This window comes from Streptomyces sp. NPDC001070 (assembly GCF_053598835.1).
In genome coordinates, this window is record NZ_JBSFLB010000016.1 from 1 (window position 1) to 110,821 (window position 110,821).

109 protein-coding genes, 1 rRNA gene and 2 pseudogenes (1 of these 112 cut by a window edge) are annotated in these 110,821 nt (G+C 72.5%); 77 read left to right on the forward strand and 35 right to left on the reverse strand.

Translation table 11 applies throughout. From position 1 onward, the window contains the following. The 4 genes from rrf to ACWDAS_RS20280 form a co-directional block, all read left to right on the forward strand. Window positions 1-92 (forward strand): 5S ribosomal RNA (gene rrf, locus ACWDAS_RS20265); the annotation flags it as partial. A 265-nt stretch (window positions 93-357) separates the two neighbouring features. Next, entirely contained in the window at window positions 358-1,005 is a 648-nt protein-coding gene (locus ACWDAS_RS20270) for an HAD family hydrolase (RefSeq protein ID WP_450392594.1), read from the forward strand. 43 nt (window positions 1,006-1,048) lie between these two features. Then, window positions 1,049-2,281, forward strand: a complete 1,233-nt coding sequence (locus tag ACWDAS_RS20275) for an MFS transporter (protein WP_450392596.1) — start codon at window positions 1,049-1,051, stop codon at window positions 2,279-2,281. Continuing rightward, window positions 2,232-3,407: an acetoin utilization protein AcuC gene (locus tag ACWDAS_RS20280; RefSeq protein WP_450392599.1), complete on the forward strand. Its 1,176-nt coding sequence runs from the start codon at window positions 2,232-2,234 to the stop codon at window positions 3,405-3,407. Before ACWDAS_RS20275 ends, ACWDAS_RS20280 begins: the two co-directional genes overlap by 50 nt. A 247-nt stretch (window positions 3,408-3,654) precedes the next feature. On the opposite strand, the gene ACWDAS_RS20285 is transcribed toward ACWDAS_RS20280, so the two are convergent. Further along, window positions 3,655-5,208 (reverse strand): GMC family oxidoreductase, encoded by a 1,554-nt coding sequence (locus tag ACWDAS_RS20285; RefSeq protein WP_450392602.1) that lies wholly within the window; start codon window positions 5,206-5,208, stop codon window positions 3,655-3,657. A 145-nt stretch (window positions 5,209-5,353) separates the two neighbouring features. On the opposite strand from ACWDAS_RS20285, the gene ACWDAS_RS20290 reads away from it, so the two are divergent. The 5 genes from ACWDAS_RS20290 (at window position 5,354) to ACWDAS_RS20310 (ending at window position 9,187) form a co-directional block, all read left to right on the forward strand. After that, window positions 5,354-6,169, forward strand: coding sequence for a phosphatase (locus ACWDAS_RS20290; RefSeq protein WP_450392604.1), 816 nt, complete (start codon window positions 5,354-5,356; stop codon window positions 6,167-6,169). Window positions 6,170-6,297: 128 nt separating this feature from the next. After that, complete coding sequence (locus ACWDAS_RS20295; RefSeq protein WP_018558718.1) at window positions 6,298-6,510, forward strand: helix-turn-helix domain-containing protein; 213 nt, start codon at window positions 6,298-6,300, stop codon at window positions 6,508-6,510. A gap of 107 nt (window positions 6,511-6,617) precedes the next feature. Continuing rightward, on the forward strand, window positions 6,618-6,716 hold the full coding sequence (locus ACWDAS_RS20300) for a 30S ribosomal protein bS22 (RefSeq protein ID WP_003948845.1): 99 nt from the start codon (window positions 6,618-6,620) through the stop codon (window positions 6,714-6,716). 238 nt (window positions 6,717-6,954) lie between these two features. Continuing rightward, window positions 6,955-7,998 carry an NAD-dependent epimerase/dehydratase family protein gene (locus tag ACWDAS_RS20305; protein WP_450392607.1) on the forward strand — a complete coding sequence of 348 codons (1,044 nt, stop codon included), beginning with the start codon at window positions 6,955-6,957 and terminating at the stop codon, window positions 7,996-7,998. 34 nt (window positions 7,999-8,032) lie between these two features. After that, complete coding sequence (locus tag ACWDAS_RS20310; RefSeq protein WP_450392610.1) at window positions 8,033-9,187, forward strand: lysophospholipid acyltransferase family protein; 1,155 nt, start codon at window positions 8,033-8,035, stop codon at window positions 9,185-9,187. A 108-nt stretch (window positions 9,188-9,295) separates the two neighbouring features. Here ACWDAS_RS20310 and ACWDAS_RS20315 read toward each other — a convergent pair whose 3' ends face one another. The 3 genes from ACWDAS_RS20315 to ACWDAS_RS20325 all read right to left on the reverse strand — a co-directional run bounded on the left by ACWDAS_RS20315 (window position 9,296) and on the right by ACWDAS_RS20325 (window position 12,728). Beyond that, a complete protein-coding gene (locus ACWDAS_RS20315; RefSeq protein ID WP_450392613.1) occupies window positions 9,296-10,489 on the reverse strand; it encodes a DUF5667 domain-containing protein in 1,194 nt (397 codons plus the stop codon). Between the two features lie 216 nt (window positions 10,490-10,705). Beyond that, complete coding sequence (locus ACWDAS_RS20320; protein WP_450392616.1) at window positions 10,706-11,500, reverse strand: ECF subfamily RNA polymerase sigma factor, BldN family; 795 nt, start codon at window positions 11,498-11,500, stop codon at window positions 10,706-10,708. A 307-nt stretch (window positions 11,501-11,807) separates the two neighbouring features. Next, window positions 11,808-12,728: an HAD family hydrolase gene (locus tag ACWDAS_RS20325; protein WP_450392619.1), complete on the reverse strand. Its 921-nt coding sequence runs from the start codon at window positions 12,726-12,728 to the stop codon at window positions 11,808-11,810. Window positions 12,729-12,837: 109 nt separating this feature from the next. On the opposite strand from ACWDAS_RS20325, the gene ACWDAS_RS20330 reads away from it, so the two are divergent. From ACWDAS_RS20330 to ACWDAS_RS20365, 8 genes are all read left to right on the forward strand, one after another. After that, window positions 12,838-13,134, forward strand: coding sequence for a glutaredoxin family protein (locus ACWDAS_RS20330; RefSeq protein ID WP_450392622.1), 297 nt, complete (start codon window positions 12,838-12,840; stop codon window positions 13,132-13,134). 93 nt (window positions 13,135-13,227) lie between these two features. Beyond that, window positions 13,228-13,950, forward strand: coding sequence for a 3'-5' exonuclease (locus tag ACWDAS_RS20335; protein ID WP_450392624.1), 723 nt, complete (start codon window positions 13,228-13,230; stop codon window positions 13,948-13,950). Window positions 13,951-14,081: 131 nt separating this feature from the next. Beyond that, window positions 14,082-14,852, forward strand: coding sequence for a redox-sensing transcriptional repressor Rex (locus ACWDAS_RS20340; RefSeq protein WP_450392627.1), 771 nt, complete (start codon window positions 14,082-14,084; stop codon window positions 14,850-14,852). Next, window positions 14,849-16,273 carry a glutamyl-tRNA reductase gene (locus ACWDAS_RS20345; RefSeq protein WP_450392630.1) on the forward strand — a complete coding sequence of 475 codons (1,425 nt, stop codon included), beginning with the start codon at window positions 14,849-14,851 and terminating at the stop codon, window positions 16,271-16,273. Before ACWDAS_RS20340 ends, ACWDAS_RS20345 begins: the two co-directional genes overlap by 4 nt. Beyond that, the gene (hemC, locus tag ACWDAS_RS20350; RefSeq protein WP_450392633.1) at window positions 16,270-17,238 is read left to right on the forward strand and encodes a hydroxymethylbilane synthase; all 969 of its coding nucleotides are present in this window, start codon (window positions 16,270-16,272) and stop codon (window positions 17,236-17,238) included. Before ACWDAS_RS20345 ends, hemC begins: the two co-directional genes overlap by 4 nt. Further along, window positions 17,235-18,947, forward strand: coding sequence for a uroporphyrinogen-III synthase (locus ACWDAS_RS20355; protein ID WP_450392636.1), 1,713 nt, complete (start codon window positions 17,235-17,237; stop codon window positions 18,945-18,947). The genes hemC and ACWDAS_RS20355 overlap by 4 nt, the downstream gene beginning before the upstream one ends. Before the next feature lie 153 nt (window positions 18,948-19,100). Further along, window positions 19,101-20,096 carry a porphobilinogen synthase gene (gene hemB, locus ACWDAS_RS20360; protein WP_450393018.1) on the forward strand — a complete coding sequence of 332 codons (996 nt, stop codon included), beginning with the start codon at window positions 19,101-19,103 and terminating at the stop codon, window positions 20,094-20,096. Between the two features lie 509 nt (window positions 20,097-20,605). Further along, entirely contained in the window at window positions 20,606-20,992 is a 387-nt protein-coding gene (locus ACWDAS_RS20365) for a hypothetical protein (RefSeq protein ID WP_450393050.1), read from the forward strand. Window positions 20,993-21,080: 88 nt separating this feature from the next. On the opposite strand, the pseudogene ACWDAS_RS20370 reads toward ACWDAS_RS20365, so the two are convergent. Both ACWDAS_RS20370 and argS read right to left on the reverse strand, forming a co-directional pair. Further along, window positions 21,081-21,878 (reverse strand): annotated as a pseudogene (locus ACWDAS_RS20370) (DUF4253 domain-containing protein); the annotation flags it as partial. A gap of 92 nt (window positions 21,879-21,970) precedes the next feature. Beyond that, window positions 21,971-23,716, reverse strand: a complete 1,746-nt coding sequence (gene argS, locus ACWDAS_RS20375; RefSeq protein ID WP_450392639.1) for an arginine--tRNA ligase — start codon at window positions 23,714-23,716, stop codon at window positions 21,971-21,973. Between the two features lie 128 nt (window positions 23,717-23,844). Here argS and lysS point away from each other — a divergent pair, with 128 nt between their 5' ends. Together lysS and ACWDAS_RS20385 are read left to right on the forward strand one after the other, a co-directional pair. After that, window positions 23,845-25,515 carry a lysine--tRNA ligase gene (gene lysS / locus ACWDAS_RS20380; RefSeq protein ID WP_450392641.1) on the forward strand — a complete coding sequence of 557 codons (1,671 nt, stop codon included), beginning with the start codon at window positions 23,845-23,847 and terminating at the stop codon, window positions 25,513-25,515. Between the two features lie 341 nt (window positions 25,516-25,856). Further along, entirely contained in the window at window positions 25,857-28,460 is a 2,604-nt protein-coding gene (locus ACWDAS_RS20385; RefSeq protein WP_450392644.1) for an MXAN_6230/SCO0854 family RING domain-containing protein, read from the forward strand. A 6-nt stretch (window positions 28,461-28,466) separates the two neighbouring features. On the opposite strand, the gene ACWDAS_RS20390 is transcribed toward ACWDAS_RS20385, so the two are convergent. The 3 genes from ACWDAS_RS20390 to ACWDAS_RS20400 all read right to left on the reverse strand — a co-directional run bounded on the left by ACWDAS_RS20390 (window position 28,467) and on the right by ACWDAS_RS20400 (window position 31,410). Then, a complete protein-coding gene (locus ACWDAS_RS20390) occupies window positions 28,467-29,714 on the reverse strand; it encodes a DUF2637 domain-containing protein (protein WP_450393019.1) in 1,248 nt (415 codons plus the stop codon). Window positions 29,715-29,833: 119 nt separating this feature from the next. Further along, entirely contained in the window at window positions 29,834-30,538 is a 705-nt protein-coding gene (locus tag ACWDAS_RS20395; protein ID WP_450392645.1) for a DUF3558 domain-containing protein, read from the reverse strand. Between the two features lie 65 nt (window positions 30,539-30,603). Further along, a complete protein-coding gene (locus tag ACWDAS_RS20400; protein WP_450392648.1) occupies window positions 30,604-31,410 on the reverse strand; it encodes a hypothetical protein in 807 nt (268 codons plus the stop codon). Window positions 31,411-31,624: 214 nt separating this feature from the next. Here ACWDAS_RS20400 and ACWDAS_RS20405 point away from each other — a divergent pair, with 214 nt between their 5' ends. Then, the gene (locus tag ACWDAS_RS20405) at window positions 31,625-32,818 is read left to right on the forward strand and encodes an RtcB family protein (protein WP_450392650.1); all 1,194 of its coding nucleotides are present in this window, start codon (window positions 31,625-31,627) and stop codon (window positions 32,816-32,818) included. A gap of 59 nt (window positions 32,819-32,877) precedes the next feature. Here the strand turns inward: ACWDAS_RS20405 and ACWDAS_RS20410 are convergent, their stop codons facing one another. Together ACWDAS_RS20410 and ACWDAS_RS20415 are read right to left on the reverse strand one after the other, a co-directional pair. Further along, complete coding sequence (locus ACWDAS_RS20410; protein WP_450392652.1) at window positions 32,878-33,633, reverse strand: SDR family NAD(P)-dependent oxidoreductase; 756 nt, start codon at window positions 33,631-33,633, stop codon at window positions 32,878-32,880. Window positions 33,634-33,876: 243 nt separating this feature from the next. Continuing rightward, a pseudogene (locus ACWDAS_RS20415) lies at window positions 33,877-33,930 on the reverse strand (hypothetical protein); the annotation flags it as partial. A gap of 22 nt (window positions 33,931-33,952) precedes the next feature. Here ACWDAS_RS20415 and ACWDAS_RS20420 point away from each other — a divergent pair. Together ACWDAS_RS20420 and ACWDAS_RS20425 are read left to right on the forward strand one after the other, a co-directional pair. Continuing rightward, the gene (locus ACWDAS_RS20420; protein WP_450392654.1) at window positions 33,953-34,501 is read left to right on the forward strand and encodes a TetR/AcrR family transcriptional regulator; all 549 of its coding nucleotides are present in this window, start codon (window positions 33,953-33,955) and stop codon (window positions 34,499-34,501) included. Window positions 34,502-34,568: 67 nt separating this feature from the next. After that, window positions 34,569-35,045: a hypothetical protein gene (locus ACWDAS_RS20425; RefSeq protein WP_450392657.1), complete on the forward strand. Its 477-nt coding sequence runs from the start codon at window positions 34,569-34,571 to the stop codon at window positions 35,043-35,045. Window positions 35,046-35,120: 75 nt separating this feature from the next. On the opposite strand, the gene ACWDAS_RS20430 is transcribed toward ACWDAS_RS20425, so the two are convergent. Continuing rightward, window positions 35,121-35,843, reverse strand: a complete 723-nt coding sequence (locus tag ACWDAS_RS20430; RefSeq protein WP_450392659.1) for a hypothetical protein — start codon at window positions 35,841-35,843, stop codon at window positions 35,121-35,123. A 232-nt stretch (window positions 35,844-36,075) separates the two neighbouring features. Between ACWDAS_RS20430 and ACWDAS_RS20435 the strand changes: the two genes are divergently transcribed. After that, window positions 36,076-36,381 (forward strand): hypothetical protein, encoded by a 306-nt coding sequence (locus tag ACWDAS_RS20435; RefSeq protein ID WP_450392662.1) that lies wholly within the window; start codon window positions 36,076-36,078, stop codon window positions 36,379-36,381. Between the two features lie 302 nt (window positions 36,382-36,683). Here the strand turns inward: ACWDAS_RS20435 and ACWDAS_RS20440 are convergent, their stop codons facing one another. Further along, the gene (locus ACWDAS_RS20440) at window positions 36,684-38,027 is read right to left on the reverse strand and encodes an FAD-binding oxidoreductase (protein ID WP_450392665.1); all 1,344 of its coding nucleotides are present in this window, start codon (window positions 38,025-38,027) and stop codon (window positions 36,684-36,686) included. An 83-nt stretch (window positions 38,028-38,110) separates the two neighbouring features. Between ACWDAS_RS20440 and ACWDAS_RS20445 the strand changes: the two genes are divergently transcribed. Continuing rightward, a complete protein-coding gene (locus tag ACWDAS_RS20445) occupies window positions 38,111-39,082 on the forward strand; it encodes a helix-turn-helix transcriptional regulator (protein ID WP_450393022.1) in 972 nt (323 codons plus the stop codon). Window positions 39,083-39,116: 34 nt separating this feature from the next. On the opposite strand, the gene ACWDAS_RS20450 is transcribed toward ACWDAS_RS20445, so the two are convergent. Further along, complete coding sequence (locus tag ACWDAS_RS20450) at window positions 39,117-39,614, reverse strand: hypothetical protein (protein WP_450392668.1); 498 nt, start codon at window positions 39,612-39,614, stop codon at window positions 39,117-39,119. Window positions 39,615-39,730: 116 nt separating this feature from the next. Here ACWDAS_RS20450 and ACWDAS_RS20455 point away from each other — a divergent pair, with 116 nt between their 5' ends. Beyond that, on the forward strand, window positions 39,731-40,462 hold the full coding sequence (locus ACWDAS_RS20455) for a DUF429 domain-containing protein (RefSeq protein WP_450392669.1): 732 nt from the start codon (window positions 39,731-39,733) through the stop codon (window positions 40,460-40,462). A 149-nt stretch (window positions 40,463-40,611) separates the two neighbouring features. Here ACWDAS_RS20455 and ACWDAS_RS20460 read toward each other — a convergent pair whose 3' ends face one another. Both ACWDAS_RS20460 and ACWDAS_RS20465 read right to left on the reverse strand, forming a co-directional pair. Continuing rightward, window positions 40,612-41,040: an ATP-binding protein gene (locus ACWDAS_RS20460; RefSeq protein WP_450392671.1), complete on the reverse strand. Its 429-nt coding sequence runs from the start codon at window positions 41,038-41,040 to the stop codon at window positions 40,612-40,614. After that, a complete protein-coding gene (locus ACWDAS_RS20465) occupies window positions 41,040-41,942 on the reverse strand; it encodes an MEDS domain-containing protein (protein ID WP_450392673.1) in 903 nt (300 codons plus the stop codon). Before ACWDAS_RS20465 ends, ACWDAS_RS20460 begins: the two co-directional genes overlap by 1 nt. 1,159 nt (window positions 41,943-43,101) lie before the next feature. Here ACWDAS_RS20465 and ACWDAS_RS20470 point away from each other — a divergent pair. Genes ACWDAS_RS20470 through ACWDAS_RS20480 form a run of 3 tightly spaced genes read left to right on the forward strand, consistent with a single transcriptional unit; the run spans window position 43,102 to window position 48,658 of the window. Continuing rightward, the gene (locus ACWDAS_RS20470) at window positions 43,102-47,016 is read left to right on the forward strand and encodes a Pls/PosA family non-ribosomal peptide synthetase (RefSeq protein WP_450392676.1); all 3,915 of its coding nucleotides are present in this window, start codon (window positions 43,102-43,104) and stop codon (window positions 47,014-47,016) included. Beyond that, window positions 47,013-48,377, forward strand: a complete 1,365-nt coding sequence (locus ACWDAS_RS20475; RefSeq protein WP_450392678.1) for a M1 family metallopeptidase — start codon at window positions 47,013-47,015, stop codon at window positions 48,375-48,377. The genes ACWDAS_RS20470 and ACWDAS_RS20475 overlap by 4 nt, the downstream gene beginning before the upstream one ends. Further along, on the forward strand, window positions 48,374-48,658 hold the full coding sequence (locus ACWDAS_RS20480) for a glutaredoxin domain-containing protein (protein WP_450392681.1): 285 nt from the start codon (window positions 48,374-48,376) through the stop codon (window positions 48,656-48,658). Before ACWDAS_RS20475 ends, ACWDAS_RS20480 begins: the two co-directional genes overlap by 4 nt. On the opposite strand, the gene ACWDAS_RS20485 is transcribed toward ACWDAS_RS20480, so the two are convergent. The 3 genes from ACWDAS_RS20485 to ACWDAS_RS20495 form a co-directional block, all read right to left on the reverse strand. Next, complete coding sequence (locus ACWDAS_RS20485) at window positions 48,637-49,065, reverse strand: protein-tyrosine phosphatase family protein (protein ID WP_450393025.1); 429 nt, start codon at window positions 49,063-49,065, stop codon at window positions 48,637-48,639. The genes ACWDAS_RS20480 and ACWDAS_RS20485 overlap by 22 nt on opposite strands. A gap of 7 nt (window positions 49,066-49,072) precedes the next feature. Continuing rightward, window positions 49,073-49,816, reverse strand: a complete 744-nt coding sequence (locus ACWDAS_RS20490) for a hypothetical protein (protein ID WP_450392683.1) — start codon at window positions 49,814-49,816, stop codon at window positions 49,073-49,075. 87 nt (window positions 49,817-49,903) lie between these two features. Further along, window positions 49,904-50,131 (reverse strand): hypothetical protein, encoded by a 228-nt coding sequence (locus tag ACWDAS_RS20495; RefSeq protein ID WP_450392685.1) that lies wholly within the window; start codon window positions 50,129-50,131, stop codon window positions 49,904-49,906. Between the two features lie 49 nt (window positions 50,132-50,180). On the opposite strand from ACWDAS_RS20495, the gene ACWDAS_RS20500 reads away from it, so the two are divergent. Together ACWDAS_RS20500 and ACWDAS_RS20505 are read left to right on the forward strand one after the other, a co-directional pair. Beyond that, window positions 50,181-50,978: a bacterial transcriptional activator domain-containing protein gene (locus tag ACWDAS_RS20500; protein WP_450392688.1), complete on the forward strand. Its 798-nt coding sequence runs from the start codon at window positions 50,181-50,183 to the stop codon at window positions 50,976-50,978. Between the two features lie 604 nt (window positions 50,979-51,582). Further along, entirely contained in the window at window positions 51,583-51,867 is a 285-nt protein-coding gene (locus tag ACWDAS_RS20505) for a hypothetical protein (protein WP_450392691.1), read from the forward strand. A 42-nt stretch (window positions 51,868-51,909) separates the two neighbouring features. On the opposite strand, the gene ACWDAS_RS20510 is transcribed toward ACWDAS_RS20505, so the two are convergent. Continuing rightward, complete coding sequence (locus ACWDAS_RS20510; protein ID WP_450392694.1) at window positions 51,910-52,491, reverse strand: hypothetical protein; 582 nt, start codon at window positions 52,489-52,491, stop codon at window positions 51,910-51,912. Window positions 52,492-52,597: 106 nt separating this feature from the next. Between ACWDAS_RS20510 and hemL the strand changes: the two genes are divergently transcribed. From hemL to ccsB, 8 genes are all read left to right on the forward strand, one after another. Then, on the forward strand, window positions 52,598-53,911 hold the full coding sequence (hemL, locus tag ACWDAS_RS20515) for a glutamate-1-semialdehyde 2,1-aminomutase (RefSeq protein WP_450392697.1): 1,314 nt from the start codon (window positions 52,598-52,600) through the stop codon (window positions 53,909-53,911). Beyond that, window positions 53,908-54,582 (forward strand): histidine phosphatase family protein, encoded by a 675-nt coding sequence (locus ACWDAS_RS20520; RefSeq protein WP_450392699.1) that lies wholly within the window; start codon window positions 53,908-53,910, stop codon window positions 54,580-54,582. The genes hemL and ACWDAS_RS20520 overlap by 4 nt, the downstream gene beginning before the upstream one ends. 191 nt (window positions 54,583-54,773) lie before the next feature. Next, window positions 54,774-56,201 (forward strand): hypothetical protein, encoded by a 1,428-nt coding sequence (locus ACWDAS_RS20525; protein WP_450392701.1) that lies wholly within the window; start codon window positions 54,774-54,776, stop codon window positions 56,199-56,201. Window positions 56,202-56,244: 43 nt separating this feature from the next. Beyond that, window positions 56,245-56,817 carry a type 1 glutamine amidotransferase domain-containing protein gene (locus tag ACWDAS_RS20530; RefSeq protein WP_450392703.1) on the forward strand — a complete coding sequence of 191 codons (573 nt, stop codon included), beginning with the start codon at window positions 56,245-56,247 and terminating at the stop codon, window positions 56,815-56,817. A gap of 87 nt (window positions 56,818-56,904) precedes the next feature. Then, window positions 56,905-57,522: a TlpA family protein disulfide reductase gene (locus tag ACWDAS_RS20535; protein WP_450392706.1), complete on the forward strand. Its 618-nt coding sequence runs from the start codon at window positions 56,905-56,907 to the stop codon at window positions 57,520-57,522. Window position 57,523: 1 nt separating this feature from the next. Then, a complete protein-coding gene (locus ACWDAS_RS20540) occupies window positions 57,524-58,288 on the forward strand; it encodes a cytochrome c biogenesis CcdA family protein (RefSeq protein WP_450392709.1) in 765 nt (254 codons plus the stop codon). Between the two features lie 3 nt (window positions 58,289-58,291). Continuing rightward, on the forward strand, window positions 58,292-60,064 hold the full coding sequence (gene resB, locus ACWDAS_RS20545) for a cytochrome c biogenesis protein ResB (RefSeq protein WP_450392712.1): 1,773 nt from the start codon (window positions 58,292-58,294) through the stop codon (window positions 60,062-60,064). Further along, window positions 60,061-61,146 (forward strand): c-type cytochrome biogenesis protein CcsB, encoded by a 1,086-nt coding sequence (gene ccsB, locus ACWDAS_RS20550; protein ID WP_450392715.1) that lies wholly within the window; start codon window positions 60,061-60,063, stop codon window positions 61,144-61,146. Before resB ends, ccsB begins: the two co-directional genes overlap by 4 nt. 26 nt (window positions 61,147-61,172) lie before the next feature. Here ccsB and ACWDAS_RS20555 read toward each other — a convergent pair whose 3' ends face one another. From ACWDAS_RS20555 to ACWDAS_RS20565, 3 genes are read right to left on the reverse strand one after another with little or no spacing between them, the layout of a single operon-like run. Next, complete coding sequence (locus tag ACWDAS_RS20555) at window positions 61,173-62,123, reverse strand: isopenicillin N synthase family dioxygenase (protein ID WP_450392717.1); 951 nt, start codon at window positions 62,121-62,123, stop codon at window positions 61,173-61,175. After that, entirely contained in the window at window positions 62,120-62,566 is a 447-nt protein-coding gene (locus ACWDAS_RS20560; RefSeq protein WP_450392720.1) for a nucleoside deaminase, read from the reverse strand. The genes ACWDAS_RS20555 and ACWDAS_RS20560 overlap by 4 nt, the downstream gene beginning before the upstream one ends. Before the next feature lie 21 nt (window positions 62,567-62,587). Further along, a complete protein-coding gene (locus tag ACWDAS_RS20565) occupies window positions 62,588-62,998 on the reverse strand; it encodes a PLD nuclease N-terminal domain-containing protein (RefSeq protein WP_450392722.1) in 411 nt (136 codons plus the stop codon). A gap of 87 nt (window positions 62,999-63,085) precedes the next feature. Here ACWDAS_RS20565 and ACWDAS_RS20570 point away from each other — a divergent pair, with 87 nt between their 5' ends. Continuing rightward, on the forward strand, window positions 63,086-64,537 hold the full coding sequence (locus tag ACWDAS_RS20570) for a menaquinone biosynthesis decarboxylase (RefSeq protein WP_450392725.1): 1,452 nt from the start codon (window positions 63,086-63,088) through the stop codon (window positions 64,535-64,537). Beyond that, window positions 64,534-65,457, forward strand: a complete 924-nt coding sequence (gene mqnP, locus ACWDAS_RS20575; RefSeq protein WP_450392728.1) for a menaquinone biosynthesis prenyltransferase MqnP — start codon at window positions 64,534-64,536, stop codon at window positions 65,455-65,457. The genes ACWDAS_RS20570 and mqnP overlap by 4 nt, the downstream gene beginning before the upstream one ends. A gap of 21 nt (window positions 65,458-65,478) precedes the next feature. On the opposite strand, the gene ACWDAS_RS20580 is transcribed toward mqnP, so the two are convergent. Beyond that, entirely contained in the window at window positions 65,479-66,210 is a 732-nt protein-coding gene (locus tag ACWDAS_RS20580) for a DUF4870 domain-containing protein (RefSeq protein WP_450392730.1), read from the reverse strand. Window positions 66,211-66,253: 43 nt separating this feature from the next. After that, on the reverse strand, window positions 66,254-66,898 hold the full coding sequence (locus ACWDAS_RS20585; RefSeq protein ID WP_450392733.1) for a rhomboid family intramembrane serine protease: 645 nt from the start codon (window positions 66,896-66,898) through the stop codon (window positions 66,254-66,256). Between the two features lie 175 nt (window positions 66,899-67,073). Between ACWDAS_RS20585 and ACWDAS_RS20590 the strand changes: the two genes are divergently transcribed. The 3 genes from ACWDAS_RS20590 to mqnE all read left to right on the forward strand — a co-directional run bounded on the left by ACWDAS_RS20590 (window position 67,074) and on the right by mqnE (window position 69,517). After that, a complete protein-coding gene (locus ACWDAS_RS20590; protein ID WP_450392736.1) occupies window positions 67,074-67,769 on the forward strand; it encodes a UbiX family flavin prenyltransferase in 696 nt (231 codons plus the stop codon). An 81-nt stretch (window positions 67,770-67,850) separates the two neighbouring features. Continuing rightward, window positions 67,851-68,306 carry an Lrp/AsnC family transcriptional regulator gene (locus ACWDAS_RS20595; protein WP_450392739.1) on the forward strand — a complete coding sequence of 152 codons (456 nt, stop codon included), beginning with the start codon at window positions 67,851-67,853 and terminating at the stop codon, window positions 68,304-68,306. Between the two features lie 47 nt (window positions 68,307-68,353). Continuing rightward, a complete protein-coding gene (gene mqnE / locus ACWDAS_RS20600) occupies window positions 68,354-69,517 on the forward strand; it encodes an aminofutalosine synthase MqnE (protein ID WP_450392742.1) in 1,164 nt (387 codons plus the stop codon). A gap of 57 nt (window positions 69,518-69,574) precedes the next feature. Here the strand turns inward: mqnE and ACWDAS_RS20605 are convergent, their stop codons facing one another. Beyond that, window positions 69,575-69,991, reverse strand: a complete 417-nt coding sequence (locus ACWDAS_RS20605) for a hypothetical protein (protein ID WP_450392745.1) — start codon at window positions 69,989-69,991, stop codon at window positions 69,575-69,577. Window positions 69,992-70,335: 344 nt separating this feature from the next. Between ACWDAS_RS20605 and ACWDAS_RS20610 the strand changes: the two genes are divergently transcribed. From ACWDAS_RS20610 to ACWDAS_RS20620, 3 genes are all read left to right on the forward strand, one after another. Beyond that, entirely contained in the window at window positions 70,336-70,854 is a 519-nt protein-coding gene (locus ACWDAS_RS20610) for an N-acetyltransferase family protein (protein ID WP_450392748.1), read from the forward strand. A gap of 108 nt (window positions 70,855-70,962) precedes the next feature. Then, window positions 70,963-71,259, forward strand: coding sequence for a DUF4229 domain-containing protein (locus ACWDAS_RS20615; RefSeq protein WP_450393028.1), 297 nt, complete (start codon window positions 70,963-70,965; stop codon window positions 71,257-71,259). 71 nt (window positions 71,260-71,330) lie between these two features. After that, window positions 71,331-71,909: a TetR/AcrR family transcriptional regulator gene (locus ACWDAS_RS20620; RefSeq protein WP_450393030.1), complete on the forward strand. Its 579-nt coding sequence runs from the start codon at window positions 71,331-71,333 to the stop codon at window positions 71,907-71,909. Window positions 71,910-72,104: 195 nt separating this feature from the next. Here the strand turns inward: ACWDAS_RS20620 and ACWDAS_RS20625 are convergent, their stop codons facing one another. Together ACWDAS_RS20625 and ACWDAS_RS20630 are read right to left on the reverse strand one after the other, a co-directional pair. Further along, window positions 72,105-72,938, reverse strand: a complete 834-nt coding sequence (locus tag ACWDAS_RS20625) for a MaoC family dehydratase (protein WP_450392751.1) — start codon at window positions 72,936-72,938, stop codon at window positions 72,105-72,107. A gap of 74 nt (window positions 72,939-73,012) precedes the next feature. Beyond that, window positions 73,013-73,438, reverse strand: coding sequence for a hypothetical protein (locus tag ACWDAS_RS20630; RefSeq protein ID WP_450392753.1), 426 nt, complete (start codon window positions 73,436-73,438; stop codon window positions 73,013-73,015). A gap of 79 nt (window positions 73,439-73,517) precedes the next feature. On the opposite strand from ACWDAS_RS20630, the gene ACWDAS_RS20635 reads away from it, so the two are divergent. After that, the gene (locus tag ACWDAS_RS20635; protein WP_450393053.1) at window positions 73,518-73,721 is read left to right on the forward strand and encodes a hypothetical protein; all 204 of its coding nucleotides are present in this window, start codon (window positions 73,518-73,520) and stop codon (window positions 73,719-73,721) included. Window positions 73,722-73,804: 83 nt separating this feature from the next. Beyond that, complete coding sequence (locus tag ACWDAS_RS20640; protein ID WP_450392755.1) at window positions 73,805-75,730, forward strand: AMP-dependent synthetase/ligase; 1,926 nt, start codon at window positions 73,805-73,807, stop codon at window positions 75,728-75,730. An 87-nt stretch (window positions 75,731-75,817) separates the two neighbouring features. On the opposite strand, the gene ACWDAS_RS20645 is transcribed toward ACWDAS_RS20640, so the two are convergent. Further along, on the reverse strand, window positions 75,818-76,021 hold the full coding sequence (locus tag ACWDAS_RS20645; protein ID WP_354796699.1) for a cold-shock protein: 204 nt from the start codon (window positions 76,019-76,021) through the stop codon (window positions 75,818-75,820). Between the two features lie 307 nt (window positions 76,022-76,328). Between ACWDAS_RS20645 and ACWDAS_RS20650 the strand changes: the two genes are divergently transcribed. The 9 genes from ACWDAS_RS20650 to ACWDAS_RS20690 all read left to right on the forward strand — a co-directional run bounded on the left by ACWDAS_RS20650 (window position 76,329) and on the right by ACWDAS_RS20690 (window position 84,818). After that, window positions 76,329-77,201, forward strand: a complete 873-nt coding sequence (locus ACWDAS_RS20650) for a menaquinone biosynthetic enzyme MqnA/MqnD family protein (protein ID WP_450392757.1) — start codon at window positions 76,329-76,331, stop codon at window positions 77,199-77,201. A gap of 213 nt (window positions 77,202-77,414) precedes the next feature. Next, entirely contained in the window at window positions 77,415-79,070 is a 1,656-nt protein-coding gene (locus ACWDAS_RS20655) for a protein kinase domain-containing protein (RefSeq protein ID WP_450392759.1), read from the forward strand. Between the two features lie 53 nt (window positions 79,071-79,123). Further along, window positions 79,124-80,323 carry a cyclic dehypoxanthinyl futalosine synthase gene (gene mqnC, locus ACWDAS_RS20660; protein WP_450392762.1) on the forward strand — a complete coding sequence of 400 codons (1,200 nt, stop codon included), beginning with the start codon at window positions 79,124-79,126 and terminating at the stop codon, window positions 80,321-80,323. 22 nt (window positions 80,324-80,345) lie between these two features. Next, window positions 80,346-80,750 (forward strand): imidazolonepropionase-like domain-containing protein, encoded by a 405-nt coding sequence (locus ACWDAS_RS20665; RefSeq protein ID WP_450392765.1) that lies wholly within the window; start codon window positions 80,346-80,348, stop codon window positions 80,748-80,750. Window positions 80,751-80,868: 118 nt separating this feature from the next. Continuing rightward, window positions 80,869-81,558, forward strand: coding sequence for a demethylmenaquinone methyltransferase (locus ACWDAS_RS20670; protein ID WP_450392768.1), 690 nt, complete (start codon window positions 80,869-80,871; stop codon window positions 81,556-81,558). Window positions 81,559-81,789: 231 nt separating this feature from the next. Next, complete coding sequence (locus tag ACWDAS_RS20675) at window positions 81,790-83,166, forward strand: geranylgeranyl reductase family protein (RefSeq protein WP_450393033.1); 1,377 nt, start codon at window positions 81,790-81,792, stop codon at window positions 83,164-83,166. A gap of 118 nt (window positions 83,167-83,284) precedes the next feature. Continuing rightward, entirely contained in the window at window positions 83,285-83,749 is a 465-nt protein-coding gene (locus tag ACWDAS_RS20680) for a helix-turn-helix domain-containing protein (protein ID WP_450392770.1), read from the forward strand. Next, entirely contained in the window at window positions 83,742-84,101 is a 360-nt protein-coding gene (locus tag ACWDAS_RS20685; protein WP_450392773.1) for a DUF4180 domain-containing protein, read from the forward strand. The genes ACWDAS_RS20680 and ACWDAS_RS20685 overlap by 8 nt, the downstream gene beginning before the upstream one ends. Before the next feature lie 300 nt (window positions 84,102-84,401). After that, window positions 84,402-84,818 carry a hypothetical protein gene (locus ACWDAS_RS20690; RefSeq protein ID WP_450392775.1) on the forward strand — a complete coding sequence of 139 codons (417 nt, stop codon included), beginning with the start codon at window positions 84,402-84,404 and terminating at the stop codon, window positions 84,816-84,818. Window positions 84,819-85,169: 351 nt separating this feature from the next. Here the strand turns inward: ACWDAS_RS20690 and ACWDAS_RS20695 are convergent, their stop codons facing one another. Further along, window positions 85,170-85,949 carry a C40 family peptidase gene (locus ACWDAS_RS20695; protein WP_450392777.1) on the reverse strand — a complete coding sequence of 260 codons (780 nt, stop codon included), beginning with the start codon at window positions 85,947-85,949 and terminating at the stop codon, window positions 85,170-85,172. Between the two features lie 555 nt (window positions 85,950-86,504). Here ACWDAS_RS20695 and ACWDAS_RS20700 point away from each other — a divergent pair. From ACWDAS_RS20700 to nuoN, 14 genes are read left to right on the forward strand one after another with little or no spacing between them, the layout of a single operon-like run. After that, complete coding sequence (locus ACWDAS_RS20700; RefSeq protein WP_450392779.1) at window positions 86,505-86,864, forward strand: NADH-quinone oxidoreductase subunit A; 360 nt, start codon at window positions 86,505-86,507, stop codon at window positions 86,862-86,864. Between the two features lie 15 nt (window positions 86,865-86,879). Continuing rightward, a complete protein-coding gene (locus ACWDAS_RS20705) occupies window positions 86,880-87,434 on the forward strand; it encodes a NuoB/complex I 20 kDa subunit family protein (protein ID WP_018558792.1) in 555 nt (184 codons plus the stop codon). Then, window positions 87,431-88,168, forward strand: coding sequence for an NADH-quinone oxidoreductase subunit C (locus ACWDAS_RS20710; RefSeq protein WP_450392782.1), 738 nt, complete (start codon window positions 87,431-87,433; stop codon window positions 88,166-88,168). Before ACWDAS_RS20705 ends, ACWDAS_RS20710 begins: the two co-directional genes overlap by 4 nt. Then, window positions 88,165-89,517 carry an NADH-quinone oxidoreductase subunit D gene (locus tag ACWDAS_RS20715; protein WP_450392785.1) on the forward strand — a complete coding sequence of 451 codons (1,353 nt, stop codon included), beginning with the start codon at window positions 88,165-88,167 and terminating at the stop codon, window positions 89,515-89,517. The genes ACWDAS_RS20710 and ACWDAS_RS20715 overlap by 4 nt, the downstream gene beginning before the upstream one ends. Before the next feature lie 26 nt (window positions 89,518-89,543). Next, a complete protein-coding gene (gene nuoE, locus ACWDAS_RS20720) occupies window positions 89,544-90,371 on the forward strand; it encodes an NADH-quinone oxidoreductase subunit NuoE (protein ID WP_450393035.1) in 828 nt (275 codons plus the stop codon). Window positions 90,372-90,373: 2 nt separating this feature from the next. Next, window positions 90,374-91,705, forward strand: a complete 1,332-nt coding sequence (gene nuoF / locus ACWDAS_RS20725; protein ID WP_450393038.1) for an NADH-quinone oxidoreductase subunit NuoF — start codon at window positions 90,374-90,376, stop codon at window positions 91,703-91,705. Then, a complete protein-coding gene (locus ACWDAS_RS20730; protein ID WP_450392788.1) occupies window positions 91,702-94,194 on the forward strand; it encodes an NADH-quinone oxidoreductase subunit G in 2,493 nt (830 codons plus the stop codon). The genes nuoF and ACWDAS_RS20730 overlap by 4 nt, the downstream gene beginning before the upstream one ends. Before the next feature lie 11 nt (window positions 94,195-94,205). Further along, window positions 94,206-95,528: an NADH-quinone oxidoreductase subunit NuoH gene (gene nuoH / locus ACWDAS_RS20735; protein ID WP_450393040.1), complete on the forward strand. Its 1,323-nt coding sequence runs from the start codon at window positions 94,206-94,208 to the stop codon at window positions 95,526-95,528. Further along, on the forward strand, window positions 95,521-96,195 hold the full coding sequence (nuoI, locus tag ACWDAS_RS20740) for an NADH-quinone oxidoreductase subunit NuoI (RefSeq protein ID WP_450392791.1): 675 nt from the start codon (window positions 95,521-95,523) through the stop codon (window positions 96,193-96,195). The genes nuoH and nuoI overlap by 8 nt, the downstream gene beginning before the upstream one ends. Continuing rightward, entirely contained in the window at window positions 96,192-96,998 is an 807-nt protein-coding gene (locus ACWDAS_RS20745; protein ID WP_450392794.1) for an NADH-quinone oxidoreductase subunit J, read from the forward strand. The genes nuoI and ACWDAS_RS20745 overlap by 4 nt, the downstream gene beginning before the upstream one ends. Next, window positions 96,995-97,294 carry an NADH-quinone oxidoreductase subunit NuoK gene (gene nuoK, locus ACWDAS_RS20750; protein ID WP_450392797.1) on the forward strand — a complete coding sequence of 100 codons (300 nt, stop codon included), beginning with the start codon at window positions 96,995-96,997 and terminating at the stop codon, window positions 97,292-97,294. Before ACWDAS_RS20745 ends, nuoK begins: the two co-directional genes overlap by 4 nt. 12 nt (window positions 97,295-97,306) lie before the next feature. After that, the gene (gene nuoL, locus ACWDAS_RS20755; RefSeq protein WP_450392800.1) at window positions 97,307-99,205 is read left to right on the forward strand and encodes an NADH-quinone oxidoreductase subunit L; all 1,899 of its coding nucleotides are present in this window, start codon (window positions 97,307-97,309) and stop codon (window positions 99,203-99,205) included. Next, the gene (locus ACWDAS_RS20760) at window positions 99,205-100,800 is read left to right on the forward strand and encodes an NADH-quinone oxidoreductase subunit M (RefSeq protein ID WP_450392803.1); all 1,596 of its coding nucleotides are present in this window, start codon (window positions 99,205-99,207) and stop codon (window positions 100,798-100,800) included. The genes nuoL and ACWDAS_RS20760 overlap by 1 nt, the downstream gene beginning before the upstream one ends. Next, on the forward strand, window positions 100,797-102,449 hold the full coding sequence (nuoN, locus tag ACWDAS_RS20765) for an NADH-quinone oxidoreductase subunit NuoN (RefSeq protein WP_450392805.1): 1,653 nt from the start codon (window positions 100,797-100,799) through the stop codon (window positions 102,447-102,449). Before ACWDAS_RS20760 ends, nuoN begins: the two co-directional genes overlap by 4 nt. 99 nt (window positions 102,450-102,548) lie before the next feature. Here nuoN and ACWDAS_RS20770 read toward each other — a convergent pair whose 3' ends face one another. Then, complete coding sequence (locus ACWDAS_RS20770) at window positions 102,549-103,139, reverse strand: helix-turn-helix domain-containing protein (protein ID WP_450392808.1); 591 nt, start codon at window positions 103,137-103,139, stop codon at window positions 102,549-102,551. A 169-nt stretch (window positions 103,140-103,308) separates the two neighbouring features. Between ACWDAS_RS20770 and ACWDAS_RS20775 the strand changes: the two genes are divergently transcribed. Next, the gene (locus ACWDAS_RS20775; RefSeq protein WP_450392811.1) at window positions 103,309-103,566 is read left to right on the forward strand and encodes a hypothetical protein; all 258 of its coding nucleotides are present in this window, start codon (window positions 103,309-103,311) and stop codon (window positions 103,564-103,566) included. 228 nt (window positions 103,567-103,794) lie between these two features. Here ACWDAS_RS20775 and ACWDAS_RS20780 read toward each other — a convergent pair whose 3' ends face one another. Beyond that, window positions 103,795-103,965, reverse strand: a complete 171-nt coding sequence (locus ACWDAS_RS20780; protein WP_450392814.1) for a hypothetical protein — start codon at window positions 103,963-103,965, stop codon at window positions 103,795-103,797. 514 nt (window positions 103,966-104,479) lie between these two features. Between ACWDAS_RS20780 and ACWDAS_RS20785 the strand changes: the two genes are divergently transcribed. The 4 genes from ACWDAS_RS20785 (at window position 104,480) to ACWDAS_RS20800 (ending at window position 108,831) form a co-directional block, all read left to right on the forward strand. Then, complete coding sequence (locus tag ACWDAS_RS20785) at window positions 104,480-105,472, forward strand: polyprenyl synthetase family protein (protein WP_450393043.1); 993 nt, start codon at window positions 104,480-104,482, stop codon at window positions 105,470-105,472. A 252-nt stretch (window positions 105,473-105,724) separates the two neighbouring features. Then, complete coding sequence (locus ACWDAS_RS20790; RefSeq protein WP_450392816.1) at window positions 105,725-106,981, forward strand: LolA family protein; 1,257 nt, start codon at window positions 105,725-105,727, stop codon at window positions 106,979-106,981. Between the two features lie 28 nt (window positions 106,982-107,009). After that, entirely contained in the window at window positions 107,010-107,975 is a 966-nt protein-coding gene (locus ACWDAS_RS20795) for an ABC transporter ATP-binding protein (RefSeq protein WP_450392819.1), read from the forward strand. Beyond that, a complete protein-coding gene (locus ACWDAS_RS20800; protein WP_450392822.1) occupies window positions 107,962-108,831 on the forward strand; it encodes an ABC transporter permease in 870 nt (289 codons plus the stop codon). The genes ACWDAS_RS20795 and ACWDAS_RS20800 overlap by 14 nt, the downstream gene beginning before the upstream one ends. Before the next feature lie 25 nt (window positions 108,832-108,856). Here the strand turns inward: ACWDAS_RS20800 and ACWDAS_RS20805 are convergent, their stop codons facing one another. Both ACWDAS_RS20805 and ACWDAS_RS20810 read right to left on the reverse strand, forming a co-directional pair. Then, complete coding sequence (locus ACWDAS_RS20805; RefSeq protein ID WP_450392824.1) at window positions 108,857-109,438, reverse strand: flavodoxin family protein; 582 nt, start codon at window positions 109,436-109,438, stop codon at window positions 108,857-108,859. Window positions 109,439-109,558: 120 nt separating this feature from the next. Continuing rightward, window positions 109,559-110,008, reverse strand: a complete 450-nt coding sequence (locus ACWDAS_RS20810) for a VOC family protein (RefSeq protein WP_450392827.1) — start codon at window positions 110,006-110,008, stop codon at window positions 109,559-109,561. 65 nt (window positions 110,009-110,073) lie between these two features. Between ACWDAS_RS20810 and ACWDAS_RS20815 the strand changes: the two genes are divergently transcribed. Then, a complete protein-coding gene (locus ACWDAS_RS20815; RefSeq protein WP_450392830.1) occupies window positions 110,074-110,736 on the forward strand; it encodes a CGNR zinc finger domain-containing protein in 663 nt (220 codons plus the stop codon). Window positions 110,737-110,757: 21 nt separating this feature from the next. Here ACWDAS_RS20815 and rarD read toward each other — a convergent pair whose 3' ends face one another. Then, window positions 110,758-110,821: the final stretch of an EamA family transporter RarD gene (rarD, locus tag ACWDAS_RS20820; RefSeq protein ID WP_450392833.1), read on the reverse strand. The gene runs 881 nt beyond the window's last position; only the last 64 of its 945 coding nucleotides appear in the window; the start codon falls outside the window, past its right edge — the gene reads right to left on this strand; it ends in the stop codon at window positions 110,758-110,760.

Below are 110,821 nucleotides of genomic sequence, written 5' to 3' on the forward strand. Positions count from 1 at the left end.
CGCCCGGTTACATTTCGAACCCGGAAGCTAAGCCTTTCAGCGCCGATGGTACTGCAGGGGGGACCCTGTGGGAGAGTAGGACGCCGCCGAACAATTATTAGCCTCAATCCCCGAGTCTCGACTCGGGGATTGAGGCTTTTTCGCGTTCACGTGACGGTGACTGCCCCGGGGCACCGGCCCAGTTGACGGGGTGTCGGTAGCCGGAGCCCTCGTACGTGTCGCCGTCGTGGGCCCAACCGCCGACGCGGGCACGGCCGTTCACGGAGATGGCGCCGGCGGGTGCGGCGGGGTGCGGCGGTGGCGGACGGGCGGATTCAGCCGGGACCGGCGGATCGGGCGCCCGACTACAGTGGGGCGGTGCGCTACGACCTGGTCATCTTCGACAACGACGGCGTGCTCGTGGACAGCGAGCCGATCGCCAATCGCATCCTGGCGGGACTGCTGACGGAGCTGGGACACCCCACCACGTACGAGGAGTCGATCCGCGACTACATGGGCTCGGCGATGCACCGCGTCCACGATCTGGTGGCGGAGCGCACGGGGCGGCGGCTGCCGGAGGACTTCGACGCCACGTACTACGCGCGGGTCTTCGACGGCTTCCGGCGCGAGCTGGAGCCGGTGCCGGGTGTGACGACGGTGCTGGAGAAGCTGGCGGCGGACGGCGTTCCGTACTGCGTGGCTTCCTCGGGCAGCCATGAGCGGATCCGGGTGGCGCTGCGCAAGACGGGTCTGTACGGGCACTTCGGCGAGGAGCGGATCTTCAGCGCTCAGGACGTGGGGCGCGGCAAGCCGGCGCCCGACCTGTTCCTGCACGCGGCGCGCACCTTGGGTGTGGCGCCGGAGCGGTGCGCCGTGGTGGAGGACAGTCCGCTCGGGGTGCGGGCCGCGGTGGCGGCGGGGATGGACGCGTACGGCTTCACGGCGATGACGCCGGCGGAGAAGCTGGCGGGCGCGCGGGAGCTGTTCGCGGAGATGGCGGAGCTGCCCGGAAAACTCTTCGTGTGATCGATCTACCCGTCCGTAGCCTTCGGCCCTACGCTGCTCGCTCATGGAGGGGATCGACGGCGGATTGCGTCATGGACGGGCCTCGCTGGCCGTCAGTTTCTTCGCGCAGGGTGCTGCCTTCGCGCTGCTGGTGACCCGGATTCCGGCCCTGCAGGATCGGTACGGCATCAGTGACGCGCTGCTGCCCGTGTTCCTGGCGGCGGTACCCGTCCTGGCGGGTGCCGGCAGCGTCGCCACCGAGTACCTGGTGAAACGGGTGCGCCCGAGCGTGGTGCTGCGCTGGGTGCAGCCAGTGGTGTGCCTGGCGCTGCTGGGGGCCGGCGCCGGGGACGCGCTGTGGCAGCTGGCGGCGGCGCTGGCCGTGTTCGGGATATGCGTCGGTGCCCTGGACGCGTCGATGAACATGCTCGGCGTGAGCCTGCAGCGTGCGTACGGGCGCAGCATCATGCTGGGCTTCCACGCCGCGTACAGCCTCGGCGGGATCCTGGGGGCGTCGCTGGCGTGGACGGGGGCGCACTGGCATCTGTCGCTGGCGGTGCTGTACGGGCCGGTGGTGGCGGTGCTGATCCCGCTGACGCTGGGGGGCAGCCGCTGGTACGTGGACCAGAAGGGGGACGCCCAGGGCGGGCGGGACGCCCGGGACTCCCCGGCCGCGGCCCCCGTGGCGATGCGGCTGCTGCTGCCGCTCTGCCTGGTGATGTCGTTCGCTTACATCGGCGACTCGACGGTCTCCAACTGGAGCGCGAAGTACCTGCAGGACGTGCTCGGCAGTTCCGAGCAGCTGGCGACCGTTCCGTACAACGTGTACATGGTCACCACCCTCCTGGGCCGTTCGGTCGGCGACCTGGGCGTGCGGCGCTTCGGGGCGGCGCCGGTGGTGCGGGCCGGCGCGCTGGTGGCGGCGGCGGGCTTCGCGGTGGTCGCGGTCGCGCCGGGCGCGTGGGTGGGGATGGCGGGCTTCACGCTGCTGGGCCTGGGGCTGTGCGTGATCGTGCCGCAGACCTTCGCGGCGGCCGGGCGGCTCTTCCCCGGCTCGTCGGACACGGCGATCGCGCGGCTCAACATCTTCAACTACGTGGGTTTCCTGGTCGGCTCCCCGCTGGTGGGCGCGCTCGGCGACGCCTGGAGCTACCGGGGGGCGATGCTGGTGCCGATGCTGCTGGTGTCGGCGACGCTGCTGTACGCCCGCTCGTTCGGGGCGGAGCCCGCCCGATACGGTGTCGACCATGAGCGGCCGCGCACAGCTGATGTGGGACGAGCAGGTAACGGGCTATGACTTCGGCCCCGGGCACCCGATGGACCCGGTGCGGCTCGCACTGACCATGGGGCTGGTCCGGGCCTTCGGGCTGGACCGTGCGGTGAAGGTCGCCGCCGCACCCGCGGCCGGCGACTCGACGTTGCGGCTGGTGCACGACGCGGAGTACGTGGCGGCGGTGCGGCGCGCCTCGGCCGATCCCAAGGGCATGACGGAGTTGGCGTACGGCCTCGGTACGGAGGACACCCCGGCCTTCCAGGGCATGCACGAGGTCTCCGCGCTGATCGCCGGCCAGTCGGTCGGCGCGGCCGAGGCGGTGTGGCGCGGCGAGGTGACGCACGCGGTGAACTTCGCGGGCGGGCTGCACCACGCGATGCCCGGCATGGCTTCGGGCTTCTGCGTCTACAACGACGCCGCGCTGGCCGTGGCCCGGCTGCTGGAGCTGGGCGCGGAGCGGGTGGCGTACGTGGACGTGGACGTGCACCACGGGGACGGCGTCCAGGCGGCCTTCTGGGACGACCCGCGGGTGCTGACGATCTCGCTGCACGAGCATCCCCGCACCCTCTTCCCGCAGACCGGCTGGCCGGAGGAGACCGGGGGGCCGGCCGCGGAGGGCGGCGCGGTGAACCTGGCGCTGCCCGCGGGCACCGGGGACGAGGGCTGGCTGCGGGCCTTCGACGCGGTGGTGCCGGAGCTGATCGCGGCCTTCCGGCCGCAGGTGCTGGTGACGCAGCACGGCGCGGACACGCACTTCGAGGATCCGCTGGCGCACCTCGCGGTGAGCGTGGACGCGCAGCGGGCGGTGGCGGAGGCGCTGCACGGCCTGGCCCACGAGCACACCGAGGGCCGCTGGCTGGCCCTGGGCGGGGGCGGCTACGCGGTGGTGGACGTCGTGCCGCGGACCTGGACGCACCTGGTGGCGATCGCGGCGGGACAGCCCGTGCGGCCCGAGGCGGAGACGCCCGACGAGTGGCGGGCGGAGGTGTACCGCCGGACGCGGCAGATGGGGCCGCTGCGCATGACGGACGGGCGGGACGCGGCGTTCACCGGGTTCCACGACGCGGGGTACGACCCGGCGGACCGGCTGGACCAGGCGATCCTGGCGACGCGCCGGGCGGTGTTCCCGCTGCACGGTCTGCTGCCCTAGGGCCCGTCGTGACATTGGCTCCCCCGGCTTCGCCGGGAGGTGGCACCACCGCCCGAAGGGCGGGCCTCGCGCGCCCCGCGACTCCGCCGGCTCCGCTCGGAGTCCGCAGGTGCGGTGCATCGCAAGGCGGAGAGTCGTCCTTGCCGTGGGCTGCTCGGACGATTCGGCAACGCAGCGTGGGGGTTCCCCGGCCGAAGGCTGGGGGAGGGAATGTGACGGCAGGCTCGGGGCACGGCGCCGCGGCAGGTCACGCGCCGGCGCGCAGGAGCTCCGCCGCCCGTTCGGCGACGGCGTAGACCGTGGCGTTGGTGTTGGCCGAGACCAGGCTCGGCATGACCGAGGCGTCGGCGACACGGAGGCCGTCCACGCCGCGCACCCGCAGGGCGGGGTCGACGACGGCGTGCGCGTCGGTGCCGATTCGGCAGGTTCCGGCGTAGTGGCTGTAGGAGCGCAGGTTGCGGCAGAGGTAGGCACGAAGGGCCGTTTCGCCGTCGACGTCCGGGCCGGGCAGGAACTCCTCGGCGCGCCAGTGCGCGAGCGCGGGGGCGGCGGCGATCTCCCGCGCCGCGCGCAGTCCCCGCACCATGGCGTCGAGGTCGCGGATGTCGGCGTAGTAGCGGGGGTCGATGAGCGGGGGTGCGCCGGGGGCGGTGCCGGAGAGGCGGACGGTTCCGTGGCTCCAGGGCGCCATGAGGGCGACCGTGATCGTCCAGCCCTCACCGGTCGCGGGCCCCGGCAGGCTCTCCTCGCGCACCGGGACGTCGACGAACTGCAACTGCACGTCGGGGCCCGCCGCGTCGGGGTGGGTGCGGATCAGCCCCTGGACCTCGCCGTGGTTGTTGGTGCCGGGCGGGACGGGACGGGCGGCGCGGTGGACGACGCCGGAGATCACGTGGTCCAGCAGATGGGAGCCGACCCCGGGCAGGTGCACGGCGGTGGGGATGTCCCAGCGGCGCAGGTGGTTGCGGGGGCCGATGCCGGAGAGCATCAGCAACTGCGGGGTGCCGACCGCTCCGGCGGCCAGGACGACCTGCCCCGACGGGGAGCGGCGCGCGGTGCGCACCTCGCCGTCCACGCCGTACTCCACGCCCGTGCAGCGGTCGCCGTCCAGGAGGACCCGGTGTGCGAGCGCGCCGGTCACGACGTGGAGGCCGGGCCGGTGCAGTGACGGGCGCAGGTAGGCCGTGGCGGCGTCCTGCCGGACGCCGTCGGCGATGCTGAGGTCGCCCCAGCCGAACCCCTCCTCCAGGCCGCCGGCGAGGTCGTGTGCCTCGCGGTGCCCGGTCTCGACCGCGGCGCGCAGGAAGTCCCGGGCGACCGGGTGGCGGTCGACGGCGGGGCCTACCCGCAGCGGGCCGTCCATGCCGCGCAGTGCCGGGTCGCGGTCCGCGACGCCGGTGAGGTTCTCGCTGCGCCGGAAGCAGGGGAGGAGGTCCTCCCAGCCCCAGCCTTCGGCGCCGGCGGCGGTCCAGGCGTCGTAGCCGGAGCGGTGGCCGCGCAGGAAGTTCATCGCGTTGATCGCCGAGCTGCCGCCCAGGCCACGGCCGCGGGGCCACGGCACGGCGAGGCCGGTCTCGGTCTGCGGCACGGTGCGGTCCGCCCAGTCCAGGCAGGTGCCGAGCAGGCCTGGCCAGGCCGGGGGGAGGGCCACGGCCGGCGGGCGGTCGGCTCCACCCGCCTCCAGGAGCAGTACGCGGGCCGCCTCGTCCTGGGAGAGGCGGGCGGCGAGCACACATCCCGCGGATCCGGCTCCGACGACGATGTAGTCGAACCGGCTCTCGTCCGGGAAGGTGTCGGCCACGGGGAACCACCCATCGCTTTCACGCGGTACATCCGCATTGTACGTAGGCGGCCGCGGGGTGCTGCCGAACCGAACGGCCGCCCCCGGGAGTGACGTTCGCGCCGTTTCGGCACGTGAGGGGGGTGTCAGGGGACACGATCGGCGGGTGCTGAGTGTTGCCGCGCTGCGCGCGCATCTGGTGGGGGCGGGGATCGCGGGGGTCGTGGCGACACCGCGGGAGAAGAGTCTGCGCAGTTATCGGCTGTTCGTGGCGGGCGATCCGCGGCAGACGCTGGGGCTGGAGCCGGTGCGGCCCTGGACGCAGTCCGGTCTCTTGCGGTTGATGGCTGATCGATGTGGGGTTTCGCCTGACCCGGGGCACATCTCCGGGCAGGATGTGATCGACCCGGACCGCACCCTCGCGGGACTCGAGGCCTTCGCCGTCCGGCTGGGCCAGGCCGCGCAGCACAGGGAGCCCGTGCTCATCGGTACTGGTCACCCGCATCGCCTGCTCGGCTTCTACGCCGGATTGGCGGCCGCCCTGTCGGCGGCGGGATGTCCCGTCCTCACCCCATCGCATGGCCGATGTATCGACATGACGACGCAATTCGGCCTACGCACGCACAACCTCTGGTACGTAGGGGGCGTCGCGACGGTCCGGGATGCGCCGGGTGAGGGCGCCCGTGGTGCGCCGGCGGTACACACGCACTCCCCGCTCCCGGTTCGGGCCGCCCTGGCCGGTGCGGCAGGACGCGGGGGACTGCTGCCGAGCCTCGTGGTGGGAGACCACGGCTGGGTCTGCGGAGCAGGTCAGCTGGGCATCGAGGCCATCGGGCTGGCGGATTCGGACGACCCCGCGGTTTTCGTGGCCGAGGCGGAGGGCAGGGTCTCGGTCGTGGTTCCGCTTGATGACGCTGTGCGGTCCGATTACTACCGACCGCTTACGCGCTATGTACTCAATCGAGCGTGTCTGTCACAGTAGTCAACCGATCGCTACTCCTCTTCCCCACTTGCATCACCCGCACCTAATCTGGGGAGGAGCGCACGTGCGAGAGGGAGTCACCGGAGGGGAAGCCGGTGCCCGTCATGTGCGGAAGGTTCAGGTGTGTCATGGCTTCAAGCGAGAGGCCTCTCAACGAGGTCGTGTTCCTGACCGTGGCAGAGGTCGCCGCGGTGATGCGAGTGTCCAAGATGACCGTGTACCGGCTGGTGCACAGCGGTCATCTGCCGGCGATCCGGGTGGGGAGGTCCTTCCGGGTGCCGGAGCAGGCCGTCCATGACTATCTTCGTGAGTCCTACGTGGGGGTGGGAGAAACTGCCTGACGACTGCCTCGGTTTATGCTCGGCGCTTCCGGGCGGGTAGGCTTGGCCGACGTAGGTCGTGTGGGCTCGGACGCCCCGCACCGAGTGAAAACGAAGCGAGGGTAGTCGTGGGCTCTGTCATCAAGAAGCGGCGCAAGCGTATGGCCAAGAAGAAGCACCGCAAGCTGCTGAAGCGGACGCGTGTGCAGCGTCGCAACAAGAAGTAAGCGAGCTACGCGTCGCACTTTCGCTGCCCTCCCGCCCCCACGGATCCGTGGGGGCGGGAGGGCAGCGGCGTTCCCGGGACGGGGTAGGCGCGGAAGGCGGCGCCCCGGGTGGCCCGGTTGGCCCACGGAGTGACCGGCGAGTGGGCCGCCTTGACGATGCTCGTACGTTCGAGCGTCATCACGGCGCAACATCGAACCGATACGGTGCGTACATGCGGTGCGAGGGAAGGCGCTGATCTTGGGCAAAGTGGTGCTCGTGACGGGAGTCGCCCGCCAGCTCGGCGGCCGGCTGGTGCGGCGTGTGATGCGCGACCCCGATGTCGACCGGGTGATCGGAGTCGACGCCATGGCGCCCGGGCACCACCTGGGCGGGGCGGAGTTCGTCCGTGCCGACATCAGGCACCCGATGATCGCGAAGGTGCTCGCGGAGCACTCGGTGGACACCGTCGTCCACATGGACGTCAGCGGCACGCTGCCGGGCCGCAGCAGCCGGACGGCGGTCAAGGAGACCAATGTCATCGGCACGATGCAGCTGCTCGGTGCCTGCCAGAAGGCTCCGACGGTGCGCCGTCTGGTGGTGAAGTCCACGACCAGCGTGTACGGCTCCGCGCCCCGCGATCCTGCGGTCTTCACCGAGTCCATGCCGCCCAAGTCGCTGCCCAGCGGGGGCTTCGCCAAGGACGCGGTCGAAGTCGAGGGATACGTACGCGGCTTCGCACGCCGTCGCCCGGACGTTGCCGTATCGGTTCTGCGGTTCGCCAACATCCTGGGCCCGCGGGCCGACACCCCGCTGGCGGAGTACTTCGCGCTGCCGGTGCTGCCGACCGTGCTGGGCTACGACCCCCGGCTGCAGTTCGTCCACGAGGACGACGTCATCGACGTCCTGATGCTGGCCCTGCGGGACGAGCGCAACGGAACGATCAACAGCGGCACGTTCAACATCGCCGGTGACGGGGTACTCCTGCTGTCGCAGAGCGCGCGACGGCTCGGGAAGCCCACGGTGCCGGTGCTGTTGCCCGCCGTCACCTGGGTGGGGCAGATGCTGCGCACCGCCGGCGTCACCGACTTCTCGCGCGAGCAGATCCGGCTGCTCACCCATGGCAGGGTGGTGGACACCACGCAGATGCGCGAGACTCTCGGCTTCACCCCGAAGTACACCACTGCCGAGACCTTCAGCGACTTCGCCCGCAGTCGCGGCCCCGGTCTGCTTCCGCCCGAAAGGCTCGCCACCGCCGTCGACCGGCTCGCCGCGCTGGTCCCCGCGGGCAGCCCCGAGAACTGAGCTCGTGAGCACTCCTGCGAGGAGGAATCGCACCATGGCGGACGCCAAGGTCATCCCGTTCGACGAGGACACGCGGACGCGGAGGGGGGCACCGCGGTCGCGCGGTCGGGCCGCGGCCCGCAAGCCGGGCGGCGACACCGGGAACGCCGTGGCCGCGCTGCCCGTGGAGGAGCGGACCGTACGCGCCGCGGAGGAGGCGGTCGGCGCCGAGGACGTCGTGACGGCGTCTGCGGGCACCGAGGACGACCGTGGTGCCGGTGGGACGCCCGAGGGCACCACGGCGCGGGCGGGCATCCCGGGCGGCCCGCTGGTCGCCGCCCTCGGCTCCGCCGCCGACCGGCTGCTGGGCGGCCCGTGGGAGCGCCGGGTGGCGCACGGGCTGGCGTTCCTGCGCCGCCGGGTCACCGGCGACTACGAGGTCGACGACTTCGGCTACGACGAGGAGCTCACCGACCAGGTGCTCATGTCGCTGCTGCGGCCGCTGTACGAGTCGTACTTCCGGGTCGAGGTGAAGGGCATCGAGAACATCCCGGCCGAGGGCGGCGCCCTGGTGGTGGCCAACCACTCCGGGACGCTGCCGATGGACGGGCTGATGATGCAGGTCGCCGTCCACGACCACCACCCGGCGGGGCGGCATCTGCGGTTGCTGGCCGCGGACCTGGTGTTCGTGCTGCCGCTCGTCAACGAGCTGGCAAGGAAGGCCGGGCACACCCTGGCCTGCGCGGAGGACGCCCAGTTGCTGCTCGAACGCGGCGAGGTCGTCGGTGTGATGCCCGAGGGCTTCAAGGGGCTCGGGAAGCCCTTCTCCGAGCGGTACAAGCTGCAGCGCTTCGGGCGGGGCGGTTTCGTCGCGACCGCGCTCAAGACCGGGGTGCCGATCGTCCCGTGCTCCATCGTGGGCGCGGAGGAGATCTATCCGATGATCGGCAACGCGAAGACGGTGGCACGGCTGCTGGGCTTCCCGTACTTCCCGATGACCCCGACCTTCCCGTGGCTGGGGCCGCTGGGGATGGTGCCGCTGCCGACGAAGTGGACGATCCAGTTCGGCGAGCCGATCCCGACGGACGGTTACGCGCCGGAGGCGGCGGAGGACCCGATGCTGGTCTTCAACCTGACCGACCAGGTGCGCGAGACCATCCAGCACACCCTCTACAAGCTGCTGGTGCAGCGCCGCTCGGTCTTCTTCTGAGCCGGCCCGGCCCGACCGACCGGGCGACCGGGTCGGTCGGGTCGTCCGAGCAGAGCACGGCCGTGGGCCGGGGCATGGCGCCCCGGCCCACGGCCGTGCTGTCCGCGCTCAGTTGTGGCTGTCGTCCTCGGCGTTGAGCCCGAGGCCGGGGAGCAGCCCTGGCAGCAGCGGCGGGAGCGTGACGGACGGCTGGGTGCCGTCGGTACCGCCGGAGGTACTGCCCGTCGGCGAGGGGTCGAGCAGATCGCCTGTGCCGCCGATGAGGCCGTTCTCGGAACCGCGGGACGCCGACGGGCTGGCATTGTCGCCGCCGCGCTCGTCGGCCGAGCCGCTCGCGGAGCCGCTGATCGAGGGCGAGGGCCCCCGGGTGCCGCTCGCGGAGCGGTCGCCGCTGCCGGTCCTGCCCCGTCCGTCGCCGTGGCCGGAGCCGGTGGAGGGCGGCAGCAGCTTCTGCAGCGGGGCCACTTCGTCCTCTATGGCGTCGAAGACGGAGGTGACCTTGTTGCCGACGTCGTTGAGCCGGGAGGGCAGCCGGCCGCGCAGCTCCGTCCAGCCCTTGCGGTGGCTGCTGGAGAACGCGGAGAGCGTCTCGATCGGCTGCAGCGATCCGTCCCTGCGGTACGCGGCGGCGAGCAGCCGGTGGCCCTCCGAGGCCTCCTGCTGCATGCCCGACAGGGCCTTGCGGATCTCGCCTACGGACTCGTCGTCGAGCTCGCCGCCCCGGCCGCGCTCCATGAGGCGACGGGCCTCCTGGAGCCGGGTGGAGGCGAGGTCGAGGTAGACCTTGCCTCGGTCGGCGTCGTCGTCGGCGAGGTTGAGACGCATGTCCTCCATGCCCCGTTTGAGGCCGTAGAGGGTGTCGCCGGGCAGTGCGTTCGTGCTCGCGGCGGCGACCCCGCCGAGGGCACCGGCCGCCACGCCCACGGAGAGGCCGCCGGCGGCGAGCCTGCGCGACCACGCGGAGCGTGGCCTGAGTTTGCCGAGACCGCGGCCGCCGGCGCGGTGTGCGCCCCGGCCGCCGTCACGCTGTCCGGGAACCGTCAGGGTGCCGTCGGCGAGGGCGGCCTCCATGGCGGCGATCAACTGGGCACGCTGGACCGTCTTGGTCTCCGGATCCAGCGTCGGCCGCGGCACGTCCTGCAGGGCGTCGGCCAGGACCAGGAGCCTTCCCTGGTCCGGATCCGCATGCCGGTCCGCGGCGTGGGCGCCGTGCTGCACGCCGGCGCCCGTCTGGGGGCCTTCGCCCTCGAGGGCGTCGGCGAAGGCGTTAGCCCGCCGGTGCGCCGTTGGATTCGCGATCACGGGCGGCACCTCCTCTCGTCATCCACCTCGACTCCCCGTAGTGCCTTCAAGGTTGTGCACCTTGAGCCTTTCCACCCGATCGAGTGATCGGAAGCGGGCAGGGCACGGCATTGGGGGGTCCGCATGTGATGCAACGAGTGCCGCCCGACTTGGGTTACGCGGTCATGATGATCGGACCGTGGAGGCAGTCGCAAGATGAAGATCCATCCATCGCGCTCATCGCGCGTCGTCGGGAAGCAGCCGGGCGAGGGTCCGTACGGCCCGGTACTGCAGGGTCTTGATCGCGCCTTCGTTCTTTCCCATGATGCGGGCCGTCTCCGCCACCGAGAGCCCCTGCAGGAAGCGCAGGGTCACGCACTCCTGCTGCTGGGGGTTGAGCTTGCGGACGGCCTTGAGCAGTGACTCGTTGGACAGCGCCTCCAGGACGCAGTCCTCCGGGCTCGGCTCGACCTCGTTGGCGTCGAGCATCTCCCCGGTGGTCACCTCCAGCCGGAAGCGGCTGGACTTGAAGTGGTCGGCCACCAGGTTGCGCGCGATGGTGACCAGCCAGGCGCCGAAGTCGCGGCCCTGCCAGGTGAAGGTGCCGATGCGGCGCAGGGCGCGCAGAAAGGTCTCACTGGTGAGGTCCTCGGCGGTCGCCTTGCCCCCGACCCGGTAGTAGATGTAGCGGTAGACCGTGTCGGAGTAGTGGTCGTAGAGGCGCCCGAAGGCCTCGGTCTCGCCGGCCTGGGCGCGTTCGACCAGGTCCATCATGCGCCCGCTGTCGCTGTCGGCCGCGGGGCGGCGCGCGGCGGCGCCCGTGGGCCGGTCGGCCTGCGAGGTGCTGCGGGTCCGTCTGCTGACCGTGGCCCGGCCGTCGGCCAGCGCGTAGGCGCGGCCGGCGGGCGCTGCCGCTGTGGCGAGTGCGTGGACGGGCACGGCGTACGCGGGGACGACGCGCAGCAGGTGCTCAGCCACCAGTGCGCGCAGCGTAGCCAGGCCAGAGGCGTCAACCCCGGTGTGTGGGTACACGGGACTCCCAGAGGCAGAACTTCCATCACGTGCAGTACGGAACCGTTCACCCGTCGTAGGGACGTGTGGGTACCGGCTTGCGTCTGAGGAGAATAACGCTTCGTACAGGCGACGCTACACCGAGTTGCTGAAATCGTCGGTTCCGCCCACTCTCTGGCGGAATGATGATCGAGCAATTATCGAACATCGAAACGGTGTTGACCACATTGCGTCGTGAAATGCTCGCGTGGAGAGCGTGTTGTGGCTGTGTGGCTCACTGTGAACTGACGGGGCGCCAGAGGGGGACCCGGGCGTGTCGCCCGTGCCCCTAGCGACGGCGGCGTTGCAGGGCCATCGCGGCGGCCGCGCCGCCCGCCACGGCGCCCACGCCGGCGGCCGCCGGGATGCCGATCTTCGCCGCCTTGCGGCCCGTACGGTAATCGCGCAGCCGCCAGCCCTTTTCGCGCGCGTGTTTGCGCAGACGGCTATCAGGATTGATCGCATATGGATGTCCGACGAGCGACAGCATCGGGATGTCGTTCGACGAATCGCTGTACGCGGCGCAGCGAGAGAGTTCGAGTCCCTCGGCCGCGGCGAGCGCCTTGACGGCCTCGGCCTTGGACGGGCCGTGCAGCGGCTCGCCCACCAGCCGGCCGGTGTAGACGCCGTCGAGGTGCTCGGCGACGGTGCCGAGGGCGCCGGTGAGGCCGAGCCTGCGGGCGATGATCGTGGCGGTCTCGACCGGCGCGGCGGTCACCAGCCAGACCCGCTGCCCGGCGTCCAGGTGGGCCTGGGCGAGCGCGCGGGTGCCGGGCCAGATCTTGTCCGCCATGTACTCGTCGTAGATCTCCTCGCCGATCGACATGAGCTCCTCGACGCGGTGCCCCTTGATGATCGTGAGCGCGCTCTCCCGCACTTCCTGCATGTGCTCGGGGTCCTCGGACCCGGCGATCCGGAAGTACGCCTGCTGCCACGCGAAGCGCGCGAGGTCGCGGCTCTGGAAGAACTTCCGCTTGTACAGGCCGCGTCCGAAGTGGAAGATCGCGGCACCCTGCATCACGGTGTTGTCCAGGTCGAAGAAGGCGGCCGCGCGCGGATCGCCGACCACCGGGAACTCGGGGGCGCCCGCCCCGTCGTCCGTCTTCTCCGCGGGTGCCGCGAGCGCGGCCTCCGCCGCGGCCTCGCCGGCCAGCACGCTGCGCGCAGTGGCGGAGCGCTTACGGGGGGTGAGCCATCGCAGAGCGGCCATGGGGCGAGCATAGCCAGTCCGTTGGGCACTTCCGGTGCTCCGATGGAGCAGGTGAATGAACTCCTCGCGACGAGGGTGTTACTGCGCGCCAGGAGTTGACGGAGGCAGAATGGCCGGCATGAGCCCCCTGTTCGGACGCGATGCCCGTAATGCCCCGAAAAATCCAGCCGATCGGACGGTCACGCTGATCGCCAAGCCCGGCTGTCACCTGTGCGACGACGCACGGACCGTGATCCGCAAGGTCGTCGGAGAGCTCGGCGCGCGGTTCGAGGAGATGGACATCACTCGGGACGAGGAGCTGCACCGCATGTACTGGGAGCAGATTCCGGTCGTCCTCATCGACGGGGAACAGCACACCTTCTGGCGTGTCGACGAGGGCCGGCTGCGCCGCGGTCTGGGCGCCTGAGACCGCTGGTGCGACAGGTGGGCGATTTGCGCGTGTTCCTCTGGACGCGGGTGCTCGTTTACCATCAAGGCGTTTTGTGTGCAGCGGGGGTGCGTGAGTAAGGACGGTGACTGCGTGCTCCCGGGCAGGCTTCTGGCGCGCGGCGGCTACGCCGTGGTCGACGTGGAGGCCACCGGTTCCAGTTCGCGGCGCCACCGGGTGGTCGAGCTGGCCGTGGTGCTGCTCGACGGCGACTTCGAGCCGGAGGGCGAGTTCTCCACCCTCGTCGACCCCGAGGGGCCGGTCGGTCCCACCCACATCCACGGCATCGAGTCCCGCCATGTGGAGGCGGCCGGCGCGCCGCTGTTCGGGCAGATCGCCCCGAGGCTGCTGGGGCTGCTGCGCGGCCGGGTGCTGGTGGGGCACAACGTCGGCTGCGACCGCGCGTTCCTGGCCGCCGAGTACGGCCGGCTCGGGGTGGCGTTCCCCGCCGTGCCCGAGCTGTGCACGATGCGGATGGCCGCGCTGCGCGAGCCCGCACCGGGCGGGCTGAGCCTGCTGGCGTGCGCCGAGGCGGCCGGGCTGGCCGGCTGGACCGCGCACACGGCGCTGGGGGACGCGCGCACGACGGCCCGGCTGTTCGCCTCGTACGTCCAGGACCACCCGCACGGCCCCGCGCAGGCCGAGCGGGCGCTGGCACGTGCGGAGGGCGTCGAATGGCCGCACCTGGCGGGAGCGGACGCCCTGTGGGTGGGGCGGCGGGGCGCCGACCGCGCGCCCGCGCGGAACGTTCCGTCGCAGCAGATGGTTTCTTATGTCCCCAATGGGGGTGCGTGATGCCGGTCACTTCCCCGGGGCAAATCGGACACCATCTTTGTGCACGCGTTCACAAAGACATAGCCTGGCGTGCACGGGGCGGTCCCAATGACGGGTGCCGCCCGCAGCCCAGCTCTACCCGCAGGAGCATCGTGGCAACTGGCCGAACTCACCGACCGGCGACCCGCAGCCGAGGGATTCCCGAGGCCACCGTCGCCAGGCTCCCGCTGTACCTGCGGGCCCTGACCGCGCTCTCCGAGCGCTCGGTGCCCACGGTGTCGTCGGAGGAACTCGCGGCGGCCGCCGGAGTGAACTCCGCCAAGCTCCGCAAGGACTTCTCCTACCTCGGCTCGTACGGGACCCGCGGTGTCGGCTACGACGTCGAGTACCTCGTGTACCAGATCTCCCGTGAGCTGGGCCTCACGCAGGACTGGCCGGTCGTGATCGTCGGAATGGGAAACCTCGGCGCCGCGCTCGCCAACTACGGCGGCTTCGCCTCCCGCGGTTTCCGCATCGCCGCGCTCATCGACGCGGACGCACAGCTCACCGGCCGGCCCATCGCCGGCCTGCCCGTGCGGCACGCGGACGAGCTGGAGGACATCGTCCAGGACAACCACGTGTCGATCGGTGTGATCACCACGCCGGCCGGGGCCGCCCAGGAGGTCTGCGACCGCCTGGTGGGCGCCGGGGTCACCTCGATCCTCAACTTCGCCCCGACCGTGCTGACCGTCCCCGACGGGGTCGACGTCCGCAAGGTCGACCTCTCCATCGAGCTGCAGATCCTCGCCTTCCACGAGCAGCGGAAGGCCGGCGAGGAGCTGGAGGGCAGCCTCGCGGCGCCCCCGGTGGCGGCCAAGGCGGTCCGCGACGGCGGCCGTCGTCCCGGACCTGACGGGGACGTCCCCGCCGTGATGCCGGCATGAGCCTTCTCGTCGTCGGGCTGAGCCACCGCACCGCCCCCGTCAGCGTCCTGGAGCGGGCGACGCTGGGCGAGGACACCAAGAGCAAGCTGCTGCTGGACGTACTGGCCGCCGAGCCCGCCAGCGAGGCCGCGGTGCTGTCCACCTGCAACCGCATCGAGCTGTACGCGGACGTCGACAAGTTCCACGCCGGGGTCGCGGAGCTGTCCACCCTGCTCGCCCAGCACAGCGGTGTCGGCCTCGACGAGCTGACCCCGCACCTGTACGTGCACTACGAGGACCGGGCCGTCCACCACCTGTTCTCGGTCGCCTGCGGCCTGGACTCCATGGTCGTCGGCGAGGGCCAGATCCTCGGCCAGCTCAAGGACACCCTGGGCCTCGGCCAGGAGCTGCACACCGCGGGCCGCTCCCTGAACGACCTGTTCCAGCAGGCCCTGCGGGTCGGCAAGCGCGCCCACTCCGAGACCGGGATCGACCGGGCCGGGCAGTCGCTGGTCACCTTCGGCCTGGAGCAGATGGCGCAGGCCGTCGGCGGTGCCCCCTTCGAGGAGTGGGGCAAGGGCAAGCGCGCCCTGGTCGTCGGCGCCGGCTCGATGAGCTCGCTCGCCGCGACCACCCTCGCCCGCGCGGGGGCCGGCGAGATCGTGGTCGTCAACCGGACGTACGAGCGCGCCCAGCGCCTCGCCGAGAGCGTCGGCGGCCGCGCCGCGTCCATGGACGACCTGGCGGGCGAGCTGGCCTACGCCGACATCGTCGTCTCCTGCACCGGGGCGACCGGACTGGTGCTCGGCGCCGACACCGTCGCCCGTGCCACGCTCTCCCGGGCCCTGCGCTCCGACGGCGAGCCCGTCGCGCCCATCGGGATGCTCGACCTGGCCCTGCCGCGCGACATCGACCCGCTGGTGCACTCGCTGGACGGCGCCCACGTCACCGACCTGGAGACCATCGCCGCGGCCGCCGCCGACGCCCCGATGGCCGCCGACGTCGACGAGGTGCGAAAGATCGTTTCCGCTGAGGTGGCCGCCTTCGGCGCCGCCCAGCGCGCCGCGCACATCACGCCGACCGTCGTCGCCCTGCGCGCCATGGCCGCCGATGTCGTCGCCTCCGAGCTGACCCGCCTCGACGGGCGCCTCCCCGACCTGGACGAACGGCAGCGCGCGGAGGTCACCCAGACCGTGCGCCGCGTCGTCGACAAGCTCCTGCACGCGCCTACTGTGCGGGTCAAGCAGCTCGCGGGCGAGCCCGGCGGCGCCGGGTACGCTGACGCGCTGCGCGAACTGTTCGACCTGGACCCCCAGGCGGTCGCCGCGGTCAGCAGGGCCGACTCACCGGGCACGCCGGTGATCCCCCCCGCTGCCACGGCCGCCTCGCCGGCTGCGTCGGCTGCTTCAGCAACGAGTGACTCGAATCGAGGGCGGGCATGACGAGCCCAACCGCACTGAAACTGGGAACCCGGCGCAGCGCGCTGGCGATGGCCCAGTCCGGCATGGTCGCCGACCAGGTCCGCCGGCTCACCGGCCGCGACGTGGAGCTGGTGGAGATCACGACCTACGGCGACGTCTCGCGCGAGCACCTGGCGCAGATCGGCGGCACCGGCGTCTTCGTCTCCGCGCTGCGCGACGCGCTGCTCGGGGGCGAGATCGACTTCGCCGTCCACTCCCTCAAGGACCTGCCGACCGCAGACCCCGAGGGCCTGACCCTCGCCGCGATCCCGCTCCGCGAGGACCCGCGCGACGTGCTGATCGCGCGCGACGGCCTCACCTTCGAGCAGCTGGCCGCCTCCCCGCGGGGCGCCCGCGTCGGCACCGGCTCGCCGCGCCGCATGGCGCAGCTCAACGCCTGGGCCCGCTCGATGGGGGTGCGGATCGAGACCGTGCCGATCCGTGGCAATGTCGACACGCGCATCGGATATGTTGCCTCAGGCGACCTCGACGCCGTCGTCCTCGCCGCCGCCGGACTCAGCCGGCTGGGCCGCCTCGCGGAGGCCACCGAGCTGATCTCCTCCGACGTCGTGCTGCCCGCTCCCGGACAGGGGGCGCTGGCCGTCGAGTGCTCTGCGGACAACGCAGGGCTCGCCTCCGTGCTCGCCGAGCTCGACGACCCGTTCACCCGGGCCGCCGTGACCGCCGAGCGCGCACTGCTCGCCGCCCTGGAGGCCGGCTGCTCCGCGCCCGTGGGCGCGCTGGCCGACCCCGTCGCGGACGGGCACATCACCGAGCTGCGCCTGCGCGGTGTCGTCGGGACCACCGACGGCTCCACGCTGGTGCAGATGTCCATCACCGGTCCGACCCCCGCATCCCGGGACGAAGCCGTGGCCCTCGGCCGCGAACTCGCCGACGAGATGCTCGCCAAGGGCGCGGCCGGTCTTATGGGGGAGCGCGCACTTTGAGCCCCACCGCCGCCGCAGCGACCAACACCACCGCAGCCGACACCGGCGCCGGGCCGGCGGGCCCGGCCGGACGGCCCGGAACCGCGGGCGACGCCGGCACCGCCGGTACACCGCGTTCCGTCCTCGGGCACGTCACCTTCCTCGGTGCCGGGCCCGGTGATCCCGGGCTGCTGACCCTGCGCGCCGTCGAGGCGCTCGCCCACGCCGATGTCCTGGTCGGCGACCAGCACGTGCTGGACGTCGTACGAACGCACGCCCGGCCGGGCGTGGACACGGCGCAGCCGGGCGGAGCCGACGAGGAGTTGAGTCCTTCGGCCGCCGCGGCAAAGCTTTTCACGGCCTCCGCGCGCACCGGCAAGCGGGTCGTCCGTGCGATCGCCGGCGACCCCGGACTGGACCCCGCGGCCGCCGCCGAGATGCTCGCCTGCGCACAGGCCGGCATCCCCTTCGAGGTCGTGCCGGGCGTCGCCGCGGCCGTGGGCGTGCCCGCGTACGCCGGCGTGCCGCTCAGCGGCGACGTGCGGTTCGTGGACGCCCCGACCGCGTCCGGGCGCTGCTGGAGCGAGGCGGGCGCGAGCGACGCGACCCTCGTCGTCTCCACCACCCTTCAGACCGTCGCCGCGAACGCGGCGGAGCTGGTCTCCGCCGGCCGCAAGCCCGACACGCCGCTGACCGTCACGGTCGCCGGCACGACGACCCGGCAGCGCACGTGGACCGCCACGCTGTCGACGATCGCGGCCGAGCTGAAGGCGACCAAGGCGCTGCCCACCCCGGAGGGCCCGATCGCGGCGATAGCCGTGGTCGGCGAGCCGACCACGCAGCGCGAACTGCTCTCCTGGTTCGAGACCAAGCCGCTGTTCGGCTGGAAGGTGCTCGTCCCGCGCACCAAGGAGCAGGCCGCGTCCCTCTCCGACCAGTTGCGGTCCTACGGTGCCGTGCCGTACGAGGTGCCCACGATCGCGGTGGAACCGCCGCGCACCCCGCAGCAGATGGAGCGCGCGGTGAAGGGCCTCGTCACCGGCCGGTACGAGTGGATCGCCTTCACCTCGGTGAACGCGGTCAAGGCCGTCCGCGAGAAGTTCGAGGAGTACGGGCTCGACGCGCGTGCCTTCGCCGGGATAAAGGTCGCGGCGGTGGGCGAGCAGACGGCCCGGGCGCTGGTGGAGTTCGGCGTGAAGCCGGACCTCGTGCCGAGCGGCGAGCAGTCGGCCGCGGGCCTGCTGGAGGACTGGCCGCCGTACGACCCCGTCTTCGACCCGATCGACCGGGTCTTCCTGCCGCGGGCCGACATCGCCACGGAGACGCTGGTGGCGGGACTCGTGGAGCTCGGCTGGGAGGTCGACGACGTGACCGCCTACCGGACCGTGCGGGCGTCGCCGCCGCCGGCGGAGACGCGGGAGGCGATCAAGGGCGGCGGGTTCGACGCGGTGCTGTTCACGTCGAGCAGCACGGTGCGGAACCTGGTCGGCATCGCCGGGAAGCCGCACAACGTCACCGTGATCGCCTGCATCGGGCCGGCGACCGCCAAGACGGCGGAGGAGCACGGACTGCGGGTGGACGTCATGGCGCCGGAGCCGTCCGTGCACGCGCTGGCGCAGGCGCTGGCGGACTTCGGTGTCCGGCGGCGTGAGGCGGCGATCGCGGCGGGCGACCCCGTGACGCGGCCCAGCGAGCGCCGCCCCGGCTCGCGGCGCCGGGCCCGGGTCTGACGGGACCTGCTGCCGATCGTCGCGCCCCCGGCCCCTGATGGGGTCGGGGGCGCGTCGTTGTACGGGCCGACATCCGGTCGGCATGTGCACGGTCCGGGCGGGCGTACCGTGGACGCGGAAGCGCGCGGCGACGGAGAGAGGTGCGGCACGGTGGTGGGCGGAAGCGGATACGGTCAGTTCCCCGGTACGAGGCCGCGCCGGCTGCGTACGACGCCCGCGATGCGCCGGCTCGTCGCGGAGACGCGGCTGCACCCCGCCGAGCTGATTCTCCCGGTCTTCGTGCGCGAGGGCATCGACGAGCCCGTGCCGATCTCCTCCATGCCCGGCGTCGTCCAGCACACCCGTGACACCCTCCGCAAGGCCGCCGTCGAGGCGGCCGCGGCGGGCGTGGGCGGGATCATGCTCTTCGGCGTGCCGCTGGACGAGAAGAAGGACGCCGTGGGGACGCCCGGCACGGACCCCGACGGGATCCTGCAGGTGGCGATCCGCGACGTCGTCAGCGAGGTCGGCGACGCCCTGGTGGTCATGTCCGACCTGTGCCTGGACGAGCACACCGACCACGGCCACTGCGGCGTGCTGGACGCCGAGGGCCGGGTGGACAACGACGCGACGCTGGAGCGGTACGCCGAGATGGCCCGTGTCCAGGCCGAGGCCGGCGTCCACGTGGTGGGCCCGAGCGGCATGATGGACGGCCAGGTCGGGGTGATCCGGGGTGCGTTGGACGCCGCCGGGCACCAGGACGTGTCCGTGCTGGCCTACACGGCGAAGTACGCCTCGGCGTTCTACGGGCCGTTCCGTGAGGCGGTGGGGTCGTCGCTGAAGGGCGACCGCAAGACGTACCAGCAGGACCCGGCCAATCTTCGGGAGTCGATGCGCGAGCTGGCGCTGGACATCGCCGAGGGCGCCGACATGGTGATGGTGAAGCCCGCGCTGCCGTACCTGGACGTGGTGACGAAGGTCGCCGAGTCGGTGGACGTGCCGGTGGCGGCGTACCAGATCAGCGGTGAGTACGCGATGGTCGAGGCGGCCGTCGAGCGCGGCTGGATCGACCGGGACCGGGCGATCATGGAGACCCTGACCTCGATCCGGCGTGCGGGTGCGCAGCTGATCCTGACGTACTGGGCCACGGAGGTCGCGCGCGGCCTCTGACGGTGCCGTCCGCGACGAACGGGCGCGCGGGGCACGCGAGTACGTTCAACGCCGCCGCCGTCGGCGGGAGGGCCGGGACGCCCCGCCTGATCCGGTGCCGGACCCCGCCGCGGGGTTCCCGCCCGTATGCCGCGGACCACGGGGAGCGGTCCGGTCACCCCCGCGGATCGACGGGATGACGGTTCGGCAGGTGAGGCGACGGCCGGTGGCCGCCGGCGGGACGAGATCGGCGGCAGAGGAGTGATCATGCGCCCCGGGCCTGCAGCCGGGGCGGTGAGCTGCCGAAGGACAGGGGGCGGGTGATCTTCCCGCCCGTACGCCCGCCTGCCTTCAGATGATCGCGCGCGAGACGCCGATACGGAGTCCCCGGTTCCGGGCTTTCCGGCATTTCATTACATCAAGTGTCTTTGGTGGCGATCCGGACTTAACGGCTGATGTCGGTGGGAAATCATCAGCAAGTCCACAGCAGGCGGAGGCACAAGGGCCTCCGCCGTGAAAGGAGAACCGCGATGCGGATTCCCCGATTCGCCGCCGCGCTGGGTGTCGCGGCCGCCGTCCTGCTGGGCGGCGCCGGTGCGGCCAGCGCCGCAGCGCCGCCACCGGCGGCGACGTCGCACGCCAACCAGGCGACGAACGACCGAGGCGGCGAATTCCGGTATGGCGGTGACCGTGACCGGGGCGACGAGTTCCGGTATGGCGGTGACCGTGACCGGGACGACGAGTTCCGGTATGGCGGTGACCGTGACCGGGGCGACGAGTTCCGCCGTGACCACGGTCGCGACGGCCGCTGGTACCACCGGCACGGCCGCCACCACCACCGCTGGTACCACCGCCACCACCGTCACCACTGGGGTCACGGCCACCACCGCTGGGACGAGCGGCACTACCGCCGCTGAGCTTCCCTGACCGGGCCGTCTCGGGGGTGTCCTTCCACCGCGGGGAAGGACACCCGCACCTGCGGGCCGGGGCCTGGTCCCACCAGAAGGACCAGCAGGCCGTGTCCATCGGGGACTTGGCGTAGTCGCGGAGCGAGCCGCAGCCCTGGGTGATGTTGTCCGGGCAGAACGCGAGATGCTCGGCCGCCACGGCCTCGGCCTCCTCGGGGGTGGCCGGGGGTGCGGCCACGGACAGGACGAGCATGTCGAAAGTGAGGGCCACGACCCGGACGCCGAAGCGGTCCTCCCAGGAGCGCAGGACGGCGCAGAGCCGGGCCACGTCGTTCTCGTGGTTGAGGGGCCCCGTCCAGCCCATGGCCGCGGGGACGTCGGCGCTGCGCCGGGCGGGAACGAGGGCTGCTCGGGGGGCCTTGAGCCATCCCGCCCCGACGACGGACGCGGCGACCTCGGCCGCCCTGGCGTCCGGGTCGGCCTCGAACTCCCGCGCGGGCGCGAGGCCGGGCCACGTCCTGCCGAAGGGGGCGACCAGGTCCGCGTCGTCCTCGTCGAAGTCCTCCCCGTCCGCGAAGCCCCAGGAATCGGCGAGGACCTCGTCGGCGTCGTGGTCGCCGGGGTAGGTCGTCGTCGCGGGGCTCAGCTCCCGGGTGGCGGGCATCGCGGGATCCATGGCGAGCAGCACCGGGTGCAGTCCCGCCGTCATCCGCGCCGGGAGGAGTCGCTCCCACGCGTCGGGCGCGGCGGGTCCGTCCGCGTGCCAGACCAGCGGTTCGGGCCAGGGGCCGTCGTCCGTCCCGTCCACGAGAGTGCCGGGCGGCAGGTCGAGGCCCAGGGACCGGCCCGTCGGGTCCTGGGCCGGCTTCGGGAGTTGGTGGGGGATCATCGCCATGGCCGTGAATCCAGGGGCGGCCACCGACAACGGCGGCCCCTGCGGGAGTGTTGACTCCCGCAGGGGCCGCCGTCGTGCGGACGCGGTGCCTCTCAGAGGCGCTCGGGGGTCCGGATGCCGAGCAGCGACATGCCCTGGCGCAGGGTGCGCGCGGTCAGGTCGCACAGGAAGAGGCGGTTCTCCCGCAGCTCGGGGGTCTCGGCCTTCAGGACCGGGCACTGGTCGTAGAAGGTGGTGTACGCCGAGGCCAGCGCGTACAGGTACGAGGCCAGCTTGTGCGGCTCGTACGTCTCCGAGACGGCCGCCAGGGTCTCCGCGAAGTCGTCCAGGAGCAGGCCGAGTGCCCGCTCGGCCGGGGCCAGCGGCAGCTCGGGGTGGGCGGACGGCTTCGCGTCGCCCGCCTTCCGCAGGATCGACTGGATGCGGGCGTACGCGTACTGCAGGTACACGCTGGTGTCGCCGTTGAGCGAGACCATGCGGTCGAGGTCGAAGACGTAGTCCCGGCCGAGCGAGGTCGACAGGTCGGCGTACTTGATCGCGCCGATGCCGACCTCCTTGGCCCGGTCGGCGACCTCCGCGTCCGTCAGCTCCGCGGACTTCTCCCGGATGACGGTCGCGGCCCGCTCCACGGCCTCGTCCAGCAGGTCGACCAGGCGGAACGACTCGCCGGACCGGGTCTTGTACGGCTTGCCGTCCTTGCCGAGCAGCGCGCCGAACGGGATGTGGAGCGCCTTGACCTCGTCGGTCAGCCAGCCGGCCCGCCTGGCGGTCTCGAAGACCATCTTGAAGTGCAGCGCCTGCCGGAAGTCCACGACGTACAGGAGGGTGTCGGCGTGCAGGTCGGCGGTGCGGTTGCGGATCGCGGAGAGGTCGGTCGCGGCGTAGCCGAAGCCGCCGTCGGCCTTCTGCACGATGAGCGGGACCGGCTCGCCGTCCTTGCCCTTGATGTCGTCGAAGAACACGCACAGCGCGCCGTTGGAGCGCACGGCGACGCCGGACTCCTCCAGCAGCTTGCAGGTCTCGACGAGCATGTCGTTGTAGCCGGACTCGCCGACGACGTCCTCGTCGCGGATCTCGATGTCGAGCTTGTCGTAGACCGAGTTGAAGTAGATCTTCGACTCGTCCACGAACCGCTGCCACATCGCCAGCGTCTCCGGCTCGCCCGCCTGCAGGTCCACGACCCGCTTGCGCGACCGGGTCTTGAAGTCGTCGTCGGCGTCGAAGACGGCGCGCGAGTCCTTGTAGAGCCGGTTGAGGCGGGACATGGACGCCTCGCCGGCCTCCTCGCCCGCGTCGGACGCGTCGTGGTCCAGCTCGTGCGGGTGCTCCACCAGGTACTGGATGAGCATGCCGAACTGGGTGCCCCAGTCGCCGATGTGGTGGCGCCGGATCACCGTCTCGCCCTCGAATTCGAGGATCTTGACCAGCGCGTCGCCGATCACGGAGGACCGCAGGTGGCCGACGTGCATCTCCTTGGCCACGTTCGGCTGCGCGTAGTCGATCACCGTGACGCCGGGTTCGGCCTTCGCGGGCACGCCGAGCCGGTCGTCGGCGCCCCGGGCGGCGAGCGTCCGGGTGATCGCGGCGTCGGCGACGGTGATGTTGAGGAAGCCGGGGCCCGACACCTCGATGGAGGAGATCAGCCCGTCGTCCGCCGGGAGGGCGGCCACGACCTCGGCGGCCAGTTCGCGCGGGTTCGCCTTGTTCCGCTTGGCGAGGCCGAGCACACCGTTGGCCTGGAAGTCGGCCCGGTCGCTACGTCGCAGCAGCGGGTCGGCACCGAGGGCGTCAGCGACGCGCTGCTGGATCGAGGCGGAAAGCGAGTTGACCGAGGCCATGGGATGGGTGCTTCCTGAGAGGGATCAGAGATCAACCCTCAGTATCCCACGCGCTACCACTCATTTTTCTCTGGGACAATTGCCGGGTACCGAGCTACCCGCTGCACTGGTGGAAGGAAGTCGAGACCGTGGCTCAGAGCACCGAGGCCGACTGGGTCGCCCGCTTCGCGGACGACGTCATCGCGGAAGCCGAGCGGCGGGCTCCGGGCAAGAAAATCATCGTCGCTTCCGGGATCAGCCCCTCCGGGCCGATCCACCTGGGCAACCTGCGCGAGATCATGGTCCCGCACCTGGTCGCGGACGAGATCAAGCGCCGCGGCGTGCCCTGCGAGCACATCCTGTCCTGGGACGACTTCGACCGCTACCGCAAGGTGCCGGCCGGCTACGACCCGTCGTACGCCGAGCACATCGGCAAGCCGCTGACCGCCGTCCCGGCGCCCGAGGGCAGCCCGTACGAGACCTGGTCGGACCACTTCAAGGCCCCGTTCCGCGAGGCGCTGGCGGCGCTCGGGGTCGAGGTCACCGAGATCAGCCAGACCGTCGAGTACACCTCCGGCACGTACCGCGAGCAGATCCTGCACGCGATGCGCGAGCGGCGGCGGATCGACGAGGTGCTGGGCCGCTACCGGACGAAGAAGAAGCCGGGCGGCGGCGAGGAGCAGGACGACGAGGAGGCCTCGCTCGAGCAGGCCCCCGAGTACTTCCCGTACAAGCCGTACTGCTCGGCCTGCGACAAGGACCTCACCACGGTCGTCGCCTACGACGACGACACCACCGAGCTCACCTACGAGTGCCAGGGCTGCGGCAACCGCGAGACCGTGCGGCTGAACGAGTTCGACCGCGGCAAGCTGGTCTGGAAGGTCGACTGGCCGATGCGCTGGGCCTTCAAGGGCGTGGACTTCGAGCCGTCCGGCGTCGACCACCAGTCACCCGGCTCCTCGTGGATGGTCGGCCAGCAGCTCGTGCGCGAGATCTTCGGCGCCGAGCCGCCCATCGGCCCGATGTACGCCTTCGTCGGCATCAGCGGCATGGCCAAGATGTCCAGCTCCAAGGGCGGCGTGCCCATCGCGGCCGACGCCCTGCAGATCATGGAGCCGCAGCTGCTGCGCTGGCTGTACGCCCGCCGCCGCCCGAACCAGGCGTTCAACATCTCCTTCGGCGACGAGATCTCCCGCACCTACGACGAGTGGGACGCGCTGGAGCGCAAGGTCGCCGAGGGCGCGGCGGCGCCGGTGGACCTCGCGGTGCACTCGCGGGCGGCGCGGACGGCGAGCGGGGATCTCCCGACCACCCCGCACAAGCTGCCGTTCCGCACCCTCGCCTCGGTCGTGGACATCACGACCGGCGACGAGGAGCAGACGCTGCGCATCCTGCGCGACTTCGACCAGGAGCAGCCGCTGGCCTCCCTGGACGAGGCCCGGCCGCGGCTGGACTGCGCCGAGCGCTGGGTCAACACCCACGTCGAGCCGGAGGCCCGTACCCGGGTGCGCACCGAGCCCGACACGGAGGCCCTGGCGGCACTGTCCGGCGAGGAGCGGGAGGCGCTGAAGCTGCTGGTCGACGGCCTGCCCGAGCACTGGTCGCTGGACGGGCTGACCACCCTGGTCTACGGCGTGCCGAAGATCCAGGCGGGCTTCGCGCCCGATGCCAAGCCGACTCCCGAGATGAAGGCCGCCCAGCGGTCCTTCTTCGCCCTGCTCTACCAGCTGCTGGTCGGCCGGGACACCGGGCCGCGGCTGCCCACGCTGCTGCTGGCGGTCGGTCAGGACCGCGTGCGGGAGCTGCTCGCGGCGAGCTGAGCCGGAGTCGGATGCGACGGCGGCGGGTGGCGATGCCACCCGCCGCCGTCGTCGTGCGGACCGGCGAATATTCGAACGCGACGGGCAACGCCGCGCGCTATGGTCGTCGGGCGCGGGGCGGCTCACGGTGCGCTTCCTTCTCTCACTTTCCCTGAACAGGGCATCGGCTCCCCGTCCCGCGTACGCAACCTGCGTCACCGGCCCGGCATGGGGACCGGGCGGCGGCGCCGGCCCCGGGGCGGCTCCCGGGCGTGCTTCCTTCTCTTGCGAAGTCGCGTTCCGCGATGGATTCCAGCGCGCCCACTTCCCGCCCCGTACATCGACCAGGGGGAGACACAAGGATGTCCACGGCCACGACCGCAGCCACCTCGACCGCTCCGCGCACACTCGCGGCCGTCCTGCTCTCCCGCCGCGGAGCCGTCTACCTGCCGGCCGCCCCGGAGGAGTCGTCGTTCGGCGCCGCCGCGGGCGTGGCGCTGCTGGAGGCGGATCTGCTCGACCGCGGACACCTGATGGCCCCCGCCCTGCGGGCCGCGCTCGCCGGGCGGGGCGAGGCGGCGCTGGCGGAGGCGGGCCGTGTGCTGCTGGCCGACATCGACCGGGCACTGGGCGCGGACCGGCCCCACGAGCCGCTGTTCCGCGACTTCCCCGCGAGCACTCCGCGGGACACCTTCGCCTTCTACGTCGACCGCGTCCTCACCGTGCTCTTCCAGCACCCCGAGCAGCCGTGCGTGCTGTGCGGCACCGAGGGCAGCGTCCACGCCGTCTCGCCCTGTGCCCACCTGGTGTGCCGCTCCTGCTTCGACGGCGCGGACTTCTCCGCGTGCCCGGTCTGCCACGGGCGGATCGACGCGGACGACCCCTTTCTGCGGCCGCGCCGTCCGCGCCGCCTCGGCGGCCTCCGGCGGGTCCTGCCCGAGCGGCTGCGCATGCTGCACCACGGCGGTGACCTCGCGGCCCGGGACGCGGACGCCGCGCAGGAGATCCGCGGGCTCCTCGCCCGTACCGGGGCGCTGGGCCCGCAGGACGCCGAGGACCTCCTGGTGCTGCTGGAGACCCGTGACCGGGCCGAGCTGTCCTGGCTGCCGGAGCAGATTCCCGGCCGGGAGACCAAGGCCCGGGTCCTGGCATGGCTGCTGGCGGATCCCGCCGCGTACGCGACGGGCGTGCCGGCCGTGGCGGCCCGCGTCGACACCGCGACGGACGTCCTGCGACTGCTCGCCGTGCGCTCGGGCGGCGACCCGGGCCTGGTGGACCTGCCGCGTTTCGGCGCCGTGCCGCGCCCGCTGCGGCGCGCCCTGCTCGGCGTACTCGACGGACTCGCGCCGGACCAGGCGGCACAGGACATGCGACGGCACCGGCACGCGTGGCTGCGGGCCGCGGAGCTGCTGCACCCCTTCGAGCACGCGGGCCGCTTCCCGCGGGCGGCCCTCGCCGTCGCGGCGTTGCGCGACACCAGGCTCGCGGACGGCGACGCGCTCACCGCGACCCTGCGGACGGCGGCCGGCGGCGCGGCGCGGATCGACGCGACCGGGACGACGGTCCGGGTGCGCGGCTGGGCGGGCCGGGTCGAGGCCGCGCTGAACGCCATGGACGTACCGGCGGCGGTCGCGCTGCTGGCCCAGCGGCCGGGCGAGTTCGTACGCCGGCTCGACCACCTGCTGCGGCTCTCCGAGCCCGCGGAGGCGGGCGTCGTGCTGTCGGCGCTGGAGACGGCGGTGCCCCGGGTGTCGCCCGCGGTGCTGCTGTCCGCGCTCGGGGAGATCCGCAGCCGTCCGCACGCCGCCGGCATCCGGGTGTTCTTCCCGAAGGGCGGCAGCGCCAAGGCGCACCTGGCCGACGACGACCGGCTGCCGATCGCGGCCGGCGTGGTCGAGAAGGCCGTGGCCGTGCTCCACGCCGAGGTGCTGCGGCGGGCGGCGGAACGGGAGGCGGTCGACGTCGCCGTCGTGGACGCGGGCCTGGACGGCCTGATCGCGCCGTTCACCGAGCGCACCGCCTCGCGCGCGCTGATCACCCTGCCGCGCGGCAGCGAACTGCCCGTGCCGGACGGGAGGACGGTCCGGCTGTTCCTGCACTGGATGGAGAGCGAGCGGTCCGGGCGGACCGATCTCGACCTGTCCACCGCCCTGTTCGACGCGGAGTGGAACCCGGTCGGCCACTGCGACTACACACGCCTGCGGTTCGCGGAGGACGCCGCGGTGCACTCCGGCGACCTCACCAGCGCCCCGGCGCCGCAGGGCGCCAGTGAGTTCGTCGACCTCGACCTGGAGAAGCTGGCGTCCGCCGGGGTCCGCCACCTGGTCGCGGTGGTCTTCTCGTACAACAACGTCCCCTTCGAGGACCTGGCGGAGGCCTTCGCCGGGCTCATGGCGCGCGATCGGCCGGGGGACAGCGGGCCCGTCTTCGACGCCCGCGCCGTGGAGCAGCGCTACGACCTGACCGGACGGGCCCGGGCGAGCGTGCCGCTGGTGATCGACGTGGCGGCCCGCACGATGCGGTGGCTCGACGTGGTCAAGGGCGTCACCGGCACCGACCACTCCGTGGCGCGGCACGGCGACGACCTCGCCGCGCTCGGCAGGGGCCTGACCGGGCTGTTCGCCTCCGGGGCCCGCGTCGGCCTCGGGGAACTCGCCGTGTGGCAGGCCGCGGCGCGTGCCGCGACGGTACTGGTGCGGCACGCGGACGGCTCCGCCACCGCCTACCGGCGCCGCGGCGCCGAGGCCGTGGCGGAGTTCGCCGCCCGGATCGGGACGCCCGACGCCGACCCGGCCGACGGCGCGGCACCGGACACGGCGCGGCTGGCGTACCTGCTGCGCGGTGACGTCGCCGTACCCGCGGGCGGCGAGGTGTTCGCCCTGCACCCGGCGGCCCTCGACGCGGCGAAGGTGCGGCTGCTGTCGGCGCCTGACCTGGTCGCCTCGCTGGCCCCCGCCGCCGGCTGAGGGGCCCTACGACGCGTACTGGCCGTCGAGTTCGAGCCGGCGCCGCAGCTCGCGGACGTAGGGGCGCAGCGTGCTCTCGCTGAGCGGGCCGCCGTTGGGGCTGGAGATGCCGTACCGGTCCTGCAGGATGAGTCCGAACTGGCGGGCGTTGGGGAAGTTGCCGAACTGCTGGTGGTACGCCCGGAAGGCGCGGTCGTAGATCTCCTCGCGGGAGGTCTCGTCGCCGACGGGCTCGGGCTCGGGCTCCGGCTCGGGGTAGTAGTCCGGTTCGGGTTCCGGGGCGTACTCGACACGCGGGGTGGGGATCACGCCGTTGCCGTCGGCGAGGGCACGGCGGCGGTTGCCCGCGCCGACCGGCGCGGTGATGGGCTCGACCGCCGGGGCGGGAGCGGGGGCCTGATACGGCTCCGGTTCCGGCGCCTGTGCCTGTGCCTGTGCCTGTGCCTGTGCCGGGAACGGTTCGGGGGCCGGTGCGGGCTCGGGCGCCGGGGCCGGTTCCGCGGCGAACGGCGGAGCGGGCGCCGGGACCGGGGCCTGGACGGCCTCGGGCGCGGGCAGCGCGGCGGGCGCCGGGGCCGGGAGGTCGATGCCGGCCGCGGCGAGCCCGACGGCGGCGGTCTGCTCCATCGGCACCCCGTACCGGGCGAGCTTCAGCGGCATCAGGGACTCGACCGGGGCCTTGCGGCGCCAGGCGCGGCCGTACCGGGCCCGCAGCCGGGCCCGGTAGACGAGACGTTCCTGCTCGACCCGGATGACCTCGTCGTAGGAGCGCAGCTCCCACAGCTTCATGCGCCGCCACAGGCGGAAGGTCGCGAAGGGGGCCAGCAGCCAGCGTGCGAGGCGCACCGACTCCATGTGCTTGTCGGCGGTGATGTCGGCGACCCGGCCGATCGCGTGCCGGGCCGCCTCCACCGAGACGACGAAGAGGATCGGGATGATGCCGTGCATCCCGACACCGAGCGGATCGGGCCAGGCCGCCGCGCCGTTGAAGGCGATCGTCGCCGCCGTCAGCAGCCACGCCGTCTGGCGCAGCAGCGGGAACGGGATGCGCAGCCAGGTCAGCAGCAGGTCCAGCGCGAGCAGGACCACGATCCCGGCGTCGATGCCGATCGGGAAGACGTTGGCGAACCAGCCGAAGCCCTTGCGCAGGGCCAGCTCGCGCACGGCCGCGTAGGAGCCCGCGAAGCCGATCGCGGCGATGACCACCGCGCCTGTGACGACCACACCGATCAGGATCCGGTGCGTCCGGTTCATACGTATCGCGGACACCCGCGACCCTCCCAGGCTCGGAAACTAGCCTGCCAAGCCTGCCACACGGGTCAACGGGCAGGTTGCCCAAACGTGGTGAATCGGTACAGCGGATAATGCAGTTGTTACGCGTTCGCCGCCGCCACCGAGGCCGCCGCCTGCTTGGCCGCCGTCAGCGCGTCCGCGCGCAGACCCGACTCGGCCGGGGTCTTCGCGTCCTCCAGGCCGGCACCGTTGTAGGTGAGCACCAGCACGGCGTTCCCGGTGCGGGCGACGACCGTGACGTCCCGGTACTCCTCCTTGTCCTTCTTCGTCACCGAGGTCACCGCGGTGCCCGCGTCCCACACCCCGTTCACCGATACGGGCTGGCTCTTGGCGCCCTCGGCGGAACCGGCCTCGGCGACCTGCTCGGCGTAGCGCTTCTTCGCCTGCTCCTCGGCCGAGCCGAGGCCGGCGACCGAGTCGTAGCGCTGGAGGGAGACGTCCAGCCAGCGGTACTGGTAGCCGTCCAGGCCGTTCCAGGAGCAGCCGCCGCGCTCGTCGTGCTCGGCGGAGCGCGCGGGCGTGCCCGCCGGCTTCTTCGCCTTGGGCACCAGGGACTTGACGGTCTTCGCGTCGATGACCCGGCAGGGGTCGGGGAGTTGCGTGTACTTGGCGGGGGCGATACCGGTCGACGGTGACGCGGACTTCGACGCGGGGGCCGAGGCGGCGGCCGCCTTCTGCGCGTCGTCCTTCGACGAGTCCGAGCCGGAGGAGCAGCCGGCGACGAGCATCACCGGCACGGCCGCGCCCGCAAGCAGGCGGGCGAGGTGCGGGGCTGTTCGGTGCATGGATCCTTCGCTCATTTCGTTGCGTGTCATGTCATGGCACAAACGGCCAGACTACGCGGTTCGCCTCATTCGTCGAGTTGATCTGCCAGCTCCGCCGCCACCCGGCGGGCGCCCAGCTGCAGTTCCTCGCTGGGTGGTTCGACCGATTTGTCCGTCGACCACTGTGAGAGTTCAACGGTGACCAGGACGTTCGCCATGCGGAAGACGACGGTGATGTCGCGGTGGATCCCGGAGTCCTGGGTCTTGAGGACGTCGTCGAGGAAGGCCCCGTCGCCGAGGTCGTCCAGGGCGCGCGGGGAGGTGTCGCCGGTGGCCGGCGCGGAGGGGGAGGGGGCCCCCGATCCGGACGGGCTCGCCCCCTCTGACGTGGGCGAACCGGGGGTGTTAGAGGGGGAGTCGGAGGCCCCGGCCGGTGCCGCGGTGGTGGGGATGTGGGCCGCGGCGGCCCGGGTGTCGTAGTCGGCCGCGGCCTGGTTCTCGTCGCTGACCGATGTGTCGTACGACACCACGCGCTCGAGGTCGATGTGGAGGTAGCGGTTGCCGAGATCGGTGCGGCCCGTCCACTCGCAGCCGACCTTGCGGTCCGTGTCGAACGTCACGGTCGCCTCGCCCGCGTAGTCGTCGGCGTCCGGGACGAACTTCTTGAGCGTCTCCGGGGCGACCGAACCGCACGGCTCGGGCAGCACGCGGTACCGGCCCGGCGGGGCCGCGGCGACCGTCTGCCTGCCGTCGGCGGCGTCGCCGTTGCGCGCGCCGTCCCCGGAGCCACCGGATCCGCTGCACCCGGTCAGTGCGGCGACGGCGAGCGCGGTCGAGCACGCTCCGGCCAGCAGACCCCGCACCCGGTGGACGCGGTCTCCCGTTGGCTGCACTGAGCTGGCCCCTTCCTCCGGCGGTGGTCCGGCGCCCGCGTAAATCCCTTGGCACGGGTAGGCGACGGGTAGACACAATGTCTACCGCACGCGCTGCGGCCGTCGCCGGATCATGGGGCTGTATGGCTGACTTCGCCCTTTATTTCGCATTCCATTAAGACGTGTTGTCTGTGTTTCTTTGATGGATTTCACCGTTCGACCCAGGGGGATCGAGATGTCGTACACAGAAGTGCCCGGAGTGCGGGTGCCGATCCGCATGTGGACCGACCCGGCCGCGGTCGAGGGCGTCGCGATGCAGCAACTGCGCAATGTCTCCTCCCTGCCGTGGATCAAGGGTCTCGCCGTCATGCCCGACGTCCACTTCGGCAAGGGCGCCACGGTCGGCTCGGTGATCGCGATGCGCGGTGCGGTCTGCCCGGCCGCGGTCGGCGTGGACATCGGCTGCGGAATGAGCGCGGTCCGGACCTCGCTCACCGCGAACGACCTGCCCGGTGACCTCTCCCGGCTCCGCTCCAAGATCGAGCAGGCCATCCCGGTCGGCCGCGGGATGCACGGCGAGGCCGTCGACCCGGCCCGGCTGTACGGCCTTTCGGCGGCCGGCTGGGACGGTTTCTGGGACGGTTTCGACGACATCGCCGAGCCCGTCAGGTTCCGGCACGAGCGGGCGACGAAGCAGATGGGCACGCTCGGCTCGGGCAACCACTTCATCGAGGTCTGCCTCGACGAGGAGGGCGCCGTCTGGCTGATGCTGCACTCCGGCTCCCGCAACATCGGCAAGGAACTCGCCGAGTACCACATCGGCGAGGCCCAGAAGCTGTCGCACAACCAGGGCCTGGTCGACCGCGACCTGGCCGTCTTCATCGCGGACACCCCGCAGATGGCGGCCTACCGGCGCGACCTGTTCTGGGCGCAGGACTACGCGAAGCGCAACCGCGCGATCATGATGGCCCTGTTCCAGGAAGTGCTGCGGCGCGAGTTCCGCAAGGCCAAGGTCACGTTCGACGAGATCATCTCCTGCCACCACAACTACGTGGCGGAGGAGAGCTACGAGGGCATGGATCTGCTGGTCACCCGCAAGGGCGCGATCAAGGCGGGCAGCGGCGACCACGGGATCATCCCGGGCTCCATGGGCACCGGTTCCTACATCGTCCGCGGCCTCGGCAACCCCGCCGCCTTCAACTCCGCCTCGCACGGCGCGGGCCGCAGGATGAGCCGCAACGCGGCGAAGAAGCGGTTCTCCACGCGGGACCTGGAGGAGCAGACCCAGGGCGTCGAGTGCCGCAAGGACTCGGGTGTGGTGGACGAGATCCCGGGCGCGTACAAGCCGATCGAGCAGGTGATGGAGCAGCAGCGGGACCTCGTCGAGGTCGTCGCGAAGCTGAAGCAGGTCGTCTGCGTCAAGGGCTGAGCAGGGACGGGCGTGGACCGGTGCGGTGCACGCCCGTCCGGCGCGAGCAGCCGGGGCGGCTACGGCTCCCGGTGCACCCGGTGCTGGGCGGCCTGGGCGCGGGGGCGGACGACCAGCAGGTCGACGTTGACGTGGGAGGGGCGGGTGACCGCCCAGGTGACCGTGTCGGCGATGTCCTCGGCGGTCAGGGGTTCGGCCACACCGGCGTAGACGGCGGCGGCCTTCTCCTCGTCGCCGTGGAAGCGGGTGACGGCGAAGCCCTCGGTCTTCACCATGCCGGGCGCGATCTCCACCACCCGGACCGGCTCGCCCAGCAGCTCCAGGCGGAGCGTGCCGGCGAGGGCGTGGGTGCCGTGCTTGGCCGCGACGTAGCCGCCGCCGCCCTCGTACGGGGTGAAGGCGGCGGTGGAGGAGAGCACGACCACCGTGCCGTCGCCGGAGGCGATCAGCCGGGGCAGGAACGCCTGGACGGTGTGGAGCACGCCGAGGACGTTGACCTCGTACATCGCGCGCCACTCCTCGGGGTCCGCGGTCGCGACCGGGTCCACGCCGAGGGCGCCCCCCGCGTTGGCGAACAGGACGTCGACCCGGTCGAGCGTGGCGGCGAGGGCGTCGACGGCGGCGCGGTCGGTGACATCCAGCGCGACGGCGGCGGCGGAGTGGCCCGCGGCGGTGATCTCCTTGGCGAGCGCCTCCAGGCGGTCGGCGCGGCGGGCGGTGAGCACGACGTGGTAGCCGGCTTCGGCGAGCCTGCGGGCGGTGGCGGCGCCGATGCCGCTGCTGGCGCCGGTCACGACTGCGGTACGGGGGCTCATGGTCGTGCTGCCTTTCGCCGGTCGGGAGGTCGGGAGGGGCGAGTGCCCGCCTACGACTGCAGCATAGGCGCGGCGCCGCGGAGCGCCCGCAGGGCGGTCCGGTGGGTGAACCACAGCAGGGACACCGTCGCCGTCCCCATCGCCGCGGCGAGGGCCAGATGGCCGGCGGCGGAGGTGGGCGCCAGTCCCGCCGGCGACAGCGCGGCGTGGACGCCGCACCGCAGGGCGACCAGGCCGAGGGCGTCAGACGGGTCCTGCGGCCCAGGCGATGTAGCCGTCGGGGCGGACGAGCAGCGTGGTGCGGCCGCCGTCGGCACGGGTGGTGCGGACGGCGCGCGGGTCTGCGGGGCCGCCGCGCGACCGCTTCGCCGCCGACGGCTACGAACGCGCGACCATCCGCGCCATCGCGAAGGACGCCGGCATCGACCCCGCGGTGGTCATGCGCTACTACGGCAACAAGGAGGGGCTCTTCGCCGCCGCCTCCGAGTTCGACCTGCGCATGCCCGACATGACCGCGGTCGCGACCGAGGACCTCGGTGCCGTCCTCGTCGCGCACTTCCTGGAGCGCTGGGAGGAGGACGAGGCGCTGACCGCGCTGCTGCGCGTCGGCGTCACCAACCCGGCCGGCGCCGAGCGGATGCGGTCGATCCTGCAGCGGCAGCTCGCAACGGTCGCCGCCGCCGTGTGCCCCGATCCGGAACCCGGCCGGGCCGCGGAACGCGCCGTGCTCGTGGCCTCGCAGATCCTCGGCATGGCCGTCAGCCGGTACGTGCTGTGCTTCCCGCCCGCCGAGGCGGTGGCGCGCGAGGAGTTCGTCGCCTGGCTGGCGCCCACCGTCCAGCGGTATCTGACGGCCGTCGCGCCCTGATGCGGCCGGCCGCCACCGTGAAGTGATCGGCAGCGGTCGCCGGCCGCGCGCAAGGGAGCGACGACGCATGGAGCCGAAGAACGTCCTGGCGGTCATCGCGCCGCACGTCGGGGGCCGTGACGTGGGCGCCGCCCTGGCCGCCCACTTCGACGGCCGGGCCCGGGTCACCGTCGTCGAGTCCACCGACGAGGACCCCTGGCTCCGCCCCGCCAGCGGCGGCCGCGACCACCACGCCGTGCTCCGCCGGACCGATCCGGAGCGTCTGACGCGGTGGCCGGCCTCGCCCGAAACGGCCCGGTGGCGGCGCGAGGCGGCGGACTTCGCCGTCGAGCCGCACGAAGGCCGGCGCACCACGGACATGGAGACCTGGTTCCACCTGCCCGGGGCCGATGCCTCGGCGCCGCCTCGCTGGAAGACGGCGCTGGTCACCGGCTGCGCGGTCTATCCGTTCCCACTGCTGCTCAACCGGCTGGTCACGCCGCGGCTGTCCGGCCGGTGCCGCTGCGGGCGCTGGTCTTCCCCGGCGTCATCTCCCCCCTGCTGACGCACGCGCTCATGCCGCTCCTGAGCAGGTCGCTGCGCCGCCGGCTCCACGGGGACGTGGTGCCCGAGGGCTGACCTAGGCGCTCTGATCGCCCTCGACGTTCGTGCCGGGGCCCAGGCCGGCCAGCGCGTCCTTGGCCACGGTCAGGGCGCCGTCGCGGAGCTCGGAGTCGGCCGGTGCCTTCTTGGACTCGAAGTCGCTGCCGTTGTAGGTGACGGTCACGACCGCGTTGCCCTTGCGGAAGACCACGACCGCCTCGCGGGTCTGCTGCTTGTCCTCGGTCGTCAGCTCCACGGACACGGAGGCCTCGTCGCCGATGCCGGACGCCTCGGTCGCCTTCTTCAGCCGCTTGTAGGAGGCCTTCGCCGCCGCCTCGCCGTCCTGGCCGCCGCTGGTCGTGGAGACCTCGAAGGTCACGTCGAGCCACCGGTAGTCGAAGCCCTTGAGGGCGTTCCACGAGCAGCCCGTCCGGTGCGAGGGGTCGGTGAGGGACAGCTGCTTGCCGGCCGTCTTGGCCTCCGGCACCAGCTTCTTGATCGTCGCCGCCCTGATCGCGGTGCACGGCGCGGGCGGCTTCGCGTAAGTGGCGGGCGCGTCCTTGGAGTTGCCGGCACCGGAGCCGGCGTCAGGACCCGAACCGGAGTCCGACCCGGAGGGCGCGGCGGAGCCGGTCTGGGATCCGTTCGCCGACGTGCGGCCGGCGTCCTCGTGGGACGAGGAGGCCATCGTCCAGCCGACGATGGCCAGTATGGCGGTGGGCAGCAGTCGAGCCGCCAGGGTGAGGGGCAGGGACGCCACGGCGGTCTTCTCTTCGTCGGTCCTGAGGAGCGTGGGGGAGGAGGCAGGGGTGGGGAATGTGCGGCCTGAGCGTACGACGCGAAGATGAGATTGCCATATGAAAGTGGCCCGGGAACAGAGCATGCGCGTAGGGGTTGCGGTACCGGGCGTGACGGGTGTACCCTCGCGCCCCCGGAATCCGGGTGCGGCGCGGCCGCCCGGCCGCGAGGATGAGCGGCATGCCGGATCTGCTGTGGGACGACGTCGGCGACTGCACGAACGGGCCTTCTGGGGCGACCCGGTGGCCGAACTCGTCTCGCTCTCCCTCGGCGGCGACACCGGCCCCGGCAGCGACCTCGTCATCGGCTACCACGAGGCGGGCGGCACCATGGACTTCGGGCCGCCGACGCTGCACCGGCTGGCGCTCTACCGCGTCTACCTGGGCCTGATCCTCGTGGTCGAGTGCGGTCCGCGGGGCTACCCGGCGGAGCACGCCGACCGCGTCCGCGACGCCCTCGGCCGCTGGGTCGCGGAACTGGAGGCACTGCAGAGCGGATAGCCGGCCGCGGCGTCGGTCGCCGACGTCCGCGCCGTTTCCCCCTTCCCCGGGCGCCCCGCGCAGGGGCACCCGCCGCCTCGCGGTCGCGGGCACCGGACCCCGTGGCCCGGCGCCGGCGGTGCGCCGGGGCGGTCACAGGAACACCGGCAACCGCGACGGCCGCGCCGACCTCCCCGTCGGCGCCGACGGGGAGAACGACCCCGAGGGCGCCGCCTGGTTCCTGCCGGGTGCCGCGCCCGCGCTCTGCTCGACGACGGCATCGACCAGCTTCGGCCGGCCAGGGTCGGGCTGCCGGCGCGCACCTACACGGCGTTCGGCTTCCGTGTCGCGGGCTGACCCGCCGGCCGTACCCCGCGGTTGAAGCGGAAGAGGTCGCCGGGGTCGAGGGCGGCCTTCAGGCGGGTGAGGCGGTCGAGGTCCGGTGCCGGGTGGCCGGAGCTGAACTGGGCGGGCGTCGCGCCCGCCCCGTCGCCGTAGACGAAGGTCAGGCAGCGGCCCGCCGTCCGTCCGGCCACCTCGGCGAGGACGCCGCGCTGCACCGCCCGGACCGGCTCCATGTCCGGTCCGGCCGCCGAGATGACCCGCAGCAGGAACCGCCCGTCGCGGTGGCCGGTCGCGCCCGGTACGGCGGGCGGCCGGGCGAGTGCGCCCCCGAGGTGGCGCAGGTCGACGACGGTGCCGGCGGCGGCCGCGAGGACCCGGCGCAGGGCGGCCGCGTCGACGTCCCGGAGCACGGCGTTGTCCGCGGCATAGGCGTGCGGCTGCGACGGGTCGCGGTGGACGGCGCCCGACTCGGCGTACGGCATGAGCCGCAGGACGTCGGCCGTCCGCGGCCCTGTCGCGCGCAACGGCGCCACGAGGCGTTCGCCCTCGGCCGCGGGGCCGTTGAAGGCGATGCGCACCGAGGCGAGGTGCCGTCCGCCGGGCCCGGCCGGGACAAGCGCCACGGAGGACGTCAGCTCCTCGGGCACGTCCTCCGTCCAGCGCAGGTACGCCTCCAGCACCGACTCCGTCGCCTCGGCCGGGAAGACCAACTGCCCGCCGTACAGCGACGCCACCGGCAGCAGGCCGATCTCCATGCCCGTGACGACGCAGAGGCCGTGGCCGCCGCCGCGCAGCGCCCAGAACAGCTCCGGCTCGGTCCGCGCCGTGACGTGCCGGGCCCGGCCGTCCGCCGTGACGACGTCGAAGGCCCGCACATGGTCGCAGGCCCAGCCGTACTGGCGTGCCGTCAGCCCCAGTCCGCCGCCGAGCGTGTAGCCGACCGCCCCCACGTCCGGCGAGGAACCGCTCGGCGGAGCCAGTCCGAAGGGCGCGGCCGCCGCGATGACCTCCGCCCAGCGGGCGCCCGCCGCGACGTGGGCGGTGCGCGCGGCGGGGTCCACGCGCACCGCGCGCATGCGGCGGGTGCTGATCAGCGCGCCCCGGTCGGCGGCGACGGACAGGCCGTGCCCGGTGGCCTGCACGGCGACCGGCAGCCCGCGGGCGGCCGCGTGGGCCACGGCGGCCCGGACGTCCTCGGCCGACCCGGCGGCGACGATCAGATCGGGGCGGTGGCGCTGCGCGGTCTGGAAGCCGGAGCGCTCGGCGTCGTACGCCGCGTCGCCGGGGGTGATCCGTGTGTCCTTGTACGTGTTCGTCGTCATGGGGGCGACGCTAGGGGCCCTTTAGGACACAACTTGTCCTCAGGCTGTGGAAATCTGGGCGCGTGACGACGGACCGCCCGACGATGCCCGCCCGCATGCTGCGGCTGCTCTCGCTGCTGCAGAGCCGCCGCGCGTGGTCCGGCGCCGAGCTCGCCGACCGGCTCGGCGTGACCGGCCGCACCGTGCGCCGCGACATCGACCGGCTGCGCGACCTGGGCTACCCCGTGCACGGCACCACGGGCACGGCGGGCGGCTACCGGCTCGCCTCCGGCCGCGACCTGCCCCCGCTGCTGCTGGACGACGACGAGGCGGTCGCCGTCGCCGTCGGGCTGCGCACGGCCGCGTCAGGCGGAGGCGTGGCGGGCATCGAGGAGACGTCGGTCCGCGCCCTGGTCAAGCTGGAGCAGGTGCTCCCCGCGCGCCTGCGGGCCCGGGTCGCCGCCGTCGGCGCGGCGACCGTACGCGTCCCGGTCGGGCGGCGTGCGCCGGAGGCCGATCCGGACACGCTGGCCCTCCTCGCCGCCGCGTGCCGCGACCACGAGGCGGTGACCTTCGACTACCGGGGCCGCGACGCCGCCGCCCCGGAGCGGCGCCGTGCCGAACCGCACAGCCTCGCCACCGCGTACGGCCGCTGGTACGTCATCGCCTACGACACCGACCGCGACGGCTGGCGGGTCTTCCGGCTCGACCGGCTCACCGGCCCCGCGCCCGCGCACCGCCGCTTCACCCCGCGCGAACTTCCCGGCGGCCCGGACACCGACCCTGCCGCGTACCTCGCCGGCACGCTCACCGCCGCCCCCTACCGCCACACGGCCGCCGCCACGGTCGGCGCTCCCGCTGCAGAGGTGCTGGCCCGGCTGCCCGCGCCGCTTCCCGGGCGGGTGACACCGGTGGACGGGGAGACCTGCCGGGTGACCTTCGGCGCGGACTCCGTCGACCTGATCACGCACGACCTCGTCGCCCTGGCCGGACTCCCCGTCGTCCTCGACGCGGACACCCCGGCCGCGCTCCGCGCCCATCTGCGGGAGGTGGGGCGCAGGCTGGCTCAGATGTGAACGGGCCCGGAAGCCCGCCCGGGTACCGCCTCGGTCACCCGGCGGCGCTCGTCGGCTGCTCCACCACGTTCCGGCCGCCGAGCGGAGCCAGCTTGCCGGGGTAGTCGGGCTGCCGTCCCTGCGCGAGGCCCGTGCCGGTCGCCGGGGCGGTGGTGTGCGCCGGCGTGTGGGCGCCGGTGTGCGCGCCGGTGTGGGCGGGCGCCGCGTGGGCACCGCCGGACTGCTGCGTGCCGCCCGGGGCGATCGCCATCGGGGCAGCGGAGGGCACCGCCGCGGTGACCGCACGGCTCGTCTCGGTCTTGGCCTGCTCGTCCTTGTCCGGCGCGTGGCTCACCCCGAAGCGGGTCCGCAGGTGGTGCCCGGCCGCCTCGTCGAGGCTCACCGGCCGCTGCAGCCGCACCGCCAGCCGGCTCGCCTCACGGCCGAGCGCCGCGAGGTCCTCCCACCGCAGATGCACGACGAGCGGCAGTTCCGCCTCCCCGTCGGGGAGTGCTTGAAGGCCCTGGAAGGGGACGTTGCTCTGACTGTTCATCGGCCGGTCCTCACCATTGGCTGCTGTGCGGTACGGAAGGGGATACGCACACCGGCGCCGGAGCGTTCAGCCCGCCCGCGCGGTGCACCCCCCGCCCGGCGGGGATGATGGACCCCATGCGCACTCTCGGGATCGACCTGGCCGCGAGCCCGCGCACCACCGCGGTCGCGGTCGTCACCTGGCCCGGCGACGGCACGGCCGTCGTCGCCCCGCCGCTGCTCGGGTGCGCCGACGAGGCGCTGATCGACCTGCTCGGCGGCCTAAAACCGGGGGAACGCGCCGGAGTGGACTGCCCCTTCGGCTGGCCGGTCCCCTTCGTCGAGGCCGTCGCCGCGCACGCGGCGGGCACGCCCTGGCCCGGGCGGGGCACCGACAGCTCCGCGCACCGGGCGACCCTGCGCCACCGCCGCACCGACATCCTCGCCCACGAGGAACTCGGCGGCCGGTGGCCGCTGTCCGTGGCCTTCGACCGGCTGGGCGCCACGGCCGCCCGATGGGCCCACCTCGCCGACGAACTCGCCGCACGCGACCGGCCGGTGGCCCGCGACGGCTCCGGGCGGATCGCCGAGGTGTACCCGGCGGCGTCCCGCAGGCGCTGGGGCCTCGGCCCCGAACGGTCGACGGCGGAACTGTGCGCGGCCGCGCCCTGGCTGCGCTGCGGTCCGGCCGAGCGGGCCGCGTACGACGGCAGCGAGCACGCCTTCGACGCGCTGGTCGCCGCCCTTGCCGCCCGGGCCGTCCAGCGCGGGCTCACCCGGGGCCCGGCCGGTCCCGAGCAGACCCGCGCCGCCGCCGTCGAGGGCTGGATCCACCTGCCCCCGGCGGGCAGCCTCCCCGACCTCCCGTGACGCGGCGGGCCGTTCGGCCCCGCGTGCGCCGGCGCACCACCGCGCCGGGCCTTCGCGCTGCCGTCCGCTCCGGGCGCCCGGTGCGATCCGGGGCAGGGCAAGGGGCGAGCACGGACAGGCCGAACCCCGGGGCCGCGAGGCGCCCGGGATCAGCCCAGCGCCATCGCCAGGGTGACGACCGCGCCGACGGCGCCCGCACCGACCGTGAGGCGGTCGGTGACCAGGCGGGCCAGCCACAGCCCCCGGCCGCAGTGGGAGTCGAGGCCGGGCAGGAGCTCGGGGATGACGGCGACGCTGAAGCCGGGGCCGGAGTCGGTGACCCGGCACTGCACTTCTCCGTCGGTTCTCCGCAGCATCATTCGGCCCCGGCCGCCGCCGTGCGTGATCGCGTTCGACGCCACCTCGTTCACGGCGAGGACGAACTCGCCGCGGCGCGGGGCCGGAAGCCCCGCCCACACCGCGAACTCCTCCGCCAGGACCCGCAGCCTGGGCAGGTCGCCCTCCGCGAAGTCGCGTTCCAGCCAGCAGCCGTCGGCGGCCGGATCACCGGCGGACGGTTCGCGCAACTCCTCCAGCATCAGCCGCTCACCCCGATCAGCACCAGCCCCGGCACGGACGCCGCCCCGAGCCTGCGCAGCAGCGTGATGTGGAAGGCCGAGCAGCGGACCTCCACGTGTACTCCCCGGCTCCCGGCGGCGGCCGCCAGGGACAGCAGCTCCATGGCGCATCCGATGTCGAGGAAGTGCAGGTCGCGCAGGGCCAGTGCGAGCCGTCCGCCGTTGGCGGTGTGCCGCAGCGCGTGCTCGACCACGGCGCGGAACCGCTCCCGTGTACTGTGGTCGGCCTCGCCCAGCAGGCGCAGCAGACCGTCGGTGTGCGTCGCGTAGAGCGCACCGAGCCGGGTCAGCAGATTGCGGGGATGCGCCTCCGCCATCGTGTCCAGCACGTCCCCGGTGAACCACCTGCGGTCGTAGGCGCAGATCTCCGCGTACGGCCGCCCGGCGAAGAGATGGTCCGCGTGGCTCTCGCGGTGCATCATCATGTCGATGGGCGCGCCCATGTCGCGCACCCAGTGCATGTCGATGTAGGCCCGCAGGCCCGCGTACCCGTCCCGGACCGCGCGCTCCGTCTCCTCCGCGAGCCGGCCCTGCTGCCGTACCGCCGTGAACTCGCGGTCCGGGCGGATCAGCGCCCGCATGCTGCTCAGCACCAGCTGGCCGCGCCGCCGCGCCGACTCCACCCACGCGTCCGCGCCCCCGCCGCCCCCGCCGCCGTCGGCGGCCGCCAGGTGCGCCAGCACCTCGCCCTCGGGCACCCCGGGAGCCGGGAAGACCATCACCCGCTCGCCGGCCGCGAGTCCGAGCCGCGTGAACGCCGACAGGACGTCCCAGCGTGTGTCGTCGCCGTCGTAACTGACGAACGCGTGGTCGCCGGGCCGCATCCGCTGCACCGGAACGACCCGCACATCCGCGGCAGGCACCGATCCTCACCCCCTGGTTTCCGGGTTGCCGAGGTTAGGAGTGCGTGCCGCCGGCCCGCCAGACGGGATCGCATCTGCACGAGATCCCGCCTGGACCGACCGCTGTCACGCCGGAGCTGCCCGGAAGCGCCCGTCCTCCGGCGTGATGTGACGGTGCGCCGATCAATGCCCCGCTCAGGGGTTCATGAACTGCCCTGGAGACAGGGCCCGGTCGCAGATCCGCACGTCGCCGATCCAGCCGTGCAGCAGCTGGTCGAGCCGGCCGCCGTACTCGTAGCCGCCCAGCATCCAGGCATGCCGAGGGTGGTCAGGCCGGTGGCCCTGGTGGCGGGGTCGCGGGCGGCGGGGCAGCCGTCGACGTGCAGGGTGGTGCGGCGTCCGTCGCTGACGACGGCGACGTGCCACCAGGTGCCCGGGGGGAGTTCGTGGCCCCAGTCGGTGACGGAGGTGCCGGGGTCGACGGGGTGGACGCACCACTGCAGTTCGCGGCCGCCTGAGGGGTCGCGGCGGCGGTCGGTCCCGCCACGGCCGCCCCGCCACTCCCGCGCCCATCAGCAGGCGGCGGCGCGTGCCGGGGTGGGGTCCGTCCGTTCCGCGGTGCGTGTCGCACAGGGTCTTCCCGCATTCGCGGATCGGGCCTCGACCGGTCGAGGCGCTACGGGCGGCGCGCGGAAGGCGGCCCGACGACCGGAGAAGATCCGTGAACGGACGCGCGCCCCGTGGGGCGGGCTCCCGGGGGCTTCCGGCCGGCGGCCTTTCGCACACCCGTGCGAGGGCGGATTGAGGGTGCGTCAGGGCGGGCCCGGTGCTGTGAGACCTGCCACGCGACTCCTTTTCGGCGGGCACGTCCGAATAACGACCGGTAAACTCCCTGTTCGCCAAATGTGACGTCAGGTGCGAGCCCGGCCGCCGTCCGGTTCGGGACGGCCGCCGCAGGCGGCCGCACCGGCCGTGGACGCGTTCGCGGGCCCGTACCCCGTGCGCCGGGACACCGCGGTTCCCGGCCGGCCGGACGAGGTCCACCGGCATCGCAGCAGTCCCGAGCTTGTGGAGGGTTCGACATGCGTACGTCCTCGGCCGTGAACGACCGGAACACAGTGGGCTCCGCGTCGACCGCCGCACCGCCGACGCCCGGGTCGCCCGGGCGGGGGAGCACTGTATGACGCTCGTCGAGCCGCCGTTCACCCTGCCGGCGGATCCGACCGGCGGCCTGACCGCCGCCCCGGTCCTCGCCCCGCCCCGCCCGGCGCTGTTCCGGGCCGCGGACGCCGCCCCCGAGCGCACCCTGCTCGGCATCCTGGCCGCCACCGCCCGGGCGCACCCCACCGCACCCGCCGTCGACGACGGCGCCACGACGCTCAGCTACCGCGCCCTGGCCGCCGCGACCGAGCGCCTGCGCCACCGCCTCGCCGAGGCCGGCATCGGCGCCGGCGACCGGGTCGGCATCCGGGTGCCGTCGGGCACCGCCGACCTGTACGTGGCGATCCTCGCCGTGCTGGCCGCGGGCGCCGCCTATGTGCCCGTCGACGCCGAGGACCCCGACGAACGCGCCGGGCTGGTCTTCTCCGAGGCGCAGGTCTGCGCCGTCATCGGCGAGCACCTCGCGGTCACCCCGTGCGCCGCGCCGCGCGGCGACGCCGGCCGCCGCCCCGGGCCGGACGACGACGCGTGGATCATCTTCACCTCCGGCTCCACCGGCAGGCCCAAGGGCGTCGCCGTCACCCACCGTTCCGCCGCCGCGTTCGTCGACGCCGAGGCCCGGCTCTTTCTCGCGGAGGAACCGCTGGGCCCCGGCGACCGCGTGCTGGCCGGGCTGTCGGTGGCCTTCGACGCGTCCTGCGAGGAGATGTGGCTGGCGTGGCGGCACGGCGCCTGCCTGGTGCCGGCGCCGCGCTCCCTGGTCCGCACCGGAGTGGACCTCGGCCCCTGGCTGGTCGAGCAGGGCATCACCGTGGTCTCCACCGTGCCCACCCTCGCCGCGCTGTGGCCCGTCGAGGCGCTGGACGACGTCCGCCTGCTGATCTTCGGCGGTGAGGCCTGTCCGCCCGAACTGGCCGAACGGATGGCCGTCGAGGGCCGCGAGGTGTGGAACACCTACGGCCCGACCGAGGCCACCGTCGTCGCCTGCGCCGCCCAGCTCACCGGCGAGGGCCCGGTCCGCATCGGACTGCCCCTGGACGGCTGGGAGCTGGCCGTCGTGGACGCCCACGGCGAACCGCTGCCCATGGGCGCGACCGGCGAGCTGGTCATCGGCGGGGTCGGCCTCGCCCGCTACCTGGACCCCGCCAAGGACGCCGAGAAGTACGCCCCGCTGCCCGCCCTCGGCTGGGACCGCGCCTACCGCAGCGGCGACCTCGTCCGCGCGGAGCCGGAGGGACTGCTCTTCCTCGGCCGCGCCGACGAACAGGTCAAACTCGGCGGCCGCCGCATCGAGCTGGGCGAGATCGACGCCGCCCTCCAGGCGCTGCCCGCTGTCGCCGGCGCGGCCGCGGCCGTGCGGACCACCAGGGGCGGCAACCAGATCCTGGTCGGCTACGTCGCGGTGACCGGGGGCTTCGACCAGGCCGACGCGCTCGCCCGGCTCCGCGAGGCGCTGCCCGCCGCCCTCGTCCCACTGCTCGCCGTCGTCGACACCCTGCCCACCCGCACCTCGGGCAAGGTCGACCGGGCCGCACTGCCCTGGCCGCTGCCCGGACTCGACACGCCCGCCCCGGAACTCGCCGGCACCGAGCGCCGGCTGGCCGAACTGTGGGGCGAGATCCTCGGCGCCCCCGTGACCGGGGCCGACGCCGACTTCTTCGCGCTCGGCGGCGGCAGCCTGGCGGCCGCGCGCCTCGTCTCCCGGCTGCGCGCCCGCCACCCCGCCGCGTCGGTCGGCGACATCTACCAGCACCCCACCCTCGGGGCGCTCGCCGCGCGCCTGGAGGAGGCCGACGCCCGCCGGGCCGCCGCGCGCCCCGTACGGCCGGTGCCGCGCCGGGCCGCCGCGGCCCAGCTCGTCCTGATGCTCCCGCTGCTGGCACTGGCCGGGCTGCGCTGGGGCGTCGTGGCGGCCGCGATCGGCGATGCGCTCCGCCTGACCGGCCCGTTCCCCTGGGTGCCCGCCGTCTCCTGGTGGTGGGTGCTGGCCGGCTGGGCGCTCCTGATCAGCCCCGCCGGACGTGTCGCGGTGTCCGCGGGCGGCGCCCGGCTGCTGCTGCGCGGGGTGCGCCCGGGCACCTACCCGCGCGGCGGCGGGGTGCACCTGCGCCTGTGGGCCGCCGAACGCCTTGCGCAGGTCAGCGGTGCCGGCCACCTCACCGGCGCCTGGCTGAGCCACTACGCCCGGGCGCTGGGCGCCAGGATCGGCGACGGCGCCGACCTGCACTCGCTGCCGCCGGTCACCGGGATGCTCAAGCTCGGCAAGGGCAGCGCCGTGGAGCCCGAGGTCGACCTGTCCGGGCACTGGCTCGACGGCGACCTGCTGCACATCGGCAAGATCCGCGTCGGTGCCGGAGCCACGGTCGGCTCGCGCAGCACGCTCCTGCCCGGGGCCCGGATCGGCAAGCGCGCCGAGATCGCCCCCGGATCCGGCGTCGTGGGCGCGGTCCGGGCCGGGCAGCGCTGGGGCGGGGTGCCCGCCGTCCGCACCGGCAAGACCTCGCACCGCAGGCCGGACTCCCGGCCGCCGCGCCGGCTGCGCTGGTCGGTGGCGTACGAGGCGACCTCCTTCGTCCTCGAACTGCTGCCCGCGGTGTCGGCGCTGCCCGCCCTGCTGGTGCTCGCCCGGTTCCTGCGCGGGGCCGGCGCCGCGCCGCTGCCCGCCGCGCTCGCCGCCGTCCCCCTGGCGACGCTCGCCTGGCTGCTGACGTACGCGCTGCTCGTGCTGGCCGGGGTGCGGCTGCTGGGCGTGGGACTGCGCGAGGGCCACCACCCCGTGCACGGGCGGGTCGCCTGGCAGGCCTGGACGACCGCGCGGCTGATGGACCGGGCCCGCGCTCACCTGTTCCCGTTCTACGCCAGCCTGCTGACGCCGGTGTGGCTGCGGGCGCTCGGCATGAAGGTCGGCCGCCACGTGGAGGCCTCGACGGTGCTGGCGCTGCCCACCATGACCACCGTCGGCGACGGCGCCTTCCTCGCCGACGACACCATGGTCGGCAGCTACGAACTGGGCGGCGGCTGGATGCGGATCGCCGCGGCCCGGATCGGCAAGAAGGCCTTCCTCGGCAACTCCGGCATGACCGCCCCCGGCCGTTCGGTGCCCAAGAACGGCCTGGTCGGAGTCCTCTCCGCGACGCCCAAGGGTGCCAAGGCGGGCAGTTCGTACCTGGGCATGCCCCCGATGAGGCTGCCCCGCGTCCCCGAGGAGGGCGACCGGATCCGGACCTTCGCGCCGCCCCGGCGGCTCGTGCTGGCCCGCGCGGCCGTCGAGCTGTGCCGGGTCGTCCCCGTGATGTGCGCGGTCGCCCTGGCCGTGCTCGTACTGGCCGGGTACGCGGCGCTGGCCGGCCGGTACGGCCACCCCGTGGCGCTGGCGGCCGGCGGGCCGCTGCTCCTGGGGGCCGGCGCGGCCGCCTGCGCGGTGGCCGTCGCGATGAAGTGGCTGCTGGTCGGGCGGGTACGGGTGAGCGAACGGCCGCTGTGGAGTTCGTTCGTGTGGCGCAACGAGCTGGCCGACACCTTCGTCGAGGTACTGGCCGTGCCGTGGCTCGTCGGCGCGGCCGGCGGTACCCCGCTGATGAACCTGTGGCTGAGGTGCCTGGGGGCGCGGATCGGGCGCGGCGTATGGTGCGAGACGTACTGGCTGCCGGAGGCGGACCTGGTCCGGATCGGGGACGGCGCGACCGTCGGCCGCGGCTGCGTGGTACAGACACACCTGTTCCACGATCGGATCATGCGCATGGACGAGGTCGTACTCGGGGAGGGTGCCACCCTCGGCCCGCACGGCATCGTGCTGCCCGGCGCGACGGTCGGCGCGCGGGGCGTGATCGGCCCCGCCTCGCTGGTCATGCGCGGCGAGAGCGTGCCCGAGGGCACCCGCTGGCTCGGCAACCCGATCTCCGCCTGGCACACAGAGGGGGCCCGCACAGGGTGAGCAACGGCAAGCGAGTGCGTGGCGGGGCCGCCGTCCCCGCCACGCCCGGGGCAGAGGCGTCCGCCGACTCCTACTTCCCCGAGCACGGCAACGGCGGTTACCGGGTCACCCACTACGACCTGGAACTGGAGTACCGCCCGGCGGCCAACCGCCTGTCGGGCAGGGCCCGGATCTCCGCGGTGGCGGACCGGGCCCTGTCCGCGTTCAGCCTCGACCTCGGCGCCTTCCGGCTCGACCGGGTCCTCGTCGGCGGCCGGCCCGCCCGCTACACGCACCGTGCGGGCAAGCTCCGCGTCAAGCCCGCCGGTGTGCTGCCCGAGGGCCCCTTCGAGGTCGAGGTCCGCTACGTCGGCAATCCCCGGCCCGTGCGCTCCCGCGACTGGGGGGAGCTCGGCTGGGAGCAGCTGGAGGACGGCGCGCTCGTCGCCAGCCAGCCGATCGGCGCGCCCTCCTGGTTCCCCTGCAACGACCACCTGGGCGACAGGGCCGGCTACCGGATCTCGGTGACCGCGCCCTCGCCGTACACGGTGATCGCCAACGGCAGCCTGGAGTCGTACCGGGTCGGCGCCTCCACGACGACCTGGGTGTACGACCAGCCGGAGCCGATGCCCCCGTACCTGGCGACCGTGCAGATCGGGCAGTACGAGCTCGTCGACCACCTCGGCGGCCCGATACCCCAGCCCGCCGCCGTCCCGTCGCGCCTGACCGCGGACTTCGCCCACGACTTCGGCCGCCAGCCGCGGATGATGGCGGCCTTCATCGAGCTCTTCGGGCCCTACCCCTTCAGCGAGTACGCCGTCGTCGTGGTCGACGAGGAGCTGGACGTCCCCGTCGAGGCCCACGGCCTGTCCGTCTTCGGCCGCAACCACGTCGACGGCCGCCGCGGCTGCGAACGCCTCGTCGCCCACGAACTCGCCCACCAGTGGTTCGGCAACAGCCTCGCCCTCGCCGACTGGCGGCACATCTGGCTGAACGAGGGCTTCGCCGCGTACGCCGAATGGCTGTGGTCCGAGTCCAGCGGCGAGGCGCCCGCCGCCCGCCACGCGGCCCGCGCCCACGCCAAACTCGCCGCCCAGCCCCAGGACCTGCGGCTCGCCGACCCCGGGGTCCGGCGCATGTTCGACGACCGGGTGTACAAGCGCGGTGCCCTCACCCTCCACGCGCTGCGCACGGTCATGGGCGATCCGGCCTTCTTCCGGCTGCTGCGGGCCTGGACATCCACCCACCGGAACGGCACCGTGACCACGGAGCAGTTCGTCGCCCTGGCGCACGAGCACACCGACCAGCCGCTGGAGGCGCTGGTCTTCCACCCTTGGCTGCACGGGCCGCGGCTGCCGCGACTGCCGATCGGGGGAGCATGAGCGAGGCACACGCGGGCGGGGTCGTCGTCTACTGGCGGCCCGGCTGCCCCTACTGCATCAAGCTGCGGGTGCGACTGCTGTTCGCACGGCTGACGCACACCAAGGTCAACATCTGGCGGGACCCCGACGCCGCCGCCTTCGTGCGCTCCGTGGCGGACGGGAACGAGACCGTGCCGACCGTGACCGTGGCGGGCCGCCCCATGGTCAACCCCTCGATGCGGCAGCTGAGGGAAGCGGTCAGGAGCCACGCGCCGCACCTTCAGCAGAAGCGCGACACATAGCGGCGCTGCCAGGGCGTCTCCACCGCCCGCCTGACGTAGTGCTCCCGCACGTAGGCGACGGCCTCCCCGCGCGGTACTCCGTCCAGCACCGCCAGGCACGCCAGCGCCGTCCCCGTACGGCCGACCCCGCCGCCGCAGGCGACCTCCACCCGCTCGTCCGCCGTACGCGCCCACGCCTCGCGCAACGCCGCCGCGGCCGCCACGCGGTCCGAGGGCAGCCGGAAGTCCGGCCAGCGCACCCAGCGGCTCTCCCAGCCGACCGCGGGCGGTTCGTGCCCCAGCAGGTACAGCCCGAACGCGGGCTCAGGCCCGGCCGGCAGCGGCCGCCGCAGCCCCCGCCCGCGCACCAGCCGCCCGGACGGCAGTCGCAGCACCCCCTCGGCGCCGGGGTCCCAGGCGGCGGTCACGGCGTGCTCAGCGCTCACGTACGCCGCACGCCGCCGGGTACAGCACGGCGCCGGCCAGGTCGCCGCCGTCCGCGACACCGGTCAGGCGCAGGCACGCCTCGGCGGAGGTGTCCACCGGGGGGCATTCGACGGTCACCGTGCCGACCGGGGTGAGCGCACCGCCGTGGTGGAGCTCGCCGGCGCAGGGCGCGGCGGGCAGCGCGCCCTGCAGGGTGCCCAGGGCGACGACGTCGTCCGACGCGCCGGCGGCCTCACGGATTTCGAACCGCCAATGGGCGTCGCTCGCCTTGAGGAGGTATTTCCCGGACCTTCCGTGTTCCGCCAGGGAATCCCGCCGGGCGCGGACCACTTCGGCTATCGCGCAGCACAACGGGGCGTCATGTCCGGCCGGTGTGCGAAAGCGGCTGAAATCGGCGAGCGGTGCGGATCGCATCGTGCCGTCGAGGAGCACGACCGCCGACTCCCGCGCGTGCGGGTGCCCGTGCTCGGCGATGTCCAGCAGGAACGGGGCCGCGACCACCGCGGCGGGGAGCACCTCGCCGGTGCGCCCGCGCAGCAAGGAGTTGCTGGTCAGGGCGGACACCGCGGAGGCGACCTCGGCGAGGTCCCGCGCCGCGGCCAGCGCCCTCAGCCCGGCCGCGGGATCGGGCCGCTCGGTCCGCGCCGCGTCCCGTGCCTCGGCGGTCCGAGGACGCAGCCGCGGTGTGGGAATGGCATTCCAATTGACGGCGTCGATCTCGGTGAGCAACATCCGCACATGATTTCACCCGCATCGGAATTTCGGGATCCGTATGCGGGACAAGCGTTCGAGCGGCTATCCTGCGCCGGCTCGGGCCGTTCAGGCCGTATGACGCAGATACAGCGCGCCGCAACTGTGACAGAACGGCTGCGCCGCCGGGGTCCCCCAGGCGTCCTCGGGCTGCACGGACGCGGCGGCGGAGAGCTCCCGGCCGCACAGCGCCGTGGCGGCGTCGTCCTCGACCATGTGCCAGGCCCTCAGCGGGCCGTCGCCGGCGGGCCCGCCGTTCTCGGTCTCGTACTCGGCGCGCATCTCGTACACGGGCATCGCGGTGCCTCCGGGTGGGTCATGCCCCTTGTGCCGGCAGTAGTCCAGTATGTCCGGGGTGTGTTCGTGCGGCGATCGCAGATCCGCGGGGCCGGACGTACCGCAGACGGCGGGGCGGGGGCTGGTTCCGTCGTACGACGACCGCGGCGCGGGCCGCTACGCCCCGAGCGCCGAACTGTGCCGCCGCCTGGTCGCGTTGGACCCCTGCCGGGAGAGCGCGCACCGCCGTACGATGCGCTGCCTGAGCCGGATCTGCCAACCCCACCTGGCCATCCTCCAGTTCCGTGCCTGCGTGCGGGCGTGCAGGCCGAACTCGGGGTGCCGCCGCAGCGCGAGACGCGGAACTGCACGAACGAATGCGCGCGGACCTGCCGGTGTGAGCGGCCGGTGCGCGCGCTCAACGCGCACCGGCCGCCCGGTCAAGCGGTGGCACGGCGGCCCGTCAAGCGCGGTGCGGAAGAACGGATGCCGAGGCCGGCGGCGACCCGCCGCCGCGCCGCGGCCCGCCTTCCAGGAGAGGGAACATGCCCGCACAGCCCGATATGAGCAATGCCGTCCTCGGCCTCGACACCCGCGACATCCGGGTGACGGACAACGACGCCATCCCGTCCGGCCTGGTCCTCACCGCGTCCCTGCCGATCACGGTCGGCGTGACGTTCGAGGTCCGCGGTCTGGCGCTTCCGATGCCGCACGACAAGCCGTTCAGGGTGACTACGCCTTCGCCTCGCTCTCCGGCACCGCCGACGTCACACGCTGTGTCGACGGCAGGCTCGTCACGCTCCCGGCGCCCGCGAAGACCGTGTACAGCGTGCCGACACGGACGTCGTCGTCCTGGCGAACACGCTGAGGCCCGGGCTCTACCAGGTTCGGCGTTGAGCCAGTTCGCGGGGGGCCCGGCATGGGCGCCTTCGCCACGCTGCCGTGATCGAGGTCGTCGAGGGGCCGTGAACGACGACGAGCCGACCCGGATCGACGGCGCCCGAACTCATCGTCCCGGCCAGCCGCATCTCGTGGTTCCGCTCATGGTCGGCTCCGTCCGCGGAACGGGGGGCGGGAGAGGGCGGCGAGCCGCCCGGTGTACCGGGTGGATGCCCGATCAGCCCCGGTCGACCCCGATCGAACCGTAACGTCCTGATGGCCGGTGGATGGCGGACCGTCACCGAATTCGTCACCGTTGGTGATCGGGGGAGTTCCCACTGCATCAATATGGCCCATAATTAGGGGATTTCACCCTATGTATTGACTGCGGGGAGTAATGGAACTTAAGGTTCATGTCAGAGGATGCCTCGTACGAAGCCGCATCCCGACCGACACTCCACATCTGTGATGGTGCGTCCGCACCCGAGGTCCAGGCGCACCCCCGTCGCACCGGTGCCACGCGCACCGGCCGGTGCGACGTGCGCACGGTCGCGAGACCGGCGCCGACGTTCCGCACCTCGAAGGGAACGACAATGCGCGTCAACAGCATGACCATCCGCAGGGTCGCCGCAGCGGCGCTCGCGGCACCCATCCTCGCGCTCGTCGGAGCCGGCGCGGCCGGCGCGGCGCCGCAACAGGCCGTCTCCGCCTCGCACCAGTCCGTCGTCACTCACGGCGACCGCTGCTGGGGCTACGGCGACTGGGGCTACGGCTGGCGTTACAACCACCACTACGACGATTGTGACTACGGCTACGGCTATGGCTACGACGGCTACAACTACGGCTACGACAACGGCGTCGTCGTGGTGGTCCTGTAGCCGCTCGAAGCCGTCAGTGAGTCCGCCCTCGCCCGGCGCCCGTCACGGCCAGACCAGGCAGTACAGCTGGTGTCCGCTCTCGTGGCAGCGCTGGGCGAAATCCTGCCATTCGTGCAGCATCTTGTAGATCACGAACGCGTCCCGCGGCCCGCGGCGGTCGGGGACGGTGGACCAGATGAAGGCGGCGGCGCCGAGGGCCTCCTCGTCGGCCTTGCGGAGCGGCTCGACGACGGAGTGGGGCAGTTTGACGACGGCGTAGTCGGGATGGAGCACCACGAGTTCCAGGGGCGGGACCTTTGCCGGGGGTATGCCCTCGATCCCGGTGAGGACCATGGCGGCCATGGTCTCCGGCTTGACCTTGGTGTACATGCCCTGGCCCAGCTCGTCACCGCCGAGCTCCTCCGGCCGCATGGAGATGGGGACCCGCGCGGCGGTGGCACCATCGGGTGCGCCGAAGTACTTGTAGGTCACCCCCACTCGGCCACCCCTGCTCCCGCTTTTCTCAACGTCCCTGTCGCGCTCTGTTGACGGCCGGCGTCGCCGGCCGGTGGGACGGGCGTGCTCGGGACCGGGGTCGTCCGCCCCGTCGCCCGCATCGCCACCGCGTTCGCCACCGCGCTGCATTCCACTACCCGACCACTCGCAGACCCAACCGCGCAACCCGATCATCGTCTCAGATGCACGGTCGATACCTTGTCGCGCAACGCCCGGCATTTGAGAGCATGTGCTTGTGAGCTATCCGTACGCCTACGAAGCGCCAGTTTCTCAGACCTTGTTCGATCGAGCAGCCGCCGTGACCCCTGGTGGGGTGAACAGCCCTGTACGTGCCTTTCGTGCCGTGGGCGGTACGCCCCGGTTCATGGTGTCCGGAGCGGGTCCGTACCTTAAGGACGCGGATGGCCGCGAATACGTCGACCTCGTCTGCTCGTGGGGGCCGATGATCCTCGGCCACGCGCATCCGGAGGTGATCGCCGCCGTGCAGGCGGCGGTTGCGCGAGGTACGTCCTTCGGCACGCCCGGTGAGGGCGAGGTGGAACTGGCCGAGGAGATCGTGGCGCGCGTCACGCCCGTCGAGCAGGTGCGCCTGGTCTCCTCGGGGACCGAGGCCACCATGTCGGCGATCCGGCTGGCGCGCGGATTCACCGGCCGGGCCAAGGTGATCAAGTTCGCGGGGTGCTACCACGGTCATGTGGACGCCCTGCTGGCCGCCGCGGGTTCCGGGGTCGCCACTTTCGGGTTGCCGGACACCCCCGGGGTGACCGGCGCGCAGGCCGGCGACACGATCGTGCTGCCCTACAACGATCTCGAGGCCGTGCGGGCCGCGTTCGCCGCGAACCCCGGGCAGATCGCCTGCGTGATCACCGAGGCGTCGCCCGGCAACATGGGCGTCGTGCCGCCCGCCGAGGGCTTCAACCAGGGCCTGGCGGACGTCTGCCGGGAGAACGGCGCGCTGTACATCTCCGACGAGGTCATGACCGGCTTCCGCGTCTCGAAGGCCGGCTGGTACGGCATCGACGGCGTCCGCCCCGACCTGATGACCTTCGGCAAGGTGATGGGCGGCGGCTTCCCCGCCGCGGCCTTCGGCGGCCGTGCCGACGTGATGGCGCACCTCGCGCCCGCCGGCCCGGTCTACCAGGCGGGCACGCTCTCCGGTAACCCGGTGGCCACCGCCGCGGGCCTCGCCCAGCTGCGGCTGCTGGACGACGCCGTCTACCGGACGGTGGACTCCGTCGCCGCGGAGGTGTCGGGGCTGGTGTCCGACGCGCTCTCCAAGGAGGGCGTGGCGCACAGCCTGCAGAGCGCGGGGAACATGTTCTCGGTCTTCTTCACCGAGGACCGGGTGACCGACTACGACGAGGCGAGGAAGCAGGAGGCGTTCCGCTTCACCGCCTTCTTCCACGCCATGCTCGCCCGGGGCGTCTACCTGCCGCCCTCGGCCTTCGAGTCCTGGTTCGTGTCGGCGGCGCACGACGCCGCCGCGATCGAGCGGATCGCCGCCGCCCTGCCGGCCGCCGCCCGCGCCGCAGCGGAGGCCACGGCATGAGCGAGATCACGGTCGTCCACCTGATGCGGCACGGTGAGGTGGAGAACCCCTCCGGCGTGCTCTACGGACGCCTGCCCGGCTACCACCTGTCCGACCTGGGCCGGAAGATGGCGGACCGGGTCGCCGAGCACCTCACCGGCCGCGACATCACCTACGTCGTCGCCTCGCCGCTGGAGCGCGCACAGGAGACCGCCGCGCCGATCGGCGCGGCCCTCGGCCTGGACGTCGCGCGCGACGAACGCCTGATCGAGGCGGACAACGTCTTCCAGGGCAAGACCTTCGGAGTCGGCGACGGCGCGCTCAAGCACCCCGCCAACTGGAAGCACCTGGTCAACCCGTTCCGGCCGAGCTGGGGCGAGCCGTACGCGGACCAGGTCGTCCGCATGACGGCCGCGCTGGAGGCGGCCCGGGACGCGGCCCGCGGCCACGAGGCGGTGTGCGTCAGCCACCAGCTGCCGATCTGGATCCTGCGCAGCGCGGTCGAGCAGCGGCGCCTGTGGCACGACCCGCGCAAGCGGCAGTGCACCCTGGCAAGCCTGACGTCCTTCACGTTCGAGGACGACAAGATCGTCTCCGTCGGCTACACCGAGCCCGCCCGCGACCTGGTCCCGGCGCATCTGCTGGCCGGGGCGAAGCCGGTCAAGGGCGGCAGCAAGGGCTTCGGCGCCTGAGCCGTCCCAGTGCCGGAGGGCGCCGTCACGGAGACGAGCGCCCTCCGCGACAGCGCGTGACGGCCGCCGCCGCGTGGCCCGATCCGGTGCCCCTTCCCGGTGAATTCGGGGCCCCCGCGCAGGAACCGGGCGGCCGCGCATGGCATCTAGCGCGGTGAGGCCGACGCGATGGACGGGGACAGGGGCGCGGAATGCGGGACATCAGCCGACGAGGAGTGCTGGGCCTGGCGGCCGGAGCGGCTGCCGCCGGGCTGGCGGGCTGCGCCGGGGGCGGCCCCGGCGGCCGGCACGGGAGCGGGGGATCCCTGGCGTCGCCGGGGCACGGGCGGGGCGCCCCCGGGGGGCGGCCGTCAGTGTCCGCACCCTCCTCCCCGTCGGTACGGACGATCGGCGACGGCTCCACGGCAGACACCGGGCCCCAGCCCCACCAGCCCGCCGTGGAACGCCTGGAGCCTGGGCAGACGCCGCCGCAGTTCGTGATCTTCTCCTGGGACGGTGCGGGCGAGCTGGACAACGGGCTCTTCGAGCGGTTCCGGAAACTGGCGGGCGAGCACGGGGCGAAGATGACCTTCTTCCTCTCCGGGATCTACCTGCTCCCGGAGTCGAAGAAGGAGCTCTACAGACCGCCGCGGAATCCCGTCGGGGCCTCGGACATCGGCTACCTCACCGACGCGCACGTCCGCGCGACGCTGCAGCAGCTGCGGCTGGCCTGGCTGGAGGGGCATGAGATCGGCACCCACTTCAACGGCCACTTCTGCGCCGGATCGGGCTCGGTGGGCCGCTGGAGCCCGGCCGACTGGCGCAGCGAGATCGAGCAGGCCGTCTCCTTCGTCGAGAAGTGGCGCACCCACACCGGCTTCGACGACCTGCCCGCGCTGCCCTTCGACTACCGCAAGGAGCTGATCGGCGGCCGGACGCCCTGTCTGCTGGGCCAGCGCTCGCTGCTGCCGACCGCGGCCCGCCTGGGCTGGCGGTACGACGCGAGCGCCCCGGGCGGTCTGCAGGTGTGGCCCGGCAAGAGCCACGGGCTGTGGAACCTGCCGCTGCAGGCGGTGCCCTTCCCCGGCCGCTCCTTCGAGGTGCTGTCGATGGACTACAACATGCTGGCCAACCAGTCCGTGAACTCCACGCGCGGCAACCCCGCCCACTACCCGGGCTGGCAGCGGCAGGCGCGTGACGCCTACCTGGCGGGCTTCCGGCGGGCGTACGAGACGAACCGCGCGCCGCTGTTCATCGGCAACCACTTCGAGCAGTGGAACGGCGGGATCTACATGGACGCCGTCGAGGACGTGCTCAGGCGGATCGCCGACCACGACGACGTACGGCTGGTGTCCTTCCGGCAGTTCGTGGACTGGATGGACGCGCAGGACCCGGCGGTGCTGGCGAAGCTGCGCACGCTCGGGCCGGGGGAGCGTCCCGAGGGCGGCTGGCGCCGCTTCCTCGTGCAGGAACGTTCCTCCACCTCCCCCTCGCCCTCCGCCGACCCGTCTGGCGACCCGTCCGCCGATCCGTCCGTTTCATCCCGGGATCGGCGGGCAGGCGAGTCCACGGACGGGGACACCCCCACGCGGGAGGACTCGCTGGACCCGTTCGAGGACTTCGACCCGTACGGCCCGTAGGACCCGAAGCACCCGGAGAACACCGCCGAGGAGGATGGTCCACATGCCCGCGTCCCTGGAGGGAAGGAAGATCGCCTTTCTCGTGGCGCCGGAGGGCGTCGAGCAGATCGAGCTCACCGGCCCGTGGGCGGCCGTCCGTGAGGCGGGCGGCACTCCCCGGCTCGTCTCCGCCCGCCACGGCCGCGTCCGGGCCTTCAAGCACCTCGACAAGGCCGACACCTTCCCCGTCGACGACACCCTCGGGGAAGTGGCCGCCGCGGACTTCGACGGCCTCGTGCTGCCCGGCGGCGTCGCCAACCCCGACTTCCTCCGGACCGACCCGGACGCCGTGAGCTTCACCAGGGACTTCTTCACCGAGGGCCGCCCGGTCGCGGCGATCTGCCACGCCCCGTGGCTGCTCGTCGAAGCGGGCGTCGTGCACGGCCGCACGCTCACCTCCTGGCCCAGCGTGTGCACCGACATCACCAACGCCGGCGGCACATGGATCGACCAGGAGGTCGTGGTCGACTGCGAGGGCCCCAACGTCCTGGTCACCAGTCGCAGGCCCGGCGACCTCAAGGCTTTCGAGGACGCCCTGGTGGACGAGTTCGCGCACCAGACCGAGGGCGGGGATTAACCGCCGCTTACTTGGGGCATTCGCCGCTTTCGGCAAAGGTGTCGGGGGTGCGCAAGATCGCTCCCGACCTCATGCGAAACTTTTCACATGAGTCCTACGCGCGCCCTCCGACGCCGTCCGCTCCGCGGTGCCGCGGCACTCGCCGGGGCCGCCGCGTTCGCGCTGGCCGTCACCGCCTGCTCGACCTCGACCGCGTCCTCCAACGGCACCGGCTCCGGCACCAACTACGTCGGCGGCACCGGTGAGATCTCCACCGTCGAGCAGGGGCACCGGGTGGCCGCGCCGGAGCTCGAAGGCAAGTCCGTGGAGGGCGAGCCGCTCAGCCTCGCCGACTACAGGGGCAAGGTCGTCGTCCTCAACATCTGGGGCTCGTGGTGCCCGCCCTGCCGGGCCGAGGCGCCGTACCTGGCCAAGGTCGCCGAAAACACCCGGTCCCAGGGCGTGCAGTTCGTCGGCATCAACACCCGGGATCTGCAGACCGCGCAGGCCAAGGCCTTCGAGAAGGAGTTCGGGATCCCCTTCCCGAGTTTCTACGACCCGTCGGGCAACCTGGTGCTGCGTTTCCCCAAGGGCAGCGTCAACCCGCAGGCCATCCCCTCCACGCTGATCATCGACCGTGAGGGGAGGATCGCGGTGCGCGCTCTGAAGGAGCTGAGCGCCGACGAGCTGCACGAGGTACTCGACCCGGTGATCGCGGAGAAGTGACGTGAGCGCACTCGCCGCGGTCGGCGACGTCAACCAGACCGTGTTCAGCGGCGCGCTGCTCGCCGCCGTGCCGGTCGCGCTGCTCGGCGGGCTGGTCTCCTTCTTCTCCCCCTGCGTGCTGCCGCTGGTGCCCGGCTACCTTTCGTACGTGACCGGCGTCACGGGCACCGACCTGGCCGAGGCCCGGCGCGGCCGGATGCTCGCGGGCGCGTCGCTGTTCGTCCTCGGCTTCACCGCGGTCTTCGTCTCCTGCGGCGCGCTGTTCGGCAACTTCGGCTGGACGCTGCAGGAGCACAAGGCGGTCATCACCAAGGTGCTCGGCGCGCTCACCATCGTCCTGGGGCTCGCCTTCATGGGCCTGGTCGGCGGGATCACCCAGCGCGAGTTCCGCTTCCACCGCAGGCCCACCATGGGCCTGCTGGGGGCGCCGCTGCTCGGTGTGCTCTTCGGCATCGGCTGGACCCCGTGCATCGGCCCGACCCTGGCCGCCGTCAACACGCTCGCCTTCAACGAGGCAAGCGCGGGCCGCGGCGCGCTGCTGACCGTCTTCTACTGCCTCGGCCTCGGCCTGCCGTTCATAGTGGCGGCCATCGCCTTCCGCCGTGCGCTCGGTGCCTTCGGCTGGGTCAAGCGCCACTATGTGTGGGTGATGCGGATCGGTGGTGGCATGCTCGTCGCCGTCGGCGTACTGCTCGTCACCGGCGTTTGGGACCACATCGTCTACCAGATGCAGATCTGGTCGAACGGCTTCACCCCAGGGATCTGATCCATGACCTCCAAAGACACCGCGGGGGCCGCTCCCGGCCAGGCCGCGGACCCCGGTGCCGAGCTCGGCGCGGCCGGCGCGCAGCTGTCGACCGCGCCGGTCGAGGACCTCGGCCAGGCCGTGCCCGGCTCCTTCGGCGGCGTCCGCGGGCCGGGCCCGGTCGGCGCACTCGCCTGGACCGGCCGCGAGGTCTGGGGCTGGGCGCGCTGGACGTGGCGTCAGCTCACCTCGATGCGGGTGGCGCTGATCCTGCTCTTCATGCTGTCGCTGGCCGCCATCCCCGGCTCGCTGGTCCCGCAGACGAGCGTCGACGAGCTCAAGGCCCAGGACTTCAAGGACGCCCACACCACGGTCGCGCCGCTCTACGAGAAGCTCGGGCTGTTCCACGTCTACAGCTCGGTGTGGTTCTCGGCGATCTACATCCTGCTCTTCGTCTCGCTGGCCGGCTGCATCGTCCCGCGCAGCTGGCAGTTCGTCGGCCAGCTGCGGGCCGAGCCCCCGGCCGCCCCGCGCAACCTCACCCGCCTCCCCGCGTACGCGACCTGGCGCACCGGGGCCGAGCCGGACGCCGTGCTCGCCGCGGCGCAGCGGGTGCTGCGCGGCCGCCGGTTCCGCACCCGTACCGCGGGAACGGCGGTCGCGTCGGAGAAGGGCTACCTCCGCGAGACGGGCAACCTGCTCTTCCACATCGCCCTGTTCGGCCTGCTGATCTCCTTCGCGGTGGGCGGGCTGTTCAAGGCCGAGGGCGGCAAGCTGATCGTGGAGGGCGACGGCTTCAACAACACGCTCACCCAGTACGACGACTTCAAGCCGGGCACCTTCTACAACGCGGACGACCTGGAGACCTTCGGCTTCAGGCTGGACGGCTTCACCGCCTCGTACGCGCGCACCGGCCCGCAGAAGGGCACCCCGCGCACCTTCCGCGCCAACATCCACTACTGGACCAGCGCCGGCGGCAAGCAGACCAAGTCCTCCATCGAGGTCAACAAGCCGCTGGAGGTCGGCGGCTCCAAGGTCTACCTGATCGGCCACGGCTACGCGCCCGTCGTCACCGTCAAGGACGGCCAGGGCAACGTCGTCTTCCAGGGCCCGGTCCCCTTCCTGCCGCGGGACGGCAACCTCACCTCGGTCGGCGTGATCAAGGCGATGGACGTCCGCGACCACGACAACAAGAAGACCCAGTACGGCTTCCAGGGCCTGTTCACCCCGACTTTCGCGCTGAACGCCGTCCAGGGCCCGCACTCGTCGTTCCCGGCCCTGGACTACCCCGCGCTGATCCTCACCGCGTACCACGGCGACCTGGGCGTGGACGCCGGCCTGCCGCAGAACGTGTACCAGCTCGACACCGACAAAATGAAGCAGTTCAAGGACGCCGACGGTCAGATCGTGAGCAAGGCGATGAAGCCGGGCGAGACCCTCGCGCTGCCCGACGGCGACGGCTCGCTCACCTTCGAGGGCGTCAAGACCTGGGCCAGCTTCCAGGTCTCCCACCAGGTCGGCAACGGCTGGGCGCTGATCAGCGCCGTGGCCGCCATCGCGGGCCTGGCCGGATCGCTGTTCATCCAGCGCCGCCGGGTCTGGGTGCGCGCGGTGCGCGGCGACGACGGCACCACCGTCGTCGAGCTCGCCGGACTCGGCCGCAGCGAGTCGGCGCGGATCGCCGACGAGCTCGGCGACCTCGCCGCCGACCTCACCGCCACGGCCCCGCCGCTGCCGGAGCCGGACCCCGAAGCCTCAGAAGAACCCCTGCCCGATGACGAAGGAGCGCGCGCGTGACCATCGCTGCCGCGGTCAACGAGAACGTCGCCCACATCAGCAACTACCTGATCTACTCGGCGATGGCGGTCTACACGCTCGCCTTCCTCGCGTACATCTCGGAGTGGGTCTTCGGCAGCCGCAGCAAGGTCGCCAGGACCTCCGCCGCGCTCGCCGCCCACGTCACCGCCCAGGCCGCGCCCGCGGTCACCGTCACGGTGAAGCAGGGCGGCGGCACCACCACCCTGACCCGCCCCACGGTCGTCACCCGCGCCTCCGCCAGCGACCGCGGCTTCGCCGACGGCCCCGGCGCGGCCGGTGAGACCGAGAAGGGCGACCTCTACGGCCGCATCGCCATCTCCCTCACCGTGCTGGCCTGGGCGCTGCACGTGAGCGGCGTCGTGGCCCGCGCGGTCTCGGTGCAGCGCGCCCCCTGGGGCAACATGTATGAGTTCTCGACGACCTTCGGGGCCGCCGCGGTCACCGCGTACGTCGTGCTGCTCGCGCTCGGCAAGAAGGTCCGCTGGATCGGGCTCTTCCTGACCACGACCGTCCTGCTCGACCTCGGCCTCGCCGTCTCCGTGCTCTACACCGACAGCGACCAGCTGGTCCCCGCCCTGCACTCCTACTGGCTGTGGATCCACGTCTCCTGCGCGATCATCTCGGGCGCGGTGTTCTACCTGGGCGCGGTCGCGACGCTGCTCTACCTCTTCCGGGACCGCTACGAGACCGCGGTGATGGCCGGGGGCAAGAACGAGGGCATCTGGGCGCACGTCATGTACCGGCTGCCCGCCGCGGCGACCCTCGACAAGTTCGCGTACCGCGTGAACGCCATGGTCTTCCCGCTGTGGACGTTCACGATCATCGCGGGCGCGATCTGGGCCGAGGCCGCCTGGGGCCGCTACTGGGGCTGGGACCCCAAGGAGACCTGGTCCTTCATCACCTGGGTGGTCTACGCGGCCTACCTGCACGCCCGCGCCACCGCCGGCTGGAAGGGCCGCAAGGCCGCCTACCTGGCGCTGCTCGCCTTCGCGTGCTTCCTGTTCAACTACTACGGCGTGAACATCTTCATCACCGGCAAGCACTCCTACGCGGGCATCTGAGCCCCGTCCCCGCCCGGGGCGGGCGCTCAGCCCACGCCGATCGCGTCCAGTTTGGCCCGCAGGTACGCGTGCGAGTCCACCGGCTCGTACGCGACCCGGCCGACCGGCGCGGGCAGCGACGCGACACGGGTACCCGGGTCGCACTCGTAGAACCACACCAGCGACATCAGCTCCTCCGCCGGCGCGTCGGCCGGCGGGGGCAGCACCCGGTGCCGCCCGGAGCGCCAGCGGTCGCCGGTCCAGCGGGCCATCAGGTCGCCGATGTTGACGGTGAGGGCGTCCGGCTGCCAGGGGGCGTCCTGCCAGCCGTCGTCGGTGTGCACCTGGAGGCCGCCCTTGCCCTGCTGGCGGTCGAGCACCGTGACCGTGCCGAAGTCGGTGTGCGGGCCGATCCGGAACTGGCCCGGTTCGGGCCGGCCCACCACATCGGTGCCCGGGTACCAGTTGACGTTGAAGCCCCAGGTGGGGTGCCCGGTGTGCCGGGTGAAGAGGTCGAGCGGCCCGCCGAGGGCGGCGGCGAGCAGCTCCAGCAGGTGGTCGGAGAGTTCGCGCATGCGTGCCACATACTCCGTCACCAGCGGCCTCAGCTCCGGCGCCTCGGCCGGCCAGACGTTCGGCAGGAACCACTCGGCGTCCACCGCCGGGTCGCCGGTAGGCTCCTCGGCGGCGAAGGACCAGGACTCCTTGAGGTCCGGCGGGGTCCGCGTGCCCTCCGCGTACCCGTTGGCCTCCGCGCCCGGGCCCAGCCAGCCGCGGCCGCCGACCCTCACCGCGTACGGTTCCTTGACGGCGGCGGGCAGCCGGAAGAAGCCGCGGGCGGCCTCCCGGATCCTCTCGCGCAGGCCCGGGTCGACGCCGTGCCCGGTGACCAGCAGGAAGCCGGCCGTGCACAGCGCCTCGTCGACGGTGGCGGCGACGCGGGCGCGGGTGGCGGCGTCACCGGTGAGCCAGGGGCCGAGGTCGATGGTGGGGATCATGCGCCGATGTCCTCGTTCCACAGGTCGGGGCGGTCCGCGATGAACTCCGTCATCAGGGCGACGCACGCCGGATCGTCCAGCAGGACGATCTCCACGCCGTGCTCCGCCAGCCAGTCGTGGCCGCCGTGGAAGGTACGGGCCTCGCCGATCACGACCCGGGAGATCCCGAACTGCCGGACCAGGCCGCTGCAGTACCAGCACGGCGACAGCGTGGTCACCATGGTCGTGCCGCGGTAGGTGCGCTGCCGCCCGGCCGCGCGGAAGGCCGCCGTCTCACCGTGCATCGAGGGGTCGCCGTCCTGCACTCGGCGGTTGTGGCCGCGGCCCAGCACCGTACGGCCGTCCGGGCCGTACAGGGCCGCGCCGATGGGGACGCCGCCTTCCGCGAGCCCGGTCCGGGCCTCGGCGACGGCTGTCGCGAGCATGGCCTGCACGTCGTCCATGACGGCCAGTGTCCCGCAGGATCAGCCGCGGGGCGGGGTGTCCTGCGCGTCGCCCGAGCCGTTCTCGCGCCGCCGCAGCTCCTCCTCGCGGCGCCGCAGGTCGGCCTCCCAGCTCTTCAGCAGCTGCTCGTCCTTCTTGTTCTCCTCGCGGAGCGAGTGGAGGAACTCCGGGTTGTCGTCCGGGGCGACCCACTGCGTGCGGTGGTTGCGGTGCCACTCCGCGGGCGTGCTGCCGCCCGCGGGGGCGGTGCGGTGCTTGCCGGCCACCAGCCAGGCGATGGGGCCGATCAGCACCTCGCCGAAGAACAGGATGATGAGGACCCAGACGACCTTGGGCAGGCCGCGGACCTGCTCCTCGGGCGTGTTGAGGCAGTCGATGAAGGCGTAGATCCACAACGCCAGCACGAGTAGGGCGGGGATGAGCCGGATCATCGCGGAGGTGCCCCCCAGGCAGCGACGGCGGGGCGGGAAGGGCCCCGGTGACGGGTCCAGGGTAGTGCGTGCCGGATACTGGACGGCATGGCTTACGACGATCTTCGCTCGCTGCTGAGGGCCCTGGAGAAGGAGGGGGACCTCAAGCGCGTCAAGGCCGAGGTCGACCCGTATCTGGAGGTCGGGGAGATCGTCGACCGCGTGAACAAGGCGGGCGGCCCGGCGCTGCTGTTCGAGAACGTCAAGGGCTCCTCGATGCCCCTGGCGATGAACGTGTTCGGCACCGACCGCCGGCTGCTGAAGTCGCTCGGCCTGAAGTCCTACGCCGACATCGGCGACCGCATCGGCGGGCTGCTCAAGCCGGAGCTGCCGCACGGCTTCGTCGGCGTGCGCGAGGCCTTCGGCAAGCTGGCCGGGATGGCGCACGTCCCGCCGAAGAAGGTGAAGGACGCGCCGGTCCAGGAGGTCGTCCTCAGCGGCGACGACGTCGACCTGGACGCGCTGCCCGCGCTCTTCACCTGGCCCGAGGACGGGGGCTCCTTCTTCAACCTCGGCCTGACGCACACCAAGGACCCCGAGACCGGCGTCCGCAACCTCGGCCTGTACCGGCTCCAGCGGCACGACCGCCGGACCATCGGCATGCACTGGCAGATCCACAAGGACAGCCGCAACCACTACCAGGTCGCCCAGCGGCGCGGCGAGCGGCTGCCGGTGGCCATCGCCTTCGGCTGCCCGCCGGCCGTGACGTACGCCTCCACGGCCCCGCTCCCGGGCGACATCGACGAATACCTCTTCGCCGGCTTCATCGGGGGCAGGCGCATCGAGATGGTCGACTGCAAAACGGTGCCGCTGCAGGTCCCCGCCCACGCCGAGGTGGTGCTGGAGGGCTGGCTGGAGCCCGGGAAGATGCTGCCCGAGGGGCCGTTCGGCGACCACACCGGCTTCTACACCCCGCAGGAGCCCTTCCCCGCGCTGACCATCGACTGCGTGACGATGCGCCGGCGGCCGCTGCTGCAGTCCATCGTGGTGGGCCGGCCGCCGACCGAGGACGGCCCGCTGGGCCGGGCCACCGAGCGCTTCTTCCTGCCGCTGCTGAAGATCATCGTGCCGGACATCGTGGACTACCACCTGCCGGAGGCGGGCGGCTTCCACAACTGCGCGATCGTCTCGATCGACAAGAAGTACCCCAAGCACGCCCAGAAGGTCATGCACGCCATCTGGGGCGCGCACATGATGTCGCTGACCAAGCTGATCGTCGTAGTCGACGCCGACTGCGACGTGCACGACCTGCACGAGGTCGCCTGGCGGGCGCTGGGCAACACCGACTACGCCCGCGACCTGTCGGTCGTCGAAGGTCCCGTGGACCATCTCGACCACGCCTCATACCAGCAGTTCTGGGGCGGCAAGGCGGGCATCGACGCGACCCGCAAGCTGCCCGAGGAGGGCTACACCCGCGACGGCGGCTGGCCGGAGATGGTGCTCTCCGACCCGGAGACCGCCGCGAAGGTCGACCGCCGCTGGAAGGAGTACGGCCTGTGAGCGCCGAATCCGCGACGCCGGACCTCTTCGGACCCTCGCCCCGCCCGGACGGCAAGGTCCGGGCCTTCCTGCGGCTGGTGATGATCGAGCACTCGGTCTTCGCCCTGCCCTTCGCCTACATCGCCGCGCTGAGCGCGATGTTCGCGGAGGACCGGACCGTCCACTGGTGGCAGCTCTTCCTGATCACCGTCGCCATGGTGGGCCTGCGCACCTTCGCGATGGCCTGCAACCGGATCATCGACCGGGAGATCGACGCCCGCAATCCGCGCACCGCCGGACGTGAACTGGTCACCGGCGCCGTGTCCGTGCGCTCGGCGTGGACCGGCGCGCTGATCGCCGTGGTGTTCTTCCTGGGCGCCGCCGCGCTGCTCAACCCGCTGTGCCTGGCGCTCGCGCCGATCGCGGTGGTCCCCATGGTGGTCTATCCGTACGGCAAGCGGTTCACGGACTACCCGCACGCCATCCTCGGTCTCGCCCAGGCCATGGGCCCGGTCGGCGCCTGGCTGGCGGTCTCCGGTACGTGGTCCTGGGACGCCGTCGTCCTCGGTCTCGCGGTGGGCGTGTGGATCGGCGGCTTCGACCTGATCTTCGCCTGCCAGGACGTCGCCGCCGACCGTGCCCACGGGGTGCGCTCGGTGCCGGCCCGCTTCGGCATCGACGGCGCGCTGTACGGCGCCCGGGTCAGCCATGTGGTGACCACGGTGCTGCTGGTCTGGTACGGGCTGGCGGTCGGGGCCGGCGCCTTCTGGTGGGTCGGGATGCTGATCGTGGGCGGCGCCTTCGTCTACGAGCACAGCATCGTGAAGCCCGGCGACCTCAGCCGGCTCAACCGGGCCTTCTTCACGGTCAACGGCTTCATCGGCATGGCGCTGTTCGTCTGCGCCCTGCTGGACCTCGCGGTGCGGGGCCTGGGCGTCTGACGCCCGGGCCCCGCGTCCGCGTCAGCTCCGTACGAACGGCAGGGCGAAGAACTTGGGGTAGCTCCACCACTGGCCGCTGTTGGCCCTGGTGCTGCCGATGATGCAGAAGATCAGCCCGATCAGGGTGTGCAGCCCGGCCAGGGCCAGCAGGCCGAAGGCGGCGACGGGCAGCCAGACCGGGCCCCCGTGCTCGACCGTGGCCAGGCCGGCGATCCCGCCGATGTAGCCGACGATGCCGAGCACGGCCACGATGGCCGTGGTGATGCCGTAGTTGATCCCCTGGGCGGCGTGGTGCCGGATGAAGGGGTCGTGCTTGTTCTGCTGGCTGGAGCGGATGAACAGCGGCGTGATCCACCCGAGCGCCCAGCCCAGGCAGCACACGCTGGTGCCCGCCACCACGGTGAGCAGCGCGCCCAGGTGGGCCCACATCGCCGGCGTGGTGGGCGACTTGAACGGCGGGGGCGGGTACGGGAGCGGGCCGGGAGCGTAGCCGTAGCCGTACGGGGGCGGCGGCGGAACGGGCGGCGGGAACGGGGGCGGCGGCGACGGCATGGCGTGCGGCCCCGGTCCGGCGTGCGGCCCCGGCCCGGGATGGGGCCCGGGTACGGGTCCCGGCCCGGGATACGGCCCCGGCGGGCGCAGCGCGTCCACCGCGGGCCCGCAGCCGGGCTCCGGCGGGGCCTGGTCCTGCGGCGGCACCGGAGGAGTCGCGTCCTGAGGTGGTATGTCTTCGTGCTTGCCGAAATCGGTCATGGAGAACCGCCCCCCGTCGCTTCGTTCCCGGGATCCTACGGGCTCACCTGATGAGCCCGTCGGCGGGGCGGTCCCGGAAGAGGAACGCGCCCGTGACACCGCCCATGAGGCCGAAGAGATGGCCCTGCCAGGAGACTCCCTGCGCGGTGGGCAGCACACCCCACAGGATCGAGCCGTACGCCACGGCGACGATCAGGCCGACGGCGATGTCGACGAGGCGCCGGTCGACGAAGCCGCGCACCAGCAGGTAGCCGAAGAGCCCGAAGACGACCCCGGACGCGCCGGCGGTGTTGGTCTGCGGCGGGGCGACCAGCCAGACCCCGCCGCCGCTGGCCATGATGATGACGAAGACGACGCTCAGGAAGCGGCCGATGCCGCGCAGCGCCGCGAGGAAGCCCAGCACCAGCAGCGGGAGGCTGTTGGCGGCCACGTGGTCGAAGCCGAAGTGGATGAAGGCGGAGGGGATGATGTCGCGCAGCTCGCCGATCCGCCGCGGCACGATGCCGAAGGTGTCGAGCGCGTGATGGGTCATCACGTCGACCGACTCGATCAGCCACAGCAGCCCGACCCAGGTGAGCATCAGCGCTCCCGCGGCCCACGCCCTGGCCCCCGGGCCCGGCTCGGCGTCGGCCCGCGCCCCCGGCCGTCCGCTCCCGGCGTCACGGCCGGCGATGGGTTCGTACGTCACCGGATTCCCCCTCGGATCCCGCTCCGTGGATGACCACCCACCGTGGACAACGCGGCGGGTATCCGTGATGGTTCCGCTCCATGGCCTGCTTTCCGCCCATCATGACCCGGTTCGCGGTGCCCGTCCTGCCGGGACGGGGCGCTTCCCGCTCCGGGTGGCCGGATAGGCTCGCTGCATGGACGACAGCGAGCGCGGGACACCGTGGGTGGTCGGGGTCTCCGGGGCCTCCGGGACGCCGTACGCCGCGGCGGTGCTGCGCGCGCTGCTGCACGCGGGTGAGGCGGTGGACCTGGTGGTCAGCCGTGCCGCCCGGCTCACCGTCCTGGACGAGACGGGGGCGCCCTTCCGGGACGCCCACTGGCGCGAGGACCTGGCCCGCTGGCTGGCGCGCGGCGCGGACGGCACCCCGGACCGGTTCCAGACCGATCTGAGCCGGGTGCGGCACTGGTCCGCCGGGGACCTCGCGGCCGGGCCGAGCTCGGGTTCGTACCCGGTCAAGGGGATGCTGATCGTCCCGGCCAGCACCGCCTGCGTGGCGGGGGTCGCCCTCGGGCTCTCCAAGGACCTGCTGCAGCGGGTGGCGAGCGTCACCCTGAAGGAGCGACGGCCGCTGGTGGTCTCCGTACGGGAGGCCCCGCTCAGCGGCCAGACGCTCAGGCACCTGGTCACGCTGGACGAGGCGGGCGCCGTGGTGCTGCCGGCCTCGCCCGCCTTCTACGCGGGTGCCACGCACATCCAGGACCTGGTCGACTTCGTCGCCGGCCGGGTGCTGGACGCCGTGGGCGTGCCGCACAAGCTGTACCGGCGCTGGGAGGGCGAGCTGGGTGCCGCCGGTGCCGGCGCCGGGGTTGACGGGGCGGCCGCGGATTGATGCGCAGGGCACATCCCGGCTCATGCCTTAGATTCTTGTCCTGGCAGCGCAGTCGCGGCACGAATGAAGGGGTCCAGTCTGATGGACGCGGTGGACAGGCAGCTCATCCAGGCCCTCCGTGAGAACGGCCGGGCCTCGTACGCCGAGCTGGGCCGGCTGGTGGGCCTGTCCGGACCGAGCGTCACCGACCGGATCAACCGCCTGGAGCAGGCCGGTGTGATCACCGGCTACCGGGCCACCATCCATCCGGCGGCCCTCGGCCTCGGGGTGACCGCCCTGGTCGGCCTGCAGCTCAGCGACGCCGCCGACCACGAGGACGTGGCCAGCCGGCTGCGCGACCTCGACGAGATCGAGGACTGCTGGTTCATCGCCGGCGACGACTCCTACATGCTCAAGGTGCGCGTCCCGGACGTGGACGGCCTGGAGCACACGATCCGCCGGCTGTCCGGCACCAAGGGCGTCTCGCGGACCCGCACCACCATCGTGCTCTCCACGAAGTGGGAGAACCGGGTCGGCGAACTGCCCGAGAACATCTAGGCGTAAGGTCGAACGGTCGATTTCGGATGGTGAAGGCGAGGCGGGCGATGGACTCGGGGCTCAAGCGCGAGCTGGAGGAGAAGGTCTACGCGGGTGAGCGGCTGACCCGTGAGGACGGCATCGCCCTCTACGAGTCCGACGACCTCGCCTGGCTGGGCGGCCTCGCCCACCACGTGCGGACGCGGAAGAACGGCGACGTCGTCCACTTCAACGTCAACCGTCACCTCAACATGACGAACGTCTGCACCGCCTCCTGCGCCTACTGCTCCTTCCAGCGCAAGCCGGGGGAGAAGGACGCCTACACGATGCGCATCGAGGAGGCCGTCCGGCTGGCGAAGGAGATGGAGAGCGAGAACCTCACCGAGCTCCACATCGTCAACGGCCTCCACCCGACGCTGCCGTGGCGCTACTACCCGCGCTCGCTGAAGGCGCTCAAGGAGGCGTTGCCGAACGTCTCCCTCAAGGCCTTCACCGCCACCGAGATCCACCACTTCGAGACGATCTCCGGGATGAGCGCGAGCGAGATCCTGGACGAGCTCATCGAGGCCGGCCTGGAGTCGCTGACCGGCGGCGGCGCCGAGATCTTCGACTGGGAGGTGCGGCAGCACATCGTCGACCACCGCACCCACTGGGAGGACTGGTCGCGCATCCACCGCCTGGCGCACGAGAAGGGCCTGAAGACCCCGTGCACCATGCTGTACGGGCACATCGAGGAGCCCCGGCACCGGGTGGACCACGTGCTGCGGCTGCGTGAGCTGCAGGACGAGACCGGCGGCTTCCAGGTCTTCATCCCGCTGCGCTACCAGCACGACTTCGTCGACATGAAGGACGGCAAGGTCCGCAACACGCTGCAGGCGCGGACGACGATGGCCACCGGCGCCGAGGCGCTGAAGACCTTCGCGGTCTCGCGGCTGCTCTTCGACAACGTGCCGCACGTGAAGGTGTTCTGGGTCATGCACGGCGTGCAGACCGCCCAGCTGGCGCTCCAGCACGGCGCGGACGACATGGACGGCTCGGTCGTCGAGTACAAGATCACCCACGACGCCGACAACTACGGCACGCCCAACAAGCTCACCCGCGACGACCTGCTGGAGCTCATCCAGGACGCGGGCTTCCGCCCGGTCGAGCGCAACACCCGGTACGAGATCATCCGCGAGTACCCGGGCCCCGACGCCGCGCGCCGCGAGTCGCCCCAGCCGATGCGCCTCTGACCCGCGGGACCGGGGCGCCTTGGAGGACCGGGACGCCCCTGCGTCCGGCCGGGCCGGTCATCGCACCGTGCCCATGCGGTGCCGGGCCCGGGTCGTGGCCGTGACCTCGGCGAGGAAACCCGCCGCCCGCTCCGGCGCGCCGGGGACGAGCCAGTCGCCCGCGGGCTCGTGGACGAGTACCTCGGCCCCGGTGCCGGCCGGCGCGATCGGCAGCGTGTGGACCACCGTCGACGGGAAGCTGACCACGGTGCGGGCCACCGGGCCCGCGCGCAGGAGCAGTTCGAGGGGGAGCGCCGGACGGAGGGCCTCCACGCCCGCGAGGTCCGCGATCCGGGCGGGCTTGGCCGGGTCCTCGCCGCGGTGGGCGGGACAGCGGCGCACGCCCGATCGGCGGGCGAGGGCGACGACCTCGGCGGTGTGTCGGTCGGCGGTCGCCAGGCCGGCCTCGGCGAGCTGCCGCTCGGTCGGTGTCATGCGGGCCGGGCAGGAAGTACGCGTCGAGGAGGTGATCCGGGGCCGGTTGCCGGGCGGCGGAGGCGCCCCACTTCCAGCGGGAGTCGGAGTCGGCGAGCACGGCGATGCGCGATGGGCTCGCGGTCACGTTCGAAGAGCCCTTCGGGCCGGGGATTCGGGGAGGGGGCCGCCCCGGTCGGGCCGTGGCGGCAGTGGGCCCGACGTCAGGTCGGCGGCATGAGGCGGCACCGAGAGGCCGGTGAGCCGGGCATGAGGAGACCCTGAGGGTTCGCCTTAACCAGGATGTCGTCCGGTGGCCGGACGTCCGTCAATCGCTGTCAGCCCGGGTGCCTAGGGTGTGCGCCATGGCACTGCGCTTCACCCTCGACCCCGAGCTCACCCCCGAACTGCGCGGACAGCTCGTCTCCCTGTGGACCGACGTCACCAATGCGGGCGGCGCCGTCGGTTTTGTCGCGCCCGTGGGCCGGGGCGATGTGGCCCCCGAGGCCGAACGGCACTACACGGCGTTGTCCGAGGGCCGGGCGCACATGGTCGCCGGCTTCGACGGCGACCGGCTGGCCGCCTCGACCTTCCTCACCTTCAACACCCATCGCCTGATGAGGCACTGGGCCTGGCTGTACACCGTCATGGTCGACCCCGCCCTGCAGGGCCGCGGACACGGCGCCGGGCTGCTGCAGGCGGCGGAGGACGTCGGCCGCGACCTCGGCCTGGAGGGGCTGAAGCTCACCTGCCGCGGCGGCATGGGGCTGGAGCGCTTCTACGCCTCCGCGGGCTACAAGGAGGTCGGGCGTGTCCCCGCGGCGATACGCGTCGCCCCAGGTGACGACCGCGATGACATCACGATGTGGCTCCCGCTGACCTGACCGTTCCGGGCCCGTGCTTCACTGGTGGGGGTGCGTCCGGTACGTCCCCGGGCCGTAACGAGGGAACCGAAGGAAGTGGCATCGACCGTGAGCTGGAAGCCGAGCCCCATGCTGCGTTACTCCCTGATGCGCCTTGGCCTCTTCGCGGCCTGCTTCCTGGCGATCTGGGGGCTGGTGTACGTCCGCGTGCTGCCCGCCGGTCTCGGTGACTCCAACCTGCTGTGGGTGATGCTGCTCGCGCTGGTGATCAGCGCCCCGCTCAGCTTCGTCGTGCTGCGCGGGGCCCGCGAGCAGGCCTCGGTGCAGGTCGCCGTGCGCGTCGAGCGCACCAGGGCGAACCTCGCCGCCAACGCCGCCCAGGAGGACGCGGCGGACGACGCCGCGCGTGCGGCGCGGAGCAGCTGACACCTGGGGGGCCAGGGGGAGGGGGCGGGGTGACCCGCAAGCGCGTACCGAGGCAGGTGCGCGAACGGCAGATGCTCGACGCGGCGGTCACGGCCTTCGCGCGCCTGGGCTACCGGGCCGCGTCCATGGACGAGATCGCCGAACTGGCCGGGATCAGCAAACCGCTGCTCTACCTCTATCTGAACTCCAAGGAAGAGCTCTTCACCGCCTGCATACAGCGCGAGGCGGCCGCCCTGGCCACAGCGGTGACCGGCGCGGTGGACGCCGGCGATTCCCCCAAGCGGCAGTTGTGGAGCGGGCTGCTCGGTTTCTTCACGCACACCGCCGACCACCCCGACGGCTGGACCGTCCTCCACCGCCAGGCGCGCACCACCGGTGAGCCCTTCGCGTCCGAGGTGGACGCGCTGCGCGAGGGGCTCCTGGAGTACGTGACCGGGTTGGTCGCGGCCGCCGCCCGCGAGGCGGAGTGTGACGCGGCGCTCGTCGAGCGCGAGGTCGCCGCCCTCGCCCACGCCCTGGTCGGCGCGGCCGAGTCCCTGGCCGACTGGGCCAACGGCGCGCCCGGCGGCCGCCCCGAGCCGAAGGACACGGCCGCGACCCTCATGAACTTCGCCTGGCCAGGCCTGGAGTCCCTGCTCGCCCGCGCCTAGGGTCTGTCGGCACATTCCCTCCCCCAGCCTTCGGCCGGGGGTGCCCTGCGCTGCGTTGTCGCATCGTCCGAGTGGCCCGCGACGAGGACGACTCCCCGCCTTGCGGTGCACCGCACCCGGGGGCACCTCGGCGGAGCCGCGGGAGCCAGAATGACGACAGGCTCCAGGACCGGCCGTCACCAGCCGCCGGCGTGGTCAGGGGAGTTCCACCGTCCCGGTGAGATGGAGCCGCTCTCCCGAGCGGACGGCGAACCGCTGGGAGGTGCCCCCACCCGCGGCCGCGTAGGTGACGGTGGCGGGCAGCAGGACGGGGGCCCTGAACCCGGCCCGCAGGGCGACCGCTTGGGCGCCCTCCGGTACGGCCTCGGCGGCGCAGCGGGCGACGGTCCACATCCCGTGCGCGATGGCGCGGGGGAAGCCGAGCGGGCGCGCGGTCAGCGGATGGATGTGGATGGGGTTCCAGTCGCCGGACACGGCGGCGTGCCGGCGGCCGAGGTCCGCGGGCAGCCGCCACTGCGCCACGGCGGGCAGCGCCGCCTCCGCGCCGCCCGAGGACGCGGGGCCGCGGCTTTCCGCGCCGTCCCCGCGGGTCCGCGCCAGATAGCTGCTGTGGTCCTCCCAGACCAGTTCCCCGTCGATGCGGGCCTCGGTGACGATCACGGCCTCCACGCCGCGCCGGTGGGGGCGCAACTCCGCCGCCCGGACGGTGATTCCCGGGCGTTCCCCGGCCCGCAGCGGGTGCCGCTGGACGATCTCGATCGAGGTGTGCACCAGGCCGAGCAGCGGCAGCGGGAAGCGCCGGTCCGCCATCAGCCGGGCCGCCAGGGGGAAGCCGAGGATGTGGGGGTAGGTCAGCGGCAGCCGGTCGGAGCGGGGGAAGCCGCACACCTCGGCGTACGCGGCGAGCCGCCCGGCGTCCACCCGGACGGCGGGCGCGGTGAGCGCCGCGGCGGGCAGGGGCGCGTCGGCGGCGGGGCGCTTGCCGACGCCGTTCAGGACGCCTTTGGCGAGGGTGAGGAGCAGGGGCATCGTGGTTTCCCGCGGGTTCGGTTGACGGTTGCGTGGTGGGCCGGTGGGCGGGGGCATGCCCCCCTGGTGCGCGGTCAGGCGCCCAGCAGACTCTGCCCGCAGACGCGGACGACCTGCCCCTTCACTCCGCCCGAGGCCGGGTCGGCGAACCAGGCCACGGTCTCGGCGACGTCGGCCGGAACCACGACGCGCCCGCCGGTGGCGATGGCCCGGACGACCGGGTGCAGGGCGGCGTGCAGCGCGCCGTGCCCGCCCGCCGAGGCGGGACCGCTCGCGTCGACCACGAGGGCGGCGGGGCTGACCCCGTCCTCGTGGGCGGTACGGACGTCGGGGCCGAGGAGCCCGGGCAGGTCACGGGTGTGCCGGGCGCCGTCCAGGGGCAGGTGCAGGACCGGCGCGGTCAGGGGGCCGCGCAGCGCCACCGGTTGCGGGAGGCCGAGCCCGCGGGTGAGGAGGCGACCGGCGGCCGTGCCCGTGAAACGCAACCAGCGATCGGCCATTGGCCTTCTCCTTACTCTGCAGTAAATTTACCCCCGAGTAAGGTTACCGGAAGTAACGCTCTCCCGTACGGAGTCTCGTATGAACAGCCCCCGACGCGTGGCGATCCCGGCCGGCAACCGCATCCCCTTCGCGCGCGCCGACGGGCCCTGCGCCACGGCCTCCCACCAGGACATGCTGCTCGCCGCCAAGCTCCTCGCCGAGCGCGGCGGGCCGTCCCGCGGCCCGATCTCCGTCTTCGCGGCCGGCGGCCAGGGCGTGACCGCGATCCTCGAACGCCCCTAGAACCCGGGCGCCCCGCCGCAGCACCCGCGACCGGGACCCGACCAGGAAAACAGCACACCGGAACGCCACGAACCGGAGCCGCCATGAGCCGCCAGGCACCGCCGTCCCCCGCCCCCTCTGTCCGTGACGCATCGCAGCAGCCGGAACAGCCGGCACAGCCCCGGAAGCCGGAGACGCTCGTACGGGCCGGACGCGTCGTCCAGGCCTCCGTCCCGCCCCTCACAGCCCCCGTGACGCACGGCAGCCTCGCCGACATCCCGTTCGGCAACGCCGCCGAGGCCCCCGGCGAGCCGGTCCTCAGCCGCAAGGACGAGCGCGGCCGCTGGCGCGACGTCACCGCCGCCGCCTTCCGCGACGAGGTGCTGGCCGTGGCCAAGGGCCTGGTCGCCTTCGGGCTCCGCCCCGGCGACCGGCTCGCGATCATGTCCCGTACGACCTACGAGTGGACGCTGCTGGACTTCGCCGCCTGGGCGGCGGGGTTGATCACCGTCCCGGTCTACCCCACCTCCTCCGCCTCCCAGGCCGCCTGGATCCTCGCCGACTCCGGCACGGTCGCCTGTGCCGTGGAGACCGTCGAGCAGGCCCGGGCGGTCACCTCCCGCCGGGCCGACCTGCCCCACCTGGCGCACCTGTGGCAGCTCGACGCCGGTGCCATCGGCCAGCTGATCGCCGCCGGCCGCGCCGTCCCCGACGTGGAGATCCTCGCCCGCCGCGACAGCATGGGCCCGGGCACGGTGGCCACCTTGATCTACACCTCGGGCACCACCGGCCGTCCCAAGGGCTGCGTCCTCACCCACGGCAACTTCTTCGCCGAGGTCGACAACGCCGTCGAGCTGCTCCACCCGGTCTTCAAGGCGCGGTCCGCCGAGCCCGCCGCCACCCTGCTCTTCCTGCCGCTTTCCCATGTCTTCGGCCGCATGGTCGCCATCGGCTGCCTGCGCGCCCGGGTACGGCTCGGCCACGCCCCCAGCATCGCCACCGAGGACCTGCTCGGCGACCTCGCCGGCTTCCGGCCCACCTTCCTGCTGGCCATCCCGTACGTCCTGGAGAAGGTCCACAACACCGGCCGCGCCACCGCCGAGAAGATGGGCCGGGCCTCCTCCTTCGACCGCGCCGCCCGCATCGCCCGGCGGTACGGCGAGACCCTGGTCGAAGGGGGCCGCCCCGGCCTCGGGCTGCGGACCGCGCACCGGCTCTACGACGCGCTGGTCTACCGGCGCATCCGGGCCGCGCTCGGCGGCCGGTGCCGCTACGTCATCTGCGGCGGGTCACCGCTCGGCCGCCGGCTCGGCGCGTTCTTCGCGGGCGCCGGCATCGAGGTCTTCGAGGGGTACGGCCTGACCGAGACCACCGCCGCGGCCACCGTCACCCCGCCGCTGGCGCCCCGTCTCGGCACGGTCGGCTGGCCGCTGCCCGGCACCGCGGTGCGCATCGCCGAGGACGGCGAGGTGCTGCTCAGCGGCGGGCAGGTGTTCGGCGGCTACTGGAACCAGGCGCCCGGCACCGGGCCGGTGCTGCGGCAGGGCTGGTTCGCCACCGGCGACATCGGCGCCCTGGACGAGGACGGCTACCTCACCATCACCGGCCGCAAGAAGGAGATCATCATCACCGCCGGTGGCAAGAACGTCGCTCCCGCCCCGCTGGAGGACCGGCTGCGCGCCCACCCGCTGGTCGCCCAGTGCATGGTGGTGGGCGAGGGCAGGCCGTACGTCACCGCCCTGATCACCCTCGACCCCGAGGGGCTGGAGCACTGGAAGCGCATGCACCACAAGGCGGACGCCCGCCTGGCCGACCTGGTCTCCGACGCCGAGCTGCGCGCCGACCTCCAGCACGCCGTGGACGACGCGAATTCCACTGTTTCCCGCGCCGAGTCCATACGCCGTTTCACCGTGCTCCCGGTGGAATTCACCGAACCGTCGGGTCATCTCACCCCGTCCATGAAACTGCGCCGCTCGGTGGTCGCCGCCGACTTCGCCCGGGACATCGAGGCGCTTTACGCGGCGCGCTGACGCCCGGCCCGGGAAAGGCAGGAGCCCCGCACGCCTGTGCGGGGCTCCTTGGGTACTGCTCGTTGGTTACTACGCGTCAGGCCGCGATCAGGCGGGGCTGACGTTCTCCGCCTGCGGGCCCTTCGGACCCTGCGTGACGTCGAAGGTCACCGCCTGGTTCTCCTCCAGCGAACGGAAGCCGGAGGCGTTGATCGCGGAGTAGTGGACGAAGACATCGGGGCCGCCGCCGTCCTGGGCGATGAAGCCGAAGCCCTTCTCGGCGTTGAACCACTTGACGGTTCCGGTAGCCATAAGCCCTCCTTGGGCCAAAGGGTTGCCCTGCTCCAGAACCTGCCCTGCTCACTGCAAGAAGTCTGAAAACTACAAAAGCCCGCGGTCACATGCTCCGCAGGCTCTGTACTGCAAGGGAAACCAAACTGCAACTTGCGACGACAGTAGCACGGAGCATCTCCAACGGGGAAGAGCAACAAGATCGGATCTCACCCGTGCCGCCCGGAGGGCGAACGGAGAGTGAAGCGCACATCGCGCCGTGATGGCGCCGCGACGCCCGCCCCGGCCCCGCCGGAAGATCCCCGGGGCGGGGGTCTAGCCTCCTGATGTGGACAAATCTGCGCCTCTTCCATCCGCCGGTGGTGTGCGCCGGGCCCGGCCCCGTGTCGGGCACATCCAGTTCCTGAATTGCGTGCCTCTTTACTGGGGGCTAGCCCGAACGGGTGCACTGCTCGATCTGGAGCTGACCAAGGACACGCCGGAGAAGCTCAGCGCCCGGCTCGTCTCCGGGGACCTGGACGTCGGTCCCATCACCCTCATGGAGTACCTCCGGCACGCCGACGAGTTGATCGCGCTCCCGGACATCGCGGTCGGCTGCGACGGGCCGGTGATGTCCTGCGTGATCGTGAGCCAGGTCCCGCTGAACGCCCTGGACGGCGCCCGCGTCGCCCTCGGCTCCACCAGCCGCACCTCGGTCCGCCTCGCCCAGTTGCTGCTCGCCGAGCAGTACAAGGTCGAGCCCGAGTACTACACCTGCCCGCCGGACCTCTCGCTGATGATGCAGGAGGCCCAGGCCGCCGTCCTGATCGGTGACGCGGCGCTGCGCGCCTCGCTGCACGACGCGCCGCGGCTCGGCCTGGAGGTCCACGACCTCGGGCTGATGTGGAAGGAGTGGACCGGGCTGCCCTTCGTCTTCGCGGTCTGGGCCGCCCGCCGCGACTACCTGGCGACCCGTGCCGACGTGGTGCACGAGGTGCACCAGGCCTTCCTCGCCTCCCGCGACCTGAGCATGGAGGAGGTGGCGAAGGTCGCCGAGCAGGCCGCCCGCTGGGAGGCCTTCGACGCCGACACCCTCCAGCGCTACTTCACCACCCTGGACTTCTCGCTCGGCCCCGAGCAGCTGACCGGCATCGCCGAGTTCGCCCGCCGGGTGGGCTTCCCGGCCCAGTCGCGGGTCGAACTGCTGGGCGGCGCGGGCTGACCCGTCCGGGCCGGCGGCGGGGGCGTCGCCGGCCCGGTGCGACCGGTGCGCCGCCCCGCGGGCCCGGGCCGCGGGACCACTACGATCGGCGGCAGCCGTCGGCAGCAGCTCCGGCCGCCGGACCCGCCCCGGCTGGGGCCGCGACGGCTGGGGTGACCACGGCGGTCACGGGTACAACTCCTGAGACCTTCCGCACCGGCGAGAGGCGCGCAGATGCAGCCGCTGCAAGCGAACGACCCCCCGGCGATAGGCCCGTACCGCCTCCTCGGCCGGCTCGGGGCCGGTGGGATGGGGCGGGTCTACCTGGGGCGCAGCCCCGGCGGTCGGACGGTCGCCGTGAAGGTGGTGCGCTCCGAACTCGCGGACGACCTGGAGTTCCGGACCCGGTTCCAGCGCGAGGTCGACGCGGCGCGCCGGGTCGGCGGCGCGTGGAGCGCGCCGGTACTGGACGCCGACACCGACTCGCCGGTGCCATGGGTGGCCACGCGCTACGTCGCCGGGCCCGCGCTGTCCGAAGCCGTCAACACCTTCGGTCCGCTGCCCCCGGACGGCGTACGGGCGCTGGGCGCCGGGCTGGCCGAGGCGCTGGAGGCGGTGCACGGACGGGGCCTGGTGCACCGCGACATCAAGCCGTCCAACGTACTGCTCTCGCTCGACGGCCCGGTCCTGATCGACTTCGGCATCGCCCGCGCCATGGACGCCACGGCGGCCCTGACCAGCGAGGGCGTGGTCGTCGGCTCACCCGGATACATGGCGCCCGAGCAGGTCACGGGCCGACCCACCGGCCCCGCCGCCGACATCTTCGCCCTCGGCGCGGTGCTGGCCTTCGCGGCCACCGGCCACGGCCCCTTCACCGGGGACAGCGCGGCCGTCCTGCTCTACAAGGTCGCCCACGAGGAACCCGAACTGGAGGGCATGCCCGCCGAACTGCGCCGGATCGCCGAGTCCTGCCTCGCCAAGGACCCCTCGGTGCGCCCGACGCCCCGTCAGCTCGCCGGACTGCTGGCACCCGGCAGCGAGGCCGCCGCGATGGTGCGCAGCGGCTGGCTGCCCGCCCCGCTGACGGAGCGGCTGGGGCGGCAGGCCGTCGAACTGCTCGACCTCGAACCCACGCCGCCTCCGGGCCCGCCGGGCCCCGCCGCCGGTACCGCTGCCGCCGCCGGTGCCACCGGTGGCTCCAACGGCACCCACGGCTCGTACGGTTCGCACCCCTCGTACGGGACGTTCGGGCCGCCGCCGTCGCCGGCCGAGCCCCAGGACGCGCCGCCGCCCGCCCCCGCCCCGGGGCCGCGCCGCGGCCGGGTGGCCGCCCTGGCGGCGACGGGGGTCCTGCTGGTCGCGGCCGCCGTGACGCTGGCGCTCGTGCTGCCGGGCCTCGGCGACGGCTCGGACCAGGCGAAGGGCGGCGAGCGCACCCCCTCGCGCGGCGCGAGCCCCGCCCCCTCCACGGCCTCGTCCCCGTCCTCGTCCCCGTCCTCCCCCTCGGCTTCGGAACCGGCGCTGCCCGCGCTCCCGAAGGCCTTCGTGGGCACCTGGAAGGGCGACACCGTCACCGCCCACGGTGTGCCGGGAACGCTGGAGATCACCCTCCGCGAGGGCAAGGTCGGCGCGGTCGTCGGCCGGGACAGGAGCGTCCTGGAACTGCTCGGCCAGTCCTACGACTGCAGCGGGGACTGGAAGCTCGCCGAGGCCACGGAGAAGAGCATCGTCCTCGACACCAGCGGGGGCGCCAACCCGCACCCCGGGGTGTGCTCGGACGGCTCGACGAACGAGCGGTTCACGCTCAAGGACGACGGCTCGCTGCACTACCGATCGGGCGACTCCCTGGCCGGACAGCCGGAAGGGGACCTCAGGAAACAGGGCGGCTGACCCCCTGGCGTAGGCTGAGCGGGTCCGTCACGACCCCTCGGAAGGGATGCCCGGTGAGCGAGAACGCCGACCTGCAGTCCGTCCTCGACCGTGCCGCCGCCGGTGGCCGCATCACCCCCGAGGAGGCGCTCGACCTCTACCGCTCCGCGCCCCTCCACGCCCTCGGCGCCGCCGCCGACGCCGTGCGCCGCCGTCGCTACGCGGGTACCGAGCACATCGCGACGTACATCATCGAGCGCAACATCAACTACACCAACGTCTGCGTGACGGCATGCAAGTTCTGCGCCTTCTACGCCGCGCCCAAGGACACCGCCAAGGGCTGGACCCGCGACCTCGACGACATCCTGCGCCGCTGCGCGGAGACCGTCGAACTCGGCGGCACCCAGATCATGTTCCAGGGCGGTCACCACCCCGACTACGGCGTCGAGTACTACGAGAAGCACTTCAGCGCCATCAAGCAGGCCTACCCGCAGCTGGTCATCCACTCCCTCGGCGCCTCCGAGGTCGAGCACATGGCTCGCATCTCCAAGGTGTCGGTGGAGGAGGCCATCACCCGCATCCACGCCGCGGGCCTGGACTCCTTCGCGGGCGCCGGCGCCGAACTGCTGCCGGAGCGGCCGCGGAAGGCGATCGCCCCGCTGAAGGAGAGCGGCGAGCGCTGGCTGGAGATCATGGAGACCGCGCACAACCTGGGCGTGGAGTCGACCTCCACCATGCTCATGGGCACCGGCGAGACCAACGCCGAGCGCATCGAGCACCTGCGCATGATCCGCGACGTCCAGGACCGCACGGGCGGCTTCCGCGCCTTCATCCCGTACACCTACCAGCCCGAGAACAACCACCTGAAGGGCCGCACCCAGGCCACGCTCTTCGAGTACCTGCGGATGATCGCCATCGCGCGGATCTTCCTGGACAACGTCGCCCACATCCAGGGCTCCTGGCTCACCACCGGCAAGGAGGCCGGCCAGCTGTCGCTGCACTACGGCGCCGACGACCTCGGCTCGGTGATGCTGGAGGAGAACGTGGTCTCCTCGGCCGGCGCCAAGCACCGCTCCAACCGCATGGAGCTGATCCACCTGATCCGCGCCGCCGGCCGGGTCCCCGCCCAGCGCGCCACGACGTACGAGCACCTGGTCATCCACGACGACCCGGCGAACGACCCGGTCGACGACCACGTCGTCTCCCACCTGTCGTCGACCGCCATCGAGGGCGGCACGGCGCACCCGGAGCTCAAGCTGCTCAGCACCTCCTGACGCCGGGGTACGGAGCCCGCCGATGCTGACGATCCATTCCGGGACGGACGGCACGGCCCTGGTGGTGGACGGCGGCCTCATCGCCGCCGTCGGCCCCCTCGGCGCGGTGCGCGCGGCCCACCCGGGCGCCCGCGTCCGGGCCTGGCCCGGTGCGCTGCGTCCGGGCCTGACCCACCAGGGCGAGCTGCCGCCGGCCCCCAGTCCGCGCGAACGCGTGCACGCCCTGCTGCGGCGCGGCGTCACCGCCGTCGCCACCGCCCCGGCCGATTCCGCGTTGCGCTCCGCCCTGGACCGCAGCGGGCTGCTCCCGGCACGCCAGGCCCCGCCTCTGGAGCCCGGCGTCCGGGCGGACTTCGCCGTCCTCGACGAGCACGGCGCCTGCCTCGCCACCGTCGTCGGGGGCCGCCTGCTGCACCGCAGGGCCTGACCGGCCGACCCGGCCGTCCCGCCGCTCGCGTCCCGGACACGTCCCTGCCCCGCGTCACGTCCGGCTCGTCCAGGGCCCCTGCGCGGGGCCCGCGGGCCGCCGGGTGAAGAATGGGGGCGTGACCCGAGCCTCCCTGGACAAGCAGCCGCACGAAGTCGCCGCGATGTTCGACGACGTCGCGGCCAACTACGACCTGACCAACGACGTGCTCTCGCTCGGCCAGGACCGCCGCTGGCGCAAGGCCGTCGCGCAGGCCCTGGCCGTCCGTCCCGGCGAGCGCGTGCTGGACCTGGGCGCGGGCACGGGCACGTCCTCGCTGCCCTTCGCCGAGGCGGGCGCCCGCGTCGTGCCCTGCGACTTCTCCCTCGGCATGCTGCGCGAGGGCAAGCGCCGCCACCCCTTCCTCCCGCTCACCGCGGGCGACGCGACGCGGCTGCCCTTCGCCGACGGGGTCTTCGACGCCGTCACGATCTCCTTCGCGCTGCGCAACGTCCACGAGACCGACGCCGCGCTGCGCGAGCTGCTGCGGGTCACCCGCCCCGGCGGCCGGGTCGTCATCTGCGAGTTCAGCCACCCCACCTGGGCGCCCTTCCGCACCGTCTACACCGAGTACCTGATGCGCGCTCTCCCGCCGGTCGCCCGCGCGGTCAGCAGCAACCCCGACGCGTACGTCTACCTCGCCGAGTCGATCCGCGCCTGGCCCGACCAGCCCGCGCTCGCCGAGCGGCTGCAGAAGGCCGGCTGGTCGAAGGTCGCGTGGCGCAACCTGTCGGGCGGCATCGTGGCGTTGCACCGCGCGGTGCGCTGACAGGCCGCGCGGATAGGCGGGACGGCGTCGCGTGCCGATGGCTCTCGCCCGGCGGCGTTGTCGTCGGTCGCCGCAGTCCCCCGTAGCCCTTCGGGCGCGGGAGGCGCCCCCACCGCTGCGTCTCCCTTCTCCGCCTTGCCAGGCTCGGCCCTCGACCCGCTCCTTGCTCCACCCCACCTATCCGCGCGGCCTCTAAGCCGGGGCGCCCGGCCCGCGCGCGAAAGCGGCCACATAGACTGCTCGGGTCCGGCCCCGGCCGCTCCCGGACGGTTCAGCAACAGGCCCGCATCAGCCCAGAGCAGCGAGGAGTGCCGCACTGTGACCGAGACCGCCGCTTCGGAACGCAGCGCCGATGTGATCGTCGTCGGTGCCGGTCCCGCCGGTTCGACGACGGCCTACTACCTGGCGAAGGCGGGACTGGACGTCCTGCTGCTGGAGAAGACCGCCTTCCCGCGCGAGAAGGTGTGCGGTGACGGCCTGACGCCCCGGGCGACCAAGCAGCTGGTCGCGATGGGCATCGACATCTCCGAGGAAGCGGGCTGGCTGCGCAACAAGGGCCTGCGCATCATCGGCGGCGGTGTCCGGCTGCAGCTGGACTGGCCGGATCTGGCCTCGTTCCCCGACTACGGGCTCGTGCGCAAGCGCGAGGACTTCGACGAACTCCTCGCCCGCCAGGCGCAGAAGGCCGGTGCCCGGCTGTACGAGCGCTGCAACGTGGGCGCCCCGATCCGGGACGAGCGCACCGGCCGGATCACGGGCGTCGAGGCCAAGCTGGGCGAGGAGAAGACCCCGGTCACCTTCCACGCGCCGCTGGTGGTCGCCGCCGACGGCAACTCCACCCGGCTCTCCCTCCAGATGGGCCTGCACCGCCGCGAGGACCGCCCGATGGGCGTGGCCGTCCGCACGTACTTCACCTCGCCGCGCCACGACGACGACTATCTGGAGTCCTGGCTGGAGCTGTGGGACCGCCGCGTCCCGGGCGACCCGCGGCTGCTGCCCGGCTACGGCTGGATCTTCGGCATGGGCGACGGCACCTCCAACGTGGGCCTGGGTGTCCTCAACACCTCCGCCTCCTTCAAGGAGCTGGACTGGCGCGAGGTGCTGAAGGCCTGGTGCGCCTCGATGCCCGAGGACTGGGGCTACACCGAGGAGAACATGACCGGGCCGATCCGCGGTGCCGCGCTCCCGATGGCCTTCAACCGCCAGCCGCACTACACCAAGGGCCTGCTGCTCGTCGGTGACGCGGGCGGCCTGGTCAACCCGTTCAACGGCGAGGGCATCGCCTACGCCATGGAGTCCGGCCAGATCGCCGCCGACGTCATCGTGCAGGCGCACGCGCGCGGCACCGCCGCCCAGCGGGAGCTGGCGCTCCAGTCGTACCCGCGGATCCTGAAGGACACCTACGGCGGCTACTACACGCTCGGCCGGGCCTTCGTGAAGCTGATCGGCAACCCGAAGATCATGAAGCTGGCGACGCAGCGCGGCCTCACCCACCCGATGCTGATGCGGTTCACGCTGAAGCTGCTGGCGAACCTCACCGACCCGTCGGGCGGCGACGCGATGGATCGCGTCATCAACGGTCTGTCGAAGGTGGCGCCGCGCTCCTGACGTCCTGGCACCACACTCGCCGCGCCGGCCCGTGCAGACGGGCCGGCGCGGCTTTTTGCCGTCTGCATCATTACGCAAACTGCTCTATCCGCATCCGCAAAGGGTAGGATGCGTAATCATGGAGAAGGAGTGGTTGTCCGTCGAGCAGGTCGCCGAGCGGCTCGGCCTGCATGTGCGCACAGTCCGCGGCTACATCCGCGACGGCCGGCTGAAGGCCGTCCGCATCGGCAAGCAGTACCGCGTCGCCCGAGCCGACCTCGACGCCTTCACCGGCCTGCCCGCGGCCGGCGCCCGGCACCGCGTGGAGGTCTCGGCGATCGTCGAGGTCGACGGCATCGGGGCGGCCGCGGCCGACCGCCTGGGCACCCTGCTCGTGGCCGGGGCCCAGATGGCGCGGGCCCCCCACGAGTTGGCCCGGGTCCGGACGGCGTACGACGACGAGCGCTCGCGGCTCAAGGTCGTGGTGCTGGGCGGCGCCGCGGCGACGGCGGACGTCCTGCGCACCATCGACAGCGTCCTGGAGGGGGAGAACGGCATGTTCCCGGCGGAGCGGACCGAGGGCCCGGAGGCGGGCCGTGGCTGACGTGGTGACCGAGCGCCGGGGCGTGCCCGTCCTCGTCTGCGGCGACGAGGGCGCGAAGATCGCCACCGTCCAGGACGCGCTCGACCTGATCGGTTCCGCCTTTTCCCGGGCGGAGGTTGTGGCCGTCCCGGTCGGGCGGCTGGACGAGGGCTTCTTCGCCCTGCGCACCGGCCTGGCGGGGGAGATCCTGCAGAAGTTCGTCAACTACCGCATCCGGCTGGTGATCGTGGGCGACATCTCGGCGTACGTCGCGGCGGGCACGGCTTTTCGGGACCTGGTCCGCGAGTCCGGCCGGGGTGACGACACGTGGTTCGTCGCCGACCTCGACGCGCTCGACGCCCGCCTGGGCTGACCGGGTGCCGGCTCGCGTCGGGACGAACTCGCCCGGCCGGGCGCCCGGTTGCCGTGGTCCGGCGTTCCGGTGGCCGGCAGGGGCGGTGAACGCCCTTGCGGAGACGGCCGCTTCCTCCGGGGCCGGGCGGTGGGGCGGGGGCGGGGCGGATCCGCGTTCTTCTGACATCGATGTCGTTGACATCGATGTCAGATGGGTCTGCCCCGTAGTCAGCTCACGCCCGAAATGCGGGATTTGAGGCGTTGTGCTCATACTTTTGATCACTGCTCGGGGATCCGTGATCAAGAGAAGGGTGCAGTCATGAGCACGCGCATAACACAGACCCTGGCCGCCGCGGCCGCCTCGGTCCTGCTCGCCGGAGGGGGCGTGCTCGCCGCGGCCGGCCCGGCCTCGGCCGTCACCGCCGACCACCACCCGGGCGATCGCCGGGGCGACGAGCGCCGGGATGACGACCGGCGGGGCGACGAGCGCCGGGATGACGACCGCCGGGGCGACGACCGGCGTGACGACGACCGCCGCGGGGACGACCGGCGGGGCGACGACCGCCGCGGCGACCGGCAGGGACACTGCTCCTTCGGTCAGGGCTCCTGGAGGCTCGAGTACCGTCCCGGACGCCTGGTGCGGGTGTACAGCCACGGACGCGTCAAGTGGGTGCGCACACCCGGCCACTGGGTCAAGGTCTGGCACAGCGGCGGCAGGGACTGCGACCGCAGCTGAGCCCGGCCGTCCGGCGCCCGGTCCAGCCCGGCGGGACCGGGCGCCGGACGGCGAGCCCCACCCGGGGCTACCCGGTCGTCCGGCCCCGTGTGCGGTACCTCTCCTTGCGGCGGGGCCGGACTTTCGCGTGTCGCGCGGGCACGCGTCGTCCGGCCGCCGCGCGCCGGGTCCGCCGGCATCACATGTGCCGGGCCGTCGCGGGGCCGGGGGCCCGGGGCACCCCCGGACGCCGGGCGAGAGGCGGCCGCCACGGGGCCCCGGTCCGCGGGGCGCGAACGCCCGTGGGGGAGGGAACGGCGAGGCCGCCGGCCCGGTGCGGGCCGGCGGCCTCCGCGGGGACGGAGCGCGTGATCAGAGCACGCGGACGGCGGACGTCGGCATGTAGTTGGACATCTGCTGGATGACGACACCCTTGCTGGGGTTCGCCGCGTCAAGGTACTGCCCGCCGCCGATGTAGACGGCCACGTGGTAGGCGGAGCCCACACCGCCCCAGAAGAGCAGGTCGCCCGGCTGGACCGCGCTCACGGACACCTGGGTGCCGAAGGTCGACTGCGCCTGGGAGGTACGCGGGAGCTCGACGCCGATGGTGCGGAAGGCGGCCTGGGTGAGGCCGGAGCAGTCGTACGCGCTGGGGCCCGTGGCGCCGTAGACGTACGGCTTGCCGACCTGGGCCTTCAGGAAGCCTATGACGGAGGCGGCGCTGCCCGTCGCGCTGGAGGAGGCCAGCGCGGTGCGTCCGGCGGAGCGCGACGCGGTCGCGGTCTCGCGCGCCTTGGCGGCCTTGGCCGCGGCGCGGTCGCGCGCGTCGGCGGCGGCCTTCTTCTTCTGGGCGGCCTTCATGGCCTCGGTGCGCGCCTCCGCGCGGGCGGCGTCCAGCTGCTGCTCGACGACGGTCTCGTCGATGGCGTCAGCGGCCTCCGCGGCGGTGGCGGTGGTGGAGAGGGCGGGGATGACGGGGATGCTCCCCGTGGTCGCCGGGTCGGCGGCCGAGGGCTCGGCGTTCGCCGAAGACGACATTCCGGTCAGGGCGAGCGTTCCGATGACGCCGCCGGCGACTCCTGCGCGGCGCACCCAGTTGGGGCTCTGCGAGGCGCGTCGCCGGCGGCGTATATGCGAGGTCTGAAGGGACATGAAGACTTGGGTATCAGGCCAGGTCGGTTCCGTTCAACAAAAGTGTGATGCGCCACAGTTGGCTCTTGCGCAGTGGTATTGTCCCCTTTTTGATCTTCCTTATTCGGGATGAACGGGACATCCAAGTCCATATCCTCGTGCGCGCGTTCACGTGCCTCCGGCCGCCGTCAGTGGGGTGTTTCGCGGTTCATCCGCACGGGTGGCGCGGCGCTATCACGCCCTCCGGTCCAGCTCCAATTTGCCTTGAGCGGTCGCCTGCTGATAGTGCGGCACCCCTGTTCACCAGCGGAAACGCAGGTAAATGTGACTTCTGGTGATCGTTTGAGATTCCTGAGTGAGAAGATCACCGCTCATCCCTGTTCATGATCGTTCGCCGGGTGGCGGAGATCACAAAGACCAGAGTGAACCCCGTGTCGCAGATCACAGACCAGGAGGCATAGGATGCGGGCAGCCTGGGCTTGTGAACTGCCTCACATAGAGAGGATCTAGGTGGCGCAGGGCACATCACCGGGCACGGTCCGTCATCAGTCATCGTCGACTGGAAGGAGCGGGGACGTGAATGCCTACGCGCCCATCCTCGTGCTGGGCGGCCTCGCGGCCGGCTTCGCGATCTTCTCCGTGTTCATGGCCTCGATCATCGGCCCAAAACGGTACAACCGGGCCAAGTTGGAGGCGTATGAGTGCGGCATCGAGCCGACTCCGCATCCGGCCGGGGGTGGCCGTTTCCCAATCAAGTACTACCTGACGGCGATGCTCTTCATCGTCTTCGACATCGAGATCGTCTTCCTCTATCCCTGGGCCGTCACCTTCGACGCCCTGGGGATCTTCGGGCTCGTCGAGATGCTCCTCTTCGTGCTCACCGTCTTCGTCGCCTACGCCTACGTCTGGCGTCGCGGCGGTCTGGAATGGGACTAGGGGCGGAGAATAGCCATGGGTATTGAAGAGAAGCTGCCGAGCGGGTTCCTGCTCACCTCCGTCGAGGCGGCGGCCGGCTGGGTGCGGAAGGCCTCGGTCTTCCCGGCCACGTTCGGTCTCGCCTGCTGCGCCATCGAGATGATGACGACCGGGGCAGGGCGGTACGACCTGGCCCGCTTCGGCATGGAGGTCTTCCGCGGGTCCCCGCGCCAGGCGGATCTGATGATCGTGGCCGGCCGGGTGAGCCAGAAGATGGCCCCCGTCCTGCGCCAGGTCTACGACCAGATGCCGAACCCCAAGTGGGTGATCTCGATGGGGGTCTGCGCATCGAGCGGCGGGATGTTCAACAACTACGCCATTGTGCAGGGTGTTGACCATGTGGTGCCTGTTGACATTTATCTTCCAGGATGTCCGCCTCGTCCCGAAATGCTGATGGACGCCATTCTCAAGCTCCACCAGAAGATCCAGCACAGCAAGCTCGGCGTGAACCGCGAAGAGGCCGCGCGCGAGGCGGAGGAGGCGGCGCTGAAGGCGCTGCCGACGATCGAGATGAAGGGGCTGCTCCGATGACGGATTCCCCGGACACCCCGAACCCGGACAAGGACGTCAACGCGGCCGGCCTGCCCGGCCAGCGGGGCGACCACGGCGAGGCGATCCGCGTCCAGCACGGAATGTTCGGCGCCCGCAACGGCGGCGACACCTCCGGCTACGGCGGTCTGGTGCGCACCGTCCGGCTGCCCGGTGCGACGAGCCGTCCGTACGGCGGCTGGTTCGACGAGGTCGCCGACGAGCTGGAGGGCGCCCTGGAGGAGCAGGGCCTCGTCCCGGGCAACGCGATCGAGAAGGTCGTCGTGGACCGCGGCGAGGTCACCTTCCACATCGCCCGTGAGCACCTGCCCCGGGTCGCCAGGACCCTGCGCGACGACCCGGCGCTGCGTTTCGAGCTCTGCACGGGAGTGAGCGGCGTCCACTTCCCCGAGGACAAGGGCCGCGAGCTGCACGCCGTCTACCACCTGCGCTCGATCACCCACAACCGGCTGATCCGGCTGGAGGTGAGCGCCCCCGACGCGGACCGGCACATCCCGTCGCTCGTCGAGGTCTACCCGACCAACGACTGGCACGAGCGAGAGACGTACGACTTCTTCGGGATCGTCTTCGACGGCCACCCCGCCCTGATCCGGATCATGATGCCGGACGACTGGCAGGGCCACCCGCAGCGCAAGGACTACCCCCTCGGCGGCATCCCCGTCGAATACAAGGGCGCCCAGATCCCGGCTCCGGACCAGCGGAGGTCGTACTCGTGAGCACGCACGACACGTCGCACGCACCGAAGGCACCCCAGCAGGCGGAGGAGCGGGAGACCACCGAGGGCCGGGTCTTCACGGTCACCGGCGGCGACTGGGACGAACTGGCCGAGACCGTCGGCAAGGCCGACGACGAGCGCATCGTGGTCAACATGGGCCCGCAGCACCCGTCCACTCACGGTGTGCTCCGGCTGATCCTGGAGATCGACGGCGAGACGGTCACCGAGGCCCGCTGCGGCATCGGCTACCTCCACACCGGCATCGAGAAGAACATGGAGTTCCGGACGTGGACGCAGGGCTCCACGTTCGTGACGCGCATGGACTACCTCACGCCGTTCTTCAACGAGACGGCGTACTGCCTCGCGGTGGAGAAGCTGCTCGGCATCACCGACGCGGTCCCGGACCGGGCCTCCGTCATCCGCGTGATGCTGATGGAGCTCAACCGCATCTCCTCGCACCTGGTGGCCATCGCCACCGGCGGCATGGAGCTCGGCGCCACCACGATCATGATCTACGGGTTCCGCGACCGAGAGATGATCCTGGACATCTACGAGCTGATCACCGGCCTGCGGATGAACCACGCGTACATCCGCCCCGGCGGCCTCGCCCAGGACCTGCCGCCCGGCGCCGTGGACCAGGTCCGGGAGTTCGTGAAGAAGTTCCGCAAGAACCTCCCCGAGTACGACAAGCTCGCCACCGGCAACCCGATCTTCAAGGCCCGTATGCAGGACGTGGGTTACCTGGACCTGGCCGGCTGCATGGCGCTCGGCGCCACCGGCCCGATCCTGCGCTCCACCGGCCTGCCGCACGACCTGCGCAAGTCCCAGCCGTACTGCGGTTACGAGACCTACGAGTTCGAGGTCCCGACGGTCGACACCTGCGACTCCTACGGCCGCTTCCTGCTCCGCCTGGAGGAGATGCGGCAGTCGCTGGACATCGTCGAGCAGTGCCTGGACCGGCTGCAGCCCGGCCCGGTCATGGTCGCCGACAAGAAGATCGCCTGGCCCGCGCAGCTCGCGCTCGGGCCGGACGGGCTCGGCAACTCGCTCGACCACATCAAGAAGATCATGGGCACCTCCATGGAGGCCCTGATCCACCACTTCAAGCTGGTGACCGAGGGCTTCCGGGTGCCGCCCGGCCAGGCCTACGTCGCCGTCGAGTCGTCCAAGGGCGAGCTCGGCGTCCATGTGGTCAGCGACGGGGGCACCCGCCCCTTCCGCGTCCACTTCCGCGATCCGTCCTTCACCAACCTGCAGTCCATGGCGGCGATGTGCGAGGGCGGCCAGGTCGCCGACGTCATCGTCGCGGTGGCGTCCATCGACCCCGTGATGGGAGGCGTCGACCGGTGACAGAGGTATCACTCGGCATCCCCGCGATGCCCGCGCCGGACTACCCGGCCGACGTACGGCAGCGGCTGGAGGCGGACGCGGCGGTCGTCATCGCCCGCTACCCCAACAGCCGCAGCGCCCTGCTGCCCCTGCTGCACCTGGTGCAGGCGGAGGAGGGTTATGTCTCCCGCACCGGCGTGCGCTTCTGCGCCGAGCAGCTCGGGCTGACCACGGCCGAGGTCACCGCGGTGTCCACCTTCTACTCGATGTACCGGCGCAAGCCGTCCGGCGAGTACCAGGTGGGGGTCTGCACCAACACCCTGTGCGCGGTCATGGGCGGCGACGCGATCTTCGACGAGCTGAAGCGGCACCTCGGCGTCGAGAACGGCGGGACCACCGAGGACGGCAAGGTCACGCTGGAGCACATCGAGTGCAACGCGGCGTGCGACTTCGCCCCCGTGGTGATGGTCAACTGGGAGTTCTTCGACAACCAGGACCCCGAGTCGGCCAAGCGGCTGGTCGACGAGCTCCGCGCCGGCCACACCGTCGAACCCACCCGCGGCGCTCCTCTGTGCTCGTACAAGGAGACGTCCCGGATCCTCGCCGGGTTCCCCGACGAGCGCCCCGGCGCCGTCGAGGCGAGCGGCGGCGCGGGACCCGCCTCGCTCGCGGGCCTGCGGCTCGCCCGCGGCGAGGCCCTGCCGGGTACCGGGGCGGGCGTGCCCCGCCAGACCTCCGCCCCGCCGCGGGACGAGACGCCCACGGCTCACCCCAGCTCCCACGACGCCCCGCTCGACTCCGCGGTCTCCGACCCGGAGCACCCGGCGGGACCGGTCACCGAGGGGCGCCCGACGGAAGGCGAGGAGGGCCAGTGACCATGGTCGACTCGGCGGAGAAGGTGCTGTCGCCCGTTCTCTCGGCCTTCTGGGACGATCCGCAGTCCTGGACGCTCAAGACCTACCGCAGGCACGAGGGGTACGAGGGCCTGCGCAAGGCGCTGGCCATGCCCCCGGACGACGTGATCGCCCTCGTCAAGGACGCGGGACTGCGCGGCCGCGGCGGCGCCGGCTTCCCCACCGGGATGAAGTGGCAGTTCATCCCGCAGGGCGACGGCAAGCCGCACTACCTCGTCGTCAACGCCGACGAGTCGGAGCCCGGCACCTGCAAGGACATCCCCCTGCTCTTCGCCAACCCGCACTCGCTCATCGAGGGCATGGTGATCGCCTGCCACGCGATCCGCTCGAACCACGCCTTCATCTACCTGCGCGGCGAGGTCGTCCCCGTGCTGCGGCGGCTGCACCACGCGGTGGACGAGGCGTACAAGGCCGGCTTCCTCGGCAAGAACATCCTGGGCAGCGGCTTCGACCTGGAGCTGACCGTGCACGCCGGCGCGGGCGCGTACATCTGCGGTGAGGAGACCGCGCTGCTCGACTCCCTGGAGGGACGCCGCGGCCAGCCCCGGCTGCGCCCGCCCTTCCCGGCGGTCGAGGGCCTCTACGCCTGCCCGACGGTGGTCAACAACGTGGAGTCCATCGCCTCGGTGCCGGCGATCCTGCACAAGGGCAAGGACTGGTTCCGCTCCATGGGCAGCGAGAAGTCCCCGGGCTTCACGCTCTACTCGCTCAGCGGCCACGTCGCCAACCCCGGCCAGTACGAGGCCCCGCTCGGCGTGACGCTGCGCCAGCTGCTCACCCTGAGCGGTGGAATGCGGCCCGGCCACCGGCTGAAGTTCTGGACCCCGGGCGGCTCCTCGACGCCGATGTTCACCGACGAGCACCTCGACGTCCCGCTGGACTACGAGGGCGTCGGCGCCGCGGGCTCCATGCTCGGCACCAAGGCGCTGCAGTGCTTCGACGAGACCACCTGCGTCGTGCGGGCCGTCACCCGCTGGACCGAGTTCTACGCCCACGAGTCCTGCGGCAAGTGCACCCCCTGCCGCGAGGGCACGTACTGGCTGGTCCAGCTGCTCCGCGACATCGAGGCCGGCAGGGGCACCCTCGAGGACCTCGACAAGCTCAACGACATCGCCGACAACATCAACGGCAAGTCCTTCTGCGCCCTCGGCGACGGAGCGGCCAGCCCGATCTTCTCCTCCCTCAAGTACTTCCGCGACGAGTACGTGGAGCACCTGGAGGGCCGCGGCTGCCCCTTCGACCCGTCCAAGTCCACGGCCTGGGCCGACAAGTCTCACCTGGAGGTGAACGCGTGACCGTCACCACCAACGCCGCCTCCGGTGAGGCGGCGGTGCCGCCCGAGGACCTGGTGACCGTCAGCATCGACGGCATCGAGATCTCCGTGCCCAAGGGCACCCTGGTGATCCGTGCCGCCGAGCTGATCGGCATCGAGATCCCGCGCTTCTGCGACCACCCCCTCCTCGACCCCGCGGGCGCCTGTCGCCAGTGCATCGTCGAGGTCGAGGGCCAGCGCAAGCCCATGGCGTCCTGCACCATCACCTGCACCGACGGGATGGTCGTCAGGACCCAGCTCACCTCGGACGTCGCGGAGAAGGCCCAGCGCGGGGTGATGGAGCTGCTGCTCATCAACCACCCGCTGGACTGCCCCGTCTGCGACAAGGGCGGCGAGTGCCCGCTGCAGAACCAGGCGATGTCCGCCGGCCAGGTCGACACCCGCTTCGAGGGCCGCAAGCGGACCTACGAGAAGCCGGTCCCGATCTCCACCCAGGTGCTGCTCGACCGCGAACGGTGCGTGCTGTGCGCGCGCTGCACCCGCTTCTCGCAGCAGATCGCGGGCGACCCGATGATCGAGCTGGTGGAGCGCGGCGCGCTGCAGCAGGTCGGCACCGGGGAGGGCGACCCCTTCCAGTCGTACTTCTCCGGCAACACCATCCAGATCTGCCCGGTCGGCGCCCTGACCTCGGCGGCCTACCGCTTCCGGTCCCGGCCCTTCGACCTGGTCTCCTCGCCGAGTGTCTGCGAGCACTGCGCCGGTGGCTGCGCCACCCGTACCGACCACCGGCGCGGCAAGGTCATGCGCCGCCTCGCGCAGGACGACCCCGAGGTCAACGAGGAGTGGATCTGCGACAAGGGCCGCTTCGGCTTCCGCTACGCGCAGCGGCCGGAGCGGCTGGCCACCCCGCTGGTCCGCAACGCCGGCAGCGGTGAACTGGAGCCCGCGAGCTGGCCCGAGGCCCTGGAGGCCGCGGCGCGCGGCCTGGCGGCGGCCCGCGGCCGCACCGGCGTGCTGACCGGTGGCCGGCTCACCGTCGAGGACGCGTACGCGTACGCCAAGTTCGCCCGCGTCGTCCTCGACACCAACGACGTCGACTTCCGCGCCCGCGTGCACTCCGCCGAGGAGGCCGACTTCCTGACGGCCGCCGTGGCGGGCCGCGGCCGGGACCTGTCGGGGGACGGCGTCACCTACGCCCTGCTGGAGAAGGCCCCCGCCGTCCTGCTGGCCGGACTGGAGGCCGAGGAGGAGGCGCCCGGCGTCTTCCTGCGGCTCCGCAAGGCCTGGCGCAAGCACAAGCAGCGGACCTTCGCGCTGGCCCCGTTCGCCACCCGCGGGCTGGAGAAGGCGGGCGGCACGCTGCTGCCGGCCGCGCCCGGCACCGAGACCGAGTGGCTGGACGCCCTGGCCGGCGGCGTCGGCCTGGACGGCAACGGCCGCGCCGCCCACGAGGCGCTGCGCGCCGAGGGATCCGTGGTCCTGGTCGGCGAGCGGCTGGCCGCCGTCCCCGGCGCGCTGACCGCGGTGATCCGCTTCGCGCAGGCGACCGGCGCCCGGTTGGCGTGGATCCCGCGCCGGGCGGGCGAGCGCGGCGCCGTCGAGGTGGGCGCCCTGCCCGGGCTGCTGCCCGGCGGCCGCCCGGTCACCGACCCGCGGGCCCGTGACGAGGTCGCCGCGGTCTGGGGCGTGACCGCGCTCCCGTCCCGCCACGGCCGTGACACCGGGCAGATCCTGGAGGCGGCGGCGAGCGGCGAGCTCGGCGCGCTGGTGGTCGGCGGCGTGGAGCCGGCCGACCTGCCCGACCCGGCCGGGGCCCGCGAGGCCCTGGACGCGGCCGGCTTCGTGGTGAGCCTGGAACTGCGCCCCGGCGAGGTGACCGAGCGGGCGGACGTCGTCCTGCCGGTCGCCGCGGTCGCCGAGAAGGCCGGCAGCTTCCTCAACTGGGAAGGCCGGGTACGGCCCTTCGAGACCGCGATCAAGCCGGCCCAGCAGGTCCAGCGCCACCAGTTCCCCGACGCCCGGGTGCTGACCATGCTGGCCGACGCGATGGACGTCTCCCTCGGCCTGGCCGACGTCCGCGCCGCCCGCGCCGAGCTGTCCCGGCTCGCCCCCTACCAGGGTCCGCGCGCCGCGGCCCCGCAGGAGACCGGCCGCCCGCTGCCGAAGCCGGGCAGCGGCGAGGCGGTCCTCGCGGGCCACCGGCTGCTGCTCGACCAGGGCCTGCTGCAGCAGGGCGACGACGCGCTCGCCGGCACCCGCCACCCCGCGGTCGCCCGCCTGTCGGCGGCCACCGCGCGGGAGATCGGCGCCGCCGACGGCGAGGCGCTCGACGTGACCGGCCCGCTCGGCACGGTACGGCTGCCGCTCATGGTGACGGCGATGGCCGACCGGATCGTGTGGGTGCCCCTCAACTCGGGCGGCGGGGGAGTCGCCTCGGACACCGGCGCCCTGCCCGGCCAGGTCGTCCGGATCGCCCCGGCCGCCGCTGCCGCACCGGAGGTGACCCCGTGACGGGACTGACGATGCTCGCCGCCGAGGACCTGTCCATGTTCGGACGGGACCCGTGGTGGCTGGTCGCCATCAAGGCGGTCTTCTGCTTCGCGTTCCTGATGCTGACCGTGCTCTTCTCCATCGTGTGGGAGCGCAAGGTCGTCGCGTGGATGCAACTGCGCATCGGCCCCAACCGGCACGGCCCCTGGGGCATGCTCCAGTCGCTCGCCGACGGCGTGAAGCTGATGCTCAAGGAAGACCTGATCGTCAAGAAGGCCGACACTGTGGTGTACGTGCTGGCCCCGATCGTGGCGGCCATCCCGGCCTTCATGGCGATCGCGGTGATCCCCTTCGGCCCGGCGGACAACGAGATCTCGATCTTCGGTCACCGTACGCCGATGCAGCTCACCGACCTGCCGATCGGCATCCTGTACATCCTGGCCACCGCGTCCGTGGGCATCTACGGCATCGTGCTGGCCGGCTGGTCCTCCGGCTCGACGTACCCGCTCCTCGGCGGACTGCGCTCCTGCGCCCAGATGATCTCGTACGAGATCGCGATGGGCGTCGCCTTCGCGTCGGTGTTCCTCTACTCCGGCTCGATGTCGACCTCGCAGATCGTCGCCCAGCAGCACGACCGCTGGTACATCCTGCTGCTGCCGGTGTCCTTCATCATCTACATCGGCACGATGGTCGGCGAGACCAACCGCGCCCCGTTCGACATGCCCGAGTCCGAGGGCGACCTGGTCGGCGGCTTCAACACCGAGTACTCCTCGATCAAGTTCGCGCTCTTCATGCTCGCCGAGTACGTGAACATGGTGACCGTCTCGGCGGTGGCGACCACCCTCTTCCTGGGCGGCTGGCGGGCCCCGTGGCCCATCAGCACCTTCTGGGAGGGCGCCAACCACGGCTGGTGGCCGCTGCTGTGGTTCGTGGTCAAGGTGCAACTGCTGCTCTTCTTCTTCATCTGGCTGCGCGGCACGCTGCCCCGCGTCCGCTACGACCAGCTGATGAAGCTGGGCTGGAAGGTCCTGATCCCGGTCTCGATGGTGTGGCTGATGCTGGTCGCCACCGTCCGGGCGCTGCGCAACGAGAACTACGACTTCCAGTCGGTCGTGCTCTACGTCGGCGGAGGCGTCGTCCTGCTGTTCCTGGCCTCGCTGGTCTTCGACGTCTTCCGCGACCGCGGCGACAAGGCGAAGGAGGCGGCCGAGCAGGCCGGTCCGCAGGAACCGTTCGACCCCATGGCGGGCGGGTATCCCGTGCCGCCGCTGCCCGGTCAGGAACTGCCGCCCGTCCCGCGGCGGCCGTCCCGTGCGGAGCGTCAACTCGTAGGCAAGGAGGCCGACGATGCCTGAGTTCCTGGGCCCGGTCGCGGGCTTCGGCGTGACCTTCAAGGCCATGTTCAAGAAGCGCCTGACCGAGCAGTACCCGGAGTACAAGAAGCCGACCGCCCCGCGGTTCCACGGCCGCCACCAGCTCAACCGGCACCCGGACGGGCTGGAGAAGTGCGTGGGCTGCGAGCTGTGCGCCTGGGCCTGCCCGGCCGACGCGATCTACGTCGAGGGCGCCGACAACACCGACGAGGAGCGCTACTCGCCGGGTGAGCGCTACGGCCGCGTCTACCAGATCAACTACGCCCGCTGCATCCTGTGCGGGCTGTGCATCGAGGCCTGCCCGACGCGCGCCCTGACCATGACCAACGAGTACGAGCTCGCCGACAGCAGCCGCGAATCGCTGATCTTCACCAAGGAGCAGCTGCTCGCGGGCCTGGAGGAGGGCATGGTCGACTCCCCGCACGCGATCTTCCCGGGCATGACCGAGGGCGACTACTACCGCGGCGCGGTCACCGAGGCGGCCCCCGGGACCGAGCGCCAGGTCGCCGTCTCCAAGGGCGAGAAGCCGGACGAGGCGGTGCGGGGCGACGAGGGCGCGGAGGACGCGGAGGCCGCGGAGGCCGCGGAGGGCGTGGACGTCCCCGCGACGGGCGGCAGCGCTCCGGCCGGAACGGGAGGCGAGGCATGAACGGCGTGACCACGCTGACGACGCTGGCCGGGTACTCCACCTCCACCGGGGAGGCGGTCCAGTTCTGGGTGCTGGGCACCGTCGCGGTGCTCGGCGCCCTCGCGACCGTGCTGATGAAGAAGGCCGTGCACAGCGCACTGTCGCTTGCCGGGACGATGATCGTCCTGGCGGTCTTCTATCTCGCGCAGGGCGCCTACTTCCTCGGTGTCGTCCAGATCGTCGTCTACACCGGCGCGATCATGATGCTCTTCCTCTTCGTCGTCATGCTGGTCGGCATCACCGCGGCCGACTCGCTCAAGGAGACGCTGAAGGGGCAGCGCTGGCTCGCCGCCGGGGCGGGGGTCGGCTTCGGCGTCCTGCTGATCGCGGGCATCGCCAACGCCTCGATCAAGAACTTCGAGGGGCTCGGCCAGGCCAACGCCGGCGGCAACGTCGAGGGACTGGCCTCGCTGATCTTCACCAAGTACGTGTGGGCCTTCGAGATCACCGGCGCGCTGCTGATCACCGCCGCCGTCGGCGCGATGGTCCTCACCCACCGCGAGCGCACCCAGGCCCGTGCCACCCAGCGCGAACTCGCCGAGCAGCGCGTGCGCGAGGGCAAGCAGATCACCCCGCTTCCCGCACCCGGCGTCTACGCCCGCAACAACGCGGTCGACGTCCCCGGCCTCCTGCCGGACGGCACGGTCTCGGAGCTCAGCGTCAGCCCGACGCTGCGCGGCCGCGGCCAGTACCGGGACGTGTCCGCGGAGTCGGTCGCCAAGGTCGCCGAGCTGGAACAGCGCTCCGAGGAGGCGTCGAAGTGAATCCGGTCAACTACCTGTACCTGTCGGCGCTGCTGTTCACCATCGGCGCGGCCGGGGTGCTGATCCGGCGCAACGCGATCATCGTCTTCATGTGCATCGAGCTGATGCTGAACGCCTCCAACCTGGCGTTCGTCACCTTCTCCCGCATGCACGGCAACCTCGACGGCCAGATCATCGCCTTCTTCACGATGGTCGTCGCCGCCGCCGAGGTCGTCGTGGGCCTGGCGATCATCGTGACGATCTTCCGCTCCCGCCACTCGGCCTCGGTCGACGACGCCAGCCTGATGAAGCTCTAAGGGGTAGCGACAGTGGACTACTTGATCGGATGGCTCGTCCTCCTGCCGCTGCTGGGCGCCGGTGTGCTGCTCACCGGCGGACGGAGGCTGGACCGTACGGGCCACTGGATCGGCACCTTGCTCGCGGCCGGGTCCTTCGCCGTCGCGGCGGTGCTCTTCTTCGACATGCTCGGCCGCAGCGGCGAGCACCGCACGCTGCACTCGACCGCCTTCACCTGGATCTCGGTCGGCGGCTTCCACGCGGACGTGGCCTTCCAGCTCGACCAGCTGTCGATGACCTTCGCCCTGCTGATCACCGGTGTGGGCACGCTCATCCACATCTACTCGATCGGCTACATGGAGCACGACGAGCGGCGCCGCCGCTTCTTCGGCTACCTCAACCTCTTCCTCGCGGCGATGCTCCTGCTGGTCCTCGCCGACAACTACCTGCTGCTGTACGTCGGCTGGGAGGGCGTGGGCCTCGCCTCGTACCTGCTGATCGGCTTCTGGCAGCACAAGCCCAGCGCGGCGACCGCGGCCAAGAAGGCCTTCATCGTCAACCGCGTCGGTGACGTCGGCCTGTCGATCGCGATCATGCTGATGTTCACCACCTTCGGCACCTTCACCTTCGAGCCGCTCTTCGGCCAGGTGGACAAGGCGGGCGAGGGCATCCTGACCGGTATCGGCCTGATGCTGCTGCTCGCCGCCTGCGGCAAGTCGGCCCAGGTCCCGCTCCAGTCCTGGCTCGGTGACGCGATGGAGGGCCCGACCCCGGTCTCGGCCCTGATCCACGCGGCGACGATGGTGACCGCGGGCGTCTACCTGATCACCCGCTCCGGCGCGATCTTCAACGCCGCGCCCACCGCGCAGGTGGCCGTCGTGACGGTCGGCGCGGTCACGCTGCTCTTCGGTGCGATCGTCGGTTGCGCCAAGGACGACATCAAGAAGGCACTGGCCGGCTCGACGATGTCGCAGATCGGCTACATGGTGCTGGCCGCGGGCCTCGGCCCGATCGGCTACGTCTTCGCGATCATGCACCTGGTCACCCACGGCTTCTTCAAGGCCGGGCTCTTCCTCGGCGCCGGATCGGTCATGCACGGCATGAACGACGAGGTGGACATGCGGAAGTTCGGGGCCTTGAGGAAGTACATGCCGGTCACCTTCGTCACCTTCGGACTGGGCTATCTGGCGATCATCGGCTTCCCGGGCCTGTCCGGCTTCTTCTCCAAGGACAAGATCATCGAGGCCGCCTTCGCCAAGGGCGGCACCGAGGGGTGGATCCTCGGCGGGGCGGCCCTGCTGGGCGCGGCGATCACCGCGTTCTACATGACCCGCGTGATGGTGATGACCTTCTTCGGCGAGAAGCGCTGGCAGCCCGACGCGGACGGCCACGAGCCGCACCCGCACGAGTCGCCCCGCTCGATGACGATTCCCATGATCGTCCTGGCCTTCGGCTCCGTCTTCGCGGGCGGGCTGTTCAGCATCAACGAGGCCTTCGTGAAGTGGCTGGAGCCGGTCACCGGTCACGAGGAGGGCAACCCGCCGATCGGCGCGGGTGCCGTCACCGGCGCCACGATGGTGGTGATGGTGCTCGGCGTGGCCCTGGCCTGGGCCATGTACGGGCGCCGGCCGGTCCCGGCGGTCGCCCCGCGCGGCAGCCTGCTCACCCGCGCCGCCCGGCGCGACCTGCTCCAGGACGACTTCAACCACGTCGCCCTGGTGCTGCCCGGCGAGTACCTCACCCGCGGCCTGGTCTACCTGGACCACAAGGGCGTGGACGGCGCCGTCAACGGCACCGCGGCCGCCGTCGGCGGCCTCTCCGGCCGGATGCGCCGCCTCCAGAACGGTTATGTGCGCAGCTACGCCGTGTCGATGCTGGCGGGCACCGCGGTGCTGGTCGCCGTGACGCTGCTGATGAGGGGTGTTGCCTGATGTCCTTCCCCCTGCTCACCTTGACCGCCGGCCTGCCGGCGCTCGGCGCGATCGCCACCGCGGCCGTGCCGGCGGCGCGCCGCGGGGCGGCCAAGTGGCTGGCGCTGGCCGTCTCGCTGGCGACGCTCGTGCTGGCCGCGATCGTGTTCGTCCGCTTCGACCCGGGCGGGCCCCGCTACCAGCTCACCGAGTCCCACGCGTGGATCGCCAGCTTCGGCGTCCGCTACGAACTCGGCGTGGACGGCATCGCGGTCGCGCTCGTCGGGCTGACCGCGTTGCTCATCCCCTTCGTCATCGCGGCGGGCTGGCACGACGCCGACCCGCTGGAGGAGAAGAACCCCAACCGCCGCTGGCGGCCCACCCAGGGCTTCTTCGCGATGATCCTGCTGGTCGAGGCGATGGTGATCATCTCCTTCGAGGCCACGGACGTCTTCCTCTTCTACATCTTCTTCGAGGCCATGCTCATCCCGATGTACTTCCTCATCGGCGGCTTCGGGGACCGTGCGCACGAGCACGGCGAGGAGGAGGCGGCCCGCCAGCGCTCCTACGCGGCCGTGAAGTTCCTGCTCTACAACCTGGTCGGCGGGCTCATCATGCTGGCCGCGGTCATCGGGCTCTACGCGGTCACCGCCGACCAGCTCGGCCAGGGCACCTTCTCCCTCCAGGAGATCCTGCAGGCCCGGGCGGCCGGCAAGCTGGACTTGTCCACCACCGCCGAACGCGCCCTGTTCCTGGGCTTCTTCTTCGCGTTCGCGGTCAAGGCCCCGCTGTTCCCGCTGCACACCTGGCTGCCCAACGCCATGGGCGAGGCCACGGCGCCCGTCGCGGTGCTCATCACAGCGGTCGTCGACAAGGTCGGCACCTTCGCGATGCTCCGCTTCTGCCTCCAGCTCTTCCCGGAGGCCAGCACATGGGCGACGCCGGTGATCCTGGTGCTGGCGCTGATCAGCATCGTCTACGGCGCCCTGGTCGCCGTCGGCCAGCGCGACATCAAGCGGCTGGTCGCGTACGCGTCGATCTCCCACTTCGGCTTCATCATCCTGGGCATCTTCGCGATGACCTCCCAGGGCCAGGGCGGGGCGACGCTGTACATGGTCAACCACGGCATCTCCACCGCCGCGCTGATGCTCGTCGCGGGCTTCCTGATCTCCCGCCGCGGCTCCCGGCTCATCGCGTCCTACGGTGGGGTGCAGAAGGTGGCCCCGGTGCTGGCCGGCACCTTCCTGATCGGCGGTCTGGCCACCCTGTCACTGCCGGGGCTCGCGCCCTTCGTCAGTGAATTCCTCGTCCTCGTCGGGACGTTCAGCCGCTACCCGGTCGTCGGGATCATCGCCACCACCGGCATCGTGCTCGCCGCGCTGTACGTCCTCGTCCTCTACCAGCGGACGATGACCGGCCCGGTGAAGGCGGAGGTCCAGGGGATGCCCGACCTGAAGGTCCGGGAACTCGCCGTCGTGGCACCGCTGATCGCGCTGCTGCTCCTGCTCGGCGTGTACCCCAAGCCGCTGACCGACGTCGTCAACCCGGCGGTCCGGCAGACGCTCTCCGACGTGCACAAGACCGACCCCAAGCCGGCGCTGGAGGCATCCAAGTGAGCAGCACAGTTGCTGTCCACAGCCTGTGGACAACGGCGGCACCGCTCGCCGCCGACAAGATCAACGCGCCGAAGATCGAGTACGCCCAGCTCGCTCCGGTCCTGATCGTCTTCGGTGTGGCCGTCCTCGGCATCCTCATCGAGGCGTTCCTGCCGCGGCGCTTCCGCTACACCGGGCAGGTCGGCCTCGCGGTCGTCGGCATGGCCGCAGCCTTCGCCGCGGTCGTGGCGCTCGCGGCGGGCGGCTACGCGACGACCAAGGCGCACATCGCCGCCATGGGCGCGGTCGCCGTCGACGGCCCGGCCCTCTTCCTGCAGGGCACGATCCTGCTGGTGGGCCTGGTCGGGGTGTTCACCTTCGCCGAGCGCCGGCTCGACCCCAAGGCGCACGGCCGGCACGTCGACTCCTTCGCCGCACAGGGCTCCGCGGTGCCCGGAAGCGACCAGGAGAAGGAGGCCGTCCGGGCCGGGTTCACCACCACCGAGGTCTTCCCGCTGCTGATGTTCGCCATCGGCGGCATGCTGATCTTCCCGGCGGCGAACGACCTGCTGACGCTCTTCGTGGCCCTGGAGGTCTTCTCCCTCCCGCTCTACCTGCTCTGCGCCCTGGCCCGGCGCCGGCGCCTGATGTCGCAGGAGGCGGCGGTCAAGTACTTCCTGCTGGGCGCCTTCTCCTCCGCCTTCCTGCTCTTCGGCATCGCCCTGCTGTACGGCTACGCGGGCACCGTCTCGTACTCCGGCATCGCCTCGGTCGTGGACGGCACCGCCAAGCTCACCCCGGCGCTGGCCGACTCCTCCGGCAACGACGCGCTGCTGCTGATCGGCGCCGCGCTGGTCGGCATGGGCCTGCTGTTCAAGGTGGGCGCCGTGCCGTTCCACATGTGGACGCCGGACGTCTACGAGGGCGCGCCGACCCCGGTCACCGGCTTCATGGCCGCGGCCACCAAGGTCGCCGCCTTCGGCGCGCTGCTGCGGCTGCTCTACGTGGTCCTGCCGGAGCTGCGCTGGGACTGGCGGCCGGTGCTGTGGGGCGTCGCGATCCTGACGATGCTGGTCGGCGCGATCGTGGCCGTCACGCAGACCGACGTGAAGCGCCTGCTCGCGTACTCGTCCATCGCGCACGCCGGGTTCATCCTGGCCGGTGTCATCGCGACCACCCCGGAGGGCGTCTCCTCGGTGCTCTTCTACCTGGCGGCGTACTCCTTCGTGACGCTGGGCGCGTTCGCGGTCGTCACGCTGGTGCGCGACGCCGGCGGCGAGGCCACGCACCTGTCGCGCTGGGCGGGGCTGGGACGGCGCTCCCCGCTGGTGGCCGCGGTGTTCGCGGTCTTCCTGCTCGCCTTCGCCGGCATCCCGCTGACCTCGGGCTTCGCCGGGAAGTTCGCGGTCTTCAAGGCCGCCGCGCAGGGCGGCGCGGTGCCGCTGGTGATCGTGGGTGTGCTGTCGTCCGCGATCGCGGCGTTCTTCTACATCCGGGTCATCGTGCTCATGTTCTTCAGCGAGCCCAAGGCCGACGGCCCCTCGGTCGCCGTGCCCTCGCCGCTGACGTCCATGGCCATCGCGGTGGGTGTCGCGGTCACCTTGGTGCTGGGCGTCGCGCCCCAGTACTTCCTGGACCTCGCGAACCAGGCGGGTGTCTTCGTCCGCTGACCCGGGCCCGGTGCCCGAGCGGCCCGCGACCTGAGCGCCCCGCGACCGGATCCCCGGTCGCGGGGCGCTCCGCTGTGGCGGCTCAGGGGCCGCTGGAGCTCAGCCGCCGCTGGGGCGGGCCCGTACGTGCATCCGCTCGCCCTGCGCCCCGAACAGGCTGAGGAACTCCACGGGCTGCGGCCCGGCGCTCGCGAAGCCGTGCGGGGTGTGGGTGTCGAACTCGGCGGCCTCTCCGGCTCCGAGGACCAGGTCGTGCTCGCCCAGGGCCAGCCACAGCCGGCCGGACAGCACATAGAGCCACTCGTACCCCTCGTGCGTGCCCTGCCCGGGGCGCACGCCCGGGGTCTTCGAGGGCGGCAGGATCAGCTTGTAGGCGTGCAGACCGCCCAGGTGCCGGGTGAGGGGGACGAAGGTCTGCCCGCGCCGTGTGAAGGGGCGCGGGTGGATGCGCGGGTCCCCGGTGGGCGGTGCGCCGACCAGCTCGTCCAGCTGCACCCCGTAGGTCTTCGCGAGCGGCAGCAGGAGCTCCAGGGTCGGCTTGCGCTGCCCGGACTCCAGCCGCGACAGGGTGCTCAGCGAGATACCCGTCGCCTCGCTGACCTGCGCCAGGGTGACGCCGCGGGAGCGGCGCACCCACCGCAGCCGCGGGCCCACCGCGTTCAGCACACCGGGAATGTCGTCGTCGGCCATCCCTCCATTTGCCGTCCCGGCAAGAGACTTTGTCAACCCAGGGAACGCGGCCGGAGAATCCCCGCGGAACGGAGGCACGCGACATGACGACGAACGCGACGACGGACACGACGACCGGCACCCCGGGCGATCCTGCCGGCGGCCCGGCGGCCACGTCGTCGGCACCCACGTGCCCGCCGATCCGGCCGGCGCGACCGCCGTGCCCGGGGTGTGGGTTGCGGGCGATGTCACCGGCCTCTTCGAACAGGTGGTCGGCGCCGCCGCCGCGGGTGTGCGCGCCGGAGCGGCGATCAACGCAGACCTGATCGCCGACGAGACCCGCCGCGCGGTGGCGGCCCGGCGTGCCGGCCCGTCGGCCGTCTTCTCCGGACCCGTGGAGGCCGAGGTGTGCGCACGGGTCCTCGGCGAACGCCGCCACGGCCTGTGACGGGCCCCGGCGGGGACGCGGCCGCGCCCCCGTCGCGGCGCGATCACGCCGGCCCCCGCATTCCGGCCCGCCATTCCGCCCTGGAAACCTCCCGACTGCGGTACGGAATCGGCCACTTCGGGGCCCGCGGTGAACAGCGCCCGCCTCGGCGGGGACGGCAGGGTCGTGCCGTCCACCGCCGCGCCCGGCGGCCGGGTTCTCCGCCGACCACGTCATGGCCGCCACCGGCTACCGCGTCGACTGGAGGCGCCAGAGTTCCTCGGCCCCGAACTGCGCCCCGAACTGCGCCCTGAACTGCGCCCCGAACTGCGCGCGGACCGGCGGCTCGCCCCGGTTGGGCGCCGACTCCGGCACCTCCGTACCGGGGACGTACGTCACCGGGCTGCCCGCCGCGGCCACCTACGGGCCGGTGCTGCGCTTCGTGTGCGGCACGGAGTGGGCCTCGCCGCGCCTGGCGGCGGCGGTGACCAAGGCGTACGGACGCCAGGCCGCAGCTGACCCGTACCGCCCCTTCCGTGCGACAGCGCGGCCTCCTGCACCCGGTGGAGGCCGCGCTGTTCGCCGTCTGCCCGCCCTGTCCGCCGTGTCGCCGTTCCGGCCGGGACCGCGGACGCATGGCCGGCCGCTCGCCGGGGAAGGCGCGACTGCGGTGGCGGCTCTCTCCGGGGCACCGAGGGGGTTGTCCGCGGCGGCGGTGGTGCCGACGGCGAGCGCCGTCCCGGGAGAAGAGCGGTGGCACACGCGGGCAAAACCGGGCGTAGTGGCCCGAGGGGGCCATGCCCTCGCAGTGATCGAGAGGCGACCGGTTACTCTGCCGGTGTAGTGCAGCGCCACGCCCCAAGCCGCGGAAGCGATCTCAGCGACAGGAGAATCCCAGGTGACGACCGTCGTCGGGCCCTTCGGGCTGAGCGTAATGGACGAGAGCCTCGAGACCGATGTCCGGGCCGGGCTGTCGGCCGTGGAGGAAGGCCTCCTGGAGGCCACCAAGAGCGATGTGCCGTTCATCACAGGGGCGGCCCGCCATCTGCTGACCGCCGGCGGGAAGCGGTTCCGTCCGCTGCTGGTGCTGCTGGCCGCCCAGTTCGGTGATCCGCACGCGCCGGGCGTCGTGCCGTCGGCCGTGGTGGTGGAGCTGACGCACCTGGCGACGCTATACCACGACGACGTCATGGACGAGGCCGCGGTGCGGCGCGGCGTGCCGAGCGCCAACGCCAGCTGGGACAACTCGGTTGCCGTACTGACCGGCGACTTCCTGTTCTCCAAGGCCTCGCACATACTGGCCGACCTCGGGCCGGAGGCCGTACGCATCCAGGCCGAGGCCTTCGAGCGGCTGGTCACCGGGCAGATCCTGGAGACCGTGGGCCCGCGCGACGGACGCGACCCGATCGACCACTACCTGGAAGTCATCGCCGGCAAGACGAGCTCGCTGATCGCCGTCTCCTGCCGCTTCGGCGCGATGATGTCCGGCGCGGACGAGACGGTCGTCGACATCGTCACCCAGTACGGCGAGCGCATCGGCACCGCCTTCCAGCTCGCCGACGACGTGCTGGACATCGCCAGCGACTCGCACGAGTCCGGCAAGACCCCCGGCACGGACCTGCGCGAGGGCGTGCCGACCCTGCCGGTCCTGCATCTGCGTTCGGCCGTGGCCAAGGCCAAGGCCAACGGCTTCGCCTCGCCGGACGACCTGCGGCTGTGCGAACTGCTGGACGGCGATCTGACGGACGACCGGCGGCACGCGGAGGCCCTCGCGCTGCTGCGTGCCCACCCGGCGCTGCAGCAGGCCCGGCGTGACACCGTGCGCTACGCGGACGAGGCGCGGGCCCTGCTGGCCCCGCTGCCGGACTGCGCCGCGAAGCGGGCCCTGGAGGGCCTCTGCGACGCCGTGGTGCACCGCGCGGGCTAGAGCGGCCGAGCGGCCGGTCCGGGGCGCGTCCCCGGCCGTCCGGGGCCGCCGGGCGGCTTCCGCCCTGAGCTGTTGTCAGGGACCGTCATCCCAGAGGTGTACGCCGAGTTGATCCCGGCGGGCGATGCGCCCGAGTGGCCGGATTGATGGGATAAGAGGCACCACCACACGGCGGATCGGGTGACAATGGCCCGAGGTGGACGAGTGCGAAGCTGACGGGAACCCGCCGTTGACAACGGAGGTAGGGACGTAATGGCACCCATCCAGCCCATGGACGACGACCGGGAACCCCGGCGCCGGGCCAAGGCGATACGTTACGCGGTCCCGATCGCGGCGGCCGGAGTCGCCGCGGCGACCATCGGGCTCGTACCGGCGCTCGCGAACGCGGGCAGCCCCGATCTGCCCAAGATCACTGCCGAGGAGCTGATCGCGAAGGTCGCGACCTCGGACACCCAGACGCTCTCCGGCTCGGTCCGCATCACCACCGACTTCGGCCTGCCGGCCCTGCTGACCGGCGCCACGGGCATCGCGGGGCCGTTCGGCGGCGGTGGCGGCGGGCACGGCGGCTCCTCGGCCGACCCGAAGGAGCAGCTGACACAACTGCTCGCCGGTTCGCACACCCTGCACATCGCGGCCGACGGCCCGCAGAAGCAGAAGGTGTCGATCGTCGAGAACGCGGCCGAGTACAGCGTCATCCACAACGGTGACGAGGTCTGGGCCTACGACAGCGGCAGCAACCAGGCCTACCACCTGACGGATCTCCCGCAGGAGGCTCAGGGCAAGGCCAGGGGCGACCGCGAGCTGCCCGAGCGCTGGCCGGCCACCCCGCAGGAGGCCGCCGAGAAGATCCTCGACGCGGTCGACGACACCTCCACCGTCTCGGTGGACGGCACCGCGCGCATCGCCGGGCGGGACGCCTACCAGTTGGTGATCAGGCCCAAGGCGGCCGATTCCACGGTCGGGTCGATCCGGATCGGCGTGGACTCCGGCACGGGTGTGCCGCTGAAGTTCACACTCGCCCCGAGGAACGGCGGCAAGGCGATCGTCGATGTCGCCTTCACCAAGGTGGACTTCGCCAGGCCCGCCGCCTCGACCTTCGACTTCACCCCGCCCAAGGGCGCCAAGGTGACGACGGAGAAGGCCGACGGGAAGACCGCGCAGGACAGCCGCGGCCGGCACGAGGAGTTCGGCGGCCCCGGCGGCCCCGGCGGCCTCGACGGTCTGGAGGGCCTCGGCGTCCTCGGAAAGGGCTGGGACTCGATCGCCGAGCTGCAGCTGCCGAAGGACGCGCTGAACACCGGCCCGTCCGAGCACGGCGGCAAGGCCCCGGGCTTCGGCGGGCAGTCGCTGCTCGGCTCCTTCGGCAAGGACGTCAAGGGCGACTTCGGCACCGGAACGGTCTTCGGGACCCGCCTGGTCAACGCCCTGATCACCGACGGCGGCAAGGTCTATGTGGGCACCGTGAACCAGGACGCCCTGATCAAGGCCGCCAACGCGGCCGCGAAGTAAGGCACCGTCACAGAGCGAAGGAGCGCCGATGGGGGAGCTGTCCGCCGAGACCGGTGAGCACGCGATCTCCACGATCGGACTCACCAAGAGGTACCGCGGCGGACAGCTCGCCGTCGACGGCCTCGACCTGGCCGTCCCCCGCGGCAGCGTCTTCGGCTTCCTGGGGCCCAACGGCTCCGGGAAGACGACGACGATCCGCATGCTCATGGGGCTCATCGAGCCGACCTCCGGAACGGCGCGGGTGCTCGGCGAGCCCATGCCGCGGGCCGTGCGCAGCGTTCTGCCGCGGGTCGGCGCGCTGATCGAGGGCCCCGCCCTCTACGGCTTCCTCTCCGGCCGTGACAACCTGCTGCGCTTCGACGCCGCCGACCCGACCGCCGAGCCCCGCACCCGGGCGGCACGGGTCGGTACGGCGCTGGAGCGGGTCGGGCTGGCCGCCGCCGCGGGCAAGAAGGCGCGTGCCTACTCGCTCGGCATGAAACAGCGGCTCGGCCTGGCCGCCGCGCTGCTGCGGCCCCGCGAACTGCTGGTGCTGGACGAGCCCACCAACGGCCTCGACCCGCAGGGCATGCGCGAGATCCGCTCGCTCGTCCGGGAGCTGGCGGCGGACGGCACCACGGTCTTCCTCTCCTCCCATCTCCTCGACGAGATCGAGCAGGTCTGCACCCATGCCGCCGTGATGTCCCGAGGCAGGCTGATCACCCAGGGCCCGGTGGAGGCGCTGGCCTCCGCCGGACGGCTGGTGGTCAGCACTCCCGACCCGGCCGAGGCGGTCCGTGTCCTGAAGGAGCAAGGGGTGACCGGCCTGGCCGCCGACGGCGAGAGGGTCACCGGAGAGCTGCCGCAGGATCCCGCCGCGCTCCCCGAACTCGCCGATCTCAATGCCGCGCTGGTCGGCGCCGGAGTGCGGGTCCGCGGCTTCGGAGTCGAACGGGCATCACTGGAGGACGCGTTCGTCGCGCTGACCGGAGAGGGCTTCGATGTCGCAGGCTGACACCCTGAACAGGACGGTGTGGCCGATCCGGTCGCTCGGGCTGTTCCGCAGCGAGCTGGTCATCGTGCTGCGCCGATGGCGCACCCTCGCGTTGCTGGCCGTTCTTGCCGGGGTCCCGGTGCTCATCGGGATCGCGGTGCGGATCGAGACCGGTGGCGGCGGCTCGGCCGGCGGCGGGGGCGGCGGCCCGGCCTTCGTCTCCCTGATCACCAACAACGGGCTCTTCCTGGTGTTCGCCTCGCTCGCCGCGACCCTGCCCTTCTTCCTCCCCATGGCGATCGGTGTCGTCGCGGGTGACGCGATCGCCGGCGAGGCCAACGCGGGCACCCTGCGCTATCTGCTGGTCGCCCCGGCCGGGCGTGCCCGTCTGCTGCTCTCCAAATACGCCTCCGTCCTGGCCTTCTGCCTGATCGGCACCCTCGTCGTGGCGGCCTCGGCACTGCTGACCGGCGCGCTGCTCTTCCCCCTCGGAGACGTCACCCTGCTGTCGGGCACGACGGTCTCCTTCTCCGAGGGCCTGCTGCGCGCCCTTCTGGTGGCCCTGGCCGTGGCCGCCTCCCTCACCGGCATCGCCGCGCTCGGCCTGTTCATCTCCACGCTCACCAACAGCGGCATCGCCGCCATGGCCACCACCGTGGGCCTGCTGATCACCGTGCAGATCGTCGACACCATCCCCCAACTGCACGCCGTCCAGCCCTACCTCTTCCCCCACTACTGGCTGAGCTTCGCCGACCTCGTCCGCGCTCCCGTCTACTGGGACGACCTGCGCAGCAACTTCCAGCTCCAGGCCCTCTACGTCGCCGTGTTCGGCTCCGCGGCGTGGGCCCGCTTCACCACCCGTGACGTCACGGCCTGACCGCCGGGGCCGCACGGGCGTTCCGTCAGCTGAAGAAGGTCTTCGCCCGGCTCAGCGCGCCCCTGTCGCGCAGGATGTCGCCCGGCCTCGTGCCGTTGCCGAGCAGCGCGCCGCCCCAGCGCATCCCCGCGTAGCCGGCCGTGTGGCGCAGCGTCCCCACCAGCGGGGCGGCCGTCGCCGGGTCCTGGCCTCCGTGGACGGTCACCGACCACAGGGTCTTGCCGCGCATCCGCTCCAGGAAGTCCAGTCCCGGCACGCGCATCCAGCCCGACCAGTGGTCCAGGTAGAGCTTGGTGCTGGTCGAGACGCTGTACCAGTACAGCGGCGACACGACCACGATGTCGGTGGCCTCCAAGGTGGCCTCAAGCAGCGTCGCCGCGTGCCCGGACGGCGCGGGATAGCTTCCGTCGCCGTTGTGCCGTTCGTCCTCGAAGAGCGGCAGCGGCAGATCCCTCAGCCGCAGCCAGCGCCGGCCCACCGTGGGCGGAAGCTGTTCGGCGGCGCGTCGCGCCAGGGTCTCCGTGTTGCCGTCGGCGCGACTGCTTCCCACCAGGAACAGGAACGTCCGCTCTGAGTCCGACACCCCGTCATCTCCTTGCGCATGCATTAGTTGCGTATGCATGGAGATGCTGTCACCGTCCCCGCCCCGCCGTCAAGGCGAGAGCCCGCGGTTGGGCGGCCTCGTGGTGCCCGGCCCGACCGGTCCTACGGCCCTCGGGTCGCTCGGCTACTCGACGTCGAACTCGTTGCCCTCCGGATCGGCCATGGTGACCCATGTGCCGGAGGGCTCCTTTATCCGCCGCAGCACCGTCGCGCCCAGCCCTTCCAGGCGCGCCACTTCCTCGTCGAGCCGCCCCTCGCCCGGATGGAGGTCGATGTGCAGCCGGTTCTTCACCGTCTTGGCCTCGGGCACCCGCTGGAAGAGGATGCGCCGACCGCGGCCCGAGCCCCTCTCCTCGTCGTACGGATCCTCGGGATGGCGCACCGCGGCCAGATCCCGCCAGGCCCTCCGTCCGCCCGACTCCGTGAGGATCTCCTCTGTGACGGCACCGAACCCCAGCAGCTTCTCGATCAGCGCGCTGTGGTCCTCGAGCGTGTACTCCAGGGCCTCCGCCCAGAAGGCGGCCTGTCGATGCGGATCCGCCGCGTCGATCACGAGCTTCCAGTGAACTGCCATGCCGTGCCCCCTCGTTGGCGCCCCGTCCGGCCGTCGGCCGACCCGTAACCAGTTATATTGGTTACATGACGGAGTCCGCAATCGGTCTGGTTCTCCATTCACCCGAAGGGGTCGCCTACCGCTTCGATCCCGGCGCGCTCGGCCTGGAGTTGCTGCCCACCGGCGGCCCCGGCGCCTACGCCCGCCGCGAGGTCCTCCACGAGCCCGCCGACCTGGCCCGCTGGGCGGCGGCCTCCCGGCTGCGCCCCGACCCGGCCGGGCTGGCGATCGCCCCGGAGGACGTCGCTTCGGCCCGCTATCTGCGCGACGCGCTCTGGCACATCTCCGAAGCCCGCGCCCACGGGGAGCCGCTCCCCGGCCCGGACCTCGTCGTCCTCAACGAGGCGGCCGCCTGGCGCCCGCCCGCCCCCCGTCTGGCCGCCGACGGCGGCCGCGCCTGGCGCGCCCCGGTCACCGGCACCCAGGTCCTGGCGGCCGTCGCCCGGGACGCTGTGGAGCTCTTCTCCGGCCCGTACGCCGACCGTGTCCGCGAATGCTCCGCCCACGACTGCCAACTGGTCTTCGTGGACACCTCGCGCCCCGGCCGGCGCCGCTGGTGCTCCATGGAGCACTGCGGCAACCGCCACAAGGTCCGTGCCCACCGCTCCCGCAGGGAGGCGCGCGAGGCGTGGGAGGGAGGCGGCCGAGGAACCCCACCGGGCCGACCCGTGCCGCCGGGCCGGCGGTGATGGAAGGGGCCGCCGCCCGGGTCAGCCGGTGACGGCCCCGCGCGGCGCCGCCTCGTCCGGCACCACGGCGGCGTCGCGCACCACG

Excerpts from the sequence above, each read along its gene's own strand:
- ACWDAS_RS20640 (WP_450392755.1), top strand. The coding sequence starts at position 73,805 with ATGAGCCGCCAGGCACCGCCGTCCCCCGCCCCCTCTGTCCGTGACGCA.
- ACWDAS_RS20800 (WP_450392822.1), top strand. The coding sequence starts at position 107,962 with ATGTCGCAGGCTGACACCCTGAACAGGACGGTGTGGCCGATCCGGTCG.
- ACWDAS_RS20610 (WP_450392748.1), top strand. The coding sequence starts at position 70,336 with ATGGCACTGCGCTTCACCCTCGACCCCGAGCTCACCCCCGAACTGCGC.
- ACWDAS_RS20495 (WP_450392685.1), bottom strand. The coding sequence starts at position 50,131 with ATGCCCGTGTACGAGATGCGCGCCGAGTACGAGACCGAGAACGGCGGG.
- hemC (WP_450392633.1), top strand. The coding sequence starts at position 16,270 with ATGACGAGCCCAACCGCACTGAAACTGGGAACCCGGCGCAGCGCGCTG.
- ACWDAS_RS20470 (WP_450392676.1), top strand. The coding sequence starts at position 43,102 with ATGACGCTCGTCGAGCCGCCGTTCACCCTGCCGGCGGATCCGACCGGC.
- ACWDAS_RS20500 (WP_450392688.1), top strand. The coding sequence starts at position 50,181 with ATGTCCGGGGTGTGTTCGTGCGGCGATCGCAGATCCGCGGGGCCGGAC.
- ACWDAS_RS20345 (WP_450392630.1), top strand. The coding sequence starts at position 14,849 with ATGAGCCTTCTCGTCGTCGGGCTGAGCCACCGCACCGCCCCCGTCAGC.
- ACWDAS_RS20310 (WP_450392610.1), top strand. The coding sequence starts at position 8,033 with ATGGCGGACGCCAAGGTCATCCCGTTCGACGAGGACACGCGGACGCGG.
- mqnE (WP_450392742.1), top strand. The coding sequence starts at position 68,354 with ATGGACTCGGGGCTCAAGCGCGAGCTGGAGGAGAAGGTCTACGCGGGT.
- ACWDAS_RS20595 (WP_450392739.1), top strand. The coding sequence starts at position 67,851 with ATGGACGCGGTGGACAGGCAGCTCATCCAGGCCCTCCGTGAGAACGGC.
- nuoI (WP_450392791.1), top strand. The coding sequence starts at position 95,521 with ATGCCTGAGTTCCTGGGCCCGGTCGCGGGCTTCGGCGTGACCTTCAAG.
- ACWDAS_RS20625 (WP_450392751.1), bottom strand. The coding sequence starts at position 72,938 with ATGCCCCTGCTCCTCACCCTCGCCAAAGGCGTCCTGAACGGCGTCGGC.
- ACWDAS_RS20510 (WP_450392694.1), bottom strand. The coding sequence starts at position 52,491 with ATGCAGCGCGGTGGCGAACGCGGTGGCGATGCGGGCGACGGGGCGGAC.
- ACWDAS_RS20525 (WP_450392701.1), top strand. The coding sequence starts at position 54,774 with ATGCGGGACATCAGCCGACGAGGAGTGCTGGGCCTGGCGGCCGGAGCG.
- ACWDAS_RS20805 (WP_450392824.1), bottom strand. The coding sequence starts at position 109,438 with ATGCATGCGCAAGGAGATGACGGGGTGTCGGACTCAGAGCGGACGTTC.
- ACWDAS_RS20655 (WP_450392759.1), top strand. The coding sequence starts at position 77,415 with ATGCAGCCGCTGCAAGCGAACGACCCCCCGGCGATAGGCCCGTACCGC.
- ACWDAS_RS20580 (WP_450392730.1), bottom strand. The coding sequence starts at position 66,210 with ATGACCGATTTCGGCAAGCACGAAGACATACCACCTCAGGACGCGACT.
- ACWDAS_RS20710 (WP_450392782.1), top strand. The coding sequence starts at position 87,431 with ATGACGGATTCCCCGGACACCCCGAACCCGGACAAGGACGTCAACGCG.
- nuoE (WP_450393035.1), top strand. The coding sequence starts at position 89,544 with ATGCCCGCGCCGGACTACCCGGCCGACGTACGGCAGCGGCTGGAGGCG.
- ACWDAS_RS20620 (WP_450393030.1), top strand. The coding sequence starts at position 71,331 with ATGCTCGACGCGGCGGTCACGGCCTTCGCGCGCCTGGGCTACCGGGCC.
- ACWDAS_RS20505 (WP_450392691.1), top strand. The coding sequence starts at position 51,583 with ATGCGCGTCAACAGCATGACCATCCGCAGGGTCGCCGCAGCGGCGCTC.
- ACWDAS_RS20690 (WP_450392775.1), top strand. The coding sequence starts at position 84,402 with ATGAGCACGCGCATAACACAGACCCTGGCCGCCGCGGCCGCCTCGGTC.
- ACWDAS_RS20535 (WP_450392706.1), top strand. The coding sequence starts at position 56,905 with ATGAGTCCTACGCGCGCCCTCCGACGCCGTCCGCTCCGCGGTGCCGCG.
- ACWDAS_RS20570 (WP_450392725.1), top strand. The coding sequence starts at position 63,086 with ATGGCTTACGACGATCTTCGCTCGCTGCTGAGGGCCCTGGAGAAGGAG.
- ACWDAS_RS20615 (WP_450393028.1), top strand. The coding sequence starts at position 70,963 with ATGCTGCGTTACTCCCTGATGCGCCTTGGCCTCTTCGCGGCCTGCTTC.
- ACWDAS_RS20705 (WP_018558792.1), top strand. The coding sequence starts at position 86,880 with ATGGGTATTGAAGAGAAGCTGCCGAGCGGGTTCCTGCTCACCTCCGTC.
- ACWDAS_RS20295 (WP_018558718.1), top strand. The coding sequence starts at position 6,298 with ATGGCTTCAAGCGAGAGGCCTCTCAACGAGGTCGTGTTCCTGACCGTG.
- ACWDAS_RS20665 (WP_450392765.1), top strand. The coding sequence starts at position 80,346 with ATGCTGACGATCCATTCCGGGACGGACGGCACGGCCCTGGTGGTGGAC.
- ACWDAS_RS20440 (WP_450392665.1), bottom strand. The coding sequence starts at position 38,027 with ATGACGACGAACACGTACAAGGACACACGGATCACCCCCGGCGACGCG.
- ACWDAS_RS20325 (WP_450392619.1), bottom strand. The coding sequence starts at position 12,728 with ATGGCCGCTCTGCGATGGCTCACCCCCCGTAAGCGCTCCGCCACTGCG.
- ACWDAS_RS20760 (WP_450392803.1), top strand. The coding sequence starts at position 99,205 with ATGTCCTTCCCCCTGCTCACCTTGACCGCCGGCCTGCCGGCGCTCGGC.
- ACWDAS_RS20330 (WP_450392622.1), top strand. The coding sequence starts at position 12,838 with ATGGCCGGCATGAGCCCCCTGTTCGGACGCGATGCCCGTAATGCCCCG.
- ACWDAS_RS20810 (WP_450392827.1), bottom strand. The coding sequence starts at position 110,008 with ATGGCAGTTCACTGGAAGCTCGTGATCGACGCGGCGGATCCGCATCGA.
- ACWDAS_RS20555 (WP_450392717.1), bottom strand. The coding sequence starts at position 62,123 with ATGATCCCCACCATCGACCTCGGCCCCTGGCTCACCGGTGACGCCGCC.
- ACWDAS_RS20425 (WP_450392657.1), top strand. The coding sequence starts at position 34,569 with ATGGAGCCGAAGAACGTCCTGGCGGTCATCGCGCCGCACGTCGGGGGC.
- ACWDAS_RS20365 (WP_450393050.1), top strand. The coding sequence starts at position 20,606 with ATGCGGATTCCCCGATTCGCCGCCGCGCTGGGTGTCGCGGCCGCCGTC.
- ACWDAS_RS20385 (WP_450392644.1), top strand. The coding sequence starts at position 25,857 with ATGTCCACGGCCACGACCGCAGCCACCTCGACCGCTCCGCGCACACTC.
- ACWDAS_RS20445 (WP_450393022.1), top strand. The coding sequence starts at position 38,111 with ATGCCCGCCCGCATGCTGCGGCTGCTCTCGCTGCTGCAGAGCCGCCGC.
- ACWDAS_RS20450 (WP_450392668.1), bottom strand. The coding sequence starts at position 39,614 with ATGAACAGTCAGAGCAACGTCCCCTTCCAGGGCCTTCAAGCACTCCCC.
- ACWDAS_RS20815 (WP_450392830.1), top strand. The coding sequence starts at position 110,074 with ATGACGGAGTCCGCAATCGGTCTGGTTCTCCATTCACCCGAAGGGGTC.
- ACWDAS_RS20635 (WP_450393053.1), top strand. The coding sequence starts at position 73,518 with ATGAACAGCCCCCGACGCGTGGCGATCCCGGCCGGCAACCGCATCCCC.
- ACWDAS_RS20460 (WP_450392671.1), bottom strand. The coding sequence starts at position 41,040 with ATGCTGGAGGAGTTGCGCGAACCGTCCGCCGGTGATCCGGCCGCCGAC.
- ACWDAS_RS20410 (WP_450392652.1), bottom strand. The coding sequence starts at position 33,633 with ATGAGCCCCCGTACCGCAGTCGTGACCGGCGCCAGCAGCGGCATCGGC.
- ACWDAS_RS20680 (WP_450392770.1), top strand. The coding sequence starts at position 83,285 with ATGGAGAAGGAGTGGTTGTCCGTCGAGCAGGTCGCCGAGCGGCTCGGC.
- ACWDAS_RS20395 (WP_450392645.1), bottom strand. The coding sequence starts at position 30,538 with ATGCACCGAACAGCCCCGCACCTCGCCCGCCTGCTTGCGGGCGCGGCC.
- ACWDAS_RS20405 (WP_450392650.1), top strand. The coding sequence starts at position 31,625 with ATGTCGTACACAGAAGTGCCCGGAGTGCGGGTGCCGATCCGCATGTGG.
- argS (WP_450392639.1), bottom strand. The coding sequence starts at position 23,716 with ATGGCCTCGGTCAACTCGCTTTCCGCCTCGATCCAGCAGCGCGTCGCT.
- ACWDAS_RS20605 (WP_450392745.1), bottom strand. The coding sequence starts at position 69,991 with ATGACACCGACCGAGCGGCAGCTCGCCGAGGCCGGCCTGGCGACCGCC.
- ACWDAS_RS20630 (WP_450392753.1), bottom strand. The coding sequence starts at position 73,438 with ATGGCCGATCGCTGGTTGCGTTTCACGGGCACGGCCGCCGGTCGCCTC.
- ACWDAS_RS20745 (WP_450392794.1), top strand. The coding sequence starts at position 96,192 with ATGAACGGCGTGACCACGCTGACGACGCTGGCCGGGTACTCCACCTCC.
- nuoF (WP_450393038.1), top strand. The coding sequence starts at position 90,374 with ATGGTCGACTCGGCGGAGAAGGTGCTGTCGCCCGTTCTCTCGGCCTTC.
- ACWDAS_RS20785 (WP_450393043.1), top strand. The coding sequence starts at position 104,480 with ATGGACGAGAGCCTCGAGACCGATGTCCGGGCCGGGCTGTCGGCCGTG.
- ACWDAS_RS20590 (WP_450392736.1), top strand. The coding sequence starts at position 67,074 with ATGGACGACAGCGAGCGCGGGACACCGTGGGTGGTCGGGGTCTCCGGG.
- ACWDAS_RS20490 (WP_450392683.1), bottom strand. The coding sequence starts at position 49,816 with ATGTTGCTCACCGAGATCGACGCCGTCAATTGGAATGCCATTCCCACA.
- ACWDAS_RS20480 (WP_450392681.1), top strand. The coding sequence starts at position 48,374 with ATGAGCGAGGCACACGCGGGCGGGGTCGTCGTCTACTGGCGGCCCGGC.
- ACWDAS_RS20280 (WP_450392599.1), top strand. The coding sequence starts at position 2,232 with ATGAGCGGCCGCGCACAGCTGATGTGGGACGAGCAGGTAACGGGCTAT.
- ACWDAS_RS20770 (WP_450392808.1), bottom strand. The coding sequence starts at position 103,139 with ATGGCCGACGACGACATTCCCGGTGTGCTGAACGCGGTGGGCCCGCGG.
- ACWDAS_RS20520 (WP_450392699.1), top strand. The coding sequence starts at position 53,908 with ATGAGCGAGATCACGGTCGTCCACCTGATGCGGCACGGTGAGGTGGAG.
- ACWDAS_RS20390 (WP_450393019.1), bottom strand. The coding sequence starts at position 29,714 with ATGAACCGGACGCACCGGATCCTGATCGGTGTGGTCGTCACAGGCGCG.
- ACWDAS_RS20530 (WP_450392703.1), top strand. The coding sequence starts at position 56,245 with ATGCCCGCGTCCCTGGAGGGAAGGAAGATCGCCTTTCTCGTGGCGCCG.
- ACWDAS_RS20565 (WP_450392722.1), bottom strand. The coding sequence starts at position 62,998 with ATGATCCGGCTCATCCCCGCCCTACTCGTGCTGGCGTTGTGGATCTAC.
- ACWDAS_RS20795 (WP_450392819.1), top strand. The coding sequence starts at position 107,010 with ATGGGGGAGCTGTCCGCCGAGACCGGTGAGCACGCGATCTCCACGATC.
- nuoH (WP_450393040.1), top strand. The coding sequence starts at position 94,206 with ATGCTCGCCGCCGAGGACCTGTCCATGTTCGGACGGGACCCGTGGTGG.
- ACWDAS_RS20790 (WP_450392816.1), top strand. The coding sequence starts at position 105,725 with ATGGCACCCATCCAGCCCATGGACGACGACCGGGAACCCCGGCGCCGG.
- ACWDAS_RS20645 (WP_354796699.1), bottom strand. The coding sequence starts at position 76,021 with ATGGCTACCGGAACCGTCAAGTGGTTCAACGCCGAGAAGGGCTTCGGC.
- ACWDAS_RS20455 (WP_450392669.1), top strand. The coding sequence starts at position 39,731 with ATGCGCACTCTCGGGATCGACCTGGCCGCGAGCCCGCGCACCACCGCG.
- resB (WP_450392712.1), top strand. The coding sequence starts at position 58,292 with ATGACCTCCAAAGACACCGCGGGGGCCGCTCCCGGCCAGGCCGCGGAC.
- ACWDAS_RS20695 (WP_450392777.1), bottom strand. The coding sequence starts at position 85,949 with ATGTCCCTTCAGACCTCGCATATACGCCGCCGGCGACGCGCCTCGCAG.
- ACWDAS_RS20560 (WP_450392720.1), bottom strand. The coding sequence starts at position 62,566 with ATGGACGACGTGCAGGCCATGCTCGCGACAGCCGTCGCCGAGGCCCGG.
- ACWDAS_RS20275 (WP_450392596.1), top strand. The coding sequence starts at position 1,049 with ATGGAGGGGATCGACGGCGGATTGCGTCATGGACGGGCCTCGCTGGCC.